The organism is Pseudomonas sp. H1h, from assembly GCF_000633255.1.
Classification (GTDB): Bacteria; Pseudomonadota; Gammaproteobacteria; order Pseudomonadales; family Pseudomonadaceae; genus Aquipseudomonas.
In genome coordinates, this window is record NZ_AYMJ01000025.1 from 1 (window position 1) to 115,343 (window position 115,343).

Here is a 115,343-nt window from a genome sequence, read left to right on the forward strand (position 1 = left end):
TGCCAGCGAAGGCGGCCTACGAGCCGACCAATCCCCACCTGAACACACCCAGTCCAATTGTAGGAGTGAGCCTGCTCGCGATGGCGGCCTACGAGCCGACCACCCCCCAACTGAACACACCCAAATCCAATTGTAGGAGTGAGCCTGCTCGCGAAGGCGCCCTACGAGCCGACCAACTCCCAAACTGAACACACCCCATTCCAACTGTGGGAGCGGGCTTGCTCGCGAAGGCGGTGTGTCATTCAACACAGATATTTGCTGATCCACCGCTCCCACAAGGGTTCACCTGTGTGCTGGGGATTGGCTGATTTCCACATTATCCAGCACCCGATTCACTGCCAGCTCCGCCAGCATGATGATCTGCTGGATCGCCAGAATTGTGTGCCGCTGTGGCGGGTCGACATAGGCCGCAATGTCGCTGGCCATGATGCTCGCCGAGGCCAGTGATTCGCAGGCATGAACCAGCAGGCTTTCGTTATCCATTTCAGGGGCAACCTGAAACATCGTGCTGGGTTTGTGGAATTTGAGGGTGGTGGCGCAGGGTTTGAGGTAGTGATCCAGCGCACGCTCGGCGGCGTCGTGGAGTTTTTTCGAGTCGAGGGATTCGTAGGGGGAGATGCAGTCCGTTTCGGGCGGATTGGGTGAAGGCTTAATCATGGCAAAGATCCTTTTGACGAAATGGAACTGCCACTTTTCGTTTTCCAGGCGAAGTGGGTGGCAGCTGTACGCAGGCTGGAAAAACCGGCAAAGGATCAAACCCGGCAGACCCGAGGGTCTCCCACGTACAGCCGCCATAACTGAAACACCGGCGCTGAAAAAGCGCGGCATTATGTCATGTGCTTTGATCCTTCGGGTTTTCCAGACCCGGTCGCTGATGTGTCAGCGACCGAACCAGCCTATCCACCCCTCTTCCGACCCACAACCGTCAAAACCTGTCGGAAAACTCCCGTCAAATCACCGCTTTTGTAGGAGCCACCGTAGGCTGCGATTTTTGAGTTTTAAACAATCTGAGCAAAAGATCACAGCCTCGCCGCACTCCACAGTTCCTGCAGGGGCGCGGTCAGCGTTTAAGTTCAGTTGGCGACTCGTGCCCCCGCCAGACTCCCACTCAACTCATACGCCGCCAGTTCTGCCTGATGCGCCGCCAATATCTCTGGCAGCGAGCCACGTAAGTACTCAACCCAGGTCTTGATTTTTGCATCCAGGTATTGCCGTGACGGGTAGATCGCGTACAGGTTGAGTTCCTGCGAGCGGTAGTTCGGCATCATCCGTACCAGCGTGCCGTTGCGCAGGCCTTCGATGGCGGCATAGACCGGCAGCACACCGACGCCCATGCCGCTGATGATCGCGGCTTTCATTGCGTCGGCGGAGTTCACCAGGAACGGCGAGCTGTTGATAGTCACCATTTCCTGGCCGTCCGGGCCGTTGAAGGCCCATTTTTCCAGGGGGATCACCGGGCTGACGAGGCGCAGGCAGGCGTGGTTCAGCAGGTCGCTGGGTTTTTGCGCGCAGCCGTTGGCTTTCACGTAGGCCGGCGAGGCGCAGACGATGCTGTAGGTGATGCCCAGGCGTTGCGAGACGAAACCCGAGTCCGGCAGTTCGCTGGCCAGCACGATGGACACGTCGTAGCCCTCGTCGAGCAGGTCCGGCACGCGGTTGGCCATGGTCAGGTCGAAGGTCACGTCCGGGTGGGTCTTGCGGTAGCGGGCGATGGCATCGATCACGAAGTGCTGGCCGATGCCGGTCATGGTGTGCACTTTCAGCTGGCCGGCGGGGCGGGCGTGGGCTTCGCTGGCCTCGGCTTCGGCTTCTTCGACGTAGGCCAGGATCTGTTCGCAGCGCAGCAGGTAGCGCTTGCCGGCCTCGGTCAGGGCGATGCGCCGGGTCGTGCGATTGAGCAGGCGGGTTTGCAGGTGGGCTTCCAGGTTGGAGACCGCGCGCGAGACGTTGGCCGTGGTGGTGTCGAGTTGCACGGCGGCGGCGGTGAAACTGCCGGCTTCGGCCACACAACTGAAGGCGCGCATGTTTTGCAATGTGTCCATGGGGTGCTCTCAAGGGAGATGGCAAATTGTGACACGAAGTTTCAGGGGCTGAGACCCCCGACCAAGGGATTATCTCGTTAACGGTAACAAAGATTCACAGGAATCCCAGCTTATCGCCGTTCAGGGCGCCCCATAGAATTGCGCCGTTGTGGGAGCGGGCTTGCTCGCGAAAGCGATTTCATCTTCAACGCGGCGTCTTCTGACAGAGCGCTTTCGCGAGCAAGCCCGCTCCCACAGGGCCTCGGTTCTCCCTTTTTCAGGAATTTGCAGCTGTGCCGCGTCGCATCAACAGAGCGCTTTTGCCGCTCAGTGTTCTGGCTTTCACCCTGGGTCTCAGCGGCTGCATCGGTACCGGAGGAATTGCCCCGCAGGGCAAGGCGCTGGAGGCCAATACGCTGGCCACCGACGACGCCATTGCCCACGCTGCCAAAGACGCCCACTGGCCCACCGCGCAATGGTGGCAAGCCTACGGTGACCCGCAACTCAATCGCTGGATCGACCTCGCCGTGCAGGGCAGCCCGACCATGGCCATGGCCGCTGCACGGGTGCGTCAGGCCAAAGCCATGGCCGGTGTCGCCGAGGCCGCCGAGTCGTTGCAGATCAATGGCGAGTCGACGCTCAAGCGCCATAACTGGCCGACCGATCAGTTCTACGGCCCCGGCGAGTTGGCCAACACCACCACCTGGGACAACAACGCCGCGCTGGGTTTCAGCTACGCCCTCGACCTTTGGGGCCGCGAAAGCAATGCCAGCGAGCGGGCGGTGGATCTGGCGCACATGAGCGCCGCCGAAGCGCGGCTGGCGCAGCTGGAATTGCAGAACAACATCGTGCGCGCCTACATCGAGCTGTCGCTGCATTACGCCCAGCGCGACATCGTCGCCGCGACGCTCAAGCAGCAACAGCAGATTCTTGATCTGGCGCAGAAGCGTCTGAACGGCGGCATCGGTACACACTTCGAAGTCAGCCAGGCCGAAACGCCGTTGCCGGAAACCCATCGGCAGTTGGATGCGCTGGACGAAGAAATCGCCCTGAGCCGCAACCAGATCGCCGCCCTGGCCGGCAAAGGCCCGGGGGCGGGCGCGCAGTTGCAGCGACCGACCCTGGCGCTCGGTGCGGCGCTGAAACTGCCCTCGGCTTTGCCGGCCGATCTGCTCGGCCAGCGCCCCGATGTGGTCGCCAGTCGCTGGCAAGTCGCCGCGCAGGCCCGCGGCATCGACGTCGCGCACGCCGGTTTTTATCCCAATGTCGATCTGGTCGGCAGCCTCGGCTACATGGCGACCGGCGGCGGGGCGCTGGAGTTTCTGACCGGCAAGAAGCTCAACTACAACGTCGGCCCGGCGATCTCCTTGCCGATCTTCGACGGTGGACGCTTGCGCAGCGAGTTGGGTGAAGCGTCTGCCGGGTATGACATCGCCGTGGCGCATTACAACCAGACGCTGGTCAATGCGCTGAAGAACATCTCGGACCAGTTGATCCGCCGCGAGTCGATGGACAAGCAGCAAGCCTTTGCCGCCGAGTCCGTGGCCACCGCGCAGAAGACTTACGACATCGCGATGATCGCCTATCAGCGAGGCCTCACCGATTACCTCAACGTGCTCAATGCGCAGACCTTGCTGTTCAAGCAGCAGCAGGTGCAGCAGCAGGTGCAGGCAGCGCGACTGAGTGCGCATGCCGAGTTGGTGACCGCACTGGGTGGTGGGCTCGGGGCTGGCAATGACGTGCCCACTGTCGAGCAAACCCAAGCGCCGAAAACCCCGGCCCTCCTGCGTTGAACACACAACCCCTGTGGGAGCGGGCTTGCTCGCGAAGAGGGAGTGTCAGGCAGCCCATTTGTTGTCTGACACAGTGCATTCGCGAGCAAGCCCGCTCCCACAGTTCCTCCGGTTCGACTGACTTTTTGAGCAAGACCAAATGACTCACCTGCCCGCACCTTTGCGCTGGCTCTACTCCCTGGAATGGCGTCGGGGCTTCTTTGACTGGGCGCGCAGCGATGGCGTGACCTGGGTCTATATCTTCAAGGTATTGCTCGCCGCGTTCCTCACGCTGTGGCTGGCGATGCGTCTGGAGCTGCCGCAGCCGCGCACAGCAATGATCACCGTGTTCATCGTCATGCAGCCGCAGAGCGGCCATGTGTTTGCCAAGAGTTTCTATCGCTTCCTCGGCACCCTGGCCGGGTCGGCGATGATGGTCACGTTGATCGCGCTGTTTGCGCAGAACACTGAGCTGTTCCTTGGCTCGCTGGCCATCTGGGTCGGCATCTGCTCGGCTGGTGCAGCGCGCTGCCGTAACTTTCGCGCCTATGGTTTTGTCCTCGCCGGCTACACCGCGGCGATGGTCGGATTGCCGGCGCTGGCGCATCCGGACGGTGCGTTCATGGCCGCCGTGTGGCGAGTGCTGGAGATCTCGCTGGGGATTCTCTGCTCGACCGTGGTCAGTGCCGCGATCCTGCCGCAAACCGCCAGTGCGGCGATGCGCAACGCCTTGTATCAGCGTTTTGGCGTGTTTGCCTTGTTCGTCACCGATGGCCTGCGCGGGCGCAGCAAGGCCGATGCGTTCGAGGCCAGCAACGTACGCTTCATTGCCGAAGCGGTGGGCCTGGAAGGGCTGCGCAGCGTGACCGTGTTCGAAGACCCGCACATGCGTCGGCGCAATGGTCGCCTCAGTCGTTTGAACAGCGAGTTCATGGGCATCACCACGCGCTTCAACGCCTTGCATCAGTTGCTTGAACGTCTGCGTGGCAATGGCGAAGAACATGTGGTGGCTGCGATCAGGCCGGGCCTGCAGGATCTGGCCGAAGTGCTCGACGGTTTCAGTGGCCGCGCCCTGACCAGCCCGGACGCTGCACGCCTGGCGACTGCGTTGGCTACCTACAAGGAAGGTTTGCCGGCGCGGGTGCGCAGCCTGCGCACGACCTTCCAGGAAACCGCTCCGAGTGAAGCCGAGCAGCTGGATTTTCACACCGCGTACGAGCTGCTCTATCGCTTCGTCGACGACCTGCACAGTTATGCACAGACCCACGCCTCGCTGGCCGATCACAGCCATGAGCGCGAGCGCTGGGACGAGCCGTTCACTCCGCAAACCAACTGGTGGGCCGCCGCTGCCTCGGGCATTCGTGCCTCGTTCATCCTGATCGTGCTCGGTAGTTACTGGGTCGCCACCGCGTGGCCGAGCGGCGCGACCATGACCCTGATCGCCGCTGCCACTGTGGGCCTGTCCGCCGCCACGCCGAACCCCAAACGCATGGCTTTTCAAATGGCCTGCGGGACTTTCCTCGGGGCGCTGATCGGCTTCGTCGAGATGTTCTTCATCTTCCCGTGGATCGATGGTTTTCCGCTGCTGTGCGTGATGCTTGCGCCGGTAATCGTGCTCGGCTCGTTCCTCGCTTCGCGGCCGCAATACGCCGGGGTCGGTCTGGGGCTGCTGATCTTCTTCAGCACAGGTTCAGTGCCGGACAACCTGACCATCTACAACCCCTACACCTTCATCAACGACTACATCGCCATGGTCATGGGCATGTTGGTCTGCGCGGCGGCAGGGGCGATCATTTTGCCGCCGAACAGTCGCTGGTTGTGGAAGCGTCTGGAGCAGGATCTGCGCGGCCAGGTGGTGTACGCGATCAGCGGCAAACTCAAGGGCCTGGCGTCGAGTTTCGAGAGCCGCACCCGCGACCTGCTGCATCAGGCCTACGGTCTCGCCGCCGGTCAGCCGACTGTGCAAAAGAACCTGCTGCGCTGGATGTTCGTGGTCCTTGAAGTCGGCCACGCAATCATCGAGTTGCGCAAGGAACAGGCGATTCTCCCGGTGCACCCGGCGTATGCCGAATCGCAGCCATGGCGTCAGGCGATTCGCGTGATGGGCCGCGCGCTGGTGCGGCTGTTCCTGCAGCCTAACCAGAGCAATCTGGAGCGCGCACTGGTGGCGGTCGATCACGCGATCAGTCGGGTCGCCGCGACCGACGAGCCGTTCGCGCCGCACTTCGACACCTCGGCCCTGCGCCGGGTGAAGAGCTACCTGCACTTCATCCGCACCTCGTTGCTCGACCCGCAATCACCGCTCGCTGCCTACGCAATCGCCAAGCCCGAAGGACTTGCCCATGCCTCGTGAAATCGCCTTCCACGGCGTGTATATGCCGACCATGACCCTGATGTTTTTCGTCGCTGCAGCACTGGCCTGGGCGCTTGACCGGTTCCTCTCGGGGTTCGATCTGTACCGCTTCTTCTGGCACCCGGCGCTGCTGCGCCTGAGCCTGTTTACCTGTCTGTTCGGCGCCATGGCGCTGACTGTTTACCGTTGACTCTCTATCTCTGAAGAAGGCCCTGATGAAAAAGTTTTTCAGCCTGCTCGCGACCCTGCTGGTGCTGGCCCTGGCGCTGTGGATCGGCCGCACGTTGTGGGAGCACTACATGAACACGCCGTGGACCCGCGACGGCCGCGTGCGCGCCGACATCATCAACGTCGCGGCCGACGTCACCGGTGAAGTCATCGATGTGCCGGTGCGCGACAACCAGTTGGTGAAGAAGGGCGATTTGCTCATGCAGATCGACCCCGAGCATTACCGCATCGCGGTCAAACAGGCGCAGTCGCTGGTCGCTTCGCGCAAGTCGACGTGGGAGATGCGCAAGGTCAACGCGCATCGCCGCGCCGATCTGGACAACCTGGTGATCTCCAAGGAGAACCGCGACGACGCCAGCAACATCGCCGACGCCGCGCTGGCCGATTACCAACACGCGCAAGCACAACTGGAAGCCGCCGAACTCAACCTCAAACGCACCGAAGTGCGCGCGGCAGTGGACGGCTACGTGACCAACCTCAACGTGCATCGCGGCGACTATGCGCGCATCGGCGAGGCGAAAATGGCGGTGGTCGACATGAACTCGTTCTGGGTTTACGGCTTCTTCGAAGAGACCAAACTGCCGCACGTGCGTGTAGGCGATAAGGCCGACATGCAACTGATGAGTGGCGAAGTGTTGAAGGGGCATGTGGAGAGTATTTCCCGCGGCATTTACGACCGCGACAACCCGGAAAGCCGCGAGCTGATCGCCGATGTGAACCCGACGTTCAACTGGGTACGCCTGGCGCAGCGAGTGCCGGTGCGCATTCACATTGATGAAGTGCCGCAGGGTGTGCTGTTGGCGGCGGGGATTACCTGCACCGTGGTGGTGAAGCGGGACACTGTGGATAACTGACGGACCGTGTGGCTGCCATCGCGAGCAGGCTCACTCCCACATTTGATTTGTGTCGTTTACAAAACCCGTGTGGGCGCGAGCCTGCTCGCGAAGAGGGCAACGCGCTCTGTCATGAAGATAGCGAACCGTCATTCACCACAAAACGTCTCCTGCAAATGCCGCCAGAGCACCCGCCCGGCCTCGCTCTTTTCAAACACCACCGTCGAACGCCGATCCGTGTGCAACCCATTCGCGTCCGTCTGCTGCTCGCGGTAACTCAACGTCGCGCCGTGCGCATGCAGCGCAATTGCGCGCAGCTCACTGAGCTCGATCCTGAAGCCTGTTCTCTTCCCGCCCGCCGCTTGAAACAGTGCGCGCAAAGCGCCGATATCCAGCACCCGGCCGAGCGGCGTGACCATGGAAAAATCCGCCGAGAACCGGCTCAGCAAGCGCTCCAGTTCGGCTGAGTCCTGCTCCACGGCAAACCATTGTTCGATGGCCTCGTGCGCGTGGATCACTTCGTCAAAATATTGTTGGTTGTCCGTCATGTGGATTTTTCCTGAAGGGGAGGTGAGCTCAGCAGTGCGAGCACGTGGGTGGCGTCGAAGCGCAACACGGCGGCCATCGGCAACAACGTGAGCAGCGCTGCGGCGAGGAAGCAGTAGCGGAAACCGTCGCCGCCCAATGCCCCCAGCAATGAGCTGAGCAGCGCCGCGCCGAGGCAGAAACCGAGCTGACGATTGATGTTCCAGAGGGCGCTGGAGTGGCCCATTTTTTCCGGGGTCATGCCGACAAACGCCAGGGTCTGTGCAGTCACGCTGCACAGGCTGCCGCCCAGTCCCATCAGGGCGTAGGCGATGATCAGAGGCGCTGCAGCGGGCTGTTCGATGCGCATCAGCATGACAATCCCCAAGCATTGCAGGAGCATGCCGGTGATCAGCAACGGTTTGGGGCCAGTGCGATTGAAACTGCGTTTGCCGAGCATGATCGCCACGCCCGAGGCGGCGGCCCAGGACAGCATCAGCGCGCCGGTTTGCGCGGCGCCGAAGCCGAGGTCGTGCAGGTACAACACGGCAATCATGTTGGTGCCGGTAAAGACCCCGGGCACAAACAGGTAGATCAGCATCGCCAGGCGCAGCGACGGGCTCTTGAGCAGTTGCAGGTCGAGGACAGCGTCGGGTTTGCGCCAGCCATCGCGCAGGTACAGCCATAGGGTCAAGGCGCCGAGCAACAGGACGCCACCGGCGAGGTGACGGGTAGCGGCGGCGCTCGCCAGGCTCACGGCAATCAGTAACAGACTCAGGGCTGAGACCGCCAGCAGCAGGCCGCGCAGGTCCAGCGTCGGGCGTTCTGTGCTGGGCTGATCTGCTTTCAACCAGAGCAGGCCCAAGGCAAACGCCAGCAGCGCCAGTGGCAGGTTCAGGTAGAAAATCCAGCGCCACGACAAGGCCTCGACGATCAGCCCGCCCGCTGCCGGCGACAGGGCCGGGACCATCAGCGCGACCATCAACACCACCCCGGTCAGGTGCGCCCGCTGTGCCGCCGGAAATTGTCGATACGCCAGGGCCTGACCGACCGGCAGCAACAAGCCGCCACCGAGCCCTTGCAGCAGGCGCCAGCCGATCAGACTTTCAATCGACCCGGCCTGTGCCACCAGGCCCGAGGCGATCCCGAACAGCAGCAGCGAACTCAGGATCAACCGACGCTCGCCCAACCGTGCGGCCAGCCACACGCTCATCGGAATGATCAGCGTCAGCCCGAGCATGTAGGCGTTGGTGATCCACGCCAGTTGCGTCACCGAGGCGTGCAACTCCCGCGCGATGTCCGGGTAGGCAATGCTGGCGGCGAACATGTTCAGCAGGTCGAGGGCGAACCCGAACAAATACACCAGCGCGACTTTCGAGCGATAGGCCATGGCAGCTTCCCTGTGATGAGACGTGCAGGTTAGGGCGCTGGAGACGTTAGGAAAACGCTGGTTTGCCTGCTAGTTTGTCAAAATAATTTTGACAAGGAGTGCCGTGACGATGGTCAGCCTGGACCGTTTTGACACGTTCAAAGCCGTGGTGGAGGCTGGGTCATTGACCGCCGCCGCTGACACCCTGGGGCAGACCCGGGCGGTGGTGAGCTTCAACCTCAAGCGGCTGGAAGAGGAATTGGGCGTCACGCTGCTCACGCGCAACACCCGGCAACTGGCCCTGACCGATGCCGGCGAGCGTTTTTATCGCCGCTGTGTGCGCACTCTCGATGAAGCGCGTCTGGCGATCGAGGAGGCCCGTTCCGAGCACTCGCAACTCAAGGGCACGTTGCGCATCACCACCACCGTGGAATTCGCATTGGCTCAGGTGGTGCCGGCGCTGGAGGTGTTTCGCCAGCAACAGCCACAACTGAACATTCACCTGTCGACGTCCTCGACCCATGCTGATCTGATCTCCGAACGCTTCGACATGGCGATCCGCCTGGGACGTATGCACGACTCCAATCTGCGGGCGGTGCAGTTGTCGACGTTCGAAGTGTTTGCGGTGGCGGCGCCAGGTTTGGTCGAGCGCTTCACGCCGGTTGCCACGCTGGCAACGCTGGAGTCGATGCCGACCCTGGGCCACGGACGAGTACCGGAAATGACGGTCACCGACCTGACTGGCACCGAGCATGTCTACCAGCCAAAACCGGGGACCACCGCCATCGTTGCCGACAACTCGGCGACGCTGCGGGCGTTTGCGTTGACCGGGCAAGGCGTGGCGATTCTGCCGCAGTGGCTGATTCAGGATGATCTGGAGGCCGGTCGACTGGTGCGGTTATTGGCGGATTACCGCTTTGCTCAGCAGGGGGTTTACGCGTTGTACCCGGATACCCGGCATTTGCCGCTGAAGGTGCGGGCGTTCATTGATTTCATGAAAGGCTGGGGATGAGTGTTGCCTGGCCAGGCCTCTTCGCGAGCAAGCCCGCTCCCACATTTGGAATGCATTCCCCTGTTGGAGCAGGCTCAGCCCACATCTGGAATGCATTCCCCTGTGGGAGCGGGCTTGCTCGCGAAAGCGTCAACTCGGTCTCAAAGCTTCCCACGCAACCCGAACCGCTTCATCAATGTCGACTCCAGCAACCCCTTCGGCAAAAAAGTAGCCAGCAACGGCAACGCCCGGCTGCCATTACCAATGCGGATCAGGCGTGGCGGCTTGTCCTGCTGCACAGCCTTGAGCAATTCAGCGGCAAACTCACTGGCGGGGGTCGGCTTGTCCTGCGACGCCTTGGCCCGCGCGCGAATCCCCTCACGCAATGGAAACCACGGCGATTGCTCATTGATCAACTGCTCGGCCTCATGCCCGGCATTCTTGGCGAAACTCGACTGAATTGCCCCTGGCTGCACTTCCATCACACGAATGCCAAACGGCGCCAGCTCCATGCGCAATGCATCGCTCAAGGCATGCACCGCGGCTTTCGAGGCGCAGTAGGCACCGGCGAACGGCGTGACCAAAACCCCTGAGACACTGCCGATATTCACCACCAAACCCTTGGCCCGGCGCAGCACCGGGAACAGGGCGCGAGTAACGCCAATGACCGAGAATACGTTGGTCTCGAACTGGCGTTGCATGGCCGGCACGCCGCCATCGAGCAACGGCCCCATCGCACCATAACCGGCATTGTTGATCAGCACATCGAGGCCGCCATGCTGCTGGTTGATCCGTTCGCCAAGCTGTTCCAGCGCCACGCTGTCATTCACGTCCAGCTGGATCGCCGTGAACCCGGCTGCGGCGAGGGCGCGGACGTCCTCGGTCTTGCGCGCACTGGCCCAGACCTCGTAACCGGCGGCTTTGAACGCATCGGCGAGGGCGCGGCCGATGCCGCTGGAACAACCGGTGATCAACGCAACGGGCATGGCGCATTCCTTGTGCAAAAAAGTGGGGGAAGGGGATCAGTCAGAGAAACTGCCTTGCAAACGCTCGGCGCGAAACTCAAGTGTTTGCGGACGATAACCGGCGCGCAGCGGTGGCAGGGGCAGGCAATCTTCCCAGTTGCCACCGGCCTGCAATTCACCGGGGCCACGATAGCGTGGGGCGGTGTATTGGTTGTCGGCCAGATTGACCGTGTCACCCGGTGCATAGGCTGCGATGCGCCAGCGCAGTTCGGTCAGCGGGACGTCGTTGCCGTTTTTCATTTTCAGTTGCAGCGGGCGATCCGCGGGGCAGTGTTCAGGCGCGTAGGCAATGCGCATCTCCAGACGCGCCAGTTGCTTGAGCTCGCGGTTGTCCAGCCACACCACCCAGACCGCCACCAGCCCCAGGCCAACAGCGGCGGCCACCGACACCGGTACAGCCTTGGCCGGATAGCGCAGCAACAGAATCAGCCAGGTGATGACCAGCAAAACGCCGATGAACATGTCGCACAACCTCGCAGGGATAGAGGGGCATCCTACCTAAGCGTAGGTGAGGTTGGCGATGGGCAGGATTTCTGTGGTGAAGGTGAAGACGCCTTCGCGAGCAAGCCCGCTCCCACAGGGATGGGAGCTGATCACAAAATCGAGCCATGCCTCGGCCCACTGTGGGAGCGGGCTTGCTCGCGAAGAGGCCAGTACCGACACCGCAGATCCCGGATAAAAAACGCCCCCGCCCAACCCACTGCGGATAGGGGACGCAGCGGGCTGGGCGGGGGCTTTTAATTACAGAGCGATCACTGCGCGATGGTTTTCACCGACACGCCGCGTTCGATCGGAGTCGAGCGACCGTAGATGTCTTCGAAACGCTCGATATCGTCTTCACCCAGGTACGAGCCCGACTGTACTTCGATGATTTCCAGCGGGATCTTGCCCGGGTTGCGCAGACGGTGCACCGAGGCGATCGGGATGTAGGTCGACTGGTTTTCGCAGAGCAGGAACACGTTTTCATCGCAGGTCACTTCGGCGGTGCCACTGACCACGATCCAGTGCTCGGCGCGGTGGTGGTGCATCTGCAGCGACAGGCACGCGCCCGGTTTCACTGAGATGTGCTTGACCTGGAAACGCCCGCCCATGTCCACCGAATCGTACGAACCCCAAGGACGATAGACTTCGCAGTGGTTCTGGGTTTCGCTGCGGCCCTGCTCGTTGAGCGTGTTGACCATCTGCTTGACGCCCTGAACCTTGTCTTTGTGGGCGATCATCATCGCGTCTTTGGTTTCGACCACGACGATGTTTTCCAGGCCGATCACCGACACCAGTTTGCCGTTGCCGTGGATCATGCAGTTTTTGCTGTCCTGAATCACCACATCGCCTTTGCTGACGTTGCCGTTAGCGTCCTTCTCGTTGACTTCCCACAGCGACGACCAGCAACCGACATCGCTCCAGCCGGCGGTCAGCGGCACCACGCAGGCGCGTTGGGTTTTTTCCATCACCGAGTAGTCGATGGAGTTGTCCGGGCAGCAGGCGAAGGTGGCTTCGTCGAAGGTGATGGTGTCGTTGTCCTGCTCGCTGCGCTCAAGGGTCAGCAGGCAAGTGTCGTAGATGTCCGGATCGTGCTTTTTCAGCTCTTCGAGGAAGCGGCTGGCGCGGAACAGGAACATGCCGCTGTTCCAGTAGTAACCACCGGACTCGACGTACTCGGTGGCGCGTTTGACGTCGGGTTTTTCCACGAAGTGCGAGACACGGCTCACGCCCTCGGGCAGCAGTGAATCGCCGGTGGACTTGATGTAGCCGTAACCGGTTTCCGGTTTGGTGGCCGGCACGCCGAACAGCACCATCTCGCCGTTTTCGGCGGCCACGGTGGCCAGGGCGAGGGCACGTTGCAGGGCTTTCTGGTCTTCCAGCACGTGGTCGGCCGGCAGCACCAGCATCAGCTCGTCACGGCCTTCGTTGACCAACATCATCGCGGTCAGCGCCACCGCCGGCGCCGTGTTGCGGCCGAACGGCTCCATCAGGATGCGCTGGCATTCGAGATTGCGATTGGCCAACTGCTCGTTGACGATGAAGCGGTGATCCTTGTTGCAGACCACGATCGGCGTGTCCATGCCTTCGAACACCAGGCGTTCCAGGGTTTGCTGGAACAGCGTGTGTTCACCGGTCAGGGCGAGGAATTGCTTGGGGAATTGCTTGCGCGAAAGCGGCCAAAGACGTGAACCGCTACCACCTGACAAGATCACCGGAATCATATTGTTTACTCCATAAAATCGATTGGTTAGAGGCACGAACGTTGTGTCGTTTCACTCTTGTTGTTGTCTCGTATCCGAACTGACAACCCGGTCAAGGGTGGGAGGGGGCTTGCTCCCGAAGGCGGTGCATCAGTCGACACATCTGTTGAATGTCGGACCGCTTTCGCGAGCAGGCTCGCTCCCACAGGGGGGACTGAGTCAGTTCGGAAAATTTGTTAGCGGGTCGACACCGGGCGTTTCACCCAGACTGGCGACAGGCTGCTGCCGGAACCCGTGACGTACAGCACTGCGGCCTCACCGCGCTCCAGGGCGACCGGTTTCACGTCGCCGACTTTCTTGTCGCCTTCGTACAGCGCCAGGCTGACTTTCACCGGGTTGATTTCACGCTCGCCACGGCCCTTGGCGGCGACGTTTGGCACCACGTCGGTCTTGCCGTCGGCGGTCTTCAGAGTCAGCGGCTTGTCGCTGAGGTTCTGCACGCGCACCAGGGATTTCTGCTTGTTCTTGAACGGCGGCTCTTCAATCAGTTGCGGCGCGCCGGAAGCGTTGTTGACCAGGGTGTAGTAATGGTCACCGGCGAGTTTCACCGGCAGGGTCTGGCTGCCGACCTTGGCGCTGTAGTCGCCGCCCGGCATGAAGCTGAAGTCGCTGCTGGCCAGTGGCGCAACGTCGCTCAGGCTGGTGCTGCCGACGGTGGCACTGACTTCGGCGTTGCTGGCGTTGTAGACCCGCACGAAGGTCGAGCCTTTCGGGGCAGTCGGGCCGTACAGCGCGGCGTCACCACCGGCAAAAGCCTGTACCGACAGCACGCTCAGACCCGCAACCAGAGCGAAGCTTTTAGCGAGACGACGAGGAGTAGTTGTGAAAGTCATGGTGTTACCTCTCTTTCAGTTTTGCGCCCGATCGGGCGTCTCGGATTTAGTGTTGATGGCTACGTTTTGTTGGCGAGCACCGGCTTGTTTGAGCTCTGCGACCCACTGCGGGTCGGCGTCGCCGATTTCGTTGTTCACAGGCAGATATCGTTCAGGAAACTCCCAGATCAGCACCTGTGGCGGGCTGTTCTTGAAGTCATCGCTTTTCAGGTAGCTGAGCATCGGCAGGATCGGGCCGTGGCCGTCTTCGGCGTAGTTCACGACGTCACTGTGCAGCGCTTGCTTGAGCGCACCGACGAAGTTCCAGTTGGGGTTGGCGCTGTAGCTGGTGCCGATCAGTGCGACCGGTACTTCGCTGTCGGCGAACAGCGCGTCGTCACCGGCAGGCTGCTCGGCGGCGGCCACGGTGTTGCGTTTTTGCAGCGGTTCTTGCGCCGGCATCAGGTTTTCGAACAGCGGATCGAGCGGCAGGAACAGACGCAGGTCGCCCTTGTGCGTGACCTTCTCGGCAGGCGTGGTGACGAAACGCTGCGGCTCGCCGCTGAGCGGGAACTTGACGGCGATGGTCTTGGCCAGGGTGTTGGCGGCGATTTCCGCGCCTTCCGGGGTCCAGTGGGTGTCAGTGCGCAGGAACACTTGCTGACCGTTCTGCTTGGCCTTTTGCAGCGGGCCGAGCAGGTCCGGGGCGAGGATCTTGTCCGCCGCGACACGGGCGTGGAAGTCCTGATAGAGGTTGGCGTGGATGCTCGCCGGTTTCACTTCACCCAGGTGTTCCGGGTACAGGCGAACCTTGGCCGGCACAATCGCCATCACCAGTTTCACGCCTTTGGCCTTGAGGGTCTGGCGCACGCCTTCGACCAGCGCGTAGTTGCCTTGCAGGTTCAGCTCTTCGTTGACGATCGGGTTGAATTCCTCGTCGCTGTACAGCCACTGATCGCGACCGAGCACCACGCCCGGACGACCTTCGTTGAACAGTTTGAAATCCAGCGCAGCCCAGAGGTTGGTGCCCAGACGCTTGATCGGGAATTCATCGTCGTAGTGGGTTTCCACGGCTTTGGTCCAGCGACCGTTGAGCACCGTCGCATCGGCGTTGGTGCTGAAGCCGAAGAAGCTGCGCACCGACCACAGACCGAGCACCAGCAGGGTCACCAGAAACAGCGCGATGTAGAAGATGCGTAATGAGCGGGTCATGTCAGATCCCTCAGAACTGGAAGTAAAGGAACGGCGAGAAGCTTTGCGCCGAGAGTTTGAGAATCGAGGCGATGAACAGCAGCAGGATCAGCCCGCGCATCACGTAGCGCGACCAGTCCGCCGTCCAGTACGCCGGTTGCACCTGGGCGTCGACGCCGACGGTGTAGCCAGGCTCATGGATGTTCGCCGGGTTTTCGCCCGGGGCTGCCTTGATCATTCCCGGGGTCGCTGTGGCGGGGCCATCGGTCTCGACGTTGACCGCAGGTTTGGTCTTGGCTGGCGGTTGATTGGTGTACAGATCACGCAGGCCGAAGAACGCCAGCGTCACGTACGCCACCACCAGAGTCGCCACTTGCAGGCCGGTGAGGCTGGCCTGATTGAGTTCCGACAGCGACCAGTCGCCGAAGCCGAACATTGCGCCGTACATGCGGCCGGCAACGTGCAGGTTCTCGGCGCGGAAGATCACCCAGCCCATCACCACCAACAGGAAGGTCAGTGCCCAGCGGATCGGATTGAGGCTGCGCGGCGAGGTGTTGAGGCCGAGCATTTTCTCGATCGCCAGCCACATGCCGTGCCACGCACCCCAGACGATGTAGGTGATGTTCGCGCCGTGCCACAGACCACCGAGGAGCATGGTCAGGAACAGGTTGCGATAGGTCATCAGCGTGCCTTTTCGGTTGCCGCCGAGGGTGATGTAGAGGTAGTCGCGCAGCCAGGTCGACAGGCTGATGTGCCAGCGGCGCCAAAACTCGGTGATCGACTGGCTGATGTAAGGCTGCTTGAAGTTTTCCATGAAACGGAAACCCATCATCAAGCCCAGGCCGATGGCCATGTCGCTGTAACCGGAGAAGTCGAAGTACAGTTGTGCGGTGTAGGCCAGTGCGCCGAGCCAGGCATCCCCCGTGGTCGGGTTTTGCAGGGCGAAGCAGTGGTCGGCCACCACCGCGAGGGTGTCGGCAATGAAGACCTTTTTGATGAAGCCCTGCATGAACCGCGTGCAGCCCTCGGAGAACTTGTCGAGGGTGTGGGTGCGGTTGTTGAACTGGTCGGCCAGGTCTCGGAAGCGCAGAACCGGACCGGCAATCAGGTGCGGGAAGATCGCCACGAACGCCGCGAAGTCGATCAGGTTGCGCGTAGCCGGGGTGTCGCCGCGGTACACGTCGATGATGTAGCTGATCGACTCGAAGATGTAGAACGAGATGCCGATCGGCAGCAGCACGTGGGTCAGGATGAACGGCTCCAGACCGAACGAGGTCATGATCGCGTTGATGCTGTCCACGCCGAAGTTGGCGTATTTGAAGTAGCCGAGGATGCACAGATCGACCGCCACACCGAGCAGCAGCCAGCGCTGTGCCGGTTTGGTGCGGACACCGGCGGCACCGACTTTCAGGCCGATCCAGTAGTTCCACAAGGTGACGCCGGCGAACAGCGCCAGGAAGTCCACCCGCCACCACGCATAGAACACGTAGCTGGCGATCAGCAGCAACAGGTTGCGGTAGCGTTGCCCGCTCAGATAGTACAAGCCGAGAAAGATCGGCAAGAACAGAAACAGGAACACGTTGGATGAAAATACCATCCCGATCTCTCCATGTTTGAACCAACAGTCAAGGGCCAAAGCCCCCCCAAACCCCCCATGGAAACCGGGAGGGCTAACTCACACATCTCAAACCTGACACTTGACCTGTGGGAGCGAGCCTGCTCGCGAAGGCGTCGTGTCAGTCGACATCCGTTTTGAATGTCAGACCGTATTCGCGAGCAGGCTCGCTCCCACAGGTTTTGCGTTCGGTCTTACGAACCCTTGTTGCCCTTTTCATGCGACGGGTCGTAGACCTTGGTCAGGTCGCCACCGAGGCGGAAGGTCTTGAACGGCTGCATGCCGTGTTTCTTCTCCAGCACATCCGCCGGGCAGGTGTAGAGGCTGCAGAACGGTTCGAGCCAGGCGAATTTCATGTCCTCTTTCAGATCGGTCATGTCCTGCTCTTTGCCGTTCTTCTTCTCGAACGCGTCCGGGTCTTTCACCCCGGCCAGTACCCGGTCACCCAGGCGCTTCAGCGCGCTGTTGTTTTCCTGACGCAGATCGACACCGTTGACCTGCGCGAAACTGGCGATCATCGCCAGCGGTGGCAGGGCGTAGTTGTGATAGGCGAGGGCACGTTGCTGGCGCTTGAGTTCGTTCGGCAGGTAGCCATCGGCATCGACCTGATTGACCCCGACCTTGTATTCCTTGACCGCCCAATCGAACAGGTCGCGACGGTTGGTCGCGACCGACGTCGCCATCACTGACCACGCCGCCCAGTACGAGTGGTTGTTGGTTTTTTCCAGCGGCAGGTTGTCCCAGTCGCTGACCACCTGATCGGCCATCTTGCTGAACCACGCTTCGATCTGCTGCGCCTCTTGCTGATGTGCGGCCAGCGGGTGCGAGTCGGAGAACTTCAGGCGAATGTAGGACGAGGCCATGCTGCCCAGCGCCCATTTGCGCATCGACTTGCCGGTGTGGTTGAAGTCTTTCGACATCAGTGCATCGGCCTTGGCCCACGCGGTCAGCCAGTTCAGCGTGCAGTCGAGTTGCTCCGGGCGACCGTCGCGCATGAACTGCATCACCCGTTTGGCGGTGCCGCGTTCCAGCGTGGTGATGTCTTTGGTGGTGTCGCGGAAGGCTTTTTCCGACTGCACGTTCAGCGTCGCGCGGGCCTTGTCCGAGCCTTCGTATTTGCTGCGAAATTGCAGCGGCCCGGTGTACGGCGCCGGCATCGCGTCGCAGCCTTCGCTCTTGTCGCCGGTCTTGAATTTATCCACCGGTGCGAAGTAGCCCTGTGGCGGACGCAGTGGCGCGGCGGCCTGAGTGGCCCCGGCGAACATCGCCAGGCTCAACAGGGTGGGAGCCAATAAAGATTTCAATGTCGGATTTCGCATAGCAGACCTCATTGCCCGACCTGAGCGGTTTGTTGCCCAGCGCCCGGGAATACGTTGCGTTTGCAGATTTTCGCTTCGACTTTTTGTGGCGCGGTGCCCGCTTCCGGACCCTGGACTTCGACGGCCAGCAGGTTTTGCGAGGCCCAGTCTTCGTCGGTGCGCAACTCAAAGGCGAAACGACCGTCGGTGTCGGAGGTTTCCGGTTTCTCGATTTTGATGTCCTCGTGGCGACCGTTCATGTACCAGAGGGTGGCGTGCAGGGTTTTCACCGAGGTGTCGGCGAAGCGGATGTCGACCTGGTGGCTGCTGTTCTGCAGGTTCAGGTTCTTGCTGTTGACCAGCAGTTCTTGCTTGGTGCCCGGTTTCAGCGTGGTGCTGCCGGTCATCTGGGCCTCTTTGCCTTCGCAGCCGTTGTCGAGCAGGGACATCATCTGGCGATAGATGGTTTCCTGATCGAGGCGGTACAGCGGCGAGAATTCCCATATGAGAATCTTCGGTGGGGTCTTCTGGAATTCGTCGCTGCCCAGGTACTGCAGCATCGAGCCTTCCAGACCACCGCCGGGGAAGGCGACGTTGAGAATGTCGGCGCCGATGGCTTCTTCGAGGAAGCCGGCGAAGTTGTAGTTCTTGCCGCTGTGCGAGGTGCCGACCAGAGTGATCTGCGGGTTGCCGGAGTCACCGAACAGGTCGCCGTCACCGGCTTCGCCTTTCGGCTCGGTGGTGAACTGGTCCATGTACTGGATCGCGTAACTGGTGCCGCACAGTTGCCCGGCCATGTTGTGCAGGGTGCCGGTCTTGCCCATGCGCCCGGAGCGCTTGGTCTCGAATTCACGCTTGGGAATGTCGGCGAAGGCCGGGATCTGCTTGACCTTCTCGGCGACGATTTTTGCCGTGCGCTGCGCACCGTACGGCGTCCAGTGCTGGTCGCCGCGGAAGTAGAAATCGTGGGCGGGCAGGGTGTCCGGCAGCGATTCGTTGGTCAGCGGCGACAGGTCCGGCACCACGTAACCCATCTTGGCGAAACGCCCGAGCATGGTTTTGTAGTTGCCCAGCGCTTTGTCGTAATCGAACGCGGCTTTTTCTTGCGGGTTGAGCTTGTTGCGGTTCACCAGACCACGGGTCGGCTGATAGACGATCACCAGTTCAACGCCCTTGGCCTTGAACGCATCATGCAGCTGTTGCAGGCGTTTGTAGCCAGCCGGGGTGGTGTTGAATTCGGTGCGCAAATCTTCCTGGGTCCGGAACAACCAGTCGCCCTGCGCCTGCACCAGGGTGGTGAAGTTCTGCTGATAACGCGTGGTGTAGTTCTTTGCGTCGTGGGCGGCGGGGCACAGGTTGCAGCACGGTTCGGCGCTGAACTTCGGCGGTGTGGCACCCGCCGCTGCGTCGGCGCGAGCGCCTTGGCTGGCCGCTAGAATGCCCACGGTCAGGGCCGACAGGCTGAGTAATTTGATCAAGTGTGGGTGCATAAAATTATCCTCAGTCCCGCATTTCGGTCTGGCGTTCGACAGGGTCGATCAGCACGGCTTTCTGCTGGCGCACCAGCAGGTCGAGAATTTCATCCTGGCGCTCGCCGAGGATGCCGTTGAAGCTGATGCCGCTGGATTTGGTTGGCGCCAGCATCGATACGCGGTACAGCTCGACGCTCAACGGCGAGTCGATGGCCATCGGGCCGCTGCCGTTGGCCGCCAGTTCACCGCCGACCACGATCAGCGATACTTGGGCGTCGAACGGGTCGAGCTTGATGTCACGGTCGGTGTCGGTCAGGTCCTTGATGTGGCCGTAGACGCCGGTCAGGCCGTTGGCCATGGCAACGTTTTCGTAGAGGCGGATGTTCACGCTGTTACGAATGCGGATGCCGTGGCGCTTGTTGCTGATGACCTTGTTGCCCCACAGCAAGTTGTCGGCGGACTCGTAGAGGGTGATGCCGTCGGTGTGGTTCTTGTAGATCTCGTTGTAGGCAATGATGTTGTTGACGCTGTTACGGTCGATCACCAGGCCCGAGAGGTGGTTGTCGTAGCTCTTGTTGTTGAAGATGAAGCTGTCGTTGACCTCGCGGGAAATAATGATCCCGTGCTTCTTCTTCGTACCGTGGACAGTGTTCTCGGCAATGATCAGACCGTGGGAACGGTCGTGCGGGTCGATGCCGTAGACGATGTTGTCCTTGTAGGTGTTGCCCTTGACCACGAAGTCGCGGGTCTCGTAGCAGTAGAAGCCGTACCACATGTCCGAGAACTCGGAGCCGACGATCCAGCCAGTCGGCTCGGGGCGCTTGAGGACCTTGGCCATGTTCGGTGTGTACTGGGAAATACTCACCCCGTACGACTTACTGTTGGCGTAGCCGAAGCTGGCCATCTTGCTGTTGACGATGTAGGTCTCGGTGCCACCCCAGGCCAGCAGGAACGGACGAAATTCCTTCGGCGAACGGAAGGTGGCCGGGCCGTTGTCCTTCTCGCGCCAGCCGGTGACCTTGGTGTCACGCACGAACAGCTGGCCGTCGTTGACCAGGAATGAACCGGCCTCTTGCGACAGGCGCAATTCCTGGGTCTGGCCATCGATTTCGAGGATGCCTTTGCGCCCGACCACGATCGGCAACTTCGCCAGGTACACGCCCGGCGAGGTTTCGCTGAAGTACTGCTTGGGCAGTTTCTGCGCCAGATCCTTGAGGTTCAGGTAACCGTCGTCGACGAAGATCGCCTGCGGGATGCCGTGCTGACGCACCACCCATTCAGCCATCTTGTTGTCGCCGCCGATGAAGTCCTTCAACGCGTCTTCCTGCATCATCCGGCGTACGCTGATCTTGCCCGCTTTGCTGCGCACGATTTTCGCGGCGGCGGCCTCGGCGGTAAAACCGGACAGGTCGGGCAGTTTCGGCTTGGCCAGTTCCAGCGCCTCGGTCGGCGCGCTGCTGACGGTGTAGGTCTTGGCTTGTTGCAGCTCTTTGGCGGTGGTCACCGGTTTGCCCTGTTGAGGCACAGCCGGTTCCACCGTGGCAAAGGCGCCAGCGGAGGCCAGCAGCATGGCGCCGGCCAACAGGCTGATCGAGCCTTTCCTTGCATGGTGCATGTCGGGCACTCCCTTGGCGGTTTGCATCAGAAGCGCCAGATCACGTCGATGAACGCGCGGTGCATGTACGAGTCAACCTGCTTGCCGTAGGCATCGCCCGGTTTGAACACACCGCCACGGAAACGCACGAGGGCCGAAGGCTCGTCGATCGACTGGCTCAGCGCCGCCGGCAACAGGCCTTGCTTGAAGTACTTGGTGACGACCAGGTCCATCTCCTGACCCAAGTCCTTGTTGCCGTCTTCAAGCGGCAGCGAAGTGCTGGAGAGGATCGCGCCGGTGACGTCGTCGGTGTTGTTTTCCACGGCATTGATGCCGTTGCTGCCCACCGGCTTGTTGCCGTCCACGCGCCAGAACTTGTGGTAGATCAGGCTGGCGTCGTACTGGTCGTTGAGCATCCACGAACCGAACAGGGTGGCGGTCTGCATATTGCTCATTTCGCCTCGGAACGCTTCGCCGAAACGGTGAACGCGTGATCGCGTACCGGTGTAGTTGGAGCGGTTGCTCTCCAGACCATTCTGTTGGTAATCGGCGCTGGCACGGGCATACGCCGCACCGACCTGCCACTGCGGATCGAGGCGCAGACGCACGCCGAGGTCGGTGGCCCAGCCGTTGATGTCATCGCTGCGCTTGGCTTGTGCCGGGCGCGTGCCATCGGCGTTCAAGGCGTTGACCGTGTCACGGTCGCCGCTCATGCCGGTGATGCTGCCCCAGTAGTTGACGGTATTGGTGTTGCGCCAGTTATAGGCGTCGCTGTCGGCGGTCAGGCCGAGCCAGCTGATGTCGCCGTTCTGGGTTTTGTCGAGTGTGTCGCGAGGTACACCGGGTTCGGCGTAATCGAGTTTGCCGTCATCGTGGGTGTGGTGGCCGCGAATACCGACCCACTGGCCCGGTGTCCACTGGTAAGCAGCATCGGCGTAGGCGTGCAGGCGATCCTTGTCTTTCGGTGCCAGCTCTTTCAGGTCGGTGCGGTATTCGCTGAAGCGTTCGGCGACACCGGCGTTGGCGCGCAACAGGGTGGTGTCGAAGGTCCAGTTCAGCGCTTCGATGTTGGTGTCGCGCCATTGGCCGTCGTCGTTGCGCAGGCGCTGGCGACCGAACTTGAGGATCTCGCCGGGGTAGGGCGTGAAGCCGCTGTAGCCGACCCAGAACTCGCGCATCGCGAGGTAGTTTTTCTTGGTCTGGCGGTCACCGCTGTCGGTGGTTTCGGCGCCGTCGGATTGCTGCAAGGTGTCGGTCTCGATGATATCGGTCGAGGTCACGGCCTGGCCCATGGCGTAGGCGCTCCACGCGCCGCTTTCGCCGTAGATCCACGGACGCAGGTCCAGGCCCACACCGTTGACGTCGCCACCGGGTGCGGTGCCGAGGTCGCGGTCGTCTTCGGACTGGCCGGTGATTTTCACTTCCAGGCCGAAGTTCTTGCTTTCGGTCATCGCGGCCAGTGTCGGGCAAGACCAGATCAGCGCGAACGTGAGGCCAATACCAGCCTTCACAAAGGGATTCAACTTCATAGGGATTCCTCGCCGTCTTCTTCTTGCAGGGCGTGCAGTTGCAGCGTGTTCTGGTTCAGGGCGCCACGGCTGGCCTGTTCCTGTTGCAGCAGGCGCTGGGCTTCGGCCAGACGCTCGGGCGGCAATTGCGCTGCGAGGGTGGTCGCCAGTTCATCGGCTTGCGGGGTGTTCTGCGCCTTGGCCAACTGGCTGAACACATAGGCGTTGAGCGGGTCGGGCTGGGTGCCCTTGCCTTGGGAAAACAGTTGGGCGATGGCGAAATCGGCGCTGTTCTGGCCGTTGCGTGCAGCGGTCAGCAGGTGGTCGAGGGCCTTCTGCGGATAAACCTTGCCGAGGTATCCACGGCGATAGATCTGGCCGAGGTAATAGTCGGCGGCGACTTCACGACCGACGGCTTTCTGGAAGTGTGCTTCGGCAACTTTCGCGTCGGCCGGCACCAGTTTGCCTTCGTAGTAGAGCTTGCCCAGCAACAGTTCTGCGCGCGGCTGGTCAGCTGCGCGGCCGTTGTCGAGGTACTTCATCATCTGGTCGACGTCGCCCAGTTCCGGGTAGTCGTAGAGCAGTTGCGCGAGGGTCACCCACGATGCCGGGTAGCCTGGTGCGATCGGTTCGAGCAGCGACTGCGCGGTCTTCTCGTCGGTTTTGCCCAAGGTCGAATCGGCCAGCACGCGGGCCACGGAATCGACACGCTGCGCGCTGACCGTGCCACGGCTGTAACCAGCGTGCATCTGCTTGATCAGCTCGGCCTGTTGCTCCGGCCGGGCACGTTTCTGATAGACCGTGGCGAGTTCGACGTAGCAGATGTCGGTGGTGTTGAGCGCGGCCTTGCAGATCTTTTCCACGTCATCCAGATGCTGGTCGTAGGTGCCTTGGGTGCGATAGAGCAGCACCTGCGCCAGATCGGCTTCCGGGTAGCCGGATTTGCGCCACTGATCGATCTGCTGCTGGGCGTTGATGTTGGGGAAGCTGTGCGGGTATTGCAGGTACAGCATCGCCAGCGGGATCAACGTATTGCCTTCGCCATTGGCGGCGGCTTTTTTCAGCAGGCTTTCGGCTTCGTGGTGCTCGGCCTCGGTCGAGCCTGGCTTGGCCACCAGCAGGCGCCCGAGACGGGCCTGGGCCCGTGGCGAAACGTCAGCGGCGGCGCGGTAGGTCGCCTCGGCCTGTTTGATCTGCTCGGGGTCGCGGCTGTCGACCTGGATGTCGGCGAGGCCAACCTGAGCTTCGCTGTAACCGAGGTCGGCCAGTGCCCGGTAGTTCTGCGCGGCGGTCGCGGTGTCACCACGCTTGAGCGCTTCGTTGGCCAGACGCTGGTCGGGCAGGCCGGCGCAACCTGCCAGAGAGACTGCTAATGCAACTGCACACAGAGGACCCATGTGGGAGCGGGCTTGCTCGCGAAGGCGGTGTGTCAGCCCACACTGATTCTGAATGTTGAAGCGCATTCGCGAGCAAGCCCGCTCCCACAAGGGCTGCGGCGTATTCAAGAGAGTTGGAGTAGTCACAGGCATGTCCTCGACTTAAAGACCGGCAGCCATGGCTTTGTCGATCAGCCAGTTCAGGTTCGGGCCACGGTCGCTGTTCACTTCCACCGGGCGGCCGGCGAAGGTGCTGTCCAGCGGCTCGTCCGGCTGGATCTGCACGCGGATGTCGGAGGACAGGTCAGCGCTCTTCAGGCTGGTGCTGCTGATGATCTTGCCGGTGCGGGTCTGGTCTTCGCCGGCGATCTGGAAGCTCACGTGAGTGCCCGGACGCACGTCGCCGAACTGGCGATAAGAGAAACGTGCATCGACAGTGGCCTGGGTGTTGCGCGGTACCAGCGTGAAGATCACGTCGCCCTTGCTCGCGTACTGACCGTCGGCCACCAGTTGCTGGGCCACGGTGCAGTCGCAAGGGGAGGTCAGGGTGCCGGTCATTTGCTTGCCGAACAGTTCTTCCACCTTGGCCGGTTGCAACTGGTCTTCGTCCAGATGGCCCTTGAGCACGTCGAGCATGCTGGTGCTGAAGGTCGCCAGCGGTGCGCCTTTGGCCGCGACGCCGTCGGACTTGACCAGGCTCTGCACGGTGCCGTCGCGCGGCATGGTGATGTTCATCCCCGGCACGCTGACCAGACCTGCTTGCGCATGGCTGACGAAGTACATGCCGTACACCGACTTGAAGACGAAACCGAACGCCACCAGACCAATGGCAAAGACCCCGGCGCTGAAGGTCACCGCTTTCAGACGCCCGAACGGGGTCATGCCGCTGCCGCCGTCCTTGACCTTGCGCGCCTTGGTGAAGTTGTCGCGCTGCAGGGTCGCCAGCACTTCACCCATGCTGACGATGTCGCCGGCCAGGTGCGAAGTGATCAAGTGGCGCAGGGTCGAGATGTCCTGCGGTTCCAGGTTCTGGAACTGGCAACCGGCGCGACCGGTCTGGCGGTCGTAGGAGCGCACTTGCAACTCGACGTCCATGGCCAGGCCGAGGTTGTCGATCACGAATTGCAGACGCGCCTTGTACACCTCGCCGAGGGTCAGCGGCACTTGCCCGGCGTTGAACGCCAGACCACCGGCGGAGAGGTCAATGACCCGCGCTTCGACCGGCGTCCGGTCGGGGCCGAAGAAGCGCAGTTTGGCCGGGATTTTCACTCGGGCGTGCTGACGCTGGGCTTCGGATTCATGCACTACGTTGGCGTTGACGGCGGTATTCATAGGGGCGATTTCCTTGTTAATTCAATGGGGGCGGGTCAGACCATCATCAGCAGCACGGCGACGAAAATGCTGCCGGCGGAGAAGGTCATGGTCCGAGACGACCAGGTGTTGAACCAACGTTGAAAGCTGGCGAGATCACGGGTCAGGGAAGTGGGTTGGCGAGTCCAGGATTGCTGGTCGAGGCGGAAGAACACGTAGATCTTCACCAGCGCACCGACGATCTGGTTGTAATAGAGGATCGCCGGGTAGGCCGGGCCGATCCGGTGACCGGAGCACGACAGCAGCAGGGTCAGAATCAGTCGGGTGATGCCGATCCACAGCAGGTAGGCGAGGATGAAAGCGCCGCCGTACTTGAAGCTGGCGATGATGGCGACGGTCAGGCCCAGCAGCGAGGTCCACATCGAGACGCGCTGATCGAACAGCACCACCGAGGTGAACGCGCCAAGGCGTTTCACACCCAGGCCCAGCGCTCGCGAGTTCTGGCGCAGGTTGTTGCCGTACCAGCGGAACATCAGTTTGCGGCTGGCCTTGATGAAGCTCTTTTCCGGCGGGTGTTCAACGGTGTTGATCGCCGCGTCCGGCACGTAAAAGGTGTCGTAACCCAGGCGCATCAGGCTGAACCAGCTCGACTTGTCGTCGCCGGTGAGAAACTTGAAACGGCCCAGGCGCCAGTGTTGCAGCGAGTCGCTTTCGACGTCGGCGATGAATTCAGGGTCGGTCACCACGGTGGCGCGGAACACCGACATGCGTCCGGTCATGGTCAGTACGCGCTTGGACAGGGCCATCGAGCACATGTTGATGTGGCGCTGGGCGAAACGCAGCTTGTGCCATTCGCTCATGATGTAGCCGCCGCGCACTTCACAGAACTCGTTGGTGGTCAGGCCGCCGACGTTGCCGAACAGCTGGAACCACGGCACGGTCTTGCGCACGGTGCCTTCGCCGAGCACGGTGTCGCCATCGATCACGGCCACAACGGCGCGGTCGTCCGGCAGGTGGCGGGAGATCGCGCGGAAACCATAGGCCAGGCCATCGCGTTTGCCGGTGCCGGGAATGCGCACGAAATCGAGCTTGACCCGCTCCGGCGGATTCATCCGCGCCCACAGCGCTTTGACCAGCAACTCATCGGACATTTCGACGATCGAGCAGACCACGGTGGTCGGCAGGTCGCAGTCGATTGCTTCGCGGATCACCGAGCTGTAGACCTGCGCGGTGGTCAGCGCGTCGATACGGAAACTGGTGACCATCAGAAACACATGCGACGGGTCCGCCGCCTTACCCAGCTTGCGCACTTTGCGGCGCAGGTGCGGGTAAACGATGTAGAGAAAAATCATGCCGCGCACAAAGTGCGTTGCACCCATCGAGTAGCGCCAGATACCCACGGCGCCAATCAGGAAAATGAAGTCCTTCGACTCGGAGTCGAACGTGGACGTGGGCAGCATCAAGGCCAGGCCCATCAACAAACTGAGGTAAAACAGCCAACCGGCGGCCTGAAGTAGGCCGTGCTTTAGCCTGTGCATAATCTGCATCCGTCTCGATCTCGGGCGAGCCGTTTGGGTGGCCCGATGGGGTTAAGGCAGGCGAAGAACCGGCCGGGGGTTCAAATTCCCCGGCCGGAAGGCTGACTTACCAGCAGATACCTTCGGTGCGAGTACCGGCGTTGGTGGCTTTGGCCATGAAGCCCACCAGGTCGATGACCTGTTTGCCGTGCGGTGCTTGCTGGGCCAGCGAACGGAATTTCTCGTCGCGGTTGCCGAGGATGATTACGTCGGAGTTGTCGATCACCGAATCGAAGTCCGCGTTGAGCAGGGACGACACGTGCGGGATCTTCGACTCGATGTAGTCCTTGTTCGCGCCATGAACACGGGCGTACTCGACGTTGCTGTCGTAGATGCTCAGGTCGTAGCCCTTGCCGATCAGCATTTCGGCCAGTTCCACCAGCGGGCTTTCGCGCAGGTCATCGGTCCCGGCCTTGAAGCTCAGGCCGAGCAGGGCGACTTTGCGTTTGTCGTGGCTTTCAACGATGTCGAAGGCGTTCTGCACTTGCGATTCGTTGCTGCGCATCAGCGAGTTGAGCAGCGGCGCTTCGACGTCCAGCGAACCGGCGCGGTAGGTCAGGGCGCGCACGTCTTTGGGCAGGCACGAACCGCCGAAGGCGAAGCCCGGGCGCATGTAGTACTGGGACAGGTTGAGGGTCTTGTCCTGGCAGACCACGTCCATCACTTCACGGCCATCGACGCCGACCGCTTTGGCGATGTTGCCGATCTCGTTGGCGAAGGTCACTTTGGTCGCGTGCCAGACGTTGCAGGTGTACTTGATCATCTCGGCAACGGCGATGTCCTTGCGGATGATCGGTGCGTCGAGTTCTTCGTACAGCGACTGCAGAACGTCGCCCGAGGCCTTGTCGAACTCGCCGATGACGGTCATCGGTGGCAGGTCGTAGTCCTTGATCGCGGTGGATTCACGCAGGAACTCCGGGTTGACCGCAACGCCGAAGTCGACGCCGGCCTTCTTGCCCGAGCAGTCTTCGAGAATCGGGATCACCACGTTGGCGACGGTACCCGGCAGCACGGTGCTGCGAACCACGATGGTGTGGCGGGTGGTTTTTTCACGCAGCACGAAACCGATCTCGCGGCACACCGCTTCGATGTAGTTCAGTTCCAGGTCGCCGTTCTTCTTGCTCGGTGTACCGACGCAGATCATCGACAGGTCGGTGTCACGAATCGCCTCGGCGAAGTTGGTTGTACCGCGCAGACGACCGGTCTCGATCCCTTGTGCCAGCAGCTCGCCCAGACCCGGCTCAACAATCGGGGATTTACCCGCATTGATCATGTCGATCTTGTCTTTGGCAACATCGACGCCAACCACGTCATGGCCCCGTGCAGACAGGCAACCGGCACACACTGCGCCAACGTAACCCAAACCAAATATGCTGATGCGCATCGCAATTACCTCTGTGTTTTATCAAGCCATTAGATGGCCGGAGTTAATGGTGTTCAGCGGTCATAGTGCACTCGGAAGTGCGGCATACAGGCGCCACAATGCCGTGTGCAGGCATACTAAGTTCCGAGTGTCTAAATAAGTGCACTCAAGATGTGCGCAACTAGGCCTAGTTGTTATGACTTGCCCTGTTATGCAGCCGATCTTCTTGCTGGAAGACTCATGTGCATGTGTCCAGTCCACCTGATGTCGGACGTAACGCCCGTAGATCAAGCGGTTGGGTGCTCAGGCGAGCACGTTTACAGGGGCGCAGCCTTGGCCTTGTAGAGGATGTTTATGGTGCGTATCACCTATCCATCGTTAGTTGATCAGAAGAGTGAACCATCTAGGCAAGTTGCTGTGACAACTTGGTTACATGGTTCTCCGCTCTGCGTAAGTTATCTCGTACAAACTCAGCGAGAATCGTTACCGGTGGTATGAGCTATGCATTTGGACATAGTTCCTACCCACTCATCGCGAAATCTGAAATTTTTTGAAATATTGCTATAGATGGCACTGGTCTCAATTTGATAGCACTTTCGATTTCGCCCTTTATAAATAGGCGGCTAATCGCGTTAGATGTTTTTGTGCCACTACCGTGAAAAAATTTACGTGCCACTACTGAAAAAAATCACGGCTGTCGAGTGAAACTAAAATTAGAATTGGAGGGGACGATTTTATGTCGCCAATAAAACGGCGAAATAGTGCGAGGGATTTTTGACGTCGTGCGAGCTGCACGACTCTTTATAGAAAGAGTCGTGCAATGGGCATGCTTTATTCCGGGGCGTGGTCGCGCAAAAACACCAGATTGTCGGGTTTCGATTGCTCGGCGCTGAAGCGATAGCCCTGCACATCGAACTGTTTGAGGGCGGCCGGATCGTTGATCCGTTCCTGAATCACGAAACGGCTCATCAGGCCACGGGCCTTCTTCGCGTAGAAACTGATGATCTTGTACTGGCCATTTTTGAAGTCCTTGAACTCGGTGTTGATGATTCGCGCATTCAGGGCGCTGCGCTTGACCGCCGAGAAGTACTCGTTGGAGGCCAGGTTCAGCAGCACGTCATCACCTTGCTCGACGAGCGCTTCGTTGAGCCATTCGCTGATGCGCGTGCCCCAGAAGGCGTACAGGTCCTTGCCTCGGGCGTTGGCCAGTTTGGTGCCCATTTCCAGACGGTACGGTTGCATCAGGTCCAGCGGACGCAGCAGGCCATAGAGGCCGGAGAGCATGCGCAGGTGCTTTTGCGCGTAATCGAACTGGGCTTCGCTGAACGATTGCGCGTCGAGACCGGTGTACACGTCACCCTTGAACGCGAGCAGGGCCTGCTTGGCGTTTTCCGGGGTGAAGGCGGGGGTCCAGCTGCCGAAACGCGCGGCATTGAGGCCGCCGATCTTGTCGGACACGTGCATCAGTTCGCTGATTTGCGCCGGGCTCAGTTCGCGCAGTTGCTGGATCAGCTCCTGGGAGTGGTCGAGGTATTGCGGCTGGGTGAAGCGCTGGGTCGCCGGCGGTGTTTCGTAATCGAGGGTCTTGGCGGGGGAAATCACCATCAGCATGAAGTCGTCTCCTTTAATCGTGGGGGCGATTCTAGGGGCTTGGCCGAGTTGACTCCAGCTATGAGCGTAATAGGTGATCGATGGCCTGCCACAATCCCCATGTGGGAGGGGGCATTTGTGTGGCTAAGGGAAATAGGGCGGGATCAGCTATAGTGCCGCGCGGGTTTTGTTATGGAGACACCCCTTTGCGCATTGTTCTTTTATTCACCGCGTGGCTGTTGAGCTGCGGTGCCATGGCGGCACCGGGTGATGTGGCGACGCTGGATCGCAGCACCTGGCCCGAGCAGCTCAGCAACCCGACCCTGTTCGACGTCGCGTCTCGCGCCGAAATCCTCATGTTTGCCCGTGGCCTGCTCGGCACCGAGGCGCTGGACGAGGCCGCTCTGGCCCAGCGTCTGGGGCTGCGCACGGTCAATATCGACGCGATCAGCAGCCTGCGTCAGCGGTTGTGGGAACGCCTGTTGGCCGGCTACAACTTCGCCCAGCAGAGCTGTGATCAGGACGCCTCGTTCTGCTTTCTCGTCGAGGACCTGCCGACGCTGCGCGAGCAGGCTGCCAAATTCGTGGTCAGCGACGACAGTTATTACACCAAGTGGGCAGAGCCGAGCCGGCTGTTTCATTTGCAGTACCTGGACGAGCTGATGCGCAAGGCCGCGCTGTCGCCGCAGACCAGCAGCGAAGTCGATCGTTTCGGTGACTACGAGCGCAATGGCGACGAGATGCATGACCGGCTGTTTCTGCTGAGTTTCGACAGCGCCGCCAATCTGCAGCCGGACAATACCGACTGGATCGCCGACTACCTGCGCAAGTCCAGTTTGAGCGGCACCTTCTTCCTGCTGGGCAAGGACGTACAGGCGCGGCTGGCAGATCGCTCGGTAAGCAACCTGCAATCGGAGTTCTCGAAACAGTGCGTTGGCGTGCAGGGCTGGGAATTCCGCTCCCACAGCCACTGGCAGGACTGGCAGGACTCGGTGCGCCGCAGCAGCGATCTGGTGAAGAGCAAGTTGCCGGAAAATTACGTGCCGCTGTTCCGTCCTCCAGAGGGGCAGCGACGCAGCGATGCCGGCAGTTTCTTCCGTAATCAGGGCCTGCAAGTGGCACTGTGGGACATCGATGCCCAGGACGGCGCGGGCAAACTCAAGGGGGCACCGAGCGCGCAGCGGGTGTTGACCCTGATGCTGTTGTGGCGCCACGGGGTGATCAATTTCAACATGAAGCAGGATGCGGTGAAGACCGCGTTGCCGTGGTTGATCACGCAAACTGCGCAAAGCGGCATCGGTTGGGAAGACTGTCAGGACGGGTTTCGCTGATAAACGGCAAAAGCCCGTAAACATTGGGCTTGTGGCGATTTTTTTGCAGGATTCGATGCAGGCGGACTTCCGACTTTAGCGGGGTCTGGACGGTCCGCCAAGGGCTTTTCGTCACTCTGCAAAATAAACTTAAAAAAACCGTCAAAGTGCTTTTTTATGTCATGGGTTTTGGAGTATTACGAAGACAGACCGCCGAAACCTGCAACACAGGTGGCGTCTTCCAAGACCCGTTTGTTTGCAGTCACTTGAATCTCCGCAGGTGAGGTTTCGGCAGTCACTTCGAGGCGCAGCACCGCCCAGGTATTGCGTCGAATGGCTCCCACAAAGGTGACCGAGTATGGATGATCACGGACGTAGCCCTTCTTCCAACCAGCCAATCCTTTATGTACTCGATACCAACGTATTGATTCACGATCCAAATGCCCTGCTGAATTTCGAAGAACACCACGTCGCGATCCCGATGACCGTGCTTGAGGAACTGGACAAGCTCAAGAGCGGGCATCACAGCGTTGCCGCTGAATGTCGTCAGGCGATCCGTTTGATTGACAAGACCTTGGGCGATGCCTCCCCCGAGGATGTCGAACTGGGCGTGCCGATCCAGCGCGGCAAGGGTGGGCCGAAAGGCTTGCTGTCAATTCTGATGAGCAAGCAGGCCGAGTCGAACCTGATTCTGCCCGAGCACCTGAACGACAACAAAATCATCAACCAGTTGATCGACTTGCACACCCGTGATCCGAAGAAAGCGGTGGTGCTGGTTACCAAAGACATCAACATGCGTCTCAAGGCGCGCGCCTGCGGCATCGATGCCGAGGATTACAGCACCGACCAATTGGTCGATGACGTGTCCTTGCTGCCCAACGGCTACCACAACATGACCGGCTCGTTCTGGGACCGCGTGAGCAAGGTCGATACCCGTCAGGATCACGGCCGCACCTGGCATCAGGTGCAACTGATCGACAACCTGCCGGCGGTGCACATCAACGAGTTCATCATCGACGAACAGGGCTTTGTCGGCTGGATCAAGGAGATCGACGAGGCCAAGCTGCTGATTCTCGATCTGCACCAGGAACCGCTGCTGCACCAGGAAGCCTGGGGCCTCAAACCGCGGGATATCTATCAGAGCCTGGCGCTGTATGCGCTACTGGATCCGGATATTCATCTGGTCAACCTGTCGGGTGCGGCAGGTTCGGGTAAAACCATTCTGGCGCTGGCTGCGGCCATCGAGCAGACCATGGTCAGCAAGCGCTATCGCCGGATCATCGCGACCCGCAGCGTGCAGGGCCTGGACCAGGAAATCGGCTTCCTGCCCGGCACTGAAGCGGAAAAAATGGAGCCGTGGCTGGGCGCCATCACCGACAACCTCGAAGCCTTGCACATGGATGACGAAAACACCCATGGCAGCGTCGACTACATCCTCAGCAAAGTACCGTTGCAGTTCAAATCACTCAATTACATTCGTGGTCGCAGCTTCCAGCAGAGCCTGATCCTGATCGACGAATGCCAGAACCTCACGCCGCACCAGATGAAAACCATCATCACCCGGGCCGGCGCCGGTTCCAAAGTGGTGTGCCTGGGTAACCTGGCACAGATCGATACCCCTTACCTGTCCGCGACCAGTTCCGGGCTGACCTACCTGACCGAACGCTTCAAGGATTTCCCCAACGGTGTGCACATCACCTTGCAGGGAGTACCGCGCTCGATTCTGGCCGAATACGCCGAATCGCATTTGTAACCCTTCAACCGAAACCGGGCGGCCCGAAAGCCGCCCGGTTTTTTATGGATAAATGTATATCCCTGTGGGAGCGAGCCTGCTCGCGAATACGGTGTGCCAGTCACCATCGATGTAGCCTGATGCACCGCCTTCGCGAGCAAGCTCGCTCCCACTGGGGGACGGTGTGAATTCATAATCAATGATGCGGAAATTTGACCCGCAGGTTTACAATCCCTGCTCCTGATCAGGAGTAATCCCGTGCTGACTCATCTCGATTCCCAAGGTCGCGCCAACATGGTCGACGTCACCGAAAAAGCCGTGACGTTCCGTGAGGCGACCGCCCAGGCGCTGGTGCGCATGCTCCCCGAAACCCTGCAGATGATCGTCAGCGGCGGCCATCCCAAGGGCGATGTGTTTGCCGTGGCGCGGATCGCCGGCATTCAGGCGGCGAAGAAGACCAGTGATCTGATCCCGCTGTGCCATCCGCTGATGCTCACCGGCGTCAAGGTCGAACTCAGCGCTGAGGGCGACGACAGTGTGCGCATCGTTGCGCGCTGCAAGCTGTCCGGGCAGACCGGCGTGGAAATGGAAGCACTGACCGCTGCCAGCGTCGCCGCACTGACCATCTACGACATGTGCAAGGCTGTGGATCGTGGCATGACCATCGAAAGCGTGCGTCTGCTGGAGAAGGTCGGCGGCAAGAGCGGGCATTTCCAGGCGGAGCAGCCATGAACCTGACGGTAAGGTTTTTCGCCCGTTACCGTGAAGCGCTGGGCGTGGACTCGGTGGCGGTCGAAGGTGATTTCGCCACCGTCGATGACGTGCGTGCACTGCTCGCGCAACGTGAGGGTGCCCAGGTGTTGAGCGAACAGAACCTGATGTGCGCCCGCAACGAAGACCTGTGCCAGCTCGACGAGCCGGTGAGTGACGGCGACGAAGTGGCGTTTTTCCCCACCGTGACCGGAGGCTGAGCCATGGCGATTCGTGTGCAGTCCACGGCGTTCGATCCCGGTGCTGAAGTCAATGCGATGCACGCGGCCAACGTTGGCGTTGGTGCAGTGGTGAGTTTTGTCGGTTATGTGCGCGACTTTAACGACGGCCTTGATGTGGCGGGAATGTTCCTCGAACACTATTCGGGCATGACCGAAAAAGCCCTCGGCAAGATCGCTGTCGAGGCCGAGCAGCGCTGGCCGTTGCTCAAGCTGGAAGTGTTACACCGCATTGGCGCGCTGGAGCCGGGTGAGCCGATCGTGTTTGTCGGTGCAGCCAGTGCCCATCGTCAGGCCGCTTTCGATGCCTGCGCCTTTGTCATGGACTACCTGAAAACCCGTGCACCGTTCTGGAAGAAGGAAAACACCAGCGACGGCCCGCGTTGGGTGGAAGGGCGTGACAGTGATCATGCCGCTGCAGATCGCTGGAAGAAGTAGTTCTTCATAGCGTCTGCAAGTCCGTCTTCGCGAGCAGGCTCGCTCCCACATTTGAATCTTCACGTACACAGACTTTGTGCCCGGCGCAGATCTCCTGTGGGAGCGAGCCTGCTCGCGAAGGCGTCATCAGCAAAACCGCAATCTCTGCCTCTTTGCCCGATTGACGGTTTGTACGTAAAAGTCCAGTATGGATTTACAAGTACAAAAAACTGTCTCCCTCCGTTCCAGCTCTTTCTTCTGTCTTGCCAAACCAACAACAACCCGCGAGAGAACGAACATGAAGAAACTCCCCCTCATCACCGGTCTGGCCCTGAGCCTGTTGGCGTGCACCAGTGCTTTTGCCGCCGAGAAAACCTTGCGTATCGGCATTGAAGCGGCTTATCCGCCGTTCGCCTCGAAAACCGACAAAGGTGAAATTGTCGGTTTCGACTATGACATCGGCAATGCCCTGTGCGCGCAGATGAAAGTCAAGTGCGTCTGGGTCGAGGGTGAGTTCGATGGCCTGATTCCTTCGCTGAAGGTGAAGAAAATCGACATGGCCCTGTCGTCGATGACCATCAACGAGGACCGCAAGAAGTCGGTGGATTTCACCCACAAGTACTACTTCACCTCGTCGCGACTGGTAATGAAGGACGGTGCTACGGTGGATGATCAGTACGCCAGCCTCAAGGGCAAGAATGTCGGTGTGCAGCGCGCCACCACCACCGACCGTTATGCCACCGAGGTGTTTGAACCCAAGGGCATCAACGTCAAGCGCTACAGCAACAACGAAGAGATCTACATGGACCTGGCGGCCGGGCGGCTGGATGCGATTTTCGCCGACACCATCCCGCTGACGGACTTCCTGTCGATGCCGCGAGGCAAGGGTTATGCGTTTGTCGGGCCGGAACTGAAAGACCCGAAATACGTGGGCGAGGGCGCGGGGATTGCGGTGCGCAAGGGCAATGGCGAGCTGGTCAGCGAGTTGAACACAGCCATCGACGGGATTCGTGCCAGTGGCGAATATCAGAAGATTTCCGAGAAGTATTTCAAGTCTGATATCTACGGCGACTGAGGAGCCGCCTTCGGGAGCAAGCCCCCTCCCACAGGGGAGCGCCTTCCAATGTGGGAGATTTGGGAGAAGTATTTCAAGTCTGATATCTACGGCGACTGAGGAGCCGCCTTCGGGAGCAAGCCCCCTCCCACAGGGGAACGCCTTCCAATGTGGGAGATTTGGGAGAAGTATTTCAAGTCTGATATCCACGGCGACTGAGGGCCCGCCTTCGGGAGCAAGCCCCCTCCCACAGGGGAACGCCTTCCAATGTGGGAGGGGGCTTGCTCCCGAAGGGGCCTGATCAGGCAATACAGCTTATGGAGCCTAGCCCTTCAATTCCTTCAAGTGCTTGTAGACCGTCGCCCGCCCCATGTTCAGCACATTGGCCACATAGTTCGAGGCGCTCTTGCCCTTGAAGGCGCCTTCGGCGTGCAGGGCCAGCACCAGTTCGCGCTTGTGATCGCGGGTCAGCAGATTCAGGCTCAACTGGCGTTCGCGCAGCCAGGCGTGGAGGAAGGTGTTGATCCGTTCCTGCCAGTCATCGCGAAACAGTGAGTCCGGTTGCGGGATCAGTTTGCTCGGCGACAGGAACAGGTCCAGCGCGGCCTTGGCATTTTCGAACAGCGAAATATTCAGGTTGATGCACAGCACTGCCAGCGGCCGGCTTTCGCTGTCGCGCAGCACCGTGCTCAGGCTGCGAATCTTCTGGCCGTCCCAATTGAGCTTTTCGTACGGGCCGATGTTGCGGTCGCTGACATCCTCGCTGAGCATGTCTTCGAGTGATGAATCGTCGCCAATCTCGCGTTTGGACAGGTTGTTGGCGATGTAGTCGACTTTTTGTGTACGCAGGTCGTGCAGCACCACTTCGGCGTGGGGAAAGAACAGCGTGGCGATGGCGTCGGCGACGGCACGGAAGTTATCCAGTGCCGGATCGAATTCGGGGGCGGTCATGTCTGTGGAGCTCCAGGCGGCGTCAACGCCCCCGTGAACAGGGGGCGCTGCGAGTGTGCCGCAATCCGTTGGGCGCGTCATCCGCGAGGGTGCTCAGCCCAGCCGGGCAGGGGAGAGCATGGCGCTGCTCAGACCGAACTGCTGCAGCGGCTCAGGCAGCGGCTGACCGCGCAGCAATGCCGCGCTGGCCTGCCCCATGGCCGGTGAGGTCTGAATGCCATAACCGCCCTGGGCGGCGACCCAGAACAGCCCCGGCACTTGTGGATCGAAGCCGCTGAGCAGATCGCCGTCCGCGACAAAGCTGCGCAAACCGGCCCAGGTGCGGGTCGGGCGACGGATGCTCAGGGTCGTGGCTTCTTCGATCTGGTAGATGCCCATGGCGATGTCCAGCTCTTCGGGCTGCACGTCGTGAGGCTCGACCGGGTCGGCGTTGGCCGGCGAACCGAGGAACATCCCGGCGTCGGGTTTCATGTAGAACGATTCGTCGAGGCTGACCAGCATCGGCCAGTGGTGAGTGTCGACGCCCTCGGGGCCGGCAAAGATAAAAGCTGCGCGGCGTTTGGGTTGCAGCCCGAGCAATTGCGCGCCAGCCAGAGCGCCGATCTTGTCGGCCCAGGCGCCGGCGGCGTTGATCACGACGGGTGCGCTGAAGGTCTGGCCGTTGGTCTGCACTTGCCATTGGCCATCGGCGTCGCGACTCAGGCCGAGCACTTCGCAATCGGTGTGCACTTCGCCGTTGTTGCGGCGGATGCCGCGCAGGTAACCCTGATGCAGGGCGTCGGTGTCGATGTCGCTGGCGGTCGGGTCGTAGATCGCACCGTGAACCTTTTCCCGACGCAGAATCGGCAGCCGTGCGCAGGCTTCGTCGGCGCTGAGCAATTGCATCTCCGGTACCGTGGCCTTGGCGCTGAGGTACTGGTTGTGCAGTTCGGCGGCGTCACCGGTGAAATCAACAGTCATTTCGCCGCGCGGCGTAAGCAATGGGTGCTCGCAGAAGCCGCTTGGCGGATGATCGAAAAATTCACGGCTGGCCAGCGTCAGCGCCCGCACCTGCGGTGTTCCGTACGCAGCGGAGTACAGCGCCGCCGAGCGTCCGGTGGAGTGGTAGGCCGGGTGCGACTCACGTTCCAGCACAATCACTTTGGCGTGCGGCGACAGCCAGAAACCGGTGGAAGCGCCGGCAATCCCGCCGCCGATGATGATGAAGTCTGCCTGGCTCATGAAAGTCTCCGGTGTGGACGCAATATCAAGGAGTTCGCTGATCACCCTGTGGGAGCGGGCTTGCTCGCGAAGGCGGTGTGTCATTCGTTGAATAAATTGCCTGACACGGCCTCTTCGCGAGCAAGCCCGCTCCCACAGGGGATTTGTGGTGTTACAGGTTCAGCTGATAAATCGCATTCGCCAGCGCGATGTCTTCCAGGCCCAGGCCGATTGAACGGAAAAATACGTGACGGTCGTAACCGGGGCGCGGCACTTTTTCGCTGAGCAGATCGGCCAGGTCACCGACAATTGCTGCCTTGTCCCAGCCATGCTGTTCAGTGGCGAGCAGCATCTCACCGGCCGAGCCCGGCGTGGTCAGCCGATAGTCGCAGAACACCTTCATGGCGTTGAGGCTCTGTGGCGGTACTTCATGGGCGCGTGGGGCGTTGGTGCTGATCGAGGTGATCAGCGCTGGTTTGCCTAAGGTGGCCGGATCAATCACCGGCCCGGCGGACGAGGTGCAGAGCATGATCACGTCGGCTTCGGCGAAAGCGGCTTCGCGGCTGTCGGCGATCTTCAGATCGGGTGCGATAGCTTTCAAATGTGCCTGAGTTTCGGCGTCTTCGAGCAACGAGGGCGAATACACGCTGATGCTCTGCCAGTCGCGCAGACCTTTCACGTAATGCAGATGCGCCTGGGCGACCTTGCCGCTGCCGATGATCGCCAGTCGCGTGGCATTCAGCGGCGCGAGGGCGTCGACCGCCACGGCGGTGGTCGCGGCGGTACGTGCGGTGGTCAGTTCGCCGGCATCGCACAGCAGCAACGGCTGACCGGTTTGCATCGACATCAACAGCGTCCACGCTGTCACCAACGGCCCCTGTTCTCGAACGATGTACGGTGACGTCTTGACCCCGTACACGCCATCTTCGGCCAGCACACCCAGGTAATTGATGAAGTCGCCGGCACCTTGCGGGAATTCCACCAGTTGCTGCGCCGGTTGCACGGCGAGTCCGGCGGCGAGGTCGCGAAACAGTTTGCGCAGGATTTGCGGCACGTCGATGCGTGTCAGCAGCTCGCGAGCCTGGGCTTGGTCGATCACGTTGGGCTTACTGGGCATGTCAGGCTCCGGCGTCTAAAAATAAACTAATTAGTCTATTATGGACTTTTAGTTGTCTCTCGCAAGCACCTGATGAAACGCCGGGCGAAAAAAAAGCGCAGTCGTTGTCGGCTGCGCTTTCTTTCAAACGTCGCTTACTGCGGACGCTTGCGCTCAACTGCACGCAACAGATGCGTCGGCGGCGTTTCGCAGCTGATCTTGCGACCGAGCTTCTCTTCGATGGACGGCAACTGGTAGGAGTCGTCCTCACCGGCGAAGCTGATCGATACGCCGTCGGCGCCTGCACGACCGGTACGACCGATGCGGTGCACGTAGTCGTCCGGTACTTCTGGCAGGGTGAAGTTGATCACGTGACTGATGCCGTCGATGTGAATGCCGCGCCCGGCCACGTCGGTCGCGACCAATACGCGGATCTTGCCTTCGCGGAAGCCTTCGAGGGTCTTGATGCGCTTGTGTTGCGGCACGTCGCCCGACAGTTGCGCGGCGTTGATGCCGTCACGCACCAGGCGTTCTTCGATGCGCCGTACTTCGTCCTTGCGGTTGGCAAACACGATCACCCGCTCCCAACCGTTGTCGTTGACCAGGTTGAACAGCAGTTTGTACTTGTCGGCAGCGGCCACGGCGTAGATGTGCTGCTCGACGTTTTCGTTGGCCACGTTGGTGACTTCGATTTCTACGATCGCAGGGTCGGTGGTCCATTGCTTGGCCAGGTTCATCACGTCTTCGGTGAAGGTCGCGGAGAACAGCAGGGTCTGGCGCTCGGACTTCGGCGGGGTTTGGCGAATGATCTGGCGTACTTGCGGGATGAAACCCATGTCGAGCATGCGGTCGGCTTCGTCCAGCACCATCACTTCGACCATGTCCAGGTGCACGTCGCCACGCTGGTTGAAGTCGAGCAGACGGCCCGGGGTAGCGACAAGAATGTCGCAATGGCGGGCTTCGAGGTGCTTGAGCTGCTTGTCGAAGTCCATGCCGCCGACGAACGTCATGACGTTCAGGCCGGTGTACTTGGTCAGGTCAGCGGCGTCCTTGGCGATCTGCACCACCAGCTCGCGGGTCGGCGCGATGATCAGCGCACGGGGTTCGCCCATGTAGCGCTCTTTTGGCGGTGGGGTCTGCAACAGCTGAGTGATGATCGAGATCAGGAACGCGGCCGTCTTGCCGGTACCGGTCTGCGCGCGGCCGATGGCGTCTTTGCCGGCGAGGGTGAAACCCAGCACCTGCGCCTGGATCGGCGTGCAGTACGGAAAGCCCAGGTCCTGGATGGCGTGCATCAGTTCCGGAGCGAGTTTGAAATCGTGGAAGCGGGTTTTGCCTTCCTGGGGTTCGACGACGAAATCTTCGAGTTTCCAGGGAATGACCGGTGCCTTGGGCTTGGGTTCGCGACGCGGGCGGGCCGGTTTCGGCGCTTCGGCGCGGACAGGTTCGGCGGCGGTAGCGGGTTGCGGCTCAGGCTTGGGTGTCGCTAGCGGAGCCGGATGTTCAGCCTTGGGAGCCTCGCTGCGAGGGCCGGGGGCGTGCGACGGCGCACTGGGAACTGGCGCGAGCTGCTCAGCCTCGCTTTTACCGAACATTTTCTTGAGTGCTTTGAGCACGGTCATCTCATCAATTGGTTAAGGAATGTACGCCGGCCAGTGTAATGCAAGAAGCGGGCTCGGCGTAGTGGGATGATCAAAGGGGTCCGCTCTGCGGCCGAATCAGCGTAGACGCTCGGTCAGCCAGACGCCGATGTCGCGAATTTCTTCGGGTAACACTTCGTGCTCCATTGGGTATTCCTGCCATGTCACGGTGACACCATGCTGCTTTAAATGCTCGTAGGCACTGCGGCCCATGGAGTTTTGCACCACGCCATCGAACTGGCCGTGCAGGCATAACGCCGGAATGCGCTGCTGACTGGCGCAAAGCTCCATTTCGTCGGTAAAGGTCGGGGCATAGGTGGACAGGGCAAGTACGCCACCCAACGGACCTTGCCACTTCAGATAGGCGGTGTGCAGGACGACGGCGCCACCCTGGGAAAACCCGGCGAGGAAAATTCGCGAAGCGTCTATTCCGGCAGCGCGCTGCACATCGATCAGTTTGACGATGCGCTCGGAGGACTCCTCCAACTGTTCACGATCAATCGCCCGCGCCGGGCTCATGGCCTTTATGTCGTACCAGCTCGGCATCGCATAACCACCATTGATGGTCACAGGCAGGGTCGGTGCCTGAGGCAATACAAAGCGCGTGCTCAGCAGGCTTTCCTGCAAGGCTTCGGCTACGGGCAGGAAGTCATAGCGATCAGCGCCGAGGCCGTGCAGCCAGATCACGCAGGCGTCTGCGGGCTTTACGGGTTCAAGAATCAGGGGCTCGGTCATGGCTGCTCCAAAAATGTGCGGGCGCTCTCAATAAGTGCGTGATTTGCGTGCGCGCCCGTTCGATCCGTTAAGAAGATGTCGCAAGGCTACAAGTTTTGCTATTGACCTGTCGCGCAATCGCTTCAGCAAGCGGTGTGGTACGGGCTTTGCTATGGCTCTTTGCGTGCAACCGATCTCGCGTGTGGCGGTAACACTATCAGTGTACGTCGTGCGAAGGGATTGCAAAGAATCCGGTGATGGATGTTCGCCAATGGCCGCTACGGGCAAAGCGAACGTGAAAGGGCTACAGCCCGTTCGGCCGACTGGTGAGAAGTGAGTTGTCCATGATGTGGATTTTCTCCTACTAGACTCATAGCGAAGGTCTTACGTCGGTTGACCCCAAAAAAAGCCAACACGGGTCAACAACGCCTCAAAAGGGTGCGACTGGACTCAAGCTCCGACACAACAAGAGCAAAACTGGAGGTTTGAATGAAGATGTTGAAATCCACTCTGGCGGTCGTGACTGCAGCAGCAGTACTCGGCGTCAGCGGGTTCGCTCAGGCGGGTGCAACCCTGGATGCCGTGCAAAAGAAAGGTTTCGTGCAGTGTGGCGTGAGCGACGGTCTGCCGGGCTTCTCGGTACCGGACGCTTCGGGCAAGATCCTCGGGATCGACGCTGACGTCTGCCGCGCTGTGGCCGCTGCCGTATTCGGCGACGCAACCAAGGTCAAGTTCAGCCAGTTGAACGCCAAGGAGCGCTTCACCGCGCTGCAGTCCGGCGAAATCGACCTGCTCTCGCGCAACACCACCATGACCAGCTCGCGTGATGCCGGCATGGGTCTGAAATTCCCGGGCTTCATCACTTACTACGACGGCGTGGGCTTCCTGGCCAACAACAAGCTGGGCGTGAAAAGTGCCAAGGAACTGGACGGTGCAACCATCTGCATCCAGGCCGGTACTACTACCGAACTGAACGTATCCGACTACTTCCGCGCCAACGGCCTGAAGTACACCCCGATCACGTTCGACACCTCCGATGAAAGCGCCAAGTCGCTGGAATCCGGTCGTTGCGACGTGCTGACCTCCGACAAGTCGCAGCTCTACGCACAACGCAGCAAACTGGCCTCGCCAAAAGACTACGTGGTGCTGCCGGAAACCATTTCCAAGGAGCCACTGGGCCCGGTCGTGCGTAACGGCGACGACGAGTGGCTGGCGATCGTTCGCTGGGTTGGCTACGCGCTGCTGAACACTGAAGAAGCCGGCGTGACGTCGAAAAACGTACTGGAAGAAGCCAAGTCCACCAAGAACCCGGACGTTGCTCGTCTGCTGGGCGCTGACGGTGAATATGGCAAGGACCTGAAACTGCCGAAGGACTGGGTTGTGAAAATCGTTTCGCAGGTCGGTAACTACGGTGAAATCTTCGAGAAAAACCTCGGCAAGAGCACTCCGCTGGAAATCGACCGTGGCCTGAACGCGCTGTGGACCAACGGCGGCATTCAGTACGCACCACCAGTGCGCTAATGGTTCTATCACCCGGCGGGCCAACCGCCGGGTGATGTTCTGTTCCATTTTTTCCGGGGCACTTCATGCAAAATTCAATCGGCGCACCAAAGCAGAGGTTCAGCCTCAGCGATCCGCGAGTGCGTGCGTGGCTGTTTCAGATCATCACTGTCGTGGCGGTGGTCGCCATGGGCTGGTATCTGTTCGATAACACTCAGACCAACCTGCAGCACCGGGGCATCACCTCCGGTTTCAGCTTTCTGGAGCGTAGTGCCGGATTCGGCATCGCTCAGCACCTGATCTCCTACACCGAAGCGGACAGTTACTCGCGGGTGTTCGTGATCGGTTTGCTCAACACTCTGCTGGTCACTTTCATCGGCGTGATCCTGGCGACCCTGCTGGGCTTCCTCATCGGTGTGGCGCGGCTGTCGCCGAACTGGATCATCAGCAAACTGGCGACCGTGTATGTGGAAGTATTCCGCAACATTCCGCCGCTGCTGCAGATTCTGTTCTGGTACTTCGCGGTATTCCTGACCATGCCGGGACCGCGCAACAGCCACAACTTCGGCGACACTTTCTTCGTCAGCAGCCGTGGCCTGAACATGCCGGCCGCGCAAATGGCTGACGGCTTCTGGGCGTTCTTCATCAGCGTGGTGCTGGCCATCGTCGCCATCGTGTTGATGTGCCGCTGGGCCAACAAGCGTTTCGAAGACACCGGCGTACCGTTCCACAAGTTCTGGACCGGCCTGGCGATCCTGTTGGTGCTCCCGACCTTGTGCGCGCTGCTCTTCGGAGCACCGTTGCATTGGGAATTGCCGCAACTCAAGGGCTTCAACTTCGTCGGTGGCTGGGTACTGATCCCGGAACTGCTTGCGCTGACCCTGGCGTTGACCGTGTACACCGCAGCGTTCATCGCTGAAATCGTGCGCTCGGGGATCAAGTCGGTCAGCCACGGCCAGACCGAAGCGGCCCGTTCGCTCGGCCTGCGCAACGGCCCGACCTTGCGCAAGGTGATCATTCCACAAGCGCTGCGGGTGATTATTCCGCCACTGACCAGCCAATACCTGAACCTGGCGAAAAACTCTTCGCTGGCCGCCGGTATCGGCTACCCGGAAATGGTTTCGTTGTTCGCCGGCACCGTGCTCAACCAGACCGGCCAGGCTATCGAAGTCATTGCCATCACCATGAGCGTGTACCTGGCGATCAGTATCAGCATTTCCTTGCTGATGAACTGGTACAACAAGCGCATTGCGCTGATCGAGCGGTGAGGAAACGCGCATGACAACCCATACTTTCAAACCCGACATGCCCCCACCGAGCAGCAGCATCGGCGTGGTGGCGTGGATGCGCGCGAACATGTTCTCCAGCTGGCTCAACACCCTGCTGACGCTGTTTGCGTTCTACCTGATCTACCTGGTGGTTCCGCCGATTCTCAGCTGGGCGGTCTTCGACGCCAACTGGGTGGGCACCACTCGCGCCGACTGCACCAAGGACGGCGCCTGCTGGGTGTTCATTCAGCAGCGTTTCGGCCAGTTCATGTACGGCTACTACCCGACCGAGCTGCGCTGGCGCGTAGACCTCACCGTTTGGCTGGCAGTAATCGGCGTGGCGCCACTGTTCATCTCACGCTTCCCGCGTAAAGCGGTGTACGGCCTGAGCTTCCTGGTGATCTACCCGATCGTTGCGTACTTCCTGCTGCACGGCGGCGTCTTTGGTTTAACGACCGTGGCGACCAGCCAGTGGGGCGGGCTGATGCTGACGCTGGTGATCGCCACCGTGGGTATCGCCGGTGCGTTGCCGCTGGGGATCATCCTGGCGCTGGGCCGGCGCTCGAACATGCCGGCGATTCGCGTGGTCTGCGTGACGTTCATCGAGTTCTGGCGGGGCGTGCCGTTGATCACCGTGCTGTTCATGTCGTCGGTGATGCTGCCGCTGTTCCTGCCCGAAGGCATGAACTTCGACAAGTTGCTGCGCGCACTGATCGGCGTGATCCTGTTCCAGTCGGCCTATGTGGCTGAGGTGGTGCGCGGCGGTCTGCAAGCGATCCCCAAAGGTCAGTACGAAGCCGCTGCCGCAATGGGCCTCGGTTACTGGCGCGCGATGGGCCTGGTGATTCTGCCGCAGGCTCTGAAGCTGGTGATTCCGGGCATCGTCAACACGTTCATTGCGCTGTTCAAGGACACTAGCCTGGTGATCATCATCGGCCTGTTTGACCTGCTCAACAGCGTCAAGCAAGCCGCTGCCGATCCGAAATGGCTGGGCATGGCCACCGAAGGCTACGTGTTCGCCGCCCTGGTGTTCTGGATTTTCTGTTTTGGTATGTCGCGCTATTCCATGCATCTGGAACGCAAGCTCGACACTGGCCACAAGCGTTAGGAGTTCTCTGTAAATGAGCGAAGCAATCAAAAAGCCTGTGGGCCCTGAAGGCATTATTCAGATGCAGGGCGTGAACAAGTGGTACGGCCAGTTCCACGTGCTGAAAGACATCAACCTCAACGTCAAACAGGGCGAGCGTATCGTGCTGTGCGGCCCGTCGGGTTCCGGCAAGTCGACCACCATTCGTTGCCTCAATCGCCTGGAAGAACACCAGCAGGGCCGCATCGTCGTCGATGGCGTGGAACTGACCAACGACCTCAAGCAGATCGAAGCGATCCGCCGCGAAGTCGGCATGGTGTTCCAGCACTTCAATCTGTTCCCGCACCTGACCATCCTGCAGAACTGCACGCTGGCGCCGATGTGGGTGCGCAAGATGCCCAAGCGCAAGGCCGAGGAAATTGCCATGCATTACCTGGAACGCGTACGCATTCCGGAGCAGGCGCATAAATTCCCGGGGCAACTGTCCGGCGGCCAGCAACAGCGTGTGGCAATCGCCCGTGCGCTGTGCATGAAACCGAAAATCATGCTGTTCGACGAACCGACCTCGGCACTCGACCCGGAGATGGTCAAAGAAGTACTCGACACCATGATCGGCCTCGCTGAAGACGGCATGACCATGCTCTGCGTGACCCACGAAATGGGCTTCGCCCGCACCGTGGCCAATCGCGTGATCTTCATGGACAAGGGCGAGATCGTTGAGCAGGCGGCGCCGAATGACTTCTTCGACAATCCACAGAACGACCGGACGAAGCTGTTCCTGAGTCAGATTCTGCATTGATTGCCTGGAGGCTGGTTTAACAACAAAGCCCCGTCGGATGACCGGCGGGGCTTTTTTCATGGGCGTGACTGCGTACGGCCAGTAGTTGACGGTTTTTCTCCAAGGCAAAAGGGCGGCTGTGCTGCATACCGAAATTGATTTCTACCATGAGTTTTTCATTCTTCCTTTGAACTAAATGACGGACCAAATCGCCCGCGGATTAATTTCCAAAGTCTGAAGTCCTATGGCTGTGAGTGATGTCGGCAAATATTCCTTTGCGATGTGGGAAATAACTTCGCAGGTGAATGATTTTTCTACTCGGCGAGTAGGACCGACGTCTTCGACACTCCGAAAAAGATCGGAAGCAAAGGGTTCTTGGAGCCTCCTCCTGGCCATAAGTGGTTGCCGTCCTGCACACAGCTGACTACCATGTCAGAAAATTCATCCTATGATTGGATGAAAGGGCGAATCCTATGTCAGACATTTCACCTTTGATTAAGCGATCCCTGGTCGATCAGGCCCTGGATCAATTACGTCAACGCATCACCGATGGCGTGTGGCAGGTTGGCGAACGTCTGCCGACCGAGCCCGAGCTTTGCGCTGAGCTGGGCATCAGTCGCAACACCGTACGGGAGGCCATGCGCGTACTGGCGTTTTCCGGACTGATCGAAATCCGTCAGGGCGATGGCAGTTACTTGCGGGCGGTGGTCGATCCGATGGACACGCTCAAGGCGTTGTCCCGTTGCTCGCTTGAACAGGCGCGCGAGACCCGGCACATCCTCGAAGTCGAGGCGATCGGCCTGGCGGCGTTGCGCCGCACGGATGATGATCTGGTTGCTTTGCGTGAAGCGCTCGGCACCAGTGGCAGCCACTACCACGGCGATCTCGACACTTACATTTCCTGCGATCTGGTGTTCCACCGCCGTCTGGTGGATGCCGCGCACAACCCGACTCTCAGCGAGTTGTATCGCTATTTTTCCAGCATCGTCGGCGCGCAATTGCGCCAGACGCTGAACATCGTCCCGCGCCGTCAGGAAGTGTTCGACTTGCACATCGAGCTGCTCGATGCCGTCGAACAACGCGACCCGGAGCGGGCCAAAGCCATATCGAGGCAGTTGATCAATGAACCTTGAAAGCGAGAAAAACCTGTCCATCCCCAAAAGAACAGCCGAGCTTGAAGAGCTGCTGATCGACGCCGAGGCCGATGACGAGCAAGTGCAGCAAAGCCATCCGCTGGTGCGCCGGCCGTGGCTGTTGCTGTTGGGGCTGATCCTGGTGGCACTGAACCTGCGTCCGGCGCTGTCGAGCATGGCGCCGCTGCTCAGCGAAGTGTCGAAAAGCCTTGGCCTGTCTGCCGCGCAGGCCGGTCTGCTGACCACTTTGCCGGTGCTGTGCCTTGGTTTGTTCGCACCGCTGGCGCCGATTCTGGCGCGACGTTTCGGCGCCGAGCGGGTGGTGCTCGGCATCCTGCTGACGCTGGCCGGAGGGATCATCCTGCGCAGCAACTTCGGTGAGATCGGCCTGTTCGCCGGCAGTGTGCTGGGCGGTGCAAGCATCGGCATTATCGGTGTGCTGCTGCCGGGTATCGTCAAACGCGACTTCGCCAAACACGCTGGAACCATGACCGGCGTCTATACCATGGCCCTGTGCCTGGGGGCGGCGATGGCGGCGGGTTCGACCGTGCCGTTGAGCGAACACTTCGACAATAGCTGGGCGCTGGGCCTGGGCTTCTGGGTGATTCCGGCGCTGGTGGCGGCGGTGTTCTGGCTGCCGCAAGTCGGGCAAAAGCATGGCGCGCACAACGTGGCCTATCGCGTGCGCGGGCTGCTGCGCGATCCGCTGGCCTGGCAAGTGACCTTGTACATGGGCCTGCAATCGTCGCTGGCGTACATCGTGTTTGGCTGGTTGCCGTCGATCCTGATCGGTCGCGGACTGACCCCGACCCAGGCCGGCCTGGTGCTCTCCGGCTCGGTGATCATCCAGCTCGCCAGCTCCCTCGCGGCGCCGTGGCTGGCGACCCGTGGCAAGGATCAGCGCCTGGCGATCGTGGTGGTGATGGCGCTGACCCTCGGTGGTTTGTTCGGTTGCCTGTATGCGCCAATCGAAGGCCTGTGGGGCTGGGCGATTCTGCTGGGGCTGGGGCAGGGCGGTACATTCAGTCTGGCGCTGACCCTGATCGTGCTGCGCTCGCGGGATTCGCACGTCGCAGCGAACCTGTCGAGCATGTCCCAAGGCTTCGGTTACACCCTGGCCTCGATGGGCCCGTTCGCGGTTGGCGTGGTGCATGACTGGACCGGCGGCTGGAACGCGGTGGGCTGGATCTTCGGCATCATTGGCACCGGCGCGATCATCGCCGGGCTGGGTGCCGGCCGGGCGTTGTACGTGCAAGTGCAAAGCGAAAAGATCTGAGGCTGGAAGCGATGTAATTGTCGCAAGGGAACCCTGTGGGAGCGGGCTTGCTCGCGAAGGCGGTGAATCAGTCGTCATCAACGTTGACTGACCCCGCGTATTCGCGAGCAGGTTCGCTCCCACATTGGTTTTGTGTGTTGCTGGTATTCGGTGCGCGAATGCCGATAGTGTTTCTGCGGTCTTCGGCTTATCGTGCTGGCAATCTGTCCACTCTCTGGAGTTTGCCCATGAGCGAAGCCCACGCCGCCCTGATCACCCGCTTCTACCAGGCCTTCCAGCGCCTCGACGCCGAAGCCATGGCCGCCTGCTACACCGATGACGTGGTGTTCAGCGATCCGGCCTTCGGTGAACTGCGCGGGCGCGATGCCGGCGACATGTGGCGCATGCTCACCACCCGCGCCAAGGATTTTTCCCTGACCTTCGATAATGTCCGTGCTGTCGAGCGCAGCGGCGGTGCGCACTGGGTGGCGACGTATCTGTTCAGCCAGACTGGCAACGTGGTGATCAACGATATCCAGGCGCGCTTCGTCTTCCGGGACGGCAAGATCTGCGAGCACCACGACCACTTCGATCTGTGGCGCTGGTCGCGTCAGGCGCTGGGTTTCAAGGGCTTGCTGCTGGGCTGGACGCCGCTGGTACGCAACGCCGTGCGGGCGCAGGCGCTGAAGGGACTGAAGGCATTTCAGGCCAGTCGCTGATAAGATCGCGGCCTGTTTCCTGCACGCCTTGATCTCGAAGTGACCAGCCTTAGCGAAAACCCCGTCGATGTTGTCGAGCCAGTGAGCAAATCCTGGTTCGTCTATCTCGTGCGCGCGGCCAACGGCTCGTTGTATTGCGGGATCAGCGACGACCCGGTGCGCCGTTTCGCCAAGCATCAGAGTGGCAAGGGCGCGCGCTTCTTTCTGTCCAGCCCGGCCATGGCGCTGGTCTACACCGAGCGTTGCCGCGACAAGAGCGATGCCTTGCGTCAGGAACGGCTGATCAAGAAGCTGCGCAAGAGCGCCAAGGAATGCCTGGTCGCGTCTTATCATTCTGACTGATCGGTTCCCATCAGCCAGATCTGTAGGCTCCTAATCAAATGCACGCTAAGCTGCCGACTCACTTTCTGTGCGGCGGAGCCGAGCATGTCCGAGTTGATTCTGCATCATTACCCGACCTCTCCATTTGCCGAAAAGGCTCGCCTGTTGTTGGGTTTCAAAGGCTTGTCCTGGCGCTCGGTGCACATTTCGCCGGTGATGCCCAAGCCGGATCTGACGGCCCTGACCGGTGGCTACCGCAAGACCCCGGTGCTGCAGATCGGCGCTGACATCTATTGCGACACGTCGTTGATTGCGCGTCGCCTGGAGCAGGAAAAAGCCCTACCGGCGTTTTTCCCTGAAGGTCAGGAAATGACCAGTGCCAGCTTCGCGGCGTGGGCCGATTCGTTGGTGTTTCAGAACGCGGTGAGCCTGGTGTTCCAGCCGGAATCGGTGGCTGTGCGTTTCGGCAAATTGCCGCCGGAAGCGATCAAGGCGTTCCTCGCTGACCGTGCCGGTCTGTTCAGCGGGGGCTCGGCGACCAAGCTGACGGCTGAACAGGCCAAGCACCAATGGCCAACCATCATGGCTCGCCTGGAGCAGCAGTTGCAGCGCGAGCAGGGCGACTTCCTGTTCGGCGAGCCGTCGATTGCCGATTTTGCGCTGGCGCATCCGCTGTGGTTCCTCAAGGCGACCCACGTGACGGCGCCGCTGGTGGATGCCTATCCCGCGGTGTCGGCGTGGTTGAGCCGAGTGTTGGGCTTTGGTCATGGCGCGGCGAGTGCGATGACCTCCGAAGAAGCGCTGGAAGTGGCGCGCAACTCGACGCCGGCAGCGTTGCCGAATGAGCAGTTTGTTGATCCTAACGGGTTCAAGGCGGGTCAGCAGGTATCAATTGCCGCGACGGACTACGGAGTTGATCCGGTGGTCGGTGAACTGCTGTTTACCGGTAGCGAAGAGTTGATCATTCGTCGCGAAGACCAGCGTGGCGGCGTGGTGCATGTGCACTTCCCGCGTTTTGGTTTCCGTATCGAAGCCAAGTAACCCACACATGACATGTGGCGAGGGGGCAAGCCCCCTCGCCACAAGATTCTGGGTGTATAGAAAGGGTTATTTCAGCGCGGCGAGAATTTCGTCCGGGTCGAACCCGCGAATCAACGTGCCGTTCACGTCGATCAGCGGAATCCCGCGTCCACCCAGTGCCTCGTACGCCTTGCGCGCTTGGGCATCCTTCTCGATGTCGAACTCCTTGAATGGAATCCCCTTGCTGTCGAGAAAACGCTTGGTCTGCTTGCAGTAGCCGCACCAGTCGGTGGCATAGAGCACGACATTGGCCTGCGCCCGCGTCTGTTGCGAGACCATCTGCGACGGATTGAACAGCCGCTCGATCTTGCCCCAGTTCTGATAGATCACCACCACCAGCAGAACCAGCGCGACCTTCTTCAGCACATTGCCGAGCATCAGTTGCGGCGCTTCAACTGGTCGGTGAGCGAGGTCGGCAGGCCCTTGATGACCAGAGTGCCGGCCTCTTCGTCGTACTCGATCTTGGAGCCCAGCAGGTGCGCTTCAAAGCTGATCGACAGGCCTTCGGCGCGGCCGGTGAAGCGGCGGAACTGGTTGAGGGTGCGTTTATCCGCCGGAATCTCCGGCGACAGGCCGTAATCCTTGTTGCGGATGTGATCGTAGAAAGCTTTCGGGCGCTCCTCGTCGATCAGCTCCGACAGCTCTTCCAGGCCCATCGGCTCGCCCAGCTTGGCCTGGCTGCTGGCGTAATCGACCAGGGTCTTGGTTTTCTCGCGGGCGGAGTCTTCCGGCAGGTCTTCGCTCTCGACGAAGTCGCTGAAGGCCTTGAGCAGGGTGCGGGTCTCGCCTGGACCATCGACACCTTCCTGGCAGCCGATGAAGTCGCGGAAGTATTCCGAGACCTTTTTGCCGTTCTTGCCCTTGATGAACGAGATGTACTGCTTGGACTGCTTGTTGTTCTGCCACTCGGACACATTGATCCGCGCTGCCAGGTGCAGTTGGCCCAAGTCCAGATGGCGCGACGGGGTCACGTCCAGCTCATCGGTCACCGCCACGCCTTCGCTGTGGTGCAGCAGGGCGATTGCCAGGTAATCGGTCATGCCTTGCTGATAGTGGGCGAACAGCACGTGGCCGCCGACCGACAGGTTCGATTCTTCCATCAGCTTCTGCAGATGTTCGACCGCGACTTTGCTGAACGCGGTGAAGTCCTTGCCGCCCTCCATGTACTCCTTCAGCCAGCCGCTGAACGGGAACGCGCCGGATTCCGGGTGGAACAGACCCCAGGCTTTGCCCTGTTTGGCGTTATAGCTCTCGTTGAGGTCGGCGAGCATGTTCTCGATGGCCGCGGACTCAGCAAGTTCTGTGTCACGGGCGTGCAGAACTGCGGGCGTGCCGTCGGGTTTTTTGTCGATCAGGTGGACGATGCAATGACGGATCGGCATGGGCTTCTCGGCTGTTGGAAGGGAGGAGGGCAGGCTCCCCCGAAAAAGCGCCCAGTGTACCGCAACCACTGGTTTTGGCGCGGAGTGAAGGGCAAATCCGGGGCGGGTTGCAGGGCTTATGCAGTTTTTTACCGATTTAGAGCAATAAAGCTGACCAAATGGGTAGCTAGAGGCGGATATTTCCCCGTCTCTGTGCTAGTTTTGCCCGGTCTTACGCGAAGTCACTGCGTTAAGCGTGCATTCAGCATTTGTCAGGTCGAACCAAACCCTGATTTCGGTATCTATAACCCCGACTCGTCGTGGTTATCGCCGAGGGTGCCAGATCCAGAAGATCGGGCTCGATGGCTGACACTGCACTCTGCAATCCATATGAATTTGATAGGGAAGGAACACTACATGGCTCTTACTAAAGACCAACTGATCGCCGACATCGCTGAAGCTATCGACGCGCCGAAAACCACCGCGCGTAACGCTCTGGACCAACTGGGCCAAATCGTTGCCGATCAGCTGGAAAACGGCGGCGAAATCACCTTGCCAGGTATCGGCAAGCTGAAAGTGACCGAGCGTCCTGCCCGCACTGGCCGTAACCCTTCGACTGGCGCTGCCATCGAAATCCCTGCCAAGAAAGTGATCAAGCTGGTTGTGGCCAAAGGCCTGACCGACGCTGTGAACAAGTAAGACGCAGCGATAAAAAAACCGTGCACCGGAGCGATCCGGGCACGGTTTTTTTGTGCCTGCGATTTGCTAACTGAATCACTGGGCCAATGTGGGAGCGGGCTTGCTCGCGAAAGCGGTTTGTCAGTCGACTAAAATGTTGGCTGATCTACCGCATTCGCGAGCAAGCCCGCTCCCACAATTTGAACCTGCGCCGGTCAATAACTGCGGTTAGCGCGTCCAGCGCTCGCGCCGCCAGATCTGCTGCTCGGACTTGGTCTGGAAGGTCCAGGCGACGAAACGGCTCTGTTTCTGCCCCTGAGACATCTCTACCACCTGGCTTTCCAGCACGCCGGCCTTCTTCAGCGCGGTTTCGATGGCTGGCAGGTTCGAGGCTTTCGACACCAGCGTGCTGAACCACAGCACCTTGTGCTGGAAGTTCGCGCTCTCGGCGATCAGTTGCGTCACGAAACGTGCTTCGCCACCTTCACACCACAGCTCGGCCGACTGGCCGCCGAAATTCAGTACTGGCAACTTGCGCTTCGGGTCGGCCTTGCCCAGTGCGCGCCATTTGCGTTCGCTGCCCTTGGTCGCTTCATCCATCGAGGCGTGGAATGGCGGGTTGCACATGGTCAGGTCAAAGCGCTCGCCTGGCTCCAGCAAGCCGATCAGGATGTGCTTGCGGTTTTCCTGCTGGCGCAGCTGGATAACCTTGTTCAGATCGTTGGACTGAACGATGGCTCTGGCGGCAGCCACGGCCGTCGGATCGATCTCCGAGCCGAGGAAATGCCAGCGGTATTCGCTGTTGCCGATCAGTGGATAAACGCAGTTGGCGCCCATGCCGATGTCCAGCACGTTGACGATCGCGCCGCGCGGCACTTTGCCGTCGTTCATGCTCGCCAGCAGGTCAGCGAGGAAGTGCACGTAATCGGCGCGGCCCGGCACCGGTGGGCAAAGGTAGTCCGCCGGGATGTCCCAATGCTGGATGCCGTAGAACGACTTGAGCAACGCCCGGTTGAACACACGCACCGCATCGGGACTTGCGAAGTCGATGCTTTCCTTGCCGTACGGGTTGATGATCACGAACTTCGCCAGTTCCGGCGTGGTTTTGATCAGCGCCGGGAAGTCATAACGACCCTGATGGCGATTGCGCGGGTGCAGGCTGGCCTCTTTACGCGGTTCCACGGGCTTGGCCGGGGTGGCGGAATCAGGCTTCTTGCGCGCGGGGCGAGGTGTACGGGGGGCGTTCATGGGCGTGGTCGATTCGGGTATGGCTGAAAGTGGCGGCTATTGTCCCACATCTAAGGGCAACTCCGTTCAAACTGTGGGAGCGGGCTTGCTCGCGAAGGCGGTTCCACATCCAGCGGATTTGTCGGCGGACACACCGCTTTCGCGAGCAAGCCCGCTCCCACAGGGGATTTTTGGTGATTCTTGAATAAAAAAGGGAGGCCATGGTGGCCTCCCTTTTTCATTGCGGCTTGCCCTTACAGGCTGGAAATCCGCGCGTGCTGCTCGGCCAGCTTGCCCAGGGCCTGTTCGGCCTCGGCCAGTTTGGCGCGTTCCTTCTCGATGACTTCGGCCGGGGCCTTGTCGACGAAACCGGCGTTCGACAGCTTGCCGCCCACCCGCTGGACTTCGCCCTGCAGACGCAGGATTTCCTTGTCCAGACGTGCCAGCTCGGCGCCCTTGTCGATCAGGCCGGCCATTGGCACCAGCACTTCCATCTCGCCAACCAGTGCGGTGGCGGACAGCGGTGCTTCATCGCCAGCGGCCAGAACGGTGATCGATTCCAGACGCGCCAGCTTCTTCAGCAGCGCTTCGTTCTCGGTGAGGCGGCGCTGGTCTTCAGCGCTGACGTTCTTCAGGTAGATCGGCAGCGGCTTGCCCGGGCCGATGTTCATCTCGCCACGAATGTTGCGCGTGCCGAGCATCAGGCCCTTGAGCCATTCGATATCGTCTTCGGCCGCCGGATCGATGCGCTCTTCGTTGGCCACCGGCCAAGGTTGCAGCATGATCGTCTTGCCCTGAATGCCGGCCAGCGGCGCGATGCGCTGCCAGATTTCTTCAGTGATGAACGGCATGAACGGGTGCGCCAGACGCAGCGCCACTTCCAGTACGCGCACCAGCGTGCGACGGGTGCCGCGCTGACGTTCGACCGGTGCGTTTTCGTCCCACAGCACAGGCTTGGACAATTCCAGGTACCAGTCGCAGTACTGGTTCCAGATGAACTCGTACAGCGCTTGCGCGGCGAGGTCGAAGCGGAACTGATCCAGTTGACGGGTCACTTCGGCTTCGGTGCGCTGCAGTTGCGAGATGATCCAGCGATCCGCCAGCGACAGTTCGTAGGCTTCGCCGTTCTGGCCGCAGTCTTCGCCCTTGTCCAGAACATAGCGCGCAGCGTTCCAGATCTTGTTGCAGAAGTTGCGATAGCCTTCGACGCGGCCCATGTCGAACTTGATGTCGCGACCGGTGGAGGCCAGCGAGCAGAAAGTGAAGCGCAGGGCGTCGGTGCCGTAGCTGGCGATGCCGTCGGCGAATTCGTCGCGGGTCTGCTTCTCGATCTTCTTCGCCAGTTTCGGCTGCATCATGCCGGAGGTGCGTTTTTGCACCAGTTCTTCCAGCTCGATGCCGTCGATGATGTCCAGCGGGTCAAGGACGTTGCCCTTGGACTTGGACATCTTCTGACCTTGACCATCACGCACCAGACCGTGCACGTAAACGGTCTTGAACGGAACCTGCGGCGTGCCGTCCTCGTTCTTGATCAGGTGCATCGTCAGCATGATCATCCGGGCAACCCAGAAGAAAATGATGTCGAAACCGGTGACCAGCACGTCGGTGGAGTGGAATTTCTTCAGGAACTCGGTCTTTTCCGGCCAGCCCAGCGTGGAGAAGGTCCACAGGCCCGAACTGAACCAGGTGTCGAGAACGTCGTTGTCCTGTTGCAGCGCAACGTCCGGGCCGAGGTTGTGCTTGGCACGCACTTCGGCTTCGTCGCGACCGACGTAGACCTTGCCCGACTCGTCGTACCAGGCCGGAATCCGGTGGCCCCACCACAGCTGGCGGCTGATGCACCAGTCCTGGATGTCGCGCATCCACGAGAAGTACATGTTTTCGTACTGTTTGGGCACGAACTGGATGCGACCGTCTTCAACGGCAGCAATCGCCGGCTCGGCCAGAGGCTTGGTCGACACGTACCACTGGTCGGTCAGCCAAGGCTCGATGACGGTGCCAGAACGGTCGCCTTTCGGCACTTTCAGGTTGTGATCGTCGACGCTGACCAGCAGGCCGGCGGCATCGAACGCGGCAACAATCTGCTTGCGCGCTTCGAAACGCTCGAGACCGGCGTACTCGGCCGGAATCTTGCCGTCGATGCTGTCGTTCAGCGTGCCGTCGAGGTTGAACACCTGGGCCGCTGGCAGCACGTTGGCGTTCTTGTCGAAGATGTTCAGCAGCGGCAGGTTGTGGCGCTTGCCGACTTCGTAGTCGTTGAAATCGTGGGCCGGGGTGATTTTCACGCAACCGGTGCCGAATTCAGGATCACAGTAATCGTCGGCAATGATCGGGATGCGGCGGCCAACCAGTGGCAGCTCGACGAATTTGCCGATCAGGGCTTTGTAGCGCTCATCGTTCGGGTTAACCGCGACGGCGGAGTCGCCGAGCATGGTTTCCGGACGGGTGGTCGCGACGATCAGGAAATCGTTGCCTTCAGCGGTTTTCGCGCCGTCGGCCAGCGGGTATTTCAAGTTCCACAGGAAACCTTTCTCGTCGTGGTTTTCCACTTCGAGGTCGGAAATCGCCGTGTGCAGCTTGGTGTCCCAGTTGACCAGACGCTTGCCGCGGTAGATCAGGCCGTCTTCGTGCAGGCGCACAAAGGCCTCTTTAACTGCTTCCGAGAGGCCGTCGTCCATGGTGAAGCGCTCGCGGCTCCAGTCCACAGACGAGCCGAGACGGCGGATCTGACGGCTGATGTTGCCGCCGGACTGATCCTTCCACTCCCAGACTTTCTCGAGGAATTTCTCGCGGCCCAGGTCATGACGGTTCTGGCCGGTGGCTTCCAGTTGACGCTCCACCAGCATCTGCGTGGCGATACCGGCGTGGTCGGTGCCCGGCTGCCACAGGGTGTTGCGACCCTGCATGCGACGGAAACGGATCAGGGCGTCCATGATCGCGTTGTTGAAACCGTGGCCCATGTGCAGGCTGCCGGTGACGTTCGGCGGCGGGATCATGATGGTGTAGGAGTCGCCCGCGCCTTGCGGGGCGAAGTAGTTCTCGGACTCCCAGGTGTTGTACCAGGAAGTTTCAATGGCGTGCGGCTGGTAGGTCTTATCCATGCGCGGCGGGACCCTATTGGCATTTATTCAGGAAAAGCCGGGAAGTATAGCGGGGCATGGGGCGCAGGGCGAGCGGGGCGGGTCGGGTGGAGATCTAAAAGTGGGAGCGACCGTGCGACGGCTCCCACTGTCGATTATTCGTACTGGCTGAGAAGCCGTTCCATCCGCGCCTCGAGGCGACGTTTGATTTCGGTTTCGATGTGCGGGGCGAAGTCGTCGATCACGTCTTGCATGATCAGTTGCGCAGCGGCGCGCAGTTCGCTGTCCAGGTGCAGCAGCGCGTCGGGGCCTTTGTCCACAGGCGCGGCGGGTGCGGTGGCGGGCTTCACGACAGGTGCGGGAGGCGGTTCGACGGCGGGAGGCTCAGTGGCGACCGAGTCGAACAGCATCGGAATCTGTTCCTGTTCGCCCTCATCGACCGTATCGGTCAGCAGGGGCGGTTGCAGGTTGTCATCGCCAAGCAACTGACGGATCGACTCGAGATCGTCCAGCAGGTGCGCAGGCTTTTGCAGCGGTTTTGGAGTGTCCATCGGCGTACTCAGAGTCGCTGTAAACGGTGATCTTGCAGAGGATAGCCCTGTTCGCGGTAGAAACGGAAACTCTCCCGTGCCGCCGCGCGAATCGTCGGATCTTCCACCACCACTTCCGCCACCCGGGCGAATTTGCTGGCGAAGGCCGGGACTTTCAGGTCGAGGTTGATCAGCAGGTCCTGATGCGCGCCACAGTCAGCGCCCACTCCCAGCACGATCAAACCGTCCGGTTCGCTGTCGGCAGGGCCGTGAGGAACGAAGGTTTCGCCCTTGAACGCCCACAGCCGGGCATCGAGGTCGTCACGCTGGGCAACATCGCTGCAATGCAGGTAGATGCGGTGCCCCATGCGCCAGGCTTTGTCGGCAAGCTTGCAGGCAAAGTCCAGGCGAGCCGAAGGATCGGCGCTGGGCAGGATATAGAAGTCGACTTTGGTCATTGCAGTTCCTGAGCCTTGAACGGCGTCACCGCAAAGTGACGCCGCCCAGGTTCATCGGTTTCAGGCTTTGGCGCGGTCCAGCAGGTATTGGGTCAGCAGTGGAACCGGACGGCCGGTGGCGCCCTTGTCCTTGCCGCCGCTGGTCCAGGCAGTGCCTGCGATGTCCAGGTGCGCCCAGTTGAGGTTCTTGGTGAAGCGCGACAGGAAGCACGCAGCGGTGATGGTGCCGGCTTTCGGGCCGCCAATGTTGGCGATGTCGGCGAACGGGCTGTCCAGCTGTTCCTGATATTCATCGAACAGCGGCAGTTGCCAGGCGCGGTCGTCGGCAGCCTTGCCGGCGCTGAGCAGTTGGTTGATCAACTCGTCGTTGTTGCCCAGCAGGCCGGAAGTGTGCGCGCCCAGTGCCACGACGCAGGCGCCGGTCAGGGTGGCGATGTCGATCACCGCTTGCGGCTTGAAACGCTCGGAGTAGGTCAGCGCGTCGCACAGCACCAGACGACCTTCAGCGTCGGTGTTGAGGATTTCCACGGTCTGGCCGCTCATGGTGGTCACGATGTCGCCCGGACGCGAAGCGTTGCCGCTTGGCATGTTTTCCGCACAGGCGAGGATGCACACTAGATTGATCGGCAGTTTCAGTTCGAGCACGGCACGCAGCGTACCGAACACGGACGCAGCGCCGCCCATGTCGTACTTCATCTCGTCCATGCCGGCGCCCGGCTTCAGGCTGATGCCGCCGGTGTCAAAGGTGATGCCTTTGCCGACCAGCGCGTAAGGCTTCTCGGACTTCTTGCCGCCGTTGTATTGCATGACGATCAGGCGCGGTGGCTGGGCGCTGCCCTGGCCGACGGCGTAGAACGAGCCCATGCCCAGTGACTTGATCTTCTTCTCGTCGAGGACTTCGACTTTCAGATCCTTGAACTCTTTGCCCAGGTTCTTCGCTTGCTCGCCCAGGAACGTCGGGTGGCAGATGTTCGGCGGCAGGTTGCCCAGGTCGCGGGTGAAGGCCATGCCGTTGGCGATGGCGGTCGCGTGGTTCACGGCGCGCTGCACTTCGGCCTGAGCGGCTTTGATGGTCAGCAAGGTGATTTTCTTCAGCGCACGCGGTTCGGCTTTCTGGCTCTTGAACTGGTCGAAGCTGTATTCGCCATCCACCAGCGTTTCGGCCAGCAGACGGGTCTTGCCGTAGCTGTCGCGGTTTTTGACAATGACTTCATCCAATGCCAGTACGGCGTCGGTGCCGCCCAGACCCTTCAGGGTGTTGAGGATGCCGGCCACGATCTTGCGGAACGGACGGTCGCCCAGTTCTTCATCCTTGCCCACGCCGACCAGCAGCACGCGCTCGGCTTTCAGATTCGGCAGGCTGTGCAGCAGCAGGCTCTGGCCGACCTTGCCGGCCAGGTCGCCATGCTTGAGCACGGCGCTGATCGCGCCACCGCTCAGTTCATCGACCTGCTTGGCGGCGACGCCGAGTTTGCGGCCTTCGCCGACGGCAACCACCAGGGTGGCGGTTTTCAACGTTTCTGGGCTAACGCTTTTTACAACCAGTTCCATGTCCGGATCCCTGAATGAATGGTCAACACACAGGCGTTCGACGGTGGCCGCAGTCGCCTGCTTATAGATAGAAGAGGCGCAGGCCAGTGCCTGCGACAAAGGCGGCAGTTTGAACCTCGCTCACCGCGCCTGACAACCCTCGGTTGTATGATCTTCAACGGAATGCACGCTTGGGTGAGTGTGCGCAGTGACAGGCGCCCTCAATCACAGGATAATGCCGCATCTTTTTTCGACGGCTCTGCATTGCGGGCCGGTCGAGACGTTTGCTTGTTTGGCCGCCTTAGCCTGACAACCCTGGAGTGTCTGGTTTGATCGTCTTCCGTTATCTGTCCCGTGAAGTGATGTTGACCCTGAGCGCCGTCAGCGCCGTGCTGCTGGTCATCATCATGAGCGGTCGCTTCATCAAATACCTTGCCCAGGCCGCTGCGGGCCAACTCGATCCGGGATCTCTGTTCCTGATCATGGGTTACCGTCTGCCGGGGTTCATGCAACTGATCCTGCCGCTGGGCCTGTTTCTCGGGATCCTGCTGGCTTATGGCCGGTTGTACCTCGAAAGCGAAATGACCGTGCTCTCGGCCACCGGCATGAGTCAGCAGCGTCTGCTGCGCATGACCCTGTTTCCGGCGACGCTGGTGGCGCTGGTGGTGGCGTGGTTGAGCCTGAGCCTGGCCCCGCAAGGTGCCAATCAGTTCCAGCTGCTGCTGAACAAGCAGGATGCCCTGACCGAATTCGATACCCTCGAGCCGGGCCGTTTCCAGGCGCTGCGCGACGGCACCCGGGTGACCTACACCGAGACCCTGACCGACGACCGCGTCAACCTCAGCGGCGTATTCATCTCGCAGAAGAACCTGGGCGCCAATCAGAAGGACCGCGGGATTTCCGTGCTGGTGGCCGAGAAGGGCCGTCAGGAAATCCACCCGGACGGTAACCGCTATCTGATCCTGCACAATGGCTATCGTTATGACGGCAGCCCGGGACAGGCCGATTATCGCGCGATCAAATACGAGACCTATGGCGTATTGCTGCCCAAGCCCGATGCCAGCGACGAAGTCACCGACCGTGACGCGATGCCGACCTCGACCTTGCTGAGCAACGACGACGAGCGGTCCAAGGCTGAACTGCAATGGCGTCTTTCGCTGCCATTGCTGGTATTTATCGTGACCCTGATGGCGGTGCCGCTGTCGCGGGTCAATCCGCGTCAGGGCCGTTTCCTGAAGCTGCTGCCGGCGATTCTTCTTTATATGGCTTACCTGACCATCCTGATTGCCGCCCGCGGCGCCCTCGAAAAAGGCAAGATCCCACCGGCCCTTGGCCTGTGGTGGGTGCACGGGATCTTCCTGGTCATCGGTCTGGGCCTGCTGTATTGGGAGCCGTTGCGCCTGAAGCTGGCCAGTCGTCGCAGCGCTGCGCTGGAGGTGGCCCGTGGTTAAACTCGACCGCTACATCGGCAGCAGCGTATTCATGGCGATCATCGCCGTGCTGGCGATCATCCTGGGTCTGGCGACCCTGTTTGCCTTCATCGACGAGATGAGCGACGTCAGCGATACCTATACGCTGACCGACGTTTTGAGCTTCGTTATCCTTACCGCGCCACGCCGCCTCTATGAAATGCTGCCGATGGCCGCACTGATCGGCTGCCTGATCGGTCTTGGCAGCCTGGCCAGCAGCAGCGAGCTGACGGTCATGCGTGCCGCTGGCGTGTCCATCGGGCGTATCGTCTGGGCGGTCATGAAACCGATGCTGGTGCTGATGCTGGCCGGCGTGTTGATCGGCGAGTACGTGGCGCCGGCTACCGAAAGCATGGCTCAGGCCAATCGCTCGCTGGCGCAAGGCAGCGGCGACGCGCAGAGCGCCAAACATGGCATGTGGCACCGTCAGGGTGAGGAGTTCATCCATATCAACGCCGTGCAACCCAACGGCCTGTTGTATGGCGTGACCCGCTATCACTTCGACAAGGAGCGTCACCTGCTGAGCTCCAGCTTCGCCAAGCGCGCGGAGTTCGATGGCAGCCGCTGGCAACTCACCGACGTGACCACCACGGTCTTCCATGAGCGCAGCACCGAAGTGCTGAACGCCCCGAGCGAGCAGTGGGACGTGTCGCTGAGCCCGCAACTGCTCAACACGGTAGTGATGGCTCCGGAGTCGCTGTCGATTTCCGGTCTGTGGGGCTACATCCACTATCTGGCGGACCAGGGCCTGAGCAACGGCCGTTACTGGCTGGCATTTTGGGTCAAGGTGTTGCAGCCGCTGGTCACCGCCGCGCTGGTGCTGATGGCGATCTCCTTCATCTTCGGCCCGTTGCGCTCGGTAACCCTCGGTCAGCGGGTGTTCACCGGCGTGCTGGTGGGCTTCACCTTCCGCATCGTCCAGGATTTGCTCGGCCCATCGAGCCTGGTGTTCGGTTTCTCGCCGCTGTTCGCGGTGCTGGTGCCGGCCACGGTCTGTGCGCTGGCGGGTGTCTGGCTATTGCGACGGGCCGGTTGATGGCCGTGTTGTTGCCAATGCTTTAACCACGAAAACGCCTCGGTCGACAGATCGGGGCGTTTTCGTATGCAATCCGGGTGACAGGCGAACGTGACGCTTGCGCCGTGTATCAGGTACAATTCCCGGCTATTTTTCGGCGGGCCAAGCCTGCAGCCTTTTTGAGTGTTGATCCGTGAGTGATTTGAGTCATATCCGCAATTTCTCCATCATCGCCCACATTGACCATGGCAAGTCGACGCTGGCTGACCGTTTCATCCAGATGTGCGGTGGCCTGGCCGAGCGTGAAATGGAAGCCCAGGTACTGGATTCCATGGATCTGGAGCGCGAACGCGGGATCACCATCAAGGCCCACAGCGTTACCCTCTATTACAAAGCCAAAGATGGCGTCACCTACCAGCTGAACTTCATTGACACCCCGGGCCACGTCGACTTCACCTACGAAGTCAGCCGTTCCCTGGCCGCGTGTGAAGGTGCGTTGCTGGTGGTCGATGCCGGTCAGGGTGTTGAAGCCCAGTCCGTGGCCAACTGCTACACCGCGATCGAGCAGGGCCTTGAGGTCATGCCGGTACTGAACAAGATCGACCTGCCACAGGCCGAGCCGGACCGCGTCAAGGACGAGATCGAGAAGATCATCGGCATCGACGCCACCGACGCCGTCACCTGCAGCGCCAAGACCGGCCTGGGTGTCGACGAAGTGCTCGAGCGTCTGGTCGCAACCATTCCTGCACCGACCGGCAACATCGAAGATCCGCTGCAAGCGTTGATCATCGACTCCTGGTTCGACAACTACCTGGGCGTTGTCTCCCTGGTGCGCGTGCGTCATGGCCGCGTGAAGAAGGGCGACAAGATCCTGGTCAAGTCCACCGGCAAGGTGCACCTGGTCGACAGCGTCGGCGTGTTCAATCCGAAGCACACCGCCACTGTCGACCTCAAGGCCGGCGAAGTGGGCTTCATCATCGCCAGCATCAAGGACATTCACGGTGCGCCGGTCGGTGACACCCTGACCCTGAGCTCCACGCCGGACGTTCCGGTACTGCCGGGCTTCAAACGCATTCAGCCACAGGTTTACGCCGGTCTGTTCCCGGTCAGCTCCGACGACTTCGAGGACTTCCGCGAAGCGCTGCAGAAACTGACCCTGAACGACTCGTCGCTGCAGTACACCCCGGAGAGCTCCGACGCACTGGGCTTCGGCTTCCGTTGCGGGTTCCTCGGCATGCTGCACATGGAGATCATCCAGGAGCGCCTGGAGCGCGAATACGACCTGGACCTGATCACCACCGCGCCAACGGTAATTTTCGAGCTGGTGCTGAAAACCGGTGAAACGATTTACGTCGACAACCCCTCCAAGCTTCCGGATGTGTCGGCCATCGAAGACATGCGCGAGCCAATCGTGCGCGCCAACATCCTGGTTCCGCAGGAACACCTGGGCAACGTCATCACCCTGTGCATCGAGAAACGCGGTGTGCAGGTCGACATGCTGTTCCTCGGTAATCAGGTGCAGGTCACTTACGATTTGCCGATGAACGAAGTGGTCCTGGACTTCTTCGACCGTCTCAAATCCACCAGCCGCGGCTATGCTTCGCTGGATTACCATTTCGATCGTTACCAATCGGCTAATCTGGTGAAACTGGACGTGCTGATCAACGGTGACAAAGTCGACGCCCTGGCGTTGATCGTGCACCGTGACAATTCGCACTTCAAAGGTCGCCAGTTGACCGAGAAGATGAAAGAACTGATTCCTCGTCAGATGTTCGACGTGGCCATCCAGGCTGCCATTGGCGGTCAGATTGTTGCCCGGACAACCGTCAAGGCGCTCAGAAAGAACGTATTGGCCAAATGCTACGGCGGTGACGTAAGCCGTAAGAAAAAGCTGCTTGAAAAGCAAAAGGCCGGTAAGAAACGCATGAAGCAGGTCGGCAACGTGGAAATTCCACAAGAAGCCTTCCTTGCCGTGCTCAGGTTGGAATAGTCAGGTCCTATGTCACTAAATTTCCCGCTGTTGCTGGTCATCGCCGTGTTCGTCTGCGGCCTGTTGGCGTTGCTCGATCTGCTGTTCCTGGCGCCGCGTCGGCGTGCTGCCATTGCCTCTTATCAAGGCAGTGTCAGCCAGCCCGAGCCCGTGGTGGTCGAGAAACTGAACAAAGAGCCGTTGCTGGTCGAATACGGCAAGTCGTTCTTTCCGGTGTTGTTCATCGTGCTGGTGCTGCGTTCGTTCCTGGTGGAACCGTTCCAGATCCCGTCCGGCTCGATGAAACCGACCCTGGACGTCGGCGACTTCATTCTGGTGAACAAGTTTTCTTACGGGATCCGCCTGCCGGTGATCGACAAGAAAATCATCGAAGTCGGTGATCCACAGCGTGGCGATGTGATGGTGTTCCGCTACCCGAGCGACCCGAACGTCAACTACATCAAGCGTGTAGTCGGCCTGCCGGGCGACACGGTACGTTACACCGCCGACAAGCGCCTGTTGGTCAATGGCGAGTCGATTGCCGAGCAACTGGTCGGCTCCGAGCCGGGCACGCTGGGCAGTGCCGAGCTCTACAAGGAAAAACTCGGCGCGGCCGAGCACCTGATCCGCAAGGAAATGAGCCGCTACCGCGCGACCCCGGACCATACCTGGACTGTCCCGGCCGGCCATTACTTCATGATGGGCGACAACCGCGACAACTCCAACGACAGTCGCTACTGGGATGATCCGAACATTCCCAAGGATCTGCTGGGCATGGTTCCCGACCAGAATATCGTCGGCAAAGCCTTCGCTGTCTGGATGAGCTGGCCGGAACCGAAACTCAGCCACCTGCCGAATTTCTCGCGGGTTGGCCTGATCAAGTAATCAATCACGGCGCTGTTGACCACAGCGCCGAATGCATTTCTGGAGTCGACACAAATCGGCGCCAGGGCATGAAGCCACGATATTCAGGACGTAATTTTTGAACACAGCGTTAATTGTCCCAGGCCTGCGCCGTACCCCGGCGATGGCGGTGGAATCCAGCCACGAACTCAGCGTGGGTAAACCGTGAGCGTTTCTCTAAGCCGTCTCGAGCGCCAGCTCGGTTACACCTTCAAGGATCAGGAGCTGATGCTGCTGGCCCTCACGCACCGCAGCTTTGCCGGGCGTAACAACGAACGCCTGGAATTCCTCGGCGATGCCATCCTCAACTTCGTTGCCGGCGAGGCGCTGTTCGATCGCTTCCCGCTGGCCCGCGAAGGCCAGTTGTCGCGTTTGCGCGCGCGCCTGGTCAAGGGTGAGACACTGGCCGTGCTGGCCCGTGGTTTCGACCTGGGTGATTACCTGCGGCTGGGTTCGGGCGAACTGAAAAGTGGCGGCTTCCGACGCGAGTCGATTCTGGCCGATGCCCTCGAGGCGTTGATCGGTGCGATCTACCTCGACGCCGGCATGGATGTCGCCCGCGAGCGTGTACTGGCCTGGCTGGCCGGTGAGTTCGAAGGCTTGACGCTGGTCGACACCAACAAGGATCCCAAGACCCGTCTGCAGGAACACCTGCAATCGCGCGGTTGCGAACTGCCACGCTACGAAGTGGTGGATATCCAGGGTGAGCCGCACTGCCGTACCTTCTTCGTCGAATGCGAAGTGGTCTTATTGAATGAAAAAAGCCGAGGTCAGGGTGTGAGCCGTCGTATTGCCGAACAGGTAGCGGCCGCCGCAGCATTGATTGCCCTGGGCGTGGAGAATGGCAATGACTGATACAAACGCAACTCGCTGTGGCTACGTTGCCATCGTCGGCCGTCCCAACGTGGGCAAGTCCACGCTGCTGAACCACATTTTGGGGCAGAAGCTGGCGATCACCTCGCGCAAGCCGCAGACCACCCGTCACAACATGCTCGGGATCAAGACCGAAGGTGACGTGCAGGCGATCTACGTCGACACCCCCGGCATGCACAAGGGTGGCGAAAAGGCCCTCAACCGTTACATGAACAAGACCGCTTCGGCGGCGTTGAAAGACGTCGACGTGGTGATCTTCGTGGTCGACCGCACCAAGTGGACCGAAGAAGACCAGATGGTCCTGGAGCGCGTGCAGTACGTGACCGGCCCGCTGATCGTCGCGCTGAACAAGACCGACCGCATCGAAGACAAGGCCGAGCTGATGCCGCACCTGTCGTGGTTGCAGGAACAGCTGCCGAACGCGCAGATCATCCCGATTTCGGCGCAGCACGGGCATAACCTCGATGCGCTGGAAAAGGTCATCGCCGATCATCTGCCGGAGAACGATCACTTCTTCCCGGAAGACCAGATCACCGACCGCAGCAGCCGTTTCCTCGCCGCTGAGCTGGTGCGCGAGAAAATCATGCGCCAGATGGGCGCCGAGTTGCCGTACCAGATCACCGTGGAAATCGAAGAGTTCAAGCAGCAGGGCAAGACCCTGCACATTCACGCGCTGATCCTCGTCGAGCGTGACGGTCAGAAGAAGATCATCATTGGCGACAAGGGCGAGCGCATCAAACGCATCGGCACCGAAGCGCGCAAGGACATGGAGTTGCTGTTCGACTCCAAGATCATGCTCAACCTGTGGGTCAAGGTGAAGGGCGGCTGGTCCGACGACGAGCGTGCATTGCGTTCGCTGGGTTACGGCGACCTGTAACACCGGTTTTCTGTTACACCAGAGAACCCCCTGTGGGAGCGGGCTTGCTCGCGAATGCGCAGTGTCAGTCGACATATACTTTGACTGATTCAGCGCTTTCGCGAGCGACCCCGCTCCCACAGTAGTTTTGGGTTGTGAGTAAACCTGCGTTTCTTCATCGAGAACTTCATGTCGCAAACCCCACCTCTCGCCCAACCCGCCTACGTTCTGCATTCGCGCGCCTACCGCGAAACCAGCGCGCTGGTGGACTTCCTGACGCCGCAAGGGCGGCTGCGGGCAGTGTTGCGCAGTGCGCGGGGCAAGGCCGGGACGTTGGCGCGGCCCTTCGTGTCGCTGGAAGTCGAGTTTCGTGGCAAGGGTGAGTTGAAGAATGTCGGGCGCATGGAGAGTTCTGGGACTTCAGCGTGGCTTAACGGCGAGGCGCTGTTCAGCGGGCTCTATCTGAATGAGTTACTGATCCGCTTGCTGCCCGCCGAAGACCCGCACCCCGGTGTATTCGATCACTATGCCGCGACCTTGCTGGCATTGGCCGAAGGCCGTCCGTTGGAGCCACTGCTGCGCTCCTTCGAATGGCGACTGCTGGACGATCTCGGTTACGGCTTTTCCCTGAACACTGATATTCACGGTGAGCCCGTCGCGCCGGATGGCCTCTATCGCCTGCAAGTGGACGCGGGACTGGAGCGGGTTTTCCTGTTGCAACCCGGTCTGTTCAATGGCGTTGAATTACTGGCCATGGCCGAAGCCGACTGGACCGCCCCCGGCGCACTGTCCGCGGCCAAGCGGTTGATGCGTCAGGCACTGGCCGTTCACCTCGGCGGTCGGCCCCTCGTCAGTCGCGAGCTGTTTCGCAAACCCTAGCCCCGTGTATGCTGTGCGCCGAATCTTTTTCTTCAGGAGCGCGCATCCGTGACCACCAGCAATCGCATTCTTCTTGGCGTGAACATCGACCACGTCGCCACCCTGCGTCAGGCCCGTGGCACGCGCTATCCGGATCCGGTCAAGGCGGCGCTGGACGCAGAAGAGGCGGGTGCCGACGGCATCACCGTGCACCTGCGTGAAGACCGCCGGCACATTCAGGAACGCGACGTGCTGTTGCTCAAGGACGTGCTGCAGACCCGCATGAACTTCGAAATGGGCGTCACCGAAGAGATGATGGCGTTCGCCGAGCGCATCCGTCCGGCGCACATCTGCCTGGTGCCGGAAACCCGTCAGGAGCTGACCACCGAAGGTGGTCTGGATGTAGCGGGGCAGGAAGAGCGCATCAAGGCAGCGGTCGAGCGTCTGTCGAAGATCGGCAGTGAAGTGTCGCTGTTCATCGATGCGGATGAACGTCAGATCGCCGCATCCAAGCGCGTGGGCGCACCGGCCATCGAGCTGCACACCGGGCGTTATGCCGATGCGCAAACGCCGACCGAAGTCGCTGAAGAGCTCAAGCGTGTGGCGGACGGCGTGGCGTTTGGTCTGGCGCAGGGCCTGATCGTCAATGCCGGCCATGGCCTGCACTACCACAACGTCGAAGCCGTGGCGGCGATCAAGGGCATCAACGAATTGAACATCGGCCACGCGCTGGTGGCGCATGCGTTGTTCGTCGGATTCAAGTCTGCCGTATCGGAAATGAAGGCGCTGATCCTGGCGGCTGCAAAGGCCTAAACATTTGCACAAAATAATGTGGGAGCGGGCTTGCTCGCGAAAGCGCTTTGACATTCAACGATTCCGTTGGCTGTCAGATGTCTTTCGCGAGCAAGTCGGATTGCCGCATCACCGCCCCCACATTTGATTTGGGGTGGCTGGACTAGAGCGGCGGGTTTTCCTGCGCCGGCTTGGACTTGTCGATCCCCGGCACATGCAGATTGCCCTCGGCCACCTGATCGCCTTCAAGCTGCGGCTGGGTCACCCAGGTCAGGATGTCGTAGTAGCGACGGATGTTCGCCACGAAGTGCACCGGCTCGCCGCCACGGGCGTAGCCGTAGCGGGTCTTGCTGTACCACTGCTTCTGCGACAGGCGTGGCAGCATCTTCTTCACATCCAGCCACTTATCCGGGTTCAGACCTTCGCGGGATGCGAGTTTGCGTGCGTCATCAAGGTGACCGCTGCCGACGTTGTAAGCCGCCAGCGCGAACCAGGTGCGGTCCGGCTCCTGAATCGAATCATCGAGCTGATCCTTCATGTAGGCCAGATACTTGGCGCCGCCCATGATGCTTTGCTTGGGATCGAGACGGTTTGATACGCCCATCGCCTGGGCAGTGTTCTGCGTCAGCATCATCAGGCCGCGCACGCCGGTTTTCGAGGTGACCGCCGGTTGCCACAGCGATTCCTGATAGCCGATGGCCGCCAGCAGGCGCCAGTCGACTTTCTCTTTCTTGGCGTAGGTCTTGAAGTGCTGTTCGTATTTTGGCAGGCGCTGCTGCAAGTGCTGGGCGAAGGTGGTGGCGCCCATGTAGCCGAGGACATCGACGTGGCCGTAGTAGCGGTCTTTCAGACGTTGCAGGGTGCCGTTTTTCTGCACTTTGTCGAGGTAGGCGTTGATCTCGTTGAGCAGGCTGTTGTCTTCGCCCGGGGCCACGGCCCAGCTCTGGCTGCGTGCATCGCCGAGGTCGAAGGCTACGCGAATGTTGGTGAAGTACACCTGGTTCATCGCCACTTCATTGGAATCGACGAGGGTCAGATCGATCTGGCCTTCATCGACCATGCGCAACAGGTCGACCACTTCCACCGCGTCGGATTCTTCGTATTCGATGCCGGGGAATTTCTTTTTCAGCTCCGCCAACTGTTCGGCGTGGGTGCTGCCCTTGAGCACCATGATCTTCTTGCCGACCAGATCGCCGGGATCGGTTGGCCGTGACTGACCGTTGCGATAGATGATCTGCGGCGTGACTTCGAGGTAAGAGTGGGAGAACCGCACCTGTTTCTTGCGATCTTCGCTGCTGACCAGGCCGGCTGCGGCCAATACCGGGCCGTTCGGTTTGCCGATCTGGTTGAACAGGTCGTCGAGGTTGTCGGCGGTCTCGATTTTCAGCTCGACCCCCAAATCGTCGGCGAAACGCTTCACCAGCTCGTATTCGAAGCCGGTTTCACCGCTGCGATCCTGAAAGTAGGTGGCGGGGCTGTTACGGGTAATCACCCGCAGCACACCATCCTCCTTTACGCGCTCGAGTGTGTTGGGTTTATCAACACAGCCACCGAGCACCAGGAAGAGTCCGGTTGCGATCAGCCATTTGGCGTACCGCGGACGCAAAGCCGTTGGGAAAAACATCTGCGCAGTATACGCAAACGGCCACGGGCGCCATATCTCGACAGTGAAGGGCTTGTCTGCTAGCGATCACAAAACCGGCTGAAACCCCACAGGAATGGGGCTCGAGGACATTTTGTGACAGAAAAAATAAGCGCTGCCCGCACACCCTCGAAATTTGACTTCAAAGGCAGAAACACAGATTGATATCCGAGTGCAACCGTGCGTAGCGTTTCGGGTGATGTTGAGGGCGGTTTAGGCTAGAATGCACGGCCTCAAAGCACACCCCTTCCCGAGGCTGTCCCGAAGATGTTGATCCTGCGCGGCGCTCCTGCCCTTTCTGCCTTTCGCCACAGCAAACTCCTTGAGCAACTGAGCCAGAAGGTTCCAGCTGTCAGTGGCCTGTATGCTGAATTCGCTCACTTCGCCGAAGTCACCGGCGTCCTGACCGGCGACGAACAGCAGGTGCTTGCGCGCCTTCTGAAGTACGGTCCAAGCGTTCCGGTACAAGAGCCGACCGGCCGTCTGTTTCTGGTGTTGCCGCGTTTCGGCACCATCTCGCCATGGTCGAGCAAGGCCAGCGACATCGCCCGCAACTGCGGCCTGAGCAAAATCCAGCGCCTGGAGCGCGGTATCGCGTTCTACGTGGCCGGCCAGTTCAGCGACGCTGAAGCTCAGCAGATCGCCGACGTGCTACATGACCGCATGACCCAGATCGTGCTGGGCAACCTGGAACAGGCCGCCGGTCTGTTCAGCCACGCCGAGCCGAAACCGCTGACCGCGATCGACATCCTCGGTGGCGGCCGCGCCGCGCTGGAAAAGGCCAACACCGAGCTGGGCCTGGCCCTGGCCGAAGACGAGATCGATTACCTGGTCAACGCCTTCACCGGTCTCAAGCGCAACCCGCACGACATCGAACTGATGATGTTTGCCCAGGCCAACTCCGAGCACTGCCGCCACAAGATCTTCAACGCCAGTTGGGACATCGACGGCCAGAGCCAGGAAAAAAGCCTGTTCGGCATGATCAAGAACACCTACGTGATGCACAGCGAAGGCGTTCTGTCGGCTTATAAGGACAACGCCTCGGTGATTGTCGGCAACGTGGCCGGCCGCTTCTTCCCGAATCCCGAGACCCGCCAGTACGGCGCGGTGCAGGAGCCGGTGCACATCCTGATGAAGGTTGAAACCCACAACCACCCGACGGCGATCGCTCCGTTCCCGGGCGCATCCACCGGTTCCGGCGGCGAGATCCGTGACGAAGGTGCAACCGGTCGTGGCGCCAAGCCAAAGGCCGGCCTGACCGGTTTCACCGTGTCCAACCTGCAGATCCCGGGCTTCGAACAGCCGTGGGAAGTGCCGTACGGCAAGCCTGAGCGCATCGTTACCGCACTGGACATCATGATCGAAGGCCCGCTGGGCGGTGCCGCGTTCAACAACGAATTCGGCCGTCCGGCCCTGACTGGCTACTTCCGTACCTTCGAACAATCGATCACCACTCCGCACGGTGACGAAGTTCGCGGTTACCACAAGCCGATCATGCTCGCTGGCGGCATGGGCAACATCCGCGAAGAACACGTCAAGAAAGGCGAGATCGTCGTTGGCTCCAAGCTGATCGTGCTCGGCGGCCCGGCGATGCTGATCGGTCTGGGCGGCGGCGCCGCTTCCTCGATGGCCACCGGCACCAGCTCGGCGGATCTCGACTTCGCTTCCGTGCAGCGTGAAAACCCTGAAATGGAGCGTCGCTGCCAGGAAGTCATCGACCGTTGCTGGCAACTGGGCGACAAAAACCCGATCAGCTTCATCCACGACGTGGGTGCGGGCGGTCTGTCCAACGCCTTCCCGGAACTGGTCAACGACGGCGACCGCGGTGGCCGTTTCGAACTGCGCAACATTCCAAACGACGAGCCGGGCATGGCCCCGCACGAAATCTGGTCCAACGAATCCCAGGAACGTTACGTTCTGGCCGTCGGCCCGGCTGACTTCGAGCGCTTCCAGGCGATCTGCGAACGTGAGCGTTGCCCGTTTGCCGTAGTGGGCGAGGCGACCGCCGAACCGCAACTGACCGTGACCGACAGCCACTTCGGCAACAACCCGGTGGACATGCCACTGGAAGTGTTGCTGGGCAAGGCCCCGCGCATGCACCGTTCGGTGGTTCGCGAAGCCGAGCTGGGCGATGACTTCGATCCGTCGAACCTCGACATCACCGAATCCATCGAGCGCGTTCTGCACCACCCGGCCGTTGCGAGCAAGAGCTTCCTGATCACCATCGGCGACCGCACCATCACCGGCCTCGTGGCCCGTGACCAAATGGTCGGCCCATGGCAGGTTCCGGTGGCCGACGTTGCCGTCACCGCCACCAGTTTCGACGTCTACACCGGCGAAGCGATGGCGATGGGCGAGCGTACTCCGCTGGCACTGCTGGACGCCCCGGCTTCGGGCCGCATGGCCATCGGTGAAACCCTGACCAACATCGCTGCGTCGCGCATCAACAAGATCTCCGACATCAAACTGTCGGCGAACTGGATGTCGGCTGCCGGTCACCCGGGCGAAGACGCGCGTCTGTACGACACCGTGAAAGCGGTCGGCATGGAATTGTGTCCTGAGCTGGGTATCACCATTCCGGTGGGCAAGGACTCGATGTCCATGGCCACCCGCTGGAACGACAACGGCGAAGAAAAAACCGTGACCTCGCCGATGTCGCTGATCGTGACCGGTTTCGCGCCAGTGGCTGACATCCGTCAGACCCTGACCCCGGAACTGCGCATGGACAAGGGCACCACCGACCTGATCCTGATCGACCTCGGTCGCGGTCAGAACCGTATGGGCGCTTCGATCCTGGCACAGGTTCACGGCAAGCTCGGCAAACACGCGCCGGACGTCGATGACGCCGAAGACCTGAAAGCCTTCTTCGCAGTGATCCAGGGCCTCAACGCCGACGGTCACCTGCTGGCTTACCACGACCGTTCCGACGGTGGTTTGCTGACTTCCGTGGTGGAAATGGCCTTCGCCGGCCACTGCGGCCTGAGCCTGAACCTGGACAGCGTTGCCGAGTCCTCGGCAGAAATCGCCGCCATTCTGTTCAACGAAGAACTGGGTGCCGTGATCCAGGTTCGTCAGGACGCCACGCCAGACATCCTCGCGCAATTCAGCGCGGCCGGTCTGGGCGACTGCGTGTCGGTGATCGGTCAGCCAATGAACAACGGCCAGATCAACATCACCTTCAACGGTGACACCGTGTTCGAAGGTCAGCGCCGTCTGCTGCAGCGTACCTGGGCTGAAACCAGCTACCAGATCCAGCGTCTGCGTGACAACGCCGACTGCGCCGAGCAAGAGTTCGACGTGCTGCTGGAAGAAGACAACCCGGGCCTGAGCGTCAAGCTGAGCTACGACGTCAACCAGGACATCGCCGCGCCTTACATCAAGAAAGGCATCCGCCCACAGGTTGCCGTGCTGCGCGAGCAGGGCGTAAACGGTCAGGTGGAAATGGCGGCCGCGTTCGACCGCGCCGGTTTCAATGCGATCGACGTGCACATGAGCGACATTCTGGCCGGCCGCGTCGACCTGAACGAGTTCAAAGGTCTGGTAGCGTGCGGTGGTTTCTCTTATGGCGACGTACTCGGCGCCGGTGAAGGCTGGGCCAAGTCGGCACTGTTCAACAGCCGTGCCCGCGATGCGTTCCAGGGCTTCTTCGAACGTAACGACAGCTTCACCCTCGGCGTGTGCAACGGTTGCCAGATGATGTCCAACCTGCACGAGCTGATCCCGGGCAGCGAGTTCTGGCCGCACTTCGTGCGTAACCGCTCCGAGCAGTTCGAAGCGCGCGTGGCGATGGTGCAGATCCAGGAGTCGAACTCGATCTTCCTGCAAGGCATGGCCGGTTCGCGTATGCCGATCGCCATTGCTCACGGTGAAGGTCACGCCGAGTTCTCCAGCGAAGAGGCACTGCTGGAAGCCGATCTGTCGGGTTGCGTGGCGATGCGTTTCGTCGACAACCACGGCAAGGTCACCGAAGCCTACCCGGCCAACCCGAACGGTTCGCCGCGCGGGATCACCGGTCTCACCAGCCGCGACGGTCGCGTGACGATCATGATGCCGCACCCGGAGCGCGTGTTCCGCGCCGTGCAGAACTCGTGGCGTTCGGAAGACTGGAACGAGGACGCTCCTTGGATGCGCATGTTCCGTAATGCTCGCGTCTGGGTGAACTAAGGCCTGTGTACAAGCTCGGTTTTTTTGTTCCTGACAGTCATGTCGAAGTGGTCAAAGGGGCTGTGTTCGCTGCCGGTGGTGGGCGGATCGGTGACTATGACCACTGCGCGTGGCAGGTGCTCGGTCTGGGCCAGTTTCGACCGTTGGACGGCAGTCAGCCGTTCATTGGCGAGGCGGGGCAGGTTGAGCGGGTTGAGGAATGGAAGGTTGAGCTTGTGGTGGCGGATGAGTTGATCGTGGCTGTTGTGGCGGCATTGAAGCTCAGTCATCCGTACGAGACGCCGGCTTATGAAGTGTGGCGGCTGGAGGATTTCTGATCTTTCTTGCTGCTGAAACAGGAAACCCGCCGATGAGTGATTGTCTGCGGGTTTTTTGTTGCCTGCGATTTAACCATTTTCAATCTGCCTCTATACAAGGCTCATATGGATTCGGAGTAGATACCTGGTTAGTTTGGAGGTTGGTTGAACCCCATGATTAACAATCAGTAAATCTTAATCTGCCACCGCAGTTTTTGAGGTTTTTTACCTGGCGCGGTGGCAATACGAATTTTTCAAAATTGTAATCCCGTATTTCGCGTGTGTTCCAGCTGTTGCTGACCTCCGGATGGGTGGTTCCTGTAAAGCATTTTGTATTCATCTCACAGGAAATCACTTGTTCTTCCAGCCCCGATTTTGGATAGCTGAGAGGAATCGGTTCTACCGTCAATTCGCAACTCCCTTTGGCGTTGCTGATTTTCCAAGCGTCTTCGCAATCACCAGCTGAGGCATATGGCGAGCAGAGCTGTAACGTAGAAAAAAACGACGAGGCTATAATTAACTTATTAAGAGGGTGCATAAGTTCCCCGTTTTGCGAGTGGCATTTTTTCAGGTTCGATTGACTGCCTGTGTAGGGTGTGGCGAGCAGAAAATGGTGTCTACTGTAATAAGTAACAGTTCACTAGACCCGTTACTCCTAACACTTACCTCGCCAAAAAACGCGAAGCCATCAAACGCGCACTCGATTTCTACCTCAGCCCCGAACCCGCCAAGCCCTACCTACGAATCGTTGGCCTCCGCCAGTGCCATGGCCAGCAAATTCGCAACTGAGCTCAGCAGCCAGCAACGCAGCACCGCACTGGCCCTGCAGCAAAATCGTCATGCTTGCCGAGCTCGCGGTAAACCAGTGCACTGGATCGAGTTGATCCACAGACCTGATCATCAGGCTCACCGCGTCATCGTTCTTCGCGAGCAAGCCCGCTCCCACAGTTGAATGCATTCCAAATGTGGGAGCTGAGGCTGGCAGCGCTCAATCCAAACTGTGGGAGCGGGCTTGCTCGCGAAGAGGCCCGCCCAGACGCCGAAGATTCAAACCTTGGCGCTGACCTCACTGCGATTGACCAGCGCCTCCAGTGCCCCACTCAAACTCGCTGCCTTGTCACCCACCACCAAATGCCACACCCCACCTTCCAACGGGCTGACACCCTGGCAACCCAGCTCTTTCAACTGAGCCTCGGACAATGCTTTGCCATCAGCCAGTTGCAGACGAATTCGGCTCATGGCGATGCAGTCCAGTTGCAGCACATTCTCGCTACCACCCAACGCAGTCAGCCACTGCTGAGCTTCCGGTGCAGTGACGAGTACGGTTTTTGATTCCTCGACCACCGCCGCAGGCGCCGGCACCAGCCCGCGGCCCAGAGCCGGCATGGCGAGGCGTATTTCATCAGCAATGCTGTCGGCCATCGGTCCGACAACTACCTGCAAACTGCCACCCTTGCCCGGACGGACCACCGCCATCGCGCCCAGTGCTTTCAGGTCAGCATCGGAGGCCTTGTTGCGATCGACCATTTCCAGGCGCAGACGGGTGGTGCACGCGCCCACCGTCACCAGATTCTCTGCGCCACCGAGTGCCTTGATGTAGGCCGCAGCGCGCTCGTTCTCGGTGAGAACAGCCTTGTCGGCCGCCGCAACATCTTCACGCCCCGGCGTTTTCAGATTGAAGCGACGAATGCAGAAATCAAACACCGCGTAATACACCACGGCATAGGCCAGCCCCACAGGAATCACCAGCCAGCCATTGGTCGAGCGTCCCCAACCCAACACCATATCGATAAAACCGCCAGAGAACGTGAAGCCCAGGTGAATGTTCAACGCATTGGTAATCGCCATCGACAACCCGGTCAGCAACGCATGCAGCAGATACAACAGCGGCGCCAAAAACATGAAGGCGAATTCGATGGGTTCGGTTACCCCGGTCAAAAACGAGGTCAGGGCCATCGACAGGAAAATCCCGCCCATCACTTTGCGCCGTTCCGGCAGGGCGTTGCGGTACATCGCCAGGCAGGCTGCCGGCAGGCCGAAAATCATCATCGGGAACATGCCGGTCATGAACTGGCCGCCCTTCGGATCACCGGCGAAGTAGCGTGACAGATCGCCAGTCACCAGCGCACCTGTGGTCGGATCGGTGAAGTTGCCGAACACGAACCACGCCATGTTGTTGAGGATGTGGTGCAGGCCAGTGACGATCAGCAAGCGGTTGAACACGCCGAAGACGAAGGCGCCGAAGCTGCCGCTTTCCATCATCAGGCTGCCGAAGCTGTTGATGCCATGCTGGATCGGCGGCCAGATGTAGCCGAATACCACGCCCAGACCGACCGCCGCAAAACCGGTGACGATCGGCACAAACCGACGCCCGCCGAAGAACGCCAGATACTCCGGCAGCTTGATGTCCTTGAACCGGTTGTACAGCGCACCAGCCATCAGGCCGCTGACGATCCCGGCGAGCATGCCCATGTTGATGCTCGCATCGAGCACCTTGAGCGTGGAGATCATCACCAGATAACCGATTACTCCGGCGAGGCCGGCGGTGCCGTTGTTGTCCTTGGCGAACCCGACGGCGATGCCGATGGCGAAAATCATCGCCAGGTTGGCGAAGATCACTTGCCCGGCATCGTGGATGATCGCGATGTTCAGCAGGTCGGTGTCACCCAGACGCAGCAGCAGGCCGGCAATCGGCAGGATCGCGATCGGCAGCATCAGCGCGCGGCCGAGGCGTTGCAGGCCTTCGATGAAGAGTTGGTACATGGTGCTTCTCCCTGCTCTTTATAGAGAGCTTGTTGTTAGTGCAGAGGCCAGTGCTGGTGGCAGGCGTGACGCACCGCAGCGGCGCTGTTCAGTTTGAGCAGGTCGTGGCTGAGGCGTTGGCATTCGGCCTCGTGCAACTGACGCACGCGGTCCTTGATTTCCCCGATCTGCACCGGGCTGACCGACAGTTCGGTGACGCCCAGGCCGATCAGCACTGGTGTTGCCAGTGGATCGGAGGCGAGGGCGCCGCAGACACCGACCCAACGCTTGTGCACCGCTGCGCCTGCGCAGGTCATGGCGATCAGGCGCAGCAGCGCCGGGTGCAGGGCATCGACCCGGGCGGCCAGACCTGCGTGGTCGCGGTCCATGGCCAGGGTGTATTGCGACAGATCGTTGGTGCCGATCGAGAGGAAGTCGGCGTGTTCGGCCAGTTGCTCGGCTTGCAGCGCGGCGGCGGGGACTTCGATCATCACGCCGATTTCCGGGCGCTCGCTGATGCTCAGCTCCAGACACAGCGCATCGACGCGTTGACGGATGTGCAGCAGTTCATCGACCTCGGTGACCATCGGCAACAGGATTCGGCAACGGCGCAGAGGGCTGACTTGCAGCAGCGCACGCAGTTGCTGGTCGAGGATTTCCGGACGCGCCTGAGCCAGTCGAATGCCGCGCAAGCCGAGCACCGGGTTGGCTTCGGCAGGCAGCGGCAGGTAGTCGAGTTGCTTGTCGCCGCCGACGTCGATGGTGCGGATGATCACCGATTGGTCGCCCATCGCATCCAGCACGGCTTGGTAGGCGACGCGCTGTTCTTCAACGTCTGGCGCCGTTTGGCGGTCAACGAATAGGAATTCGGTGCGCAGCAGGCCGACGCCGTCGGCGCCGTTGGCGAATGCGTCGGCCGCTTCAGCACTTGAGGCGACGTTGGCGACCACTTCGATCGCCACGCCATTGCGCGTTTCGGCGGGCAGGTGGGCCTTGGCTTGTTGTGCGTCGCGGCGTTGCTGGCGGTCGATTTGCGCTTGCTGAACTTCGGCCAGGCGTTCGGCGCTCGGGGTCAGTTCAAGGCGACCGCCGTCAGCATCCAGCACCACTGATTGCCCTTGCGGCTGATCGAGCAAAGCCGACCCCAGCGCAACCATGCACGGCAGACCCTTGCCCCGCGCCAGAATCGCCACGTGCGAGGTCGCGCCGCCCTCGGCCATGCACAACCCGGCGACACCTTGCGCGCTGAGTTGCAGCAGATCCGACGGCGTCAATTCATGCGCGGCAACGATGGCGCCGGCCGGCACCTCGTAATGCCAGGCTTCGCCAAGCAGCGCACGCAGCACGCGTTGCTTGAGGTCGCGCAGATCATTGGCGCGTTCGGCCAACAGTGCGCTGCCGGTGTGTTGCAGCACGTCACACTGGACATCGATCGACTGGCTCCAGGCGTGAGTCGCCGCCGCGCCTTGGTCGATGGCGTGCTGTGCGGCGTCGAGCAAGGCCGGGTCTTCGAGCAGTGCCAGATGCGCCGCGAAGATCGCTTCTTCTTCGGCGTTCTTGTGCTTTTTCGCTTGGGTCAGGGTGGCGTGGATTTCGCTACGAACCTGACTCAACGCCGACTCAAGAACCTGTTGTTGCACCCGCGGATCATGATTGCCGGTATCCGCCGGCAGACTGATCGCATTCAGGCGAAACAGCGGCCCACCGACCAGTCCCGGTGCGGCGCACACACCTTGCAGGACGCCAGCTTCGGCGGGGCGTTTGCGTGGTGCAGCGCTGACCGGTGCGACGGTGTGGTGATCCTCGGGCAGCGTGGTGGCCAATGCGCCGAGCAACGCTTGCAGCGCGGCTTCGGCGTCCGGCCCCTGGCAACTGACCTGCACTTCATCCTGCTCACCGACGGCCAACCCCATCAGCCCGATCAGGCTGTTGCACGGCGCCGATTTGCCAGCGAAGTGCAGCTGCGATTGGCTCTTGAAGCCTTGCGCGGTCTGGCGAATCAGCGCAGCAGGGCGCGCATGCAGGCCGCCACGATGAGCCACCAGCACATGCCCGTGAACCTCAGGCCCGCCAGGCATTTCAGCATTGGCCGCCGCACTGTTGCGGGCAACGATGTGCAGCAGGGGGTCACCGACCTTTACCGCCTTGAGCGTGATCGGGCGCACCTGAAAATCCTGACTGTTGGTCAGGATCAACAGGCTGACCAGGCTTTTGCATTGCCGGCCGACCTTGTCCAGGTCGTAGCGCAACAAAGGCTGACCCTTGCTGACGCGGCCACCTTCCTTGACCAGCATCGAGAAGCCTTCGCCGTTCAGTTCAACGGTGTCCAGGCCCAGGTGCAGGAGGATTTCCGCGCCGTTGTCGGCACGCACCGTGAGCGCGTGGCCGGTGCGGGCGACGTGAATGATCACCCCTGCGCACGGCGAATACAGCGTGTCGTTGATCGGGTCGATGGCAATGCCGTCACCCATCGCGCCGCTGGCGAACACCGCGTCCGGGACTTTGGCGAGCGTGAGCACCGGGCCGCTGAGCGGGGCGCTGAGGGTCAGCTCTTTATTGTTGTTGTGCATGGCTCGGTCTCATCAGGTGTGCAGTCATTCGGACTTAGTGCGTGCGGGTCACTTTGCTCAGGTGGCGCGGTTGATCCGGGTCCATGCCTCGGGCCACGGCCAGGCCGGCAGCCATCACATAGAAACTCTGGATCGCCAGGATCGGGTCGAGGGCCGGGTGTTCGGCGCGGCTCAGGGTCAGGTCGCGTTCGAGAATGTCGTCCGGCGCGGCGAGCAATACACGGGCGCCGCGTTGACGCATCTCCGCCGCGAGGCTGATCAGACCGGCCTGCTCGGCACCACGTGGCGCGAACACCAGCAGTGGGTAGTGCTCGTCGATCAGGGCCATCGGGCCGTGACGGACTTCGGCACTGCTGAAAGCTTCAGCCTGAATCGCCGAGGTTTCCTTGAATTTCAGCGCTGCTTCCTGGGCGATGGCAAAGCCTGCGCCACGGCCGATAACCATCAGCCGTTCGCAATCGCGCAGCGCGTCGATGGCGGCGCTCCAGTCCTGTTGCGCGGCTTCGCGCAGGCCTTCGGGCAGGGCGTTGTGTGCCTCGAGTAATTCGCGGTCTTCTTTCCAGTGCGCGATCAGGCGGGCGCTGGCGCTGAGGGTGGCAATGAAGCTCTTGGTCGCGGCGACGCTGCTTTCGGTGCCAGCGAGCAGTGGCAGGCTGAATTCACAGGCTGCTTCCAAAGGCGAATCGGCGGCATTGACCATCGACACGCTCAGCGCGCCGCGTTTGCGCAACAGACGCAGGCTGTTGACCAGATCCGGGCTCTGTCCCGATTGCGAAAACGCAAACGCGACCTGGCCGCTGACCTTCAACGGTGCCTGCTGCATGGTCACCACCGACATCGGCAACGACGCCACCGGCACACCCAATTGCTGCATGGTCAGGTAGGCGAAGTAGCTCGCCGCGTGGTCGGAGCTGCCACGGGCGACAGTCATCGCAACTTGCGGCGGCTGACGGCGCAGGCGCCCGGCGATCTCGATCATTTGCGGGTCGAGCTGTTGCAGTTGGGCTTGCACGGCCTCGAACGAGGACAGCGCCTCCTCAAGCATTTTTGAAGTCAATGTCTTCTCCTTCGACCATGACAGCGGTCAGTGTGAGTGAGCGATCCAGCCGCACGCAGTCGGCCCAGGCGCCAGGTGCCAGGCGCCCGCGTTCGGTGATGCCGAGGTAGTCGGCGGGAAATTGCGACAGACGCTGCGAGGCTTCGGCGATCGGCAAACCGATCTTCACCAGGTTGCGCAGGGCCTGATCCATGGTCAGGGTGCTGCCGGCCAAGGTGCCGTCGGGCAGACGCACGCCGCCCAGGCATTTGGTCACGGTGTGGCTGCCGAGCTTGTATTCACCGTCGGGCATGCCGGCGGCGGCGGTCGAATCGGTGACGCAATACAGGCACGGAATCGAGCGCAAGGCCACACGAATGGCGCCGGGATGCACGTGCAGCAAATCAGGGATCAGCTCGGCGAATGTGGCGTGGGCCAGTGCCGCGCCAACGATCCCGGGTTCGCGGTGATGCAGCGGGCTCATGGCGTTGTAGAGGTGAGTGAAACTGGTCGCGCCGGCATCGAGTGCAGCGACACCTTCTTCGTAACTGCCAAGGGTGTGGCCGATCTGCATGCGCACACCACGGCTGCTCAACTCGCGGATCAAAGCGTCGTGACCGGCGATTTCCGGGGCGATGGTGATCACCCGAATCGGCGCCAGCGCCAGATACTCTTCGACTTCGGCCATCAACGCGGTGTGCGCGAAGTTCGGTTGCGCGCCGAGTTTGCCGGGATTGATGTACGGGCCTTCGAGGTGTACGCCAAGCACGCGGGCGGCGCCTTTCGGACGCTGTTCGCAGAATTCTCCGACCTCCTTCAGGACGCTGGAAATCTCGGCGCTCGGTGCGGTCATGGTGGTGGCCAGCAGCGAGGTGGTGCCGAAGCGCACGTGGGTCTTGGTGATGGTCTCGAAGGCGCTGGCGCCTTCCATGATGTCTTTGCCACCACCGCCGTGGACGTGCAGGTCGATGAAGCCCGGCAGCAGATACGGCAGGTCATTGTCGGCCGGATCGCAGGGCACGCCTTCGATCGACACGACTTTGCCGTGTTCGTGGATCAGCCGGCCGCGAACCCAGCCGCTGGCGGTGAGGATGTTGTCTTCGGACATTTCGGTTCTCGCTGTTTGACGGCGCGCCTGATCAGCCGCGCGGCTCTTTATCGGCGAAGCTCTGCAACAAAGTCGTAGTAGTCGTTGCGGCAATAGGTGTCGGTGACTTCGATCGGCGTGTTGTCTTCCAGATAACCGACCCGGGTCATCAGCAGCATGGCGGTACCGGGGGCGATGCCGACCAGCGCGGCAAACTCGTCCGAGGCGTTGATCGCCTGAATGTGCTGCAGGGCGCGGACGATCGGTTTGCCGATGCCGTCGAGGTATTCATAGAGCGAGTCGCCGACCAGTTGCGGCTTGGGCATGATCGCGGCGGGCAGGGTGCTCATCTCGATGGCCATCACGGTGTCGTCGGCCTTGCGCAGGCGTTTCATGCGCGCGACCTTGTCGTTCGGCGACAGGCCCAGACGGATCAGTTCTTCGTGGGTCGGCAGGGTGACTTCACGCTCCAGCCACTGCGAACTGGGCACAAACCCCTTGAGGCGGAGCATTTCGCTGAAGCCCGAGAGGCGCGACAACGGTTGTTCCAGACGTGGCGTGATGAACGTGCCGGAACCTTGCAGGCGACGGATCAGGCCTTGATCGAGCAGCACTTCCAGCGCCTTGCGGGCGGTGACCCGGGAGATGCCCAGTAACTCGCTGAGGTTGCGCTCGGACGGCATCGCCTGCTCGGCCTTCCACTGCCCGGCGTGAATGGCCGATTCCAGATTGCGCGCCAGCTGCAGGTACAGCGGCGTCGGCTGGGAGTCATCTGGGCGTAGGGCCTGGAGGTCGTTCATGTAGGTCATTTCCGGCGCGAGTATAGGATTGTTGTGGCTCGCTTGTGGGGCGGAAATTAATACCACTTGAATACCATGTCAACGCATGGAAATGGTCTGCAGCCCAATGAAATGGCGGGTTCTGAGTGTGATGTATTGAAGTGGTATTATTGGTGGGCGGTAAAACACAAAAAATCGCAGCCTGCGGCAGCACCTACCGTTCAGAGTGGTATCACCCCTGTAGGTGCTGTCGCAGGCTGCGATCTTTTGATTTATTTTTTTGCAGGTGACCAGTGGTGGGTCGTTACGGGCGAATCTCGATCATCGTGCCGTCCGGCACCAGGCCCCAGACCTCGCGCATGTCCATGTTGCGCATGGCGATGCAGCCGTCGGTCCAGTCCAGGGTGTGGAACAGGTCTTCAGGCGTTTCCTCCGAATCCGGAGTGCCGTGGATCATGATCATCCCGCCAGGCTCGACGCCTTCACGCCGGGCGCGCGCCGAATCGCTGATGTTCGGGTAGGAAATGTGCATCGCCAGGTTGAATTTTTCACTGACCTTGCGCCAGTCGATCCAATAAAAACCTTCCGGGGTGCGCTTGTCGCCTTCAATCAGTTTTGGACCCTTTTTCGCGCCCTTGCCCAAGGAAATACGGTAGGTCTTGATCGGCTTGCCGTCGGCGATCAGTTGCAGTTGATGCGCCGATTTGAGCACCAGGATTTTTTCGATCAGCGGCGTATTCGAGGGCGTCACGGTGGTCACGAAGGACGCTTGTGAGAGCGTGGCGAACGACAGGCAAAGCAGGGCAAGCAACCAGCGCATTGAAACGATTCCCCAGGGAGTGACGCAGATATTTTATTTATGGAAGCTTTCAGGTGATGGCAGGCTGAGCCAGCGGCGGTATCGATTCGGAGCGAACCGGGTAGGTTTCGGCGCGACGGTCAGCGAAGAAGCATTCTAAGGTACGCCCCACCGTGCGGAAAGCCAGCTCGTCCCAAGGAATGTCGGCTTCGTCGAATAGTTGCACTTCGAGGCTTTCGGGGCCGGCGGCAAAGTCCAGGTCGGCCAGTTCTGCACGAAAGAACACATGCACCTGGCTGATGTGTGGCACATCGATCAGCGTATAGATGCTCAGGTTGCGCACCCGGGCGCAGGCTTCTTCGGCGGTTTCGCGAATCGCGGCCTGTTCGATGGTCTCGCCGTTTTCCATGAAACCGGCGGGCAGCGTCCAGTAACCCAGGCGTGGCTCGATGGCGCGGCGGCAGAGCAGCACCTGGCGGCCCCAGGTCGCGACGCAACCGGCGACGATATTGGGGTTTTGATAGTGAATGGTCTGACAGCTGTCACAGACAAATCGCAGCCGCGAATCGCCTTCGGGAATGCGCTGGGTCACCGGGTTGCCGCACTGGCTGCAAAATTTCATGCTGGGGTTCCTGAATGCTGCGCCTATCTTGGCGTGCAGCGGTGCCGGTCGGCAAGTTGTCGTTTCGCGACATGGCCCGGCGAGGGGCTTGGGCGGCTGCAATGATTGGTGCATGATGCAGGGTAAGGCACAGATCGAGAACACTCATGCTGGACGAGCTACTGCATAGGGTAAGCAACCACACACCGCGCACGCTGGAGACCGATAAACGTTTCCCCGAGGCCGCTGTTCTGGTGCCGATCACCCGCAGTGACGAGCCCGAGCTGGTGCTGACCCTGCGCGCCAGCGGCCTTTCGACCCATGGCGGCGAGGTGGCCTTTCCTGGCGGACGTCGTGATCCGGAAGACCCTGACCTGATTTTCACCGCCCTGCGCGAAGCTGAGGAAGAAATCGGTCTGCCGCCGGGGCTGGTCGAGGTCATCGGCCCGCTCAGCCCGCTGATTTCGTTGCATGGCATCAAGGTCACGCCTTATGTCGGGGTGATCCCGGACTTTGTCGAGTACCAGGCCAACGATGCCGAGATCGCTGCAGTCTTCAACGTGCCGCTGGAATTCTTCCGTAAAGACCCGCGTGAACACACGCATCGAATCGATTATCAGGGCCGCAGCTGGTACGTGCCGAGTTATCGTTACGGTGAGTTCAAGATCTGGGGGCTGACGGCGATCATGATCGTCGAGTTGATCAATCTGCTCTATGACGAACAGATCAGCCTGCACCATCCCCCCAAAAGCTATATCAATACCTGAAGCCATCGCTCGAATGGCCCGTCATTGTGAGCCCTGAGGAAAACAAGATGAAATACCGCCTGGGCGACGCCCGCGTCGACACCCACCCACAGAGCTGGGTCGCGCCCAATGCCGTGCTGGTGGGCAAGGTCAGACTGGAAGAGGGTGCCAACGTCTGGTTCAACGCCGTGCTGCGTGGTGATAACGAACTGATCCTGATCGGCAAGAACAGCAACGTCCAGGACGGCACGGTGATGCACACCGACATGGGCTACCCGCTGACCATCGGCACCGGTGTGACCATCGGTCATAACGCCATGCTGCATGGCTGCACCGTCGGCGATTACAGCCTGATCGGCATCAACGCGGTGATTCTCAACGGTGCAAAGATCGGCAAGAACTGCATCATCGGCGCCAATTCGCTGATCGGCGAAGGCAAGGAAATCCCTGATGGCTCGCTGGTGATGGGCTCACCTGGCAAGGTCGTGCGCGAGCTGACCGAGCCGCAGAAGAAGATGCTTGAGGCCAGCGCCGCGCACTATGTGCATAACTCGCAGCGTTACGCGCGTGATCTGGTAGAGCAGGAAGAATGAACACGCCGGAGAGACCGGTCGCCTCGCCGTGTGTGAATATCTGCGCACTGGACGAGGACGATATTTGCACAGGTTGCCAGCGCACGGTCGAGGAGATCACGCGCTGGGGCCGGATGACCAATGACGAGCGCCGGGTGGTGCTGGGGTTGTGTCATGAGCGGGCGAAGGCGAGTGGGTTGGTGTGGATGATCCCCGGGAAATCTGGCGTTTGACAAACCGCCTTCGCGAGCAAGCCCGCTCCCACATTTGATCTGTGCCAGCCCCGCCATTCGGATTCACTGAAGATCCAGTGTGGGAGCGAGCCTGCTCGCGAAGAGGCCGGAACAGTCGCGATTTCTTATTGGCCCAACTCCCAGCCTGACGTAACCTGTGCGCCAATCCGACAGGTCGCTTCCATGATTTTCCTCATCGCCTACATCAGCAGCGTCGTGCTGATCAACTTCGCATTCTCCACCGCGCCGCACCTGGACATCATCTGGTCCGCATGGGGCGGGCTGGTGTTCGTGCTGCGCGACATGGTGCAAACCCGCTTCGGTCATGGTGCGATTGTGGCGATGCTGGCGGCGCTGGTGTTGTCGTACGTCACGTCCGATCCGTCCATCGCCTTGGCCAGCGCCACGGCGTTCGCTGTCTCCGAGATCATCGATTGGCTTGTCTTCAGCATCACCAAACGGCCGTTGCGTGATCGCTTGTGGATCAGCTCGGCGCTGAGCATTCCCCTCGATACCTTCATCTTCTTCGGCATGATCGACCTGATGACGCCACCGGTGATCATCACCGCACTGGCCTCGAAGTTCGCCGGTGTCACCGCCGTTTGGCTGATCATGGCCTGGCGCGAGCGCAAACAGGCTGTCGCCAGCTGAAGCCAAACCCTCGGGTTCATGTAAAATGCCGCGCTTTCTCCCCATGGAAAGCGCGTCTGACGCTGCTTTCCTCGATGATCCGCTTCTTTGAGGACCTGAGATGACCCGTATCGGAACTCCATTGTCGCCAACCGCGACCCGCGTATTGCTGTGTGGCTGTGGTGAGTTGGGCAAGGAAGTGGTGATCGAGCTGCAACGCCTGGGCGTTGAAGTGATTGCCGTCGACCGTTACGCCAACGCGCCGGCCATGCAGGTTGCCCATCGCAGCCACGTGATCAACATGCTCGACGGCGCCGCGCTGCGTGCGGTCATCGAAGCCGAGAAGCCACACTTCATCGTGCCGGAAATCGAAGCCATCGCCACCGCCACGCTGGTCGAGCTGGAAGCCGAAGGCTTCACCGTGATCCCGACCGCACGCGCTGCGCAACTGACCATGAACCGCGAAGGCATCCGTCGTCTGGCGGCTGAAGAGCTGGACCTGCCGACTTCGCCGTACCACTTTGCCGACACCTTCGAGGACTACAGCAAAGCCGTTCAGGACCTGGGCTTCCCATGTGTGGTCAAGCCAGTGATGAGCTCGTCGGGCAAGGGTCAGAGCCTGCTGCGCAGCGCCGATGACGTGCAGAAAGCCTGGGATTATGCGCAAGAAGGTGGCCGCGCCGGCAAAGGCCGGGTGATCATCGAAGGTTTCATCGATTTCGACTACGAAATCACCCTTCTGACCGTGCGCCACATCGGTGGCACCACGTTCTGCGCACCGGTCGGTCACCGTCAGGAGAAGGGCGACTATCAGGAATCCTGGCAGCCACAGGCCATGAGTCCGATTGCTCTGGCTGAATCCGAGCGCGTGGCCAAAGCCGTGACCGATGCGCTGGGTGGTCGTGGTCTGTTCGGTGTCGAGTTGTTCATCAAGGGTGATCAGGTGTGGTTCAGTGAAGTCTCGCCACGCCCGCACGACACCGGTCTGGTGACCCTGATTTCCCAGGACCTGTCGCAGTTCGCGCTGCACGCCCGAGCCATTCTCGGCCTGCCGGTGCCGTTGATCCGTCAGTTCGGCCCGTCGGCCTCGGCAGTGATTCTGGTGGAAGGGCAGTCGACCCAGACAGCTTTTGCCAACCTCGGCGCTGCGCTGAGCGAGCCGGATACCGCGCTGCGTCTGTTTGGCAAGCCGCAAGTGAATGGTCAGCGCCGGATGGGCGTGGCGTTGGCGCGGGATGAGTCGATCGAGGCTGCGCGTGCCAAGGCGACCCGGGCTGCTCAGGCTGTCGTCGTCGAGCTGTAAACCGAGGCACGACATTCGCGAGCAAGCCCGCTCCCACAACAGGTTTTGTGTACGCCACAGATCCAATGTGGGAGCGGGCTTGCTCGCGAAGCTTTTGATCTTCCGTCAGGCAATCTGATTCAGATCGTTATTGCGCGTTTCCTTCAGGCACAACACCGCAATCAAACTCAGCACTGCAGCCCCCGAAACATACCCGCCGACATAACTCAGACCGCCCATCGCCACCAGCTTCTGCGCAAAGAACGGTGCTGCCGAGGCGCCGACAATTCCGCCCAGGTTGTAGGCGGCCGATGCACCGGTATAGCGCACGTGTGTCGGAAACAGTTCTGGCAGCAGCGCGCCCATTGGCGCAAATGTCACGCCCATCAAGAACAGCTCGATGCACAGGAACAGCGCCACACCCCAGGTCGAACCCTGCGTCAGCAATGGCTCCATCAGGAATCCGGACAGAATCGCCAGCACGCCACCGATGATCAGCACCGGTTTACGCCCGTAACGGTCACTGGCCCAGGCGGACAACGGTGTCGCTGCAGCCATGAACAGCACGGCAAAACACAGCAAGCCAAGGAACGTCTCACGGCTGTAGCCGAGAGTGGACACGCCGTAGCTCAGGGAAAACACTGTCGAGATGTAAAACAGCGCATAGCACACCACCATCGCCGCCGCGCCGAGCAAGGTTGGCACCCAGTATTGGCTGAACAATTCGACCAGCGGCACTTTCACCCGCTCCTGGCGGGCAATGGCGTTGGCGAAGACTGGGGTTTCGTGGAGCTTGAGACGCACGTACAGGCCAACCATCACCAATACCGCACTGAGCAGGAACGGAATCCGCCAGCCCCAGCTGCGGAACTGTTCGTCGTTGAGGGTCATGGCCAGGGTCAGGAACAGGCCGTTGGCCGCGAGAAAACCGATCGACGGGCCAAGTTGCGGAAACATGCCGAACCACGCTCGCTTGCCCTTGGGTGCGTTTTCCGTGGCCAGCAGCGCTGCACCGCCCCATTCGCCGCCGAGTCCCAAACCCTGACCGAAGCGCAGCACGCACAGCAGAATTGGCGCCCAGGCGCCGATGCTGGCGTAACCTGGCAGCACGCCAATCAGCGTGGTGCAGACCCCCATCAGCAACAGCGAGGCGACCAGCGTCGATTTGCGCCCGATGCGGTCGCCGAAGTGGCCGAACAATGCCGAGCCCAGCGGGCGTGCGAGGAAGGCGATGCCGAAGGTGAGAAACGCCGAGAGCATCTGCGCGGTGCCAGAGGTCTGCGGAAAGAACACCGGCCCGATCACCAGCGCGGCGGCGGTGGCATAGACGTAGAAGTCGTAGAACTCGATGGCGGTGCCGATGAAACTTGCCGTCGCCACGCGGGTGGCGGAGTTGGTTGGCTGGGCGGGTGCGATAGCGCTGCAAGCGGTACTGGTCGTCATGCGGTGATCCCTGACAGTTATGGCTCCGTTGGAGCGAATTATTATGGTTGAGCACCCAGGGATGTGGGATGAGACGCGTCGCTGTTTCGAGTAGGAACAGTCGTCGGGGTGATGCGGATATAGCCGAAGTCGCAGGAGTGCAGGGTAAGCACAGGGCTCGGCGGCGCTTGGGTAAGCGTTTGGATTATAGGAAGCGGGCTAACGATTGAACAAGAGGGATAAAACAGCCAGCGCAATTTGAAGGCGAATGAATCTGTGGCGAGAGAGGTTGCTCCTGCTGGGTTGCGCAGCCGTCCCTCTTTTGACGTGCTGCCGCGATTTTGCTGTCGCTGCGCGCCCTCGCGACAAAGGTTTAAACCTTGGCAGGCACCAGGCTCGTATGCCAGATCAACACCTTGCTCACCCGGTTCTCCTCGGTTTCGAGAATCTCCAGTCGGTAGCGCCCGATCTTCAGGCACACAGCGCTTTCCGGAATGCTCTCCAGCGCTTCGGTCACCAGGCCGTTGAGGGTTTTCGGCCCGTCGCTGGGCAAATGCCAACCCAGGCATTTGTTCAGTTCGCGGATCGACGCGGTGCCGTCGATCACCATGCGCCCGTCGGCCTGTGGATGGATGTGCGGGTTGTCGAGGCTGTGCTCGCTTTCGAATTCGCCGACGATTTCTTCGAGAATGTCTTCCAGAGTAACGATGCCCAGCACCTCGCCGTACTCGTCCACTACCATGCCCAGACGACGCTGCTGTTTGTGGAAATTGAGCAGTTGCAGTTGCAGTGGTGTGCTTTCCGGCACGAAGTACGGTTCGTAGCTGGCGGCCAGCAGCGCCTCGCGGGTCAGGTTGCCGTCGTTGAGCAGATGGCGGATTTGCCGGGTGTTGAGCACCGCTTCGACCTGGTTGATGTCGCTATGGAACACCGGCAGGCGCGTGCGCTTGTTGTGGCGCAGTTGTTCGATGATCTCTTCGATCGAGTCGTCGAGGTTGATGCCGTCGACATCGCTGCGCGGCACCAGAATGTCATTGACCGTGATGTTGTCCAGCGCGTGGATCCCGGAAACCGGGTGCGCGCGGGACGGGTGTTCCGGGTCGTCGTGGCGGTCGGCAGGCTCTTCGTCTTCGCTCTGCTGCACCACTTGGGCTTTGCGGGCGAAGGGGCGCATCAGCAGGCCGCTGATGCTGCTCAGCAGCCACGCCAGCGGGTAAAGGATTTTCAGCGGTATGGCCAGCAAGGTATTGCCGAACGAAAGCACGGCGTCCGGATAGCGCTGGGCCACGGTGCGCGGAAAGTAATCGGCAAACACCAGCAACACGGCTGCGGCGCCGAGGCAGGCTGCCCAAGGGCCGTTCTCTTCGCAAAGGAAGATCGCCAGTAGCGTGGCGATGACTACCGCGAGGGCGCGGCACAGGGTGTTGCACAGAATCAGGCTGTCGAGCGGGAAGCTCAGCTTCGCCAGCGGTTTATCGCTGGCGCGCGAGGCGGCGCGTTGCGCGAGCAGGTGCTGCTGCGCGATTTCGACGGCGGTAAACAGTCCTGACCATAAAATCAGCAGGACAAAAACCGCGATCATCGGCCCTATGGGCAAACCGTCCATTTATGCCGCCCGTCAGATGTGCAGGATGTATTCACGAACCAGTTTGCTGCCGAAGTACGCCAACATCAGCAGGCAGAAACCGGCGAGGGTCCAGCGAATCGCCTTGTGACCACGCCAGCCGAGGCGATTACGGCCCCACAACAGCACGCTGAACACGACCCAGGCCAGGCATGCCAGCAGGGTCTTGTGCACCAGATGCTGGGCGAACAGGTTTTCGACGAACAGCCAGCCGGAGATCAGCGACAGCGACAGCAGCGTCCAGCCGGCCCAGAGGAAACCGAACAGCAGGCTTTCCATGGTTTGCAGCGGCGGGAAGTTCTTGATCAGGCCTGACGGGTGCTTGTGCTTGAGCTGGTGATCCTGCACCAGCAACAGCAAGGCCTGGAACACCGCGATGGTGAACATGCCGTAGGCCAGGATCGACAGCAGGATATGGGCGAGGATGCCCGGCTCTTCGTCGATGATCTGCACCGTGCCGGCGGGCGCGAACTGCGCCAGCAGCACCGTGGCCGCACCCAGTGGGAACAGCAGCACCAGCAGGTTTTCCACCGGGATCCGTGAGCAGGCCAGCAACGTCAAGGCGATGACGGCGGCGGCAATCAGGCTGGCGGCGCTGAAGAAGTCCAGGCCCAGGCCGATCGGCGTCAGCAGGTGGGTGAGCAGGCTGGCGCTGTGGGCCAGCACGGCAAGAATGCCGAGCGTAACCAGCAGGCGCTTGTTCGCCTTGGCGCCGGAGGCCAGGCGGGTGCCCTGATAAAGGGTCGCAGCGGCATAAAGAAGCGCGGCGGCGAGAGTGGTCAGCAAACTGGGTGACAAGGGGAGCATAAATCCTGTTAGGCAAGCCCGAAAGGCGCTGAGTTTGGCATAGAACCGTCATACCACGAAAGTGCGAGGTGTCCGCCCGACGCAGTCTTCGCTATAATCCGCGACCTGCCCACGCCGCAGGCTCGCCGAGCACAAGTTGATTCCGGTCTGGGCCGCCATTATCCCGGTCTACACAGGGCCTGAAAGGATCGCGCAATGTTTGAAAACTTAACCGACCGTCTCTCGCAGACGCTGCGCCATGTCACCGGCAAGGCGAAGCTGACTGAAGACAATATCAAAGACACCCTGCGCGAAGTGCGCATGGCGTTGCTCGAAGCTGACGTCGCCCTGCCGGTGGTCAAGGACTTCGTCAATTCGGTCAAGGAGCGCGCTGTCGGCACCGAGGTGTCGCGCAGCCTGACGCCGGGCCAGGCGTTCGTGAAGATCGTCCAGGCCGAACTCGAAAGCCTGATGGGCGCGGCCAACGAAGATTTGAACCTGAGCGCTGTGCCGCCGGCAGTCATTCTGATGGCCGGTCTGCAGGGTGCCGGTAAAACCACCACTGCCGGCAAGTTGGCGCGCTTCCTTAAAGAGCGCAAGAAGAAGTCGGTCATGGTTGTGTCGGCGGACGTTTACCGCCCTGCGGCTATTAAACAGCTGGAAACCCTGGCCAACGACATCGGCGTGACGTTCTTCCCGTCCGACCTGAGCCAGAAGCCGGTCGACATCGCCACCGCAGCTATTAAAGAAGCCAGGCTGAAATTCATCGACGTGGTCATCGTCGATACCGCCGGTCGTCTGCACATCGACGAAGAAATGATGGGCGAGATCAAGGCGCTGCATGCCGCGATCAATCCTGTTGAAACCCTGTTCGTGGTCGATGCCATGACCGGTCAGGACGCCGCCAACACGGCCAAGGCCTTTGGCGATGCGCTGCCACTGACCGGTGTGATCCTGACCAAGGTCGACGGCGACGCCCGTGGCGGTGCCGCGTTGTCGGTACGTGCAATCACCGGCAAGCCGATCAAGTTCATCGGTATGGGCGAGAAGAGCGAAGCGCTCGATCCGTTCCATCCTGAGCGTATCGCTTCGCGAATCCTCGGCATGGGCGACGTGCTCAGCCTGATCGAACAGGCCGAAGCGACCCTCGACAAGGACAAGGCCGACAAACTGGCCAAGAAGCTGAAGAAGGGCAAGGGCTTCGACCTCGAAGACTTCCGCGATCAGCTGCAACAAATGAAGAACATGGGCGGCCTCGGCGGCCTCATGGACAAACTGCCGAGCATCGGCGGCGTCAACCTGTCGCAAATGGGCAACGCCCAGAACGCTGCAGAGAAGCAGTTCAAACAGATGGAAGCCATCATCAACTCCATGACTCCGGCCGAGCGCCGCGACCCTGAGCTGATCAGCGGTTCGCGCAAGCGCCGGATCGCCATGGGTTCCGGCACCCAGGTGCAGGACATCGGCCGCTTGATCAAGCAACACAAGCAGATGCAGAAGATGATGAAGAAATTCTCCGCCAAGGGCGGTATGGCGAAAATGATGCGCGGCATGGGCGGTATGTTGCCCGGCGGCGGCATGCCCAAGATGTAAAGAATTTGCGCCGGTCGTCGCACCGGCGCAGACCCCGCAAGGACGCGGGATCAACAGCAAACCCGCACTCGGCGGGAGCTGACTGGCCGTTTTCATCGACGGCTCTATATGCAAATCCGCACGGCATGCCATAGGCGCCGGAAAAAGTCATTTGCAAAAGTCCGGATATTCCTTAGAATATGCGGCCTTTCGGGCACCCATGCCCGCTGTGCATTTAGATTTGCAGCACCGACTACAGGAACGATGTTCACATGCTAACAATCCGTCTTGCCCTTGGCGGCTCCAAAAAGCGCCCGTTTTACCACCTGACCGTAACCGACTCGCGTAACCCGCGTGACGGCTCCCACAAAGAACAGGTTGGTTTCTTCAACCCTGTTGCCCGTGGTCAGGAAATCCGTCTGTCCGTGAACCAAGAGCGCGTAGCCTACTGGCTGAGCGTTGGTGCACAGCCTTCTGAGCGTGTTGCTCAGTTGCTGAAGGAATCTGCCAAGGCTGCAGCCTGAGCAGTATGAGCGCGACGCCAGAAAAAGCTGACGACCTGATCGTTGTCGGCAAGATTTTTTCGGTTCACGGCGTTCGCGGCGAGGTGAAGGTCTTTTCCTTTACCGATCCGATTGAAAACCTGTTGGACTACCGCAACTGGACGCTTCGGCGCGAAGGCGTGGTGAAACAGGTCGAGCTGGTCAGCGGCCGATCCACTCAAAAGGATCTGGTTGCCAAGCTCAAAGGCCTCGACGATCGCGATGAAGCCCGTCTTCTGAGCGGTTATGAGATTTGCATCTCGCGAAGCCTTTTGCCCAACCTGACAGGCGACGAGTACTACTGGTACCAGTTGCAGGGTCTGAGCGTCATCAACCAGGACGAGCAATTGTTCGGCAAGGTTGATCACCTGTTGGAGACCGGCGCGAACGATGTATTGGTGGTCAAGCCCTGCGCGGGCAGCCTGGATGATCGCGAGCGGTTGTTGCCCTACACAGAGCAATGCGTGCTGGCAATCGACCTGGATGCAGGCGTGATGCGGGTGGAATGGGACGCGGACTTCTAAGCAATGGCCAGCCTGCGCGTAGACGTCATAACGTTGTTCCCCGAGATGTTCTCGGCCATCAGTGAATACGGTATTACCAGTCGAGCGGTCAAACAGGGGCTATTACAGCTGACCTGTTGGAACCCGCGGGATTACACGACGGATCGGCATCACACTGTGGACGATCGCCCGTTTGGCGGTGGTCCGGGCATGGTGATGAAGATCAAGCCCCTGGAAGATGCTCTGGTTCAGGCCAAGGCAGCAGCCGGGGAGGCGGCGAAGGTGATTTACCTGTCCCCCCAAGGCCGTCAACTGACTCAGTCGGCGGTACGCGAGTTGGCACAATCGGATGCATTGATCCTGATTGCCGGCCGCTATGAAGGCATTGACGAGCGTTTTATTGAGGCTCATGTCGATGAAGAGTGGTCGATTGGTGACTATGTACTGTCTGGCGGCGAGCTGCCGGCCATGGTCATGATCGATGCGGTTACACGACTGCTGCCTGGAGCTTTAGGGCATGCGGACTCCGCCGAGGAAGATTCCTTTACGGATGGTCTGCTGGATTGCCCGCATTACACCCGACCTGAGGTGTATGCGGATCAGCGTGTACCCGACGTGTTGCTGAGTGGCAACCACGCGCATATCCGGCGATGGCGTTTACAGCAGTCCCTTATCAGGACCTATGAACGACGCGCCGATCTTCTGGAAAGCCGCTCGCTTTCTGGAGAAGAGAAGAAGCTGCTCGAGGAATACATCCGCGAGCGGGACGATAGTTAACAACGTATCGATGGTAAATCAGTTGATTTACCTTAGGAGCACAGCATGACCAACAAAATCATCCTTGCACTCGAAGCAGAGCAGATGACCAAAGAAATCCCTACCTTTGCCCCGGGCGACACCATTGTCGTTCAGGTGAAAGTGAAGGAAGGCGATCGTTCCCGTCTGCAAGCGTTCGAAGGCGTTGTAATCGCCAAGCGTAACCGCGGCGTGAACAGTGCGTTCACCGTTCGTAAAATCTCCAACGGTGTTGGCGTAGAACGTACTTTCCAGACCTACTCCCCGCAGATCGACAGCATGGCTGTTAAACGTCGCGGTGACGTACGTAAAGCCAAGCTGTACTACCTGCGCGACCTGTCGGGTAAAGCAGCTCGCATCAAGGAAAAACTGGCTTAAGTCCAGCTTCCGATGCAGAAAAAAGCAGCCTACGGGCTGCTTTTTTGTTGCCCGCAATAAACTGCCCCCATCCTGTAGGAGCTGCCGAAGGCTGTGATCTTTTGATCTTGTTTTCGATGTGCAGTCTACTTTTTACGAGTCAGCTCAACATGTCTATCCGTGACCAGGAAATCGAACGCCGCACCGAACTCTCGGTGACCCGCGTGACCAAAGCGGTCTTTCCGCCGACCACCAACCACCACAACACCCTGTTCGGCGGCACCGCGCTGGCGTGGATGGACGAAGTGTCGTTCATTACCGCCACCCGCTTCTGCCGCTTGCCGCTGGTGACGGTGTCCACCGACCGCATCGACTTCAATCACGCGATCCCGGCCGGCTCCATCGTCGAGCTGGTAGGGCGGGTGATCAAGGTCGGCAATACCAGCCTCAAGGTCGAGGTGGAAGTGTTTGTCGAAAGCATGAGTTGCGATGGGCGCGAGAAGGCGATCCATGGGCAGTTCAGTTTTGTGGCGATTGATGATGACAAGCGGCCGGTGCCGGTGTTGCCGGGTTTTGCTGCTTGACCTGAAACCGAGTCGCGCCATTCGCGAGCAGGCTCGCTCCCACAGGGTTCATGTCGATCACAAAAAAGAACCTGTGGGAGCGGGCTTGCTCGCGAAAGCGTCAGCTCAGGCGCCGCTGCTCTCAGGCTGAATCAACGCCAGCAACGTCCACCCCGGCCCAGGTTTCAAAGCAGTCTCCGGCGTCACCACATGCACCCAGCCACTGTCATCACGCATGAACAGTAACGTCGCGCGATTGCCATGCAGCGCACGGTAGTCATCCCAGCCGAAGCCGTCGGTCAGTGTTGTGCTGTACAACTCGGCACCCTGGCCCATCTGGCTCGCCAGCTTCGCGTAGGTAAATGCTTCGCTGCCCAACTGATTGCCGCGATGCTCAAGGCTGGCGCGGTGCTTGTCACTGCGGCGGCTTTCATGGCCGCTGGCCAGGCCAAACAAGCGTTGATGGCCGAAGTCATGACGAAAGCGCATGGCCGCCAAGGTATTGAGTTCGCCCGACGGCGACAGCGCCAGCAAATGCCCCAGCCCGACCAGATCCAGGTGCGCATCGGCATGTTGCGAGGCCGGGTTGCCAAAATACGTCGGCAAGCCTTCCATGCGCGCCGCTCGAATGTTTTCCCAGCTCGAATCGGTCAGCAGCACCCGGCTGCCCAGTTGTTGCAGTGACTTGCCCAGCGCTCGCGCCGGAGCGTTCGCGCCGACGATCAGGAAACCGCTTGGCGCCGGCTCGGCAACCTTCAGCAGCCGTGCCAGTGGTCGTGCCGTGGCGCTCTGCAGAACCACGGTGCCGATGATCACCGCAAACGTCAGCGGTACCAGCAGCAGGGCGCCTTCATGCCCGGCCTCATGCAGGCGAATCGCGAAAATCGCCGACACCGCCGCCGCCACGATTCCGCGTGGCGCGATCCAGCACAGCAAAGCACGCTCACGCCAACTGAGGCTGGAGCCGGCGGTGCTGAGCAGCACATTCAGCGGTCGCGCGATCAATTGAATGACCAGCAACAGAATCAGTACCAGCGGCCCCAGCCCGATCAGGGCGTGCAAGTCCAGACGCGCCGCCAGCAGAATGAACAGCCCGGAAATCAGCAGCACGCTGAGGTTTTCCTTGAAGTGCAGAATGTGTCGCACATCCACACCTTTCATGTTGGCCAGCCACATGCCCATCAGCGTCACCGCCAGCAGGCCGGACTCGTGCATCACCTCGTTGGAAGCAATGAAAATCCCCAGCACCGCTGCCAGCGAGGCGAGGTTGTGCAGGTATTCCGGCAGCCATTGTCGACGTATCACCGTGCCAAGCAGCCAGCCACCGACAATGCCGAACAGCGCGCCGCACAGAATCACGCCGCCGAACGTAAACAGACTCTGCTTGAGTCCATGGCCTTCGGCGCTGGCGATAATGAAGCTGTAAACCACAACGGCGAGCAGAGCGCCGATCGGGTCAATGACGATGCCCTCCCAGCGCAAAATGTTGGCGATCGAAGCTTTTGGCCGCACCACGCGCAGCATTGGCACGATCACTGTCGGGCCGGTCACCAGCGTCAGGCTGCCGAAAAGAATGGCCAGCATCCAGTCGAAACCCAGTAGAAAGTGAGTCGCCACCGCGATGACAACCCAGGTCGAAATCGCACCGAGGGTCACTAGGCGATGGACGACGCTACCAATCTCCTTCCATTCAGACAGATGCAGGGTCAGGCTGCCCTCGAACAGAATCAACGCCACCGCCAGCGACACCAACGGCATCAGCAGCGGGCCGAACATTTCCTGCGGATCGAGCCAGCCCAGCACCGGGCCGGCGAGAATCCCGGTCAGCAGCAGAAAAAGAATCGCCGGCAGCTTCAAACGCCACGCCAGCCATTGGCAACCCAGCGCAGCGACGCCAATCCCGCCAAATGCCAATAGAATTTGCTGCTCGTTCATTGATGCTCCCTGTTCCTTGAAATTGCGGGCTATGAAAGACTAGCGTCCATTCCTACAGTTCACTCTACATTTGCGCGCAGTCCCTGAGGCTGCGTGTCTTGAGCGCCCATGCCTGCCATCGACCATCCGCTGATTGATCAATTCCTCGACGCCCTGTGGCTGGAAAAAGGCCTGTCCGACAACACCCGCGGTGCCTACCGCAGCGATCTGGCGCTGTTCAACGGCTGGCTGCAGGAAAACAACCTGGAGCTGATCAATGCCGGTCGCGAGTTGATCCTCGATCATCTGGCCTGGCGCCTGGAGCAGAACTACAAGCCACGTTCCACCGCCCGATTTCTCTCCGGTGTGCGTGGCTTTTATCGCTATCTGCTGCGGGAAAAAATGATCAGCGTCGACCCGACGTTGCGCGTCGACATGCCGCAACTGGGGCGGCCGCTGCCCAAGTCTCTTTCGGAGGCCGACGTCGAGGCGCTGCTCAAGGCGCCGGACCTGAGCGAAGCCATCGGCCAGCGCGATCGCGCCATGCTTGAAGTTTTGTACGCCTGTGGCCTGCGGGTGACCGAACTGGTGAGCTTGACTCTGGAGCAGGTCAACCTGCGTCAGGGCGTACTGCGGGTGATGGGCAAGGGCAGCAAGGAGCGGCTGGTGCCGATGGGCGAGGAAGCGATTGTCTGGGTCGAGCGCTACATGCGCGATGGCCGCAGCGAGCTGCTCGGTGGGCGTCCGAGCGATGTGCTGTTTCCCAGTCAGCGCGGCGAACAGATGACCCGCCAGACCTTCTGGCACCGCATCAAGCATCAGGCCAAGGTGGCCGGGATCGGCAAGTCGCTGTCGCCGCACACCCTGCGCCATGCGTTTGCCACGCACCTGCTCAACCATGGCGCCGACCTGCGCGTGGTGCAAATGCTGCTGGGTCACAGTGACCTCTCGACCACGCAGATCTACACCCACGTCGCCCGCGCCCGCCTGCAAGAGCTGCACGCCAGACACCACCCCAGAGGCTGATGAAAAACCTGTGGGAGCGGGCTTGCTCGCGAAGAGGCCATCACAGGCGAAGCATTTGTTGCCTGCCAGGACGCCTCCGCGAGCAAGCCCGTTCCCACAGGGGTTGTATCGCCCACGATCTCTGGCGACAGGCGCATTCGGCCCTGCGGGCCTTATGTGTTAGGCTTTGCCGGTTTGCACGATGGACGGTTATGACCCGGTGTTCCGGCACGGGCGTTCTGACCGTTTCATTTGTCCGCCTTCAGGAGTTCTCATGCGTCTGACCCAGATTTTCGCCGCCGCAGCCATTGCGTTGGTCAGCACCTTTGCCGTCGCCGATGACGCGGCCGACAAAGCCATTCGTCAAAGCCTGGAAAAACTCGAACTCGAGGTTCCGGTAGAAAGCATCAGCGCCAGCCCGTTGCCGGGCATGTATGAAGTCAAGCTCAAGGGCAGCCGTGTGCTGTACGCCAGCGCCGACGGCCAGTACATCGTTCAGGGCTACCTGTTCCAGCTCAAGGACGGTAAACCGGTCAATCTGACCGAGAAGACCGAACGCCTGGGCATTTCCAAACTGATCAACGCCATTCCGGTGGCCGAAACCGTGGTGTACCCGGCCGTGGGCGAGACCAAATCGCACATCACCGTGTTCACCGACACCACCTGCCCGTACTGCCACAAGCTGCACGCCGAAGTGCCTGAGCTGAACAAGCGCGGCATCGAAGTACGTTATGTTGCGTTCCCGCGCCAGGGCCTGGGCTCGCCGGGTGACGAGCAACTGCAAGCCGTGTGGTGCTCGACCGACAAGAAAGCCGCCATGGACAAGATGGTCGATGGCAAGGAAATCAAGGCCGCCAAGTGCGCGAATCCGGTTTCCAAGCAGTTCGCCCTTGGTCAGTCGATCGGCGTGAATGGCACACCGGCCATCGTTTTGGCCGACGGACAAGTCATTCCGGGCTACCAGCCGGCGCCACAAGTCGCCAAACTGGCGCTGGGCGCCAAGTAATTCGCATCGTCACGGTCAGCCTTGACGATCATGGTCCGACGGTAACTCCGCCGGGCCATTAATAGAGAGCCGCGAGCACGCGGTTGTTTTCCGGCCGACCTTGCGTCGGCCGTTTCATGGGGAGTTCACAGTGAATCCGGTCAAAGTAGGCATCTGTGGGTTAGGGACCGTCGGTGGCGGTACCTTCAACGTACTTCAGCGCAACGCCGAGGAAATTGCTCGTCGTGCCGGGCGTGGGATCGAAGTGGCACAAATTGCCATGCGCACGCCAAAGCCTCAGTTCCAGACGACCGGTATTGCGATTACCAACGATGTCTTCGAAGTGGCCACGAACCCTGAGATCGACATCGTCATAGAGCTGATGGGCGGCTACACCGTTGCCCGAGAGCTGGTACTCAAGGCCATCGAGAATGGCAAGCATGTGGTCACCGCGAACAAGGCACTGATTGCCGTTCACGGTAATGAGATTTTCGCCAAGGCACGCGAGAAAGGCGTGATCGTGGCATTCGAAGCGGCTGTGGCCGGTGGCATCCCGGTGATCAAGGCGATCCGTGAAGGCCTGTCCGCCAACCGCATCAACTGGGTCGCCGGGATCATCAACGGCACCGGTAACTTCATCCTCACCGAAATGCGCGAGAAGGGTCGTACCTTCGAAGACGTGCTGGCTGAAGCGCAAGCGCTGGGCTACGCCGAAGCCGATCCGACCTTCGACGTCGAAGGCATCGACGCGGCGCACAAGCTGACGATCCTGGCTTCGATCGCGTTCGGCATTCCGCTGCAATTCGACAAGGCTTACACCGAAGGCATCACCAAGCTGACCACCGCTGACGTGAACTACGCCGAAGCGCTGGGCTATCGCATCAAGCACCTCGGCGTGGCGCGCAGCACTGCCACGGGTATCGAGTTGCGCGTACACCCGACGCTGATCCCGGCTGATCGTCTGATCGCCAACGTCAACGGCGTGATGAACGCCGTGATGGTCAACGGTGACGCTGCCGGTTCGACCCTGTTCTACGGCGCCGGCGCCGGCATGGAACCGACCGCTTCGTCGGTGATCGCCGACCTGGTGGACGTGGTTCGCGCGATGACGTCCGATCCGGAAAACCGCGTGCCGCACCTGGCCTTCCAGCCAGACTCGCTGTCGGCGCATCCGATCCTGCCGATCGAAGCCTGCGAAAGCGCCTACTACCTGCGCATTCAGGCCAAGGACCATCCTGGCGTACTGGCTCAGGTGGCGAGCATCCTCTCGGAGCGCGGCATCAACATCGAGTCGATCATGCAGAAGGAAGTCGAAGAGCACGACGGTCTGGTGCCGATGATCCTGCTGACCCATCGCGTGCTGGAACAGCACATGAACGATGCGATTGCCGCCCTGGAAGCGTTGGCCGGCGTCAACGGTCCGGTTGTGCGGATCCGCGTCGAACACCTTAACTAAGCAGCGGCAAGCTACGAGCGGCAAGCGGCAAGCTAGAGGCCAGTGACACTCAGCTTGCAGCTTGAAGCTTGAAGCTCGCAGCTCAAACCGAAGGTTTGAAAACATGCGTTATATCAGTACCCGCGGCCAGGCACCGGCCCTGAATTTCGAAGACGTCCTGCTGGCTGGTCTTGCGACCGACGGCGGTCTGTACGTCCCGGAAAACCTGCCACGTTTCACCCAGGAAGAAATCGCTTCCTGGGCCGGCCTGCCGTATCACGAGCTGGCTTTCCGCGTCATGCGCCCGTTTGTCACCGGCAGCATTCCTGACGCCGATTTCAAAAAGATCCTCGAAGAAACCTACGGTGTGTTCTCGCACAGCGCCGTTGCCCCGTTGCGTCAGCTCAACGGCAACGAATGGGTCATGGAGCTGTTCCACGGCCCGACCCTGGCGTTCAAGGACTTCGCGCTGCAACTGCTCGGTCGTCTGCTCGATTACGTGCTGGAAAAGCGCGGCGAGCGCGTGGTCATCGTCGGTGCCACCTCCGGTGACACCGGTTCGGCTGCCATCGAAGGCTGCAAGCACTGCGAAAACGTCGACATCTTCATCCTGCACCCGCACAACCGTGTGTCCGAGGTGCAGCGTCGCCAAATGACCACGATTTTGGGTGAGAACATCCACAACATCGCCATCGAAGGTAACTTCGATGACTGCCAGGAAATGGTCAAGGCGAGCTTCGCTGATCAGAGCTTCCTCAAGGGCACGCGTCTGGTGGCGGTGAACTCGATCAACTGGGCGCGGATCATGGCCCAGATCGTCTACTACTTCCACGCAGCCCTGCAGTTGGGTGGGCCGGCGCGTTCGGTATCGTTCTCGGTGCCAACCGGCAACTTCGGCGACATCTTCGCCGGTTACCTGGCGCGCAACATGGGCCTGCCGATCAACCAGTTGATCGTCGCCACCAACCGCAACGACATCCTGCACCGCTTCATGAGCGGCAACCAGTACGTCAAGGAAACCCTGCACGCCACGCTGTCGCCGTCGATGGACATCATGGTCTCGTCGAACTTCGAACGCCTGCTGTTCGACCTGCACGGGCGCAACGGTGCGGCGATTGCCGGGCTGATGGAGTCGTTCAAGCAGGGCGGTGGTTTCAGTGTCGAGCAAGAGCGCTGGACCGAAGCACGCAAACTGTTCGACTCGCTGGCCGTCGACGACGCGCAAACCTGCGAAACCATTGCCGAAGTCTACGAGCAGTGCGGTGAAGTGCTCGACCCGCACACCGCCATCGGTGTGCGCGCTGCTCGCGAATGCCGTCGCAGCCTGGACATCCCGATGGTGATCCTGGGCACGGCGCATCCGGTGAAATTCCCGGATGCCGTGGAGAAAGCCGGTGTAGGAAAAGCTCTTGAACTACCTGCACATCTTTCTGATTTGTTTGAGCGAAACGAGCGCTGCACCGTTCTGCCAAACGAGCTGAAAGCCGTACAGGCCTTTGTCAGCCAGCATGGCAACCGCGGCAAGCCGTTGTAAGCCGAAAAAGCTGTCACATTTTGAAGCCCGTCTCCTGACGGGCTTTTTTGTTTCTGCTGCCACACTGCTCGGGTTTTCGCCCATGAAGGACGGGTGAGTCGATCACGAAGGAAGTGGCAATGCTGTATGAACGCGCAATAAAACCGGCCCTGGGTTGGCTACTGTTGTTGTGCCTGAGTGGATTCGTCCGCGGCGGGATGGCGGCGCAAATGGTGCTGCACGAACAGGTGCAGGCACAGAAGATCGAGCAGATTGAGCTGGACGATCGGGAGCGGCGCTGGATACGTGACAACCCCCGCGTGACGGTCGCTTCGGTGCAGTACCCTTTGTACCTGTTTCAGGACGAACACGGGCACTGGGCTGGCTTGAACATCGATGTGCTCAAGCGCATCAGTGCCATGACCGGTTTGCAGTTTGTGCACGAGGAATCGTTTTCCACTGATCAGATGCTGGAGCGCCTGCAAACCGGGGTGGCGGATCTGAGTACCACCCTGGCCATGAACGATGAGCGCAAAACCTTCCTCGACTTCAGTCATGCCTTTGGCGGTGCCGGCTGGGTGTTCGTCGGTCGCAAGGACGAACCGGCCATCCAGTCGCTCGAGCAACTGGTGAAGCGGGTGCTGGTATTGCCCGCCAGGCATGCGCTGGAGGAGGCTGTGCGGCGCCAATATCCGTCAATCGAGATTCTTTCAGTCAAGACGTATGCCGAAGCGCGGGCGCTGGTCGAAAGCGGTGAGGCCTACGCCACCATCGAAAATGAAATCGGTGCGCAGTTGTACCCTTCCGGGCTGCTCAAGGTCGGCGGGTTGGTGGACGGGCGCTGGGAGGCCGATCACCTGGCCATCCGCAAGGGCTTGCCCGAACTGGAGAGTATCCTCAACAAGGCGTTGGGCGCCTTTCCCGTCACAGAGTTGCGCGCCATCCGGGTGAAGTGGCTGGGTGGTGTATCGCCGCCGGCGCCGCTTACGCTGTGGGACGAGATCGTCGATTGGTGCTGCTGGGGCATGGGTGGGCTAGGGGGCTTCGGGCTGCTGTCATTGGTGTGGAATCGGCGGCTGGCGGCGGTCATCCGGCAACGCTGCGAAGCGGAAAAACACCTGGGTGACCAATTGGCCTTTCAGCATGCGTTGATCGATGCGATGCCCGATCCGGTCTTCGTTCGCGACCTGCAAGGCCGGCTGGTGATGTGCAATCGTAGCTATGAGGAGGCGCTTTCAATCCGGCTCGAGCAAGTGCAGGGCCGAATGCTGTTCGAAGTCGATGCGCTGCCCGACGCCACTGCCCGGATGCTGCACGACGAGTTCATGGTGCAGATGCACACGCGCAAGGCCCGTTTCAGCAAACGCCAATTGGCGTTCAAGAGTGGTCCCAAGGCGATTTATCAATGGACCGTGCCGTTTTACTGCGCCGACGGCCAATTGCGTGGCCTGCTCGGTGGCTGGACCGACATCAGCCAGCGCCGTACGGAATGCGGTTGCCGATGTCCGCACTGAAGATGGGAAATGTCCTATAGGACGCGGCGCCTTTTCCGATGGGATGCCGAGGACGGCTCCCCTAGAGTGAACGGACCCTGCGGCAAGAGTCCGCCACTGCTGTTTCCGAGGTCGCCGATGCGCTCGCTAAAAGTCCTGATTCTTGAACCCAATCCGTTCCAGCTGATGGCATTGCATCAGATGCTCAACGCCATCGGCATCTACGACGTGCTGACCGCGCCGACGCTGTCTTCAGCGCTGGTTTCCCTGGGCCATCGCGGCACCGTGGATATTGCGATCTGCGATCCGCAGCTCAAGGGCGGCGACGGCATGGCACTGATCCATCATCTGTCGGCACAACGTGAGGCACGTGGGTTGATTCTATTGGGACCGGTGGCGGCGGGTCTGCTCGCCGATCTCGAACGCCTGTTGCAGGCACGCGAGCCCATGTTGCTGGGGCGCCTGCATACGCCGGTCTCGGCGGTCCTGATGAGAGGCCAGCTGGACGCCTATCTGGCTGCCACACGTGCGCCGGTCAGCGCCTGAACAGCGCCGATATTTTTCTGTCATCTTCAGCGTGCATGCTCTGAAAGACCGGTAAACGCTCAGGGAGGAGCCCGGTATTCAGAACTTTCTTCTCGGGCCGGTGGTCATTTATTGTGAACACGCCCCAGGCACAATGTTTTCGGACTATTGAGTGGAGATCGAGATGGAAAGTATCAGTCTATTGCTCGGTGAGGCTCTGAGCCCGTATCAGGTGACGTTGACCCCTCGTGGTGCCCACGGCGAATGCCTGGTGACCTTGAGGAACAGCAACGGCGCCCTCGTGGTGGAGCGCGAATTCAATCAGGCACAGTTGACCGACAAACGCCTGCTGACAGATGTGGTCGACGGTTTGCATCGCGACGTCCTGATCGCCGAAGGGCGACTGGAACCCTGTGTCATCGCGGCCTTGCGCAATGCAGTGCTGGATAAGCGCGCGGCCCTGTAAAGATGAAATATTTTTTGTGGGAACCTTCCTGCATCCCCGTCAGTCAGACCCCATAACAGCAGGATCAAGCATTGTGCTCCGGTGCTTGTCGCTTGCTGCTACGGGTCTTTATGTAGACCACGTTTAACCCCGAGTCGTCTCCCCACTTCTCGGGGTTTCTTTTTGCCCGCAGGTTTTCACTGCGCGGTCTGTTGCTCGAAAAACATACGCGCCTGTTCGAGATAATCGCTGCGCATACCCGGGTCCAGCCAGTCGGCGTAGAGCTCGTTCAGGTGCTCGTGGGGCAGTGTGCGCAGCAGTTGATTGATTTCGGTGATGGCCTGCCGGCCCTGAGGGGTATCGGAGCAGCCGACGTATCCCGAGAGGTATTTGCCCGTGCCCTGGATCGGATAGAACACCAGTTCATCCTCGGCAATTTGCGCCTGATGGGCCTGGTAGCGGATCTCCGGCCAATAACCCAATACCACTTGAAGGCGGCCCAGGCGCTGCATCGACAGCAGGCTGCCGAGTGCATCGTTGCCGTAATGGGGGGTTAGCGCACCGTCGGGTGCCTGTTTCAACAGAGCATCGAGAAACTCACCGTAACTGCGCTCGGCCACGACCCCGACCTTTTGTTCGGCTTTGGCCAAAAACGCCGCCAGATCGACTTCACCGTCGACCACATAAGGTTCCAGCACTTCCCGATCTTTCTGACGGACCACCAGGCCATTGCTGACGGCGCGAAATGCCGGAAAGGAGAAAGCAATCCATTGGGTACGCTCCTTGCTCCAGATCAGCGACGGATCACAGGTGAAAGACGGCTCGTGCAGCATCTGCATGCCGCGGGCGCGGTTGACCCGCATCAGTGTGTGTTCGTATTGCGGCATGCCGGCGATCAGCATCGGCAGCAATTGATCGATCACGCCCTGACCCTTTTTCGGGCCTTCGAAGATGGTCAGGGGCGGCAGATCGCGCATTAACCAGATCAGTGTCGGTTTGGCCTGGGCCCAGGCGGGGAGGGCCAGCAGAAACAACAGGCCGAACAGCCGCCACGTCCACCAGTGGTGGGCGCGGTTGGCGTTCGATGTCTGCCGATGGTTCAGCTTAAATGGCTCCGTCTGCGCGCAAGCGGGCGATCTGCTGTTCGTCATAGCCAAGATCGTGGAGTACCTGCGCATTGTGTTCACCGAGCTGAGGCCCGACCCATTCGGAACTGCCCGGTGTCTCAGAGAGTTTCGGCACGATGCCCGGCATCTTGAAAGGCTTGCCGTCCGGCAGTTTGGCCTGCAGGAACATCTCGCGCGCCAGGTATTGCGGATCGCTGAACATGTCCTCGGCGCTGAAGATCCGGCTGGCCGGCACCTCTGCCTGATTGAGCAGGTCGAGCACACTTTGCAGCGGCAGCGAATTGACCCAGCGGTCGATCACCCCATACAACTCGTCACGCCGGGTATCACGCCCGTCGTTGCTCGCCAGCGTCGGGTCATTGGCCAGATCCTCGCGGCCGATGATCAGCATGAAGCGCTTGAAGATCGCGTCGCCATTGGCACCGATCTGCACATGCTTGCCATCGGCGCTGGTGTGGATCGATGACGGCGTGATGCCCGGCATGATATTGCCGGTGCGCTCACGGATGAAACCGAACACGTCGAACTCCGGGACCATGCTTTCCATCATGGCGAAAATCGCCTCGTACAGCGCCACATCGACGACTTGGCCGACCCCGCCATTGACTTCGCGATGACGCAGCGCCATCAGCGCACCGATCACGCCCCACAGCGCCGCAATCGAGTCACCGATGGAAATCCCGGTGCGCACTGGTGGTCGGTCTTCGAAACCGGTGATGTAGCGCAAACCGCCCATGGATTCGCCGACCGCGCCGAAGCCCGGTTGATCCTTCATCGGCCCGGTCTGGCCGAAGCCCGAGAGGCGCACCATCACCAGTTTCGGATTTAGCGCGTGCAGGGTTTCCCAGCTCAGCCCGAGTTTCTCCAGTACCCCGGGGCGAAAGTTCTCGATCAGGATGTCGGCTTCACCAAGCAGTTTTTTCAGGATTGCCAGGCCTTCGGGGTGTTTGAGGTTCAGTGTCAGCGATTTTTTGTTGCGCGCCTGAACGAACCACCACAACGAGGTGCCTTCATATAACTTGCGCCACTTGCGCAGTGGGTCGCCGCCGTCCGGCGATTCGATCTTGATCACTTCAGCGCCGAACTCGCCGCAAATGCGCGAGGCAAACGGCCCGGCAATCAACGTACCCAATTCAATGACTTTCACACCGCTGAGCGGTTTGTTGGCGAACGGCATACTGAATCCTGTAGGACAAGGCTGAGCGGATACAGCGTTTTAACATAGCCGGCCGTCAGACGCCGCAGGTTGATCGCCATCAATTCGATGATTGCCTACCGCATCGGTTAGACTTGCCGACTTTCCTCGTATCAAGAAGCCCGTTCATGGCCCAGCCGTCTACCACCTACAAATTCGAACTGAACCTCACTGACCTCGACCGCAACGTCTACGAGAGCGTCAAGCAGACCATCGCCCGTCACCCTTCGGAAACCGAAGAGCGCATGACCGTGCGGCTGCTGGCCTACGCCCTCTGGTACAACGAGTTGCTGTCGTTTGGCCGTGGTCTGTCGGACGTGGATGAACCTGCGCTGTGGGAAAAGAGCCTGGATGACCGTGTCCTGCACTGGATCGAAGTCGGCCAGCCGGACGCCGATCGTCTGACCTGGTGCTCGCGTCGCACCGAGCGCACCAGCCTGCTGGCCTATGGCAGCCTGCGTGTGTGGGAAGGCAAAGTCGTACCGGTGGCCAAGAACCTGAAAAACGTCAACATCGCCGCCGTGCCGCAAGAAGTGCTGGAAACCCTGGCCAAGGACATGCCACGCGTCATCAAGTGGGACGTGATGATCAGCGAAGGCACGATCTTTGTCACCGACGACCGTGGTCAGCACGAAGTCCAACTGGAATGGCTGGCAGGCGAGCGCGGCTGATCCGGCGTCGCTACTGATTAATCCCACGTATTCAAGAGAAGTTTCCGTTACCCCATGCGTATTGATCCTCGACCGTTGCCTGCCACTCTGCCGTTTCTCGGTGACCTGCCACCTCTGCTGACCCGTTTGTACGCGGCACGGGGTGTGCAGTCCGAGGCGGAGCTGGATAAAAGTCTGGCGCGGCTGATTCCGTTCCAGCAGCTCAAGGGCATCGATGCGGCAGTGGAGCTGTTGGTGACGGCGCTGGAGCAGCGCCAACGCATTCTGATCGTCGGCGACTTCGACGCCGACGGTGCGACGGCCAGTACGGTCGGCGTGCTCGGCTTGCGTCTGCTGGGCGCGGCGCATGTGGATTATCTGGTGCCGAACCGCTTCGAATACGGCTATGGCCTGACGCCGGAAATCGTCGAAGTCGCGCTGACCCGCGAGCCTCAGTTGCTGATCACCGTCGACAACGGCATCTCCAGCGTCGAAGGTGTGGCAGCGGCGAAAAAGGCTGGGCTCAAGGTATTGATCACCGATCACCACTTGCCCGGTGATGAACTGCCGCTGGCCGATGCGCTGGTCAACCCGAACCAGCCTGGCTGCGAGTTTCCGAGCAAGGCACTGGCCGGGGTCGGGGTGATTTTCTACGTGTTGATGGCCTTGCGCGCGCGCCTGCGCAGCCTCGGCTGGTACGAGAGCAAGCCACAGCCGAACATCGGCGAACTGCTCGATCTGGTGGCGCTGGGCAGCGTCGCCGACGTGGTGCCGCTGGACGCCAACAACCGGATTCTGGTGCATCAGGGCCTCGAGCGGATTCGCGCCGGGCGCGCACGGCCGGGGATCAAGGCGATTCTCGACGTCGCCAAGCGTGACGCAGCGCGCATCACGTCCACCGACTTGGGATTCATCGTCGGCCCGCGCCTGAACGCGGCGGGACGCCTCGACGACATGAGCCTGGGGATCGAATGCCTGCTGACCGCCGACGCCAACCTGGCGCGGGAAATGGCCGCGCAACTGGACGGCATGAACCAGGACCGCAAATCCATCGAGCAGGGCATGCAGCGTGAAGCGCTGGCCCAGCTCAAGGACTTGCCGGTGGAATCGATGCCGTTCGGCCTGTGCCTGTTCGATCCCGAGTGGCATCAGGGCGTCATCGGCATTCTCGCCTCGCGGATGAAAGAGCGTTATTTCCGCCCGACCATTGCCTTCGCCGACGCCGGTGACGGCCTGCTCAAGGGCTCGGGGCGTTCGGTGCAGGGCTTCCACATTCGCGATGCCCTGAGCGTGGTGGCCGCGCAGCATCCGAACCTGATCGCCAAATACGGGGGGCACGCGATGGCCGCCGGCCTGACCTTGCCGCAGGAGAATTTTGCGCTGTTCGCCGAGGCATTCGACGCCGAGGTGCGCCGGCAACTTCGCGAAGAAGACCTGACCGGGCGCATGCTGTCGGATGGCACGCTGGCGGTGGAGGAATTCCACCTCGAACTGGCCCGCGCCCTGCGTCACGCCGGACCTTGGGGCCAGCACTTTCCGGAGCCGCTGTTCCATGGTGTGTTTCAGTTGGTCGAGCAGCGGGTGGTCGGCGAGCGGCACCTGAAAGTGGTGCTGAAAAGCGAGTGCGGTTCGGTGAAGCTGGATGGCATTGCGTTTGGTATTGACCGTGATGTCTGGCCGAACCCGACGATTCAATGGGTCGAGCTGGCCTACAAGCTCGACGTCAACGAATTTCGTGGCAACGAGACGGTGCAATTGATGATTGCCCACATCGAACCGCGTTGACCCCATTCGCGAGCAGGTTCGCTCCCTCCGGTACGGTGTTGCCCTTGTGGGAGCGAGCCTGCTCGCGAAGGCGGTCTTTCACACACAGAATCACTCTGAACCCTGCCTCATCCCCAGTTGTCGACTAGGCTCTAAGCACTGCTTGATTGGCCTTGTGACGTCTTGTCGAATGTTTTGCCCGCGGGGGCGGGTGCTGCACCTTTTCCTGTCACTCGTCGACTTTTCAAACAGAACCCTGGAGCCTGCCCACTGATTTGAGAGGTGCCCCATGAGTCTGCTGCTCGAACCCTTTACCCTTCGCCAACTGACCCTGCCCAACCGCATCGCCGTGTCGCCGATGTGCCAGTATTCCAGCGTCGACGGTCTGGCCAACGACTGGCATCTGGTGCACCTGGGCAGCCGCGCGGTGGGCGGCGCCGGCCTGGTCTTCACCGAGGCCACGGCGGTCACCGCCGACGGGCGGATCACCGCCGAAGACCTCGGTTTGTGGAACGATGAACAGATTGAACCGCTGCAACGCATCACCCGTTTCATCACCGCCCAAGGCGCAGTCGCCGGCATTCAACTGGCCCACGCCGGGCGCAAGGCCAGCACCCATCGGCCGTGGCTCGGCAAGCATGGCAGCGTCAAACTGGACGATGGCGGCTGGACCCCGGTCGGGCCATCGCCCATCGCCTTCGACCCGCAACACACACAACCGAAACAACTCGATGAAGCGCAGATCGGCGAGGTCATTCAAGCCTTCGTCGCCGCTGCCAAGCGCGCGCTGACTGCAGGTTTCAGTGTGGTCGAGGTGCATGCCGCCCACGGTTATCTGCTGCATCAGTTTCTTTCGCCGCTGAGCAATCAGCGCCGCGATCAATACGGTGGTTCGTTCGAAAACCGCATTCGGCTGGTGCTGCAAGTCACCGAGGCCGTTCGCGAGGTATGGCCGGAAGAGTTGCCGGTGTTCGTGCGCGTATCGGCCACCGACTGGGTTGAGGACGGCTGGAACCCGGATGAAACCGTGGAACTGGCACGCCGTCTCAAGGCGCTGGGGGTGGATCTGATTGACGTCTCGTCCGGTGGCACCGCCGCCAACGCCGAAATACCGGTCGGGCCGGGTTATCAAACGCGCTTCGCCGAACGGGTGCGCAAGGAGTCAGGCATCGCCACTGGCACCGTGGGCATGATTACCGAACCGGCGCAGGCCGAGCACATTCTGCGCACCTGCCAGGCCGACATCATCTTCCTCGCCCGCGAGCTGCTGCGTGACCCGTACTGGCCGTTGCACGCCGACGATGATCTGGGCGGGCGCAAAGCGGTGTGGCCGGCGCAATACCAGCGTGCGACCCATCGTGATCAGCCGATTCACGAATCCGATCTGCGTGATTGATTCCAGGCCTGAGTAACGTTTATAAAAACCCGCCATTGAACCGGCGGGTTTTTTCTGGCCTGCCATTTGCCAAGGAAGTCGAGCATGTTGATCGAACGGGAACTGACCGAATACGACTTGCCGTTGCTGGCGCAGATCGACCGCAGCGAGTTGGTGGAGCAATGCTATCGCCTGGAAAACGGCGTGCTGGTGCTTTACCCGGCGCATTTCGACATGCGCGGCTGGCCCGAGGGCGAAGCCGAAGAGAACGCGAGGACGCTGAAGGAGTGCTTGTGGCGAGGTGGTTGGTTGTATGGGGCTTTCGATGGGCAGGCGCTGGTCGCGGCGGTGGTTGTGGACAGCCGGGTTATCCACAATCAGAAACTGAGCATGCGGCAGTTGAAATTCCTGCACATCAGCCGCGACTGCCGTGGGCAGGGTCTGGGGGCGAAGTTGTTTGCGCTGGCCTGTGAGCAGGGGCGGCGATTCGGTGCCGAGGCGTTGTATGTCTCAGCCACCGAGTCGCGCAATACCGTGGAGTTCTATCAGCGCCAGGGCTGCCGGTTGGTTGATCAGGCGGATCCCGAGTTGTTTGATCAGGAGCCCAAAGACATTCATCTGTATTGCCCGCTGAACTGACGCAGTACCTTCAATTTCCGAGGGTGAATGTGCTGAAGCTTTCGCGAGCAAGCCCGCTCCGACTGTGGCTCTGTACCGGTCACAAACTGTGTGATCGACCCAGATCCACAGTGGGAGCGGGCTTGCTCGCGAAGAGGCCCGCGCAGGCGCCTCAAATCATCAAGGATACTTGCGCTTGTCCGGCGCCGGCGGGAAGTACTGGTACAACCAGGTCTCGCTCAACGTGCGGTCATTGGTGCGGATGAACAACCGCAGCTCGACCGGCTCAACACTGTCATTGGTCGGATACCAGTCGAACAGGATCCGGTACCCCTTGATGTCATCCAGCACCAGCACGCTGAAATCCTGCACCTTGCCGTTGGAGCACGTCACCACGGGCTCGATCCCGGTGCCTTGCGGCAGGCGATCCAGGCCGCCACCGGTGAAGTCCACGGCGAAACGACGGGCCCAGACCGGCGGGTAATGCTCGCCCGGTGCCCAGCCTTCGACGAATCCACCCATGCCAGAGCGTGTCGCATGCACCCGCGCCAGCGGCGTGCCGACTGGCGGCAGGGCGCTCCAGTAGAGCTTGTAGCCGTAATTCAGCGAATCACCGGCCGCCACCGGTTTCTTCGGCGTCCAGAACGCAACGATGTTGTCGAGAGTCTCGCCGGTGGTAGGGATTTCCAGCAGATCGATAGAGCCTTCACCCCACGCGGTGGTCGGTTCGACCCACAGGCTCGGGCGCTTGCTGTACCAGTCGACGGTGTCCTGATAATTGGCGAATTCGTGGTCGGTCTGCACCAGACCGAAGCCTTTCGGATCGGTATCGGCAAACGCGTTGAATTGCAGGGTCGCCGGGTTGTTCAACGGTCGGCAGATCCACTCGCCATTGCCGCGCCACATCGCCAGGCGATCGGAGTCGTGGATCTGCGGGTGAATGGTGTCGCACATGCGGCGTTCGTGGGTGCCGCAGCTGAACATGCTGGTCATCGGTGCGATGCCCAGTTGTTCAATGGCGGTACGTGCGTTGATGTGGGCGTCGATCTCCATTACCACGCGCTCGGCCTGGCAATCGATGTCGAAGCGATACGCACCAGTGGCGCTCGGCGAATCGAGCAGGGCGTAGACCACAAAGCGCGTGGCGTTCTGCTCCGGGGTTTCGAACCAGAACTTGGTGAAGTCAGGGAATTCTTCGCGCTTCTTCGCGTAGGTGTCGACGGCCAGGCCACGGGCCGAGAGGCCATATTGGCCAGTGGCGTCCACCGCGCGGAAATAACTGGCGCCGAGGAACGACACCACGTCGTGGCGATCCAGCTCCGGGGCCTTGAACAGTTTGAAGCCGGCAAAGCCCAGGTCGCCCTTGAGCTGCTGGGTGTCGACCGAGGTGTTCTCGTAGTTGAACAGCGTCGGGCGGAAATGCACTTCGCGGGCGGTACGGGTCTTGGGATCGACGCTGTACATGCGCACCGGCTGACGGAAACCCATGCCGACGTGGAAGAACTGCACATCCAGCTGACCCTTGTTCTCTTTCCACAGCGAATGATCGGCGTCGTAGCGGATCGCGTTGAAGTTCTGCGGGGTCATGGTCGCCAGTGTTGGCGGCAGCACCTGTTTAGTGTCCTGATAGGCCGAGCCGGCCAATTGCTTGGCCTGGCGCTTGAGCGCTTCGAAGTCGAAAGCCTGGGCCTCGCCATCGGCGGCACCGCCGTTGGCCGCCCAGGCACGGGCGGCCAGCAGGCCGGAAGCCGAGAGACCGGTATAAGCCGCTATGGCCATCGACGCTTTGAGCAAATTCCTGCGGTGCATAAATACAACCTGTCGTGAGCAATCCCGCGCCTTTCCTGGCACGTGCTGGATCAGAAATAACGGTTCGGACAAGCCTTCGGCCAAACGCAACGGACTATAAACAGATGCCCGCTAGCTTAAACGGTTCGCTCGCGTTGCAAAATTCGTTGATTCACCGCGCCAGTGTGTCAATGAAACAAGACATGTCGGTTAAATATCTGACAAGTCTTTCTGATTTACAGGGCATATCTGCTTTTCTCGACTAATTACTCTAAAAACAGCTTTTCAGCACCGATTAACTTCCTGTTCTATGGGCATGGCCGGCCCGACCGGCAGGGCACACGGCGCTGCTGTAAGGGGCAGGGCGATGTGGTGATCAAGCAGTTCTTTGACGTATTAGAGAAGGACATCGTCCATGGCAAAAGTACAAGACATCACCGAAATGCTCGGCATCTTTCCCTGCCTGAGCATCGGACGCAGAAGGCGTCGATTGAGCTCCGAGGAATTGAAACTGGTAGAGCGCTATCGCGAGTTGTCGGAGAGCGACCGGATTGCGATGAGGTATCTGGTGGATGCGATGCGCAGTGTTTCGCGGTTCTAGCGCTGGCGGAGGTACAGTGAAAACCCCATGGCTTTTACGGTGGCCAGATCAATCAAATTGCCTGCGTCGGCATCGGCGATGCCGGCATGAATGGCTTTCTGAAGCTCGGGATCGTCGTTTGGTTTCAGGCAAGAGATAGCAAAGCTAGAACCGTTTCAAGCTTCCTCAGATTGAGGATCATCTGAATTCAACTCGCTAGAGGGGGACACGCTAAACCTGTGGCGAGCCGAGTGGCGTTCGAAGTCGGAATCTTCCTGTCGAAACGGTAACGCCGGAAGGCCCGCGCCACACGGCCCGCCATAAAGCAGAACTGATGTTGAGAGACAGCATGCAAGCACCGTTTTGTTGGAGACAGTTTCAGCGTCAATGATGAAATCACCACGGATGGTCGCTGGAATGTTTTGGTTGTAGATGATTTGTTTGATAGTGGGGCGTCGATGGACGCGGCTTGTGCTGTTTTGCGTAAATATCCGAAGGTGGGGAAGATTTACGTAGCAGCGCTGACTTGGAAGTGACCTCAATGACAACTGTATTTATTGCCGGCTCTATCAACATCAAGAACCTTGATCCGAAGGTTAAAGAGCGCATCAATAATATCGTTGCGTCGGATTTTGAAGTGGTGGTGGGTGATGCAGGTGGCGCCGATACTTCCATTCAGGAGCACCTGTTGAGCCTCGAACGATCCAGAACCACGGTGTTCTGCAGCGGTTCAACGCCGCGCAATAACCTTGGGCAGTGGCCCGCCAGAACAGTCGACTCCAAACATTCCAAAGGATCGAGAGCATTCTTCACTGAGAAAGACGTAGTCATGGCCGAAGCGGCTGACTACGGCTTGATGATCTGGGATGCAAAGAGCACCGGCACGCTCAGCAACGTCATTGAACTGTTGTCGAGAAAGAAGAAGTCCCTTGTTTTCGTCAACAAGGAAAAGGAATTCAAAGTGGTCGGAGACGTCAATCAGCTCGAAGAGTTGATTGCTTTCATGTCCGATCACGCCAAGCAAAAAGCCAACGAAAAAATCAAACTGTTCGACCGTATTTCCTTGTTGAAGCACGATCAGGCAGAGCTTTCTTTTTGATGTTTTGTTCTCGCTTTCCTGAACCCCGGCACCTGGTCAGTGCCGGGATCAAAAACTCTTAGCGACTTACCTTCCACGCATCCCCAGCCGGCGCCTTCCCATGGTCGTACGGCTTGCCAATCCACATGTATACCAGCCCCAGGCCAATCACGATGGCCGTGCTCAGCACCATCGCATAGTTGATGTACCACGCCGCATCCGGCGTACGCGGCCAGGCCATGTTGATGATTGCGCCGACGCCGTACACCAGCGCGCCGAGGTTCACCGGCCAGCCCCATGCGCCGAGGGTGAATTTGCCGCTGGGTTTCCAGCCTTTGCTGCGGGCGTACAGTGCGGCCAGCACGATCATCTGGAACGCGAGGTAGATGCCGATAGCGGCGAAGCTGACGATGGTTGCCACCGCGTCTTGCAGGAAGAAGCCAAGGGCGATGATCAGCGCGGGCAGGACGCCGGACACGAACAACGCGGCAACCGGCACTTGGGTTGCAGGAGAGATCTTTTTCAGCAGTCGGCTGCCGATGACCATTTCATCGCGGGCGTAGGAGTACAGCAGACGGCTCGCCGCCGCTTGCAGGCTGA

General features: G+C 60.5%; 103 protein-coding genes and 1 pseudogene (1 of these 104 running past the window's edge). 56 read left to right on the top strand and 48 right to left on the bottom strand.

Going from position 1 to position 115,343, the window contains the following annotated elements:
* Positions 1 to 282 precede the first annotated feature (282 nt).
* Complete coding sequence (locus U862_RS0120435) at positions 283 to 657, bottom strand: DUF6124 family protein (RefSeq protein WP_025112117.1); 375 nt, start codon at positions 655 to 657, stop codon at positions 283 to 285.
* Positions 658 to 1,073: 416 nt separating this feature from the next.
* Positions 1,074 to 2,042 (bottom strand): LysR family transcriptional regulator, encoded by a 969-nt coding sequence (locus U862_RS0120440; RefSeq protein ID WP_025112118.1) that lies wholly within the window; start codon positions 2,040 to 2,042, stop codon positions 1,074 to 1,076.
* A gap of 272 nt (positions 2,043 to 2,314) precedes the next feature.
* On the opposite strand from U862_RS0120440, the gene U862_RS0120445 reads away from it, so the two are divergent.
* The 4 genes from U862_RS0120445 to U862_RS0120460 all read left to right on the top strand — a co-directional run bounded on the left by U862_RS0120445 (position 2,315) and on the right by U862_RS0120460 (position 7,228).
* Entirely contained in the window at positions 2,315 to 3,814 is a 1,500-nt protein-coding gene (locus U862_RS0120445; RefSeq protein WP_025112119.1) for an efflux transporter outer membrane subunit, read from the top strand.
* Between the two features lie 139 nt (positions 3,815 to 3,953).
* Positions 3,954 to 6,146 carry an FUSC family protein gene (locus U862_RS0120450; protein WP_025112120.1) on the top strand — a complete coding sequence of 731 codons (2,193 nt, stop codon included), beginning with the start codon at positions 3,954 to 3,956 and terminating at the stop codon, positions 6,144 to 6,146.
* Positions 6,136 to 6,336, top strand: coding sequence for a DUF1656 domain-containing protein (locus U862_RS0120455; protein WP_003221811.1), 201 nt, complete (start codon positions 6,136 to 6,138; stop codon positions 6,334 to 6,336). Before U862_RS0120450 ends, U862_RS0120455 begins: the two co-directional genes overlap by 11 nt.
* Before the next feature lie 25 nt (positions 6,337 to 6,361).
* Positions 6,362 to 7,228 carry an HlyD family secretion protein gene (locus tag U862_RS0120460; RefSeq protein WP_025112121.1) on the top strand — a complete coding sequence of 289 codons (867 nt, stop codon included), beginning with the start codon at positions 6,362 to 6,364 and terminating at the stop codon, positions 7,226 to 7,228.
* 128 nt (positions 7,229 to 7,356) lie between these two features.
* Here the strand turns inward: U862_RS0120460 and U862_RS0120465 are convergent, their stop codons facing one another.
* Positions 7,357 to 7,755: a DUF4440 domain-containing protein gene (locus U862_RS0120465; RefSeq protein ID WP_025112122.1), complete on the bottom strand. Its 399-nt coding sequence runs from the start codon at positions 7,753 to 7,755 to the stop codon at positions 7,357 to 7,359.
* Positions 7,752 to 9,122 carry an MFS transporter gene (locus tag U862_RS0120470; RefSeq protein WP_025112123.1) on the bottom strand — a complete coding sequence of 457 codons (1,371 nt, stop codon included), beginning with the start codon at positions 9,120 to 9,122 and terminating at the stop codon, positions 7,752 to 7,754. The genes U862_RS0120465 and U862_RS0120470 overlap by 4 nt, the downstream gene beginning before the upstream one ends.
* Before the next feature lie 109 nt (positions 9,123 to 9,231).
* Here U862_RS0120470 and U862_RS0120475 point away from each other — a divergent pair, with 109 nt between their 5' ends.
* Positions 9,232 to 10,113 (top strand): LysR family transcriptional regulator, encoded by an 882-nt coding sequence (locus tag U862_RS0120475; protein WP_025112124.1) that lies wholly within the window; start codon positions 9,232 to 9,234, stop codon positions 10,111 to 10,113.
* 140 nt (positions 10,114 to 10,253) lie between these two features.
* Here the strand turns inward: U862_RS0120475 and U862_RS0120480 are convergent, their stop codons facing one another.
* From U862_RS0120480 to yaaA, 15 genes are all read right to left on the bottom strand, one after another.
* Positions 10,254 to 11,078, bottom strand: coding sequence for an SDR family oxidoreductase (locus U862_RS0120480; RefSeq protein WP_025112125.1), 825 nt, complete (start codon positions 11,076 to 11,078; stop codon positions 10,254 to 10,256).
* Positions 11,079 to 11,114: 36 nt separating this feature from the next.
* Positions 11,115 to 11,579 (bottom strand): hypothetical protein, encoded by a 465-nt coding sequence (locus tag U862_RS0120485; RefSeq protein WP_025112126.1) that lies wholly within the window; start codon positions 11,577 to 11,579, stop codon positions 11,115 to 11,117.
* A gap of 290 nt (positions 11,580 to 11,869) precedes the next feature.
* A complete protein-coding gene (locus tag U862_RS0120490; RefSeq protein WP_025112127.1) occupies positions 11,870 to 13,321 on the bottom strand; it encodes a mannose-1-phosphate guanylyltransferase/mannose-6-phosphate isomerase in 1,452 nt (483 codons plus the stop codon).
* Positions 13,322 to 13,536: 215 nt separating this feature from the next.
* Complete coding sequence (locus tag U862_RS0120495) at positions 13,537 to 14,193, bottom strand: alginate O-acetyltransferase AlgF (RefSeq protein WP_025112128.1); 657 nt, start codon at positions 14,191 to 14,193, stop codon at positions 13,537 to 13,539.
* A 15-nt stretch (positions 14,194 to 14,208) separates the two neighbouring features.
* The gene (locus U862_RS0120500) at positions 14,209 to 15,384 is read right to left on the bottom strand and encodes an alginate O-acetyltransferase (RefSeq protein WP_025112129.1); all 1,176 of its coding nucleotides are present in this window, start codon (positions 15,382 to 15,384) and stop codon (positions 14,209 to 14,211) included.
* A gap of 10 nt (positions 15,385 to 15,394) precedes the next feature.
* On the bottom strand, positions 15,395 to 16,960 hold the full coding sequence (locus U862_RS0120505; RefSeq protein ID WP_025112130.1) for an MBOAT family protein: 1,566 nt from the start codon (positions 16,958 to 16,960) through the stop codon (positions 15,395 to 15,397).
* Between the two features lie 212 nt (positions 16,961 to 17,172).
* Positions 17,173 to 18,297: a mannuronate-specific alginate lyase gene (locus tag U862_RS0120510; RefSeq protein ID WP_025112131.1), complete on the bottom strand. Its 1,125-nt coding sequence runs from the start codon at positions 18,295 to 18,297 to the stop codon at positions 17,173 to 17,175.
* A gap of 8 nt (positions 18,298 to 18,305) precedes the next feature.
* The gene (locus U862_RS0120515; protein WP_025112132.1) at positions 18,306 to 19,766 is read right to left on the bottom strand and encodes an alginate O-acetyltransferase; all 1,461 of its coding nucleotides are present in this window, start codon (positions 19,764 to 19,766) and stop codon (positions 18,306 to 18,308) included.
* Positions 19,767 to 19,776: 10 nt separating this feature from the next.
* On the bottom strand, positions 19,777 to 21,363 hold the full coding sequence (algG, locus tag U862_RS0120520) for a mannuronan 5-epimerase AlgG (protein WP_025112133.1): 1,587 nt from the start codon (positions 21,361 to 21,363) through the stop codon (positions 19,777 to 19,779).
* 26 nt (positions 21,364 to 21,389) lie between these two features.
* Positions 21,390 to 22,871: an alginate export family protein gene (locus U862_RS0120525; RefSeq protein ID WP_025112134.1), complete on the bottom strand. Its 1,482-nt coding sequence runs from the start codon at positions 22,869 to 22,871 to the stop codon at positions 21,390 to 21,392.
* Positions 22,868 to 24,373: an alginate biosynthesis TPR repeat lipoprotein AlgK gene (gene algK / locus U862_RS0120530; protein ID WP_025112135.1), complete on the bottom strand. Its 1,506-nt coding sequence runs from the start codon at positions 24,371 to 24,373 to the stop codon at positions 22,868 to 22,870. Before algK ends, U862_RS0120525 begins: the two co-directional genes overlap by 4 nt.
* A gap of 15 nt (positions 24,374 to 24,388) precedes the next feature.
* Positions 24,389 to 25,558, bottom strand: coding sequence for an alginate biosynthesis protein Alg44 (locus U862_RS0120535; protein WP_025112136.1), 1,170 nt, complete (start codon positions 25,556 to 25,558; stop codon positions 24,389 to 24,391).
* Positions 25,559 to 25,593: 35 nt separating this feature from the next.
* Positions 25,594 to 27,075, bottom strand: coding sequence for a mannuronan synthase (alg8, locus tag U862_RS0120540; protein ID WP_371262583.1), 1,482 nt, complete (start codon positions 27,073 to 27,075; stop codon positions 25,594 to 25,596).
* Between the two features lie 106 nt (positions 27,076 to 27,181).
* Entirely contained in the window at positions 27,182 to 28,498 is a 1,317-nt protein-coding gene (locus tag U862_RS0120545) for a nucleotide sugar dehydrogenase (protein ID WP_025112138.1), read from the bottom strand.
* An 810-nt stretch (positions 28,499 to 29,308) separates the two neighbouring features.
* A complete protein-coding gene (gene yaaA, locus U862_RS0120550; RefSeq protein ID WP_025112139.1) occupies positions 29,309 to 30,088 on the bottom strand; it encodes a peroxide stress protein YaaA in 780 nt (259 codons plus the stop codon).
* A gap of 233 nt (positions 30,089 to 30,321) precedes the next feature.
* Between yaaA and U862_RS0120555 the strand changes: the two genes are divergently transcribed.
* The 6 genes from U862_RS0120555 to U862_RS0120580 all read left to right on the top strand — a co-directional run bounded on the left by U862_RS0120555 (position 30,322) and on the right by U862_RS0120580 (position 35,590).
* A complete protein-coding gene (locus U862_RS0120555; RefSeq protein WP_371262584.1) occupies positions 30,322 to 31,398 on the top strand; it encodes a polysaccharide deacetylase family protein in 1,077 nt (358 codons plus the stop codon).
* 337 nt (positions 31,399 to 31,735) lie between these two features.
* Complete coding sequence (locus U862_RS0120560) at positions 31,736 to 33,130, top strand: PhoH family protein (RefSeq protein ID WP_025112141.1); 1,395 nt, start codon at positions 31,736 to 31,738, stop codon at positions 33,128 to 33,130.
* 237 nt (positions 33,131 to 33,367) lie between these two features.
* Positions 33,368 to 33,841, top strand: a complete 474-nt coding sequence (gene moaC / locus U862_RS0120565; protein ID WP_007972660.1) for a cyclic pyranopterin monophosphate synthase MoaC — start codon at positions 33,368 to 33,370, stop codon at positions 33,839 to 33,841.
* On the top strand, positions 33,838 to 34,080 hold the full coding sequence (moaD, locus tag U862_RS0120570) for a molybdopterin converting factor subunit 1 (RefSeq protein ID WP_025112142.1): 243 nt from the start codon (positions 33,838 to 33,840) through the stop codon (positions 34,078 to 34,080). Before moaC ends, moaD begins: the two co-directional genes overlap by 4 nt.
* A gap of 3 nt (positions 34,081 to 34,083) precedes the next feature.
* Entirely contained in the window at positions 34,084 to 34,536 is a 453-nt protein-coding gene (gene moaE, locus U862_RS0120575) for a molybdopterin synthase catalytic subunit MoaE (protein WP_025112143.1), read from the top strand.
* A gap of 277 nt (positions 34,537 to 34,813) precedes the next feature.
* Positions 34,814 to 35,590 (top strand): ABC transporter substrate-binding protein, encoded by a 777-nt coding sequence (locus U862_RS0120580; RefSeq protein ID WP_025112144.1) that lies wholly within the window; start codon positions 34,814 to 34,816, stop codon positions 35,588 to 35,590.
* A 303-nt stretch (positions 35,591 to 35,893) separates the two neighbouring features.
* Here the strand turns inward: U862_RS0120580 and U862_RS0120585 are convergent, their stop codons facing one another.
* The 5 genes from U862_RS0120585 to U862_RS0120605 form a co-directional block, all read right to left on the bottom strand.
* A complete protein-coding gene (locus tag U862_RS0120585; protein WP_025112145.1) occupies positions 35,894 to 36,520 on the bottom strand; it encodes a transcriptional regulator in 627 nt (208 codons plus the stop codon).
* A 93-nt stretch (positions 36,521 to 36,613) separates the two neighbouring features.
* Positions 36,614 to 37,741 carry an FAD-binding oxidoreductase gene (locus tag U862_RS0120590; RefSeq protein WP_025112146.1) on the bottom strand — a complete coding sequence of 376 codons (1,128 nt, stop codon included), beginning with the start codon at positions 37,739 to 37,741 and terminating at the stop codon, positions 36,614 to 36,616.
* 151 nt (positions 37,742 to 37,892) lie between these two features.
* On the bottom strand, positions 37,893 to 38,837 hold the full coding sequence (locus U862_RS0120595) for an ornithine cyclodeaminase family protein (protein WP_025112147.1): 945 nt from the start codon (positions 38,835 to 38,837) through the stop codon (positions 37,893 to 37,895).
* A gap of 134 nt (positions 38,838 to 38,971) precedes the next feature.
* Complete coding sequence (gene rhlB, locus U862_RS0120600) at positions 38,972 to 40,438, bottom strand: ATP-dependent RNA helicase RhlB (RefSeq protein ID WP_025112148.1); 1,467 nt, start codon at positions 40,436 to 40,438, stop codon at positions 38,972 to 38,974.
* Positions 40,439 to 40,534: 96 nt separating this feature from the next.
* The gene (locus tag U862_RS0120605) at positions 40,535 to 41,191 is read right to left on the bottom strand and encodes an alpha/beta hydrolase (RefSeq protein ID WP_025112149.1); all 657 of its coding nucleotides are present in this window, start codon (positions 41,189 to 41,191) and stop codon (positions 40,535 to 40,537) included.
* 468 nt (positions 41,192 to 41,659) lie between these two features.
* Here U862_RS0120605 and U862_RS0120610 point away from each other — a divergent pair, with 468 nt between their 5' ends.
* The 9 genes from U862_RS0120610 (at position 41,660) to U862_RS0120650 (ending at position 50,272) form a co-directional block, all read left to right on the top strand.
* Positions 41,660 to 42,691: an amino acid ABC transporter substrate-binding protein gene (locus tag U862_RS0120610; RefSeq protein WP_025112150.1), complete on the top strand. Its 1,032-nt coding sequence runs from the start codon at positions 41,660 to 41,662 to the stop codon at positions 42,689 to 42,691.
* A gap of 65 nt (positions 42,692 to 42,756) precedes the next feature.
* Positions 42,757 to 43,938 carry an amino acid ABC transporter permease gene (locus tag U862_RS0120615; RefSeq protein ID WP_025112151.1) on the top strand — a complete coding sequence of 394 codons (1,182 nt, stop codon included), beginning with the start codon at positions 42,757 to 42,759 and terminating at the stop codon, positions 43,936 to 43,938.
* Between the two features lie 10 nt (positions 43,939 to 43,948).
* Positions 43,949 to 45,046: an amino acid ABC transporter permease gene (locus tag U862_RS0120620; protein ID WP_025112152.1), complete on the top strand. Its 1,098-nt coding sequence runs from the start codon at positions 43,949 to 43,951 to the stop codon at positions 45,044 to 45,046.
* 13 nt (positions 45,047 to 45,059) lie between these two features.
* Positions 45,060 to 45,824, top strand: coding sequence for an amino acid ABC transporter ATP-binding protein (locus U862_RS0120625; protein ID WP_003221897.1), 765 nt, complete (start codon positions 45,060 to 45,062; stop codon positions 45,822 to 45,824).
* A gap of 452 nt (positions 45,825 to 46,276) precedes the next feature.
* Complete coding sequence (locus U862_RS0120630; protein ID WP_025112153.1) at positions 46,277 to 46,936, top strand: FadR/GntR family transcriptional regulator; 660 nt, start codon at positions 46,277 to 46,279, stop codon at positions 46,934 to 46,936.
* Complete coding sequence (locus U862_RS0120635; protein ID WP_025112154.1) at positions 46,926 to 48,212, top strand: CynX/NimT family MFS transporter; 1,287 nt, start codon at positions 46,926 to 46,928, stop codon at positions 48,210 to 48,212. Before U862_RS0120630 ends, U862_RS0120635 begins: the two co-directional genes overlap by 11 nt.
* A 227-nt stretch (positions 48,213 to 48,439) precedes the next feature.
* Positions 48,440 to 48,910 carry a nuclear transport factor 2 family protein gene (locus U862_RS0120640; protein WP_025112155.1) on the top strand — a complete coding sequence of 157 codons (471 nt, stop codon included), beginning with the start codon at positions 48,440 to 48,442 and terminating at the stop codon, positions 48,908 to 48,910.
* Between the two features lie 39 nt (positions 48,911 to 48,949).
* Positions 48,950 to 49,252, top strand: a complete 303-nt coding sequence (locus U862_RS0120645; protein ID WP_025112156.1) for a GIY-YIG nuclease family protein — start codon at positions 48,950 to 48,952, stop codon at positions 49,250 to 49,252.
* An 84-nt stretch (positions 49,253 to 49,336) separates the two neighbouring features.
* A complete protein-coding gene (locus U862_RS0120650) occupies positions 49,337 to 50,272 on the top strand; it encodes a glutathione S-transferase family protein (RefSeq protein ID WP_025112157.1) in 936 nt (311 codons plus the stop codon).
* Positions 50,273 to 50,338: 66 nt separating this feature from the next.
* Here the strand turns inward: U862_RS0120650 and U862_RS0120655 are convergent, their stop codons facing one another.
* Both U862_RS0120655 and yejK read right to left on the bottom strand, forming a co-directional pair.
* Positions 50,339 to 50,689 carry a glutaredoxin family protein gene (locus tag U862_RS0120655; protein ID WP_025112158.1) on the bottom strand — a complete coding sequence of 117 codons (351 nt, stop codon included), beginning with the start codon at positions 50,687 to 50,689 and terminating at the stop codon, positions 50,339 to 50,341.
* Complete coding sequence (yejK, locus tag U862_RS0120660) at positions 50,689 to 51,693, bottom strand: nucleoid-associated protein YejK (RefSeq protein WP_016984999.1); 1,005 nt, start codon at positions 51,691 to 51,693, stop codon at positions 50,689 to 50,691. The genes U862_RS0120655 and yejK overlap by 1 nt, the downstream gene beginning before the upstream one ends.
* A gap of 396 nt (positions 51,694 to 52,089) precedes the next feature.
* On the opposite strand from yejK, the gene U862_RS0120665 reads away from it, so the two are divergent.
* Complete coding sequence (locus U862_RS0120665; protein ID WP_003221909.1) at positions 52,090 to 52,371, top strand: HU family DNA-binding protein; 282 nt, start codon at positions 52,090 to 52,092, stop codon at positions 52,369 to 52,371.
* A gap of 207 nt (positions 52,372 to 52,578) precedes the next feature.
* Here U862_RS0120665 and rlmF read toward each other — a convergent pair whose 3' ends face one another.
* The 5 genes from rlmF to U862_RS0120690 all read right to left on the bottom strand — a co-directional run bounded on the left by rlmF (position 52,579) and on the right by U862_RS0120690 (position 59,196).
* Positions 52,579 to 53,598, bottom strand: coding sequence for a 23S rRNA (adenine(1618)-N(6))-methyltransferase RlmF (gene rlmF, locus U862_RS0120670; protein WP_025112159.1), 1,020 nt, complete (start codon positions 53,596 to 53,598; stop codon positions 52,579 to 52,581).
* Positions 53,599 to 53,831: 233 nt separating this feature from the next.
* A complete protein-coding gene (locus tag U862_RS0120675; RefSeq protein ID WP_025112160.1) occupies positions 53,832 to 56,678 on the bottom strand; it encodes a valine--tRNA ligase in 2,847 nt (948 codons plus the stop codon).
* 134 nt (positions 56,679 to 56,812) lie between these two features.
* Positions 56,813 to 57,208 (bottom strand): hypothetical protein, encoded by a 396-nt coding sequence (locus tag U862_RS0120680; protein WP_025112161.1) that lies wholly within the window; start codon positions 57,206 to 57,208, stop codon positions 56,813 to 56,815.
* 8 nt (positions 57,209 to 57,216) lie between these two features.
* On the bottom strand, positions 57,217 to 57,645 hold the full coding sequence (locus U862_RS0120685) for a DNA polymerase III subunit chi (RefSeq protein ID WP_025112162.1): 429 nt from the start codon (positions 57,643 to 57,645) through the stop codon (positions 57,217 to 57,219).
* A gap of 60 nt (positions 57,646 to 57,705) precedes the next feature.
* On the bottom strand, positions 57,706 to 59,196 hold the full coding sequence (locus tag U862_RS0120690; RefSeq protein WP_025112163.1) for a leucyl aminopeptidase: 1,491 nt from the start codon (positions 59,194 to 59,196) through the stop codon (positions 57,706 to 57,708).
* A gap of 308 nt (positions 59,197 to 59,504) precedes the next feature.
* Here U862_RS0120690 and lptF point away from each other — a divergent pair, with 308 nt between their 5' ends.
* The 8 genes from lptF to pdxJ all read left to right on the top strand — a co-directional run bounded on the left by lptF (position 59,505) and on the right by pdxJ (position 67,931).
* Entirely contained in the window at positions 59,505 to 60,626 is a 1,122-nt protein-coding gene (lptF, locus tag U862_RS0120695; protein ID WP_025112164.1) for an LPS export ABC transporter permease LptF, read from the top strand.
* The gene (lptG, locus tag U862_RS0120700; RefSeq protein ID WP_025112165.1) at positions 60,619 to 61,680 is read left to right on the top strand and encodes an LPS export ABC transporter permease LptG; all 1,062 of its coding nucleotides are present in this window, start codon (positions 60,619 to 60,621) and stop codon (positions 61,678 to 61,680) included. The genes lptF and lptG overlap by 8 nt, the downstream gene beginning before the upstream one ends.
* 172 nt (positions 61,681 to 61,852) lie before the next feature.
* Positions 61,853 to 63,649 (top strand): translation elongation factor 4, encoded by a 1,797-nt coding sequence (gene lepA / locus U862_RS0120705; RefSeq protein ID WP_025112166.1) that lies wholly within the window; start codon positions 61,853 to 61,855, stop codon positions 63,647 to 63,649.
* A gap of 9 nt (positions 63,650 to 63,658) precedes the next feature.
* Entirely contained in the window at positions 63,659 to 64,513 is an 855-nt protein-coding gene (gene lepB / locus U862_RS0120710) for a signal peptidase I (protein WP_025112167.1), read from the top strand.
* 183 nt (positions 64,514 to 64,696) lie between these two features.
* Positions 64,697 to 65,386 (top strand): ribonuclease III, encoded by a 690-nt coding sequence (gene rnc, locus U862_RS0120715; protein WP_024011703.1) that lies wholly within the window; start codon positions 64,697 to 64,699, stop codon positions 65,384 to 65,386.
* Complete coding sequence (era, locus tag U862_RS0120720) at positions 65,379 to 66,281, top strand: GTPase Era (protein WP_003221935.1); 903 nt, start codon at positions 65,379 to 65,381, stop codon at positions 66,279 to 66,281. The genes rnc and era overlap by 8 nt, the downstream gene beginning before the upstream one ends.
* 168 nt (positions 66,282 to 66,449) lie before the next feature.
* The gene (recO, locus tag U862_RS0120725) at positions 66,450 to 67,139 is read left to right on the top strand and encodes a DNA repair protein RecO (protein ID WP_025112168.1); all 690 of its coding nucleotides are present in this window, start codon (positions 66,450 to 66,452) and stop codon (positions 67,137 to 67,139) included.
* Positions 67,140 to 67,187: 48 nt separating this feature from the next.
* Positions 67,188 to 67,931 (top strand): pyridoxine 5'-phosphate synthase, encoded by a 744-nt coding sequence (pdxJ, locus tag U862_RS0120730; protein WP_025112169.1) that lies wholly within the window; start codon positions 67,188 to 67,190, stop codon positions 67,929 to 67,931.
* A 142-nt stretch (positions 67,932 to 68,073) separates the two neighbouring features.
* On the opposite strand, the gene mltF is transcribed toward pdxJ, so the two are convergent.
* Entirely contained in the window at positions 68,074 to 69,534 is a 1,461-nt protein-coding gene (gene mltF, locus U862_RS0120735; protein WP_081794904.1) for a membrane-bound lytic murein transglycosylase MltF, read from the bottom strand.
* A gap of 285 nt (positions 69,535 to 69,819) precedes the next feature.
* Here mltF and purL point away from each other — a divergent pair, with 285 nt between their 5' ends.
* Positions 69,820 to 73,716, top strand: a complete 3,897-nt coding sequence (gene purL / locus U862_RS0120740; RefSeq protein ID WP_025112171.1) for a phosphoribosylformylglycinamidine synthase — start codon at positions 69,820 to 69,822, stop codon at positions 73,714 to 73,716.
* A 5-nt stretch (positions 73,717 to 73,721) separates the two neighbouring features.
* Positions 73,722 to 74,033, top strand: a complete 312-nt coding sequence (locus U862_RS0120745; RefSeq protein WP_025112172.1) for a YqfO family protein — start codon at positions 73,722 to 73,724, stop codon at positions 74,031 to 74,033.
* 157 nt (positions 74,034 to 74,190) lie between these two features.
* Here U862_RS0120745 and U862_RS30800 read toward each other — a convergent pair whose 3' ends face one another.
* Positions 74,191 to 74,421 carry a hypothetical protein gene (locus U862_RS30800; RefSeq protein WP_157836081.1) on the bottom strand — a complete coding sequence of 77 codons (231 nt, stop codon included), beginning with the start codon at positions 74,419 to 74,421 and terminating at the stop codon, positions 74,191 to 74,193.
* Positions 74,422 to 74,678: 257 nt separating this feature from the next.
* Here U862_RS30800 and U862_RS31215 point away from each other — a divergent pair.
* Positions 74,679 to 74,909, top strand: a pseudogene (locus U862_RS31215) (DUF6124 family protein); the annotation flags it as partial.
* 150 nt (positions 74,910 to 75,059) lie between these two features.
* On the opposite strand, the gene nagE reads toward U862_RS31215, so the two are convergent.
* From nagE to U862_RS0120785, 7 genes are all read right to left on the bottom strand, one after another.
* Positions 75,060 to 76,775 carry an N-acetylglucosamine-specific PTS transporter subunit IIBC gene (gene nagE, locus U862_RS0120755; RefSeq protein WP_025112174.1) on the bottom strand — a complete coding sequence of 572 codons (1,716 nt, stop codon included), beginning with the start codon at positions 76,773 to 76,775 and terminating at the stop codon, positions 75,060 to 75,062.
* Positions 76,776 to 76,810: 35 nt separating this feature from the next.
* Complete coding sequence (ptsP, locus tag U862_RS0120760) at positions 76,811 to 79,324, bottom strand: phosphoenolpyruvate--protein phosphotransferase (RefSeq protein WP_025112175.1); 2,514 nt, start codon at positions 79,322 to 79,324, stop codon at positions 76,811 to 76,813.
* Positions 79,325 to 79,358: 34 nt separating this feature from the next.
* On the bottom strand, positions 79,359 to 80,381 hold the full coding sequence (locus U862_RS0120765; RefSeq protein ID WP_025112176.1) for an SIS domain-containing protein: 1,023 nt from the start codon (positions 80,379 to 80,381) through the stop codon (positions 79,359 to 79,361).
* Positions 80,362 to 81,468, bottom strand: coding sequence for an N-acetylglucosamine-6-phosphate deacetylase (nagA, locus tag U862_RS0120770; RefSeq protein WP_025112177.1), 1,107 nt, complete (start codon positions 81,466 to 81,468; stop codon positions 80,362 to 80,364). The genes U862_RS0120765 and nagA overlap by 20 nt, the downstream gene beginning before the upstream one ends.
* A 47-nt stretch (positions 81,469 to 81,515) precedes the next feature.
* On the bottom strand, positions 81,516 to 82,247 hold the full coding sequence (locus U862_RS0120775) for a GntR family transcriptional regulator (protein ID WP_025112178.1): 732 nt from the start codon (positions 82,245 to 82,247) through the stop codon (positions 81,516 to 81,518).
* A 283-nt stretch (positions 82,248 to 82,530) separates the two neighbouring features.
* On the bottom strand, positions 82,531 to 83,046 hold the full coding sequence (locus U862_RS0120780) for a murein L,D-transpeptidase family protein (protein WP_025112179.1): 516 nt from the start codon (positions 83,044 to 83,046) through the stop codon (positions 82,531 to 82,533).
* A 49-nt stretch (positions 83,047 to 83,095) separates the two neighbouring features.
* Positions 83,096 to 83,647, bottom strand: a complete 552-nt coding sequence (locus U862_RS0120785) for an NUDIX hydrolase (RefSeq protein WP_025112180.1) — start codon at positions 83,645 to 83,647, stop codon at positions 83,096 to 83,098.
* Between the two features lie 146 nt (positions 83,648 to 83,793).
* Here U862_RS0120785 and U862_RS0120790 point away from each other — a divergent pair, with 146 nt between their 5' ends.
* From U862_RS0120790 to purT, 5 genes are all read left to right on the top strand, one after another.
* Positions 83,794 to 84,393, top strand: coding sequence for a CoA pyrophosphatase (locus U862_RS0120790; protein ID WP_007967803.1), 600 nt, complete (start codon positions 83,794 to 83,796; stop codon positions 84,391 to 84,393).
* A 47-nt stretch (positions 84,394 to 84,440) separates the two neighbouring features.
* Positions 84,441 to 84,965, top strand: a complete 525-nt coding sequence (locus U862_RS0120795; protein WP_025112181.1) for a gamma carbonic anhydrase family protein — start codon at positions 84,441 to 84,443, stop codon at positions 84,963 to 84,965.
* Positions 84,962 to 85,177, top strand: a complete 216-nt coding sequence (locus U862_RS0120800; RefSeq protein WP_025112182.1) for a DUF1289 domain-containing protein — start codon at positions 84,962 to 84,964, stop codon at positions 85,175 to 85,177. The genes U862_RS0120795 and U862_RS0120800 overlap by 4 nt, the downstream gene beginning before the upstream one ends.
* A 183-nt stretch (positions 85,178 to 85,360) precedes the next feature.
* Entirely contained in the window at positions 85,361 to 85,828 is a 468-nt protein-coding gene (locus tag U862_RS0120805) for a VUT family protein (RefSeq protein ID WP_025112183.1), read from the top strand.
* A gap of 100 nt (positions 85,829 to 85,928) precedes the next feature.
* A complete protein-coding gene (gene purT / locus U862_RS0120810) occupies positions 85,929 to 87,110 on the top strand; it encodes a formate-dependent phosphoribosylglycinamide formyltransferase (protein ID WP_025112184.1) in 1,182 nt (393 codons plus the stop codon).
* A gap of 105 nt (positions 87,111 to 87,215) precedes the next feature.
* Here the strand turns inward: purT and U862_RS0120815 are convergent, their stop codons facing one another.
* From U862_RS0120815 to U862_RS0120825, 3 genes are all read right to left on the bottom strand, one after another.
* Positions 87,216 to 88,532: an MFS transporter gene (locus tag U862_RS0120815; RefSeq protein WP_025112185.1), complete on the bottom strand. Its 1,317-nt coding sequence runs from the start codon at positions 88,530 to 88,532 to the stop codon at positions 87,216 to 87,218.
* Positions 88,533 to 88,884: 352 nt separating this feature from the next.
* Positions 88,885 to 90,117 (bottom strand): HlyC/CorC family transporter, encoded by a 1,233-nt coding sequence (locus tag U862_RS0120820; RefSeq protein WP_025112186.1) that lies wholly within the window; start codon positions 90,115 to 90,117, stop codon positions 88,885 to 88,887.
* Positions 90,118 to 90,129: 12 nt separating this feature from the next.
* A complete protein-coding gene (locus U862_RS0120825; protein ID WP_025112187.1) occupies positions 90,130 to 90,942 on the bottom strand; it encodes an inner membrane protein YpjD in 813 nt (270 codons plus the stop codon).
* Positions 90,943 to 91,137: 195 nt separating this feature from the next.
* On the opposite strand from U862_RS0120825, the gene ffh reads away from it, so the two are divergent.
* The 6 genes from ffh to U862_RS0120855 all read left to right on the top strand — a co-directional run bounded on the left by ffh (position 91,138) and on the right by U862_RS0120855 (position 95,274).
* A complete protein-coding gene (gene ffh, locus U862_RS0120830) occupies positions 91,138 to 92,514 on the top strand; it encodes a signal recognition particle protein (RefSeq protein WP_025112188.1) in 1,377 nt (458 codons plus the stop codon).
* A 251-nt stretch (positions 92,515 to 92,765) separates the two neighbouring features.
* Positions 92,766 to 93,017, top strand: a complete 252-nt coding sequence (gene rpsP / locus U862_RS0120835) for a 30S ribosomal protein S16 (RefSeq protein ID WP_003185073.1) — start codon at positions 92,766 to 92,768, stop codon at positions 93,015 to 93,017.
* Between the two features lie 5 nt (positions 93,018 to 93,022).
* Positions 93,023 to 93,559: a ribosome maturation factor RimM gene (rimM, locus tag U862_RS0120840; protein WP_003221979.1), complete on the top strand. Its 537-nt coding sequence runs from the start codon at positions 93,023 to 93,025 to the stop codon at positions 93,557 to 93,559.
* A 3-nt stretch (positions 93,560 to 93,562) separates the two neighbouring features.
* On the top strand, positions 93,563 to 94,315 hold the full coding sequence (trmD, locus tag U862_RS0120845; RefSeq protein ID WP_025112189.1) for a tRNA (guanosine(37)-N1)-methyltransferase TrmD: 753 nt from the start codon (positions 93,563 to 93,565) through the stop codon (positions 94,313 to 94,315).
* Between the two features lie 45 nt (positions 94,316 to 94,360).
* Positions 94,361 to 94,711, top strand: a complete 351-nt coding sequence (rplS, locus tag U862_RS0120850; RefSeq protein ID WP_003175895.1) for a 50S ribosomal protein L19 — start codon at positions 94,361 to 94,363, stop codon at positions 94,709 to 94,711.
* Between the two features lie 149 nt (positions 94,712 to 94,860).
* Positions 94,861 to 95,274 carry an acyl-CoA thioesterase gene (locus U862_RS0120855; protein WP_025112190.1) on the top strand — a complete coding sequence of 138 codons (414 nt, stop codon included), beginning with the start codon at positions 94,861 to 94,863 and terminating at the stop codon, positions 95,272 to 95,274.
* Between the two features lie 105 nt (positions 95,275 to 95,379).
* On the opposite strand, the gene U862_RS0120860 is transcribed toward U862_RS0120855, so the two are convergent.
* Positions 95,380 to 97,188, bottom strand: coding sequence for a sodium:proton antiporter (locus U862_RS0120860; protein ID WP_025112191.1), 1,809 nt, complete (start codon positions 97,186 to 97,188; stop codon positions 95,380 to 95,382).
* Positions 97,189 to 97,296: 108 nt separating this feature from the next.
* Between U862_RS0120860 and xerD the strand changes: the two genes are divergently transcribed.
* The 7 genes from xerD to U862_RS0120895 all read left to right on the top strand — a co-directional run bounded on the left by xerD (position 97,297) and on the right by U862_RS0120895 (position 104,589).
* Complete coding sequence (gene xerD / locus U862_RS0120865; protein ID WP_025112192.1) at positions 97,297 to 98,193, top strand: site-specific tyrosine recombinase XerD; 897 nt, start codon at positions 97,297 to 97,299, stop codon at positions 98,191 to 98,193.
* A gap of 253 nt (positions 98,194 to 98,446) precedes the next feature.
* On the top strand, positions 98,447 to 99,178 hold the full coding sequence (gene dsbC / locus U862_RS0120870; protein WP_007967782.1) for a bifunctional protein-disulfide isomerase/oxidoreductase DsbC: 732 nt from the start codon (positions 98,447 to 98,449) through the stop codon (positions 99,176 to 99,178).
* A 130-nt stretch (positions 99,179 to 99,308) separates the two neighbouring features.
* Positions 99,309 to 100,613: a homoserine dehydrogenase gene (locus tag U862_RS0120875; protein ID WP_025112193.1), complete on the top strand. Its 1,305-nt coding sequence runs from the start codon at positions 99,309 to 99,311 to the stop codon at positions 100,611 to 100,613.
* 103 nt (positions 100,614 to 100,716) lie between these two features.
* On the top strand, positions 100,717 to 102,126 hold the full coding sequence (gene thrC / locus U862_RS0120880) for a threonine synthase (protein WP_025112194.1): 1,410 nt from the start codon (positions 100,717 to 100,719) through the stop codon (positions 102,124 to 102,126).
* Positions 102,127 to 102,245: 119 nt separating this feature from the next.
* A complete protein-coding gene (locus U862_RS0120885; RefSeq protein WP_025112195.1) occupies positions 102,246 to 103,619 on the top strand; it encodes a transporter substrate-binding domain-containing protein in 1,374 nt (457 codons plus the stop codon).
* Positions 103,620 to 103,736: 117 nt separating this feature from the next.
* Positions 103,737 to 104,144, top strand: a complete 408-nt coding sequence (locus U862_RS0120890) for a response regulator (RefSeq protein WP_025112196.1) — start codon at positions 103,737 to 103,739, stop codon at positions 104,142 to 104,144.
* A 163-nt stretch (positions 104,145 to 104,307) separates the two neighbouring features.
* A complete protein-coding gene (locus U862_RS0120895) occupies positions 104,308 to 104,589 on the top strand; it encodes a DUF3509 domain-containing protein (RefSeq protein WP_025112197.1) in 282 nt (93 codons plus the stop codon).
* Between the two features lie 176 nt (positions 104,590 to 104,765).
* Here the strand turns inward: U862_RS0120895 and U862_RS0120900 are convergent, their stop codons facing one another.
* Both U862_RS0120900 and U862_RS0120905 read right to left on the bottom strand, forming a co-directional pair.
* Positions 104,766 to 105,719 (bottom strand): TIGR02285 family protein, encoded by a 954-nt coding sequence (locus tag U862_RS0120900; RefSeq protein WP_025112198.1) that lies wholly within the window; start codon positions 105,717 to 105,719, stop codon positions 104,766 to 104,768.
* A complete protein-coding gene (locus U862_RS0120905; RefSeq protein WP_025112199.1) occupies positions 105,673 to 106,872 on the bottom strand; it encodes a CaiB/BaiF CoA-transferase family protein in 1,200 nt (399 codons plus the stop codon). Before U862_RS0120905 ends, U862_RS0120900 begins: the two co-directional genes overlap by 47 nt.
* Positions 106,873 to 107,018: 146 nt before the next feature.
* Between U862_RS0120905 and U862_RS0120910 the strand changes: the two genes are divergently transcribed.
* The 4 genes from U862_RS0120910 to U862_RS0120925 all read left to right on the top strand — a co-directional run bounded on the left by U862_RS0120910 (position 107,019) and on the right by U862_RS0120925 (position 111,318).
* On the top strand, positions 107,019 to 107,561 hold the full coding sequence (locus tag U862_RS0120910; RefSeq protein ID WP_025112200.1) for a YaeQ family protein: 543 nt from the start codon (positions 107,019 to 107,021) through the stop codon (positions 107,559 to 107,561).
* A gap of 54 nt (positions 107,562 to 107,615) precedes the next feature.
* Positions 107,616 to 109,325 carry a single-stranded-DNA-specific exonuclease RecJ gene (recJ, locus tag U862_RS0120915; protein WP_025112201.1) on the top strand — a complete coding sequence of 570 codons (1,710 nt, stop codon included), beginning with the start codon at positions 107,616 to 107,618 and terminating at the stop codon, positions 109,323 to 109,325.
* Between the two features lie 268 nt (positions 109,326 to 109,593).
* Positions 109,594 to 110,700: an NADH:flavin oxidoreductase/NADH oxidase gene (locus U862_RS0120920; protein ID WP_025112202.1), complete on the top strand. Its 1,107-nt coding sequence runs from the start codon at positions 109,594 to 109,596 to the stop codon at positions 110,698 to 110,700.
* 84 nt (positions 110,701 to 110,784) lie between these two features.
* Positions 110,785 to 111,318 carry a GNAT family N-acetyltransferase gene (locus U862_RS0120925; RefSeq protein WP_025112203.1) on the top strand — a complete coding sequence of 178 codons (534 nt, stop codon included), beginning with the start codon at positions 110,785 to 110,787 and terminating at the stop codon, positions 111,316 to 111,318.
* Between the two features lie 159 nt (positions 111,319 to 111,477).
* Here the strand turns inward: U862_RS0120925 and U862_RS0120930 are convergent, their stop codons facing one another.
* The gene (locus U862_RS0120930; RefSeq protein ID WP_025112204.1) at positions 111,478 to 113,106 is read right to left on the bottom strand and encodes a glucan biosynthesis protein D; all 1,629 of its coding nucleotides are present in this window, start codon (positions 113,104 to 113,106) and stop codon (positions 111,478 to 111,480) included.
* Between the two features lie 394 nt (positions 113,107 to 113,500).
* Here U862_RS0120930 and U862_RS0120935 point away from each other — a divergent pair, with 394 nt between their 5' ends.
* Together U862_RS0120935 and U862_RS0120940 are read left to right on the top strand one after the other, a co-directional pair.
* Positions 113,501 to 113,686: a hypothetical protein gene (locus U862_RS0120935; protein ID WP_025112205.1), complete on the top strand. Its 186-nt coding sequence runs from the start codon at positions 113,501 to 113,503 to the stop codon at positions 113,684 to 113,686.
* A gap of 520 nt (positions 113,687 to 114,206) precedes the next feature.
* On the top strand, positions 114,207 to 114,764 hold the full coding sequence (locus U862_RS0120940; protein ID WP_025112206.1) for a hypothetical protein: 558 nt from the start codon (positions 114,207 to 114,209) through the stop codon (positions 114,762 to 114,764).
* Positions 114,765 to 114,822: 58 nt separating this feature from the next.
* Here U862_RS0120940 and U862_RS0120945 read toward each other — a convergent pair whose 3' ends face one another.
* On the bottom strand, positions 114,823 to 115,343 hold the 3' portion of the coding sequence (locus U862_RS0120945; protein WP_025112207.1) for an APC family permease. Its footprint extends 964 nt past the window's final position; 521 of the gene's 1,485 nt are visible here — the last part of the coding sequence; its start codon lies off the right edge, out of view; the stop codon is at positions 114,823 to 114,825.

Coding starts and splice junctions, on each gene's coding strand:
- U862_RS0120920 (WP_025112202.1), top strand. CDS start 109,594: ATGAGTCTGCTGCTCGAACCCTTTACCCTTCGCCAACTGACCCTGCCC.
- U862_RS0120455 (WP_003221811.1), top strand. CDS start 6,136: ATGCCTCGTGAAATCGCCTTCCACGGCGTGTATATGCCGACCATGACC.
- ffh (WP_025112188.1), top strand. CDS start 91,138: ATGTTTGAAAACTTAACCGACCGTCTCTCGCAGACGCTGCGCCATGTC.
- ptsP (WP_025112175.1), bottom strand. CDS start 79,324: ATGCACAACAACAATAAAGAGCTGACCCTCAGCGCCCCGCTCAGCGGC.
- rplS (WP_003175895.1), top strand. CDS start 94,361: ATGACCAACAAAATCATCCTTGCACTCGAAGCAGAGCAGATGACCAAA.
- U862_RS0120905 (WP_025112199.1), bottom strand. CDS start 106,872: ATGCCGTTCGCCAACAAACCGCTCAGCGGTGTGAAAGTCATTGAATTG.
- U862_RS0120800 (WP_025112182.1), top strand. CDS start 84,962: ATGAACACGCCGGAGAGACCGGTCGCCTCGCCGTGTGTGAATATCTGC.
- nagE (WP_025112174.1), bottom strand. CDS start 76,775: ATGTACCAACTCTTCATCGAAGGCCTGCAACGCCTCGGCCGCGCGCTG.
- U862_RS0120535 (WP_025112136.1), bottom strand. CDS start 25,558: ATGAATACCGCCGTCAACGCCAACGTAGTGCATGAATCCGAAGCCCAG.
- U862_RS0120900 (WP_025112198.1), bottom strand. CDS start 105,719: ATGACGAACAGCAGATCGCCCGCTTGCGCGCAGACGGAGCCATTTAAG.
- U862_RS0120630 (WP_025112153.1), top strand. CDS start 46,277: ATGTCAGACATTTCACCTTTGATTAAGCGATCCCTGGTCGATCAGGCC.
- U862_RS0120495 (WP_025112128.1), bottom strand. CDS start 14,193: ATGACTTTCACAACTACTCCTCGTCGTCTCGCTAAAAGCTTCGCTCTG.
- recJ (WP_025112201.1), top strand. CDS start 107,616: ATGCGTATTGATCCTCGACCGTTGCCTGCCACTCTGCCGTTTCTCGGT.
- U862_RS0120595 (WP_025112147.1), bottom strand. CDS start 38,837: ATGCCCAGTAAGCCCAACGTGATCGACCAAGCCCAGGCTCGCGAGCTG.
- U862_RS0120560 (WP_025112141.1), top strand. CDS start 31,736: ATGGATGATCACGGACGTAGCCCTTCTTCCAACCAGCCAATCCTTTAT.
- U862_RS0120665 (WP_003221909.1), top strand. CDS start 52,090: ATGGCTCTTACTAAAGACCAACTGATCGCCGACATCGCTGAAGCTATC.
- rlmF (WP_025112159.1), bottom strand. CDS start 53,598: ATGAACGCCCCCCGTACACCTCGCCCCGCGCGCAAGAAGCCTGATTCC.
- U862_RS0120585 (WP_025112145.1), bottom strand. CDS start 36,520: ATGACCGCCCCCGAATTCGATCCGGCACTGGATAACTTCCGTGCCGTC.
- U862_RS0120505 (WP_025112130.1), bottom strand. CDS start 16,960: ATGGTATTTTCATCCAACGTGTTCCTGTTTCTGTTCTTGCCGATCTTT.
- U862_RS0120620 (WP_025112152.1), top strand. CDS start 43,949: ATGACAACCCATACTTTCAAACCCGACATGCCCCCACCGAGCAGCAGC.
- U862_RS0120475 (WP_025112124.1), top strand. CDS start 9,232: ATGGTCAGCCTGGACCGTTTTGACACGTTCAAAGCCGTGGTGGAGGCT.
- U862_RS0120885 (WP_025112195.1), top strand. CDS start 102,246: ATGCTGTATGAACGCGCAATAAAACCGGCCCTGGGTTGGCTACTGTTG.
- U862_RS0120805 (WP_025112183.1), top strand. CDS start 85,361: ATGATTTTCCTCATCGCCTACATCAGCAGCGTCGTGCTGATCAACTTC.
- U862_RS0120500 (WP_025112129.1), bottom strand. CDS start 15,384: ATGACCCGCTCATTACGCATCTTCTACATCGCGCTGTTTCTGGTGACC.
- U862_RS0120525 (WP_025112134.1), bottom strand. CDS start 22,871: ATGAAGTTGAATCCCTTTGTGAAGGCTGGTATTGGCCTCACGTTCGCG.
- U862_RS0120790 (WP_007967803.1), top strand. CDS start 83,794: ATGCTGGACGAGCTACTGCATAGGGTAAGCAACCACACACCGCGCACG.
- U862_RS0120935 (WP_025112205.1), top strand. CDS start 113,501: ATGGCAAAAGTACAAGACATCACCGAAATGCTCGGCATCTTTCCCTGC.
- yaaA (WP_025112139.1), bottom strand. CDS start 30,088: ATGCTGATGGTGATTTCCCCCGCCAAGACCCTCGATTACGAAACACCG.
- U862_RS0120580 (WP_025112144.1), top strand. CDS start 34,814: ATGAAGAAACTCCCCCTCATCACCGGTCTGGCCCTGAGCCTGTTGGCG.
- U862_RS0120615 (WP_025112151.1), top strand. CDS start 42,757: ATGCAAAATTCAATCGGCGCACCAAAGCAGAGGTTCAGCCTCAGCGAT.
- moaD (WP_025112142.1), top strand. CDS start 33,838: ATGAACCTGACGGTAAGGTTTTTCGCCCGTTACCGTGAAGCGCTGGGC.
- recO (WP_025112168.1), top strand. CDS start 66,450: ATGTCGCAAACCCCACCTCTCGCCCAACCCGCCTACGTTCTGCATTCG.
- U862_RS0120470 (WP_025112123.1), bottom strand. CDS start 9,122: ATGGCCTATCGCTCGAAAGTCGCGCTGGTGTATTTGTTCGGGTTCGCC.
- U862_RS0120675 (WP_025112160.1), bottom strand. CDS start 56,678: ATGGATAAGACCTACCAGCCGCACGCCATTGAAACTTCCTGGTACAAC.
- U862_RS0120610 (WP_025112150.1), top strand. CDS start 41,660: ATGAAGATGTTGAAATCCACTCTGGCGGTCGTGACTGCAGCAGCAGTA.
- lepB (WP_025112167.1), top strand. CDS start 63,659: ATGTCACTAAATTTCCCGCTGTTGCTGGTCATCGCCGTGTTCGTCTGC.
- U862_RS0120940 (WP_025112206.1), top strand. CDS start 114,207: ATGACAACTGTATTTATTGCCGGCTCTATCAACATCAAGAACCTTGAT.
- U862_RS0120815 (WP_025112185.1), bottom strand. CDS start 88,532: ATGACGACCAGTACCGCTTGCAGCGCTATCGCACCCGCCCAGCCAACC.
- U862_RS0120925 (WP_025112203.1), top strand. CDS start 110,785: ATGTTGATCGAACGGGAACTGACCGAATACGACTTGCCGTTGCTGGCG.
- U862_RS0120785 (WP_025112180.1), bottom strand. CDS start 83,647: ATGAAATTTTGCAGCCAGTGCGGCAACCCGGTGACCCAGCGCATTCCC.
- U862_RS0120435 (WP_025112117.1), bottom strand. CDS start 657: ATGATTAAGCCTTCACCCAATCCGCCCGAAACGGACTGCATCTCCCCC.
- U862_RS0120640 (WP_025112155.1), top strand. CDS start 48,440: ATGAGCGAAGCCCACGCCGCCCTGATCACCCGCTTCTACCAGGCCTTC.
- U862_RS0120890 (WP_025112196.1), top strand. CDS start 103,737: ATGCGCTCGCTAAAAGTCCTGATTCTTGAACCCAATCCGTTCCAGCTG.
- purL (WP_025112171.1), top strand. CDS start 69,820: ATGTTGATCCTGCGCGGCGCTCCTGCCCTTTCTGCCTTTCGCCACAGC.
- rpsP (WP_003185073.1), top strand. CDS start 92,766: ATGCTAACAATCCGTCTTGCCCTTGGCGGCTCCAAAAAGCGCCCGTTT.
- rimM (WP_003221979.1), top strand. CDS start 93,023: ATGAGCGCGACGCCAGAAAAAGCTGACGACCTGATCGTTGTCGGCAAG.
- U862_RS0120440 (WP_025112118.1), bottom strand. CDS start 2,042: ATGGACACATTGCAAAACATGCGCGCCTTCAGTTGTGTGGCCGAAGCC.
- U862_RS0120605 (WP_025112149.1), bottom strand. CDS start 41,191: ATGACCGAGCCCCTGATTCTTGAACCCGTAAAGCCCGCAGACGCCTGC.
- U862_RS0120930 (WP_025112204.1), bottom strand. CDS start 113,106: ATGCACCGCAGGAATTTGCTCAAAGCGTCGATGGCCATAGCGGCTTAT.
- U862_RS0120680 (WP_025112161.1), bottom strand. CDS start 57,208: ATGGACACTCCAAAACCGCTGCAAAAGCCTGCGCACCTGCTGGACGAT.
- purT (WP_025112184.1), top strand. CDS start 85,929: ATGACCCGTATCGGAACTCCATTGTCGCCAACCGCGACCCGCGTATTG.
- U862_RS0120545 (WP_025112138.1), bottom strand. CDS start 28,498: ATGCGCATCAGCATATTTGGTTTGGGTTACGTTGGCGCAGTGTGTGCC.
- U862_RS0120480 (WP_025112125.1), bottom strand. CDS start 11,078: ATGCCCGTTGCGTTGATCACCGGTTGTTCCAGCGGCATCGGCCGCGCC.
- U862_RS0120635 (WP_025112154.1), top strand. CDS start 46,926: ATGAACCTTGAAAGCGAGAAAAACCTGTCCATCCCCAAAAGAACAGCC.
- moaE (WP_025112143.1), top strand. CDS start 34,084: ATGGCGATTCGTGTGCAGTCCACGGCGTTCGATCCCGGTGCTGAAGTC.
- U862_RS0120485 (WP_025112126.1), bottom strand. CDS start 11,579: ATGTTCATCGGCGTTTTGCTGGTCATCACCTGGCTGATTCTGTTGCTG.
- U862_RS0120895 (WP_025112197.1), top strand. CDS start 104,308: ATGGAAAGTATCAGTCTATTGCTCGGTGAGGCTCTGAGCCCGTATCAG.
- U862_RS0120460 (WP_025112121.1), top strand. CDS start 6,362: ATGAAAAAGTTTTTCAGCCTGCTCGCGACCCTGCTGGTGCTGGCCCTG.
- U862_RS0120825 (WP_025112187.1), bottom strand. CDS start 90,942: ATGCTCCCCTTGTCACCCAGTTTGCTGACCACTCTCGCCGCCGCGCTT.
- U862_RS0120510 (WP_025112131.1), bottom strand. CDS start 18,297: ATGCGAAATCCGACATTGAAATCTTTATTGGCTCCCACCCTGTTGAGC.
- yejK (WP_016984999.1), bottom strand. CDS start 51,693: ATGCCGATCCGTCATTGCATCGTCCACCTGATCGACAAAAAACCCGAC.
- U862_RS0120625 (WP_003221897.1), top strand. CDS start 45,060: ATGAGCGAAGCAATCAAAAAGCCTGTGGGCCCTGAAGGCATTATTCAG.
- mltF (WP_081794904.1), bottom strand. CDS start 69,534: ATGTTTTTCCCAACGGCTTTGCGTCCGCGGTACGCCAAATGGCTGATC.
- U862_RS0120690 (WP_025112163.1), bottom strand. CDS start 59,196: ATGGAACTGGTTGTAAAAAGCGTTAGCCCAGAAACGTTGAAAACCGCC.
- nagA (WP_025112177.1), bottom strand. CDS start 81,468: ATGTCCGAAGACAACATCCTCACCGCCAGCGGCTGGGTTCGCGGCCGG.
- U862_RS0120795 (WP_025112181.1), top strand. CDS start 84,441: ATGAAATACCGCCTGGGCGACGCCCGCGTCGACACCCACCCACAGAGC.
- U862_RS0120450 (WP_025112120.1), top strand. CDS start 3,954: ATGACTCACCTGCCCGCACCTTTGCGCTGGCTCTACTCCCTGGAATGG.
- U862_RS0120650 (WP_025112157.1), top strand. CDS start 49,337: ATGTCCGAGTTGATTCTGCATCATTACCCGACCTCTCCATTTGCCGAA.
- U862_RS0120685 (WP_025112162.1), bottom strand. CDS start 57,645: ATGACCAAAGTCGACTTCTATATCCTGCCCAGCGCCGATCCTTCGGCT.
- U862_RS0120820 (WP_025112186.1), bottom strand. CDS start 90,117: ATGGACGGTTTGCCCATAGGGCCGATGATCGCGGTTTTTGTCCTGCTG.
- trmD (WP_025112189.1), top strand. CDS start 93,563: ATGGCCAGCCTGCGCGTAGACGTCATAACGTTGTTCCCCGAGATGTTC.
- dsbC (WP_007967782.1), top strand. CDS start 98,447: ATGCGTCTGACCCAGATTTTCGCCGCCGCAGCCATTGCGTTGGTCAGC.
- era (WP_003221935.1), top strand. CDS start 65,379: ATGACTGATACAAACGCAACTCGCTGTGGCTACGTTGCCATCGTCGGC.
- xerD (WP_025112192.1), top strand. CDS start 97,297: ATGCCTGCCATCGACCATCCGCTGATTGATCAATTCCTCGACGCCCTG.
- U862_RS0120555 (WP_371262584.1), top strand. CDS start 30,322: ATGGCGGCACCGGGTGATGTGGCGACGCTGGATCGCAGCACCTGGCCC.
- U862_RS0120465 (WP_025112122.1), bottom strand. CDS start 7,755: ATGACGGACAACCAACAATATTTTGACGAAGTGATCCACGCGCACGAG.
- U862_RS0120775 (WP_025112178.1), bottom strand. CDS start 82,247: ATGAACGACCTCCAGGCCCTACGCCCAGATGACTCCCAGCCGACGCCG.
- U862_RS0120860 (WP_025112191.1), bottom strand. CDS start 97,188: ATGAACGAGCAGCAAATTCTATTGGCATTTGGCGGGATTGGCGTCGCT.
- U862_RS0120490 (WP_025112127.1), bottom strand. CDS start 13,321: ATGATTCCGGTGATCTTGTCAGGTGGTAGCGGTTCACGTCTTTGGCCG.
- thrC (WP_025112194.1), top strand. CDS start 100,717: ATGCGTTATATCAGTACCCGCGGCCAGGCACCGGCCCTGAATTTCGAA.
- algG (WP_025112133.1), bottom strand. CDS start 21,363: ATGCACCATGCAAGGAAAGGCTCGATCAGCCTGTTGGCCGGCGCCATG.
- U862_RS0120515 (WP_025112132.1), bottom strand. CDS start 19,766: ATGCACCCACACTTGATCAAATTACTCAGCCTGTCGGCCCTGACCGTG.
- U862_RS0120655 (WP_025112158.1), bottom strand. CDS start 50,689: ATGCTCGGCAATGTGCTGAAGAAGGTCGCGCTGGTTCTGCTGGTGGTG.
- U862_RS0120780 (WP_025112179.1), bottom strand. CDS start 83,046: ATGCGCTGGTTGCTTGCCCTGCTTTGCCTGTCGTTCGCCACGCTCTCA.
- alg8 (WP_371262583.1), bottom strand. CDS start 27,075: ATGCACAGGCTAAAGCACGGCCTACTTCAGGCCGCCGGTTGGCTGTTT.
- U862_RS0120910 (WP_025112200.1), top strand. CDS start 107,019: ATGGCCCAGCCGTCTACCACCTACAAATTCGAACTGAACCTCACTGAC.
- rhlB (WP_025112148.1), bottom strand. CDS start 40,438: ATGACCGTGCTCAAAGCACTCAAGAAAATGTTCGGTAAAAGCGAGGCT.
- U862_RS0120590 (WP_025112146.1), bottom strand. CDS start 37,741: ATGAGCCAGGCAGACTTCATCATCATCGGCGGCGGGATTGCCGGCGCT.
- U862_RS0120855 (WP_025112190.1), top strand. CDS start 94,861: ATGTCTATCCGTGACCAGGAAATCGAACGCCGCACCGAACTCTCGGTG.